Below are 115,022 nucleotides of genomic sequence, written 5' to 3'. Positions count from 1 at the left end.
TACCCTCGTGCCAGTTATCCGCCCGCTGCAGAACGCCCAAACTCTGAGAATTCCATCATTCAATGTCACATTGAATATCGCATGACTCCGGATGCGACAGCGCAAGAAGTCCGCGCAAAACCGGTTGCCTCGAAGAACCGATTCCAGCCGCGCCGGGGCTAGTGTGCAGGGATTCGTCCACGCAAACCTTTTCCCGAGCGGACAAACCCTTTTCCAGAGCGGATGACATTTACATTCATACAATCCGGCACGAAATCCGATTTCTCCAAGAAAGCAATTCTGACCGGCCGCCAATAAAGCCTTAATCAGGCAAGCCTCGAATCAGCGCATTCAATTTATGTCGAACGACACCAAATTTCGACACAAGACACCCGAATTCATCGACCGGGCCATTTCAATAAATATAATCCCCATACCGGAAATAAAGACCGACATTAAAAGTTAATTCGGCATGTTTTTCCACCTCTTTTGCTTTCCGCCGAACGCCGTTGCCGGCAACGCGTCACACCCCGCCGGATATGCCCACACAGGCCGCACGGAATCCTCACAATCGTGCTGTTGCCGGCATATAATTTTTCGCAACAATCGCGCGCATAGCGATGCTTTCAGCCCGTCAGGCCCACCTCCCTACCCGTCCGCAACCATGTCATCCCGCTCGTCCAGCCCGGCGTCGCTTCGCTCCACGCCGGATCTCGCTGACGCACATATTCTGGTCGTCGACGATCGCCCGAACGACCTGCGGCTCCTGACCGAGATCCTGCGTGCCGCGCGGTGCCGGATCAGCGTCGCGTTCGACGGGCTGCAGGCCTATCACCGTGCGCAGGCCATCTCGCCCGACCTGATCCTGATGGACGTGCGCATGCCGCGCATGGACGGGTTCGCCGCGTGCCGGCTGCTGGCGTCGACGCCGTCGACGCAGTCCATTCCGGTGATCATCCTGACGGCCGCGGGCGATCTCGAGGACCGCATCGCGGGGCTCGAAACCGGCGCGATCGACTACATCGTCAAGCCGTTCGAACCGGCGGAAGTGATTGCGCGGATCCGCAATCATCTGAAGCGCGCGCGGCGCAGCCAGCCGTTTGCGCACCTGCCCGAACTGCCCGACAACCCCGACGCAGCCGTCGTGCGCGCGGCGAGCGAGGTGCTGCTGCGCAACCTGCGCCATCCGCCGGCGCTCGAGGATCTCGCCAAACAGGTCGGCACGCACGAAAAGCGCCTGTCCCGCGTGTTCCGCGACCATCTCGGCCAGACGGTGTTCGAGTATCTGCGCGACACGCGCCTGCGCGCCGCGATGCACTTTCTCGCGGAAACGTCGATGGGGATCGGCGACATCGCCGAGGAAATCGGCTTTTCCACGCCCGGCAATTTCGCGACGGCGTTCCGCGAACGCTTCGGCATCACGCCGTCCGACTGGCGCCGCCAGCGCCACGCGGTCAATGCGCCGCCCACACCGGGGGAGCACCATCACGATGCGTAGCCGATACGCGGCATGGGCAGCCGGATGTCGCGCGTTGCTGCTGCTTCTGATGGCGATGGCCGTCACCTGCGCGACGGCCCGGGCCGCGTCGGCGCCCAACCCCGCCCGACTGGAAGCCGTGTCGGTGTTCGAGGATGCCGGCGCGACGATGACCGCCGATCAGGTCGACGCCCGGCTCGCCGATCCGTCACGCGGTAAATCCGCGGCAACCACGCCGTCGTTCAACGTCGAGTTTTCCCGGTCGGCATGGTGGGTCCGCGCGACGCTGGCCAACCGCGGCAGCACGGCGCGCCCGCTGGTACTGGTATTGCGCGACGCGCGTGTCGACCATGCCGACTTCTATCTCCTCCGGGACGGCCAGTGGACACTCGCCAACCGCTTCCCCGCCGCCGATGCCGACGGCGATGCAAACCGGCAGCCATCGCGGTACCCGGTACTCGACGTCACGCTGCGCGCCGGCGAAAGCATCCCGGTGCTGATCCGCGTCACGTCGCGCAAGGAAATGCGGCTCGCGCCGGCCGCGTTCACCCGCGAAGCATGGAACGCGCAGGAGTCGCGCGCCACGATGTGGGACTTCGGTTTCTTCGGCGGGTTGCTCGCGCTCGTGTGGTGCGCGCTGCTGATCGGGTTCTTCTCGCGCAGCGGCATGTTCTACATACTGGCCGCGACGGCGCTGGGCACGGTGCTGTTCGAAGCGGCGTACCGCGGCTACACGGCGTTGGCTCTGTGGCCCGCCGCGCGCGAGTGGTCGGCGCGCGGCGAGGTGATCTTCGCGTACCTGGCGGTCTCGCTCTTCATCGTGTTCATTCTGTTGGTCGCGCATCGCGAGAAGGCGCGGCTCCCGGTGCGCGCCGTCTACATGACGATCCTCGGCCTCGAATGCGCGGGAATGGCCGGCGCCGCCTTCGGCGACCTGCTGACCTTCACGTGGTTCTGCCTGCGGTTGAACACCGTGCTGGGGATCGTGAACGTCGGCATCGCGCTGACGCTCGCGATCCGCCGGACGCCGACCGGCCGCGTGATGCTGATCGCGATTACGCTCGCCTGCTTCAACATCCTGCTGCGCACGCTCGACGGCATGGACGCGCTGCCGCCGTTCCTGTTCTGGCTCAAGTCCGATATCTATCCGAACCCCGTCATCGCGATCATCGGGCTCGCCACGCACCTGCTGGTGCTGGCCGCGTGGATCCACCACGTGGGCCGTCAGCGCACCGAAGCCAGAAAACGGCTCGAGCATTTCCAGCTCACCGAACAGGATCGCCTGCGCGACGAAGTCGCGCGGCGCACGGTCGCGCTCAACGACGCGCTGCAGCAGGTGACGACGCACATGCAGCAGAAGATCGAGACGCTCGGCTATGTCAGCCACGACCTGCGCGCGCCGCTGTCGACGATCAACGGCTACGCGAAGCTGCTGCTGCAAAGCGCGACGCGCAGCCAGGCGCGGCTGATCCGGTCGATCGACCGCAGCATCCGCTACCAGCTCGCGCTGATCGACGAACTGCTCGCGTTCACGAAGGCCGAACTGCAGCCGCTCGGCGTGTCGCCGGATACGACCGACCTGCCCGGCCTGCTCGACGACATCGGCCACTACGCGGTCGCACTGTGCGCGCAGCAGGACAACCGGTTCGTCTACCGGCCGGCCACGCCGCTGCCGCGCATGGTGTCGATCGACGGGATGCGGCTGCAGCAGGTGCTGCTGAACCTGCTGTCCAACGCGTCGAAATTCACGCGCGACGGCACGGTCACGCTGTCGGTTCATGCGGCGCGGGAAGGCGATGCGTGGCGCCTCTTGTTCGAGGTCGCCGATACGGGGATCGGGATCGACATCAGCGGAACCCGCGACATCTTCCGCGCGTACCAGCAGGTGCAGGCCGTGAACGGCGGAACCGGGCTCGGCCTGTTCATCGCGCAACGCATCGTCGACGCGATGGGCGGCGAACTGGCCGTCGCCAGCCGGCCGGGCGTCGGCACGTCGTTCTCGTTCCCGATCGTCGCGCCGGCCGTCGGGCACGCGCTCGTGCCGGCGTCGGAACTCGTCCGGCGGTTTCAGCCGGCGGACGATGCCGAACCGGAGATCGCCGCGCCGTTGCTGCACGGCCCGTCCGACGATGCGCTCGACGAACTGATCCGGCTCGCCGGCGACGGCCGGCTCACCGATATCGAAGAGTGGCTCGGCCAGCATGCGGACGAGCCGGAGCATGCGGCCTTCGTGCAGGCGATGCGCGAGCACCTCGACGCGCTCGATCTGCACGCGATCGAGAAGCTCGCCGGTTCGCTGAAACGCGCGCGCAGCGCGGATGCGTCGTTCGACGCCGAAACGGACGCGGCCGGGCAGGCCTGATCACGCGGAGGCCCATCGCTCGACCGCTATTCGCGGCCGCTGCCCATCGACCCGCTCGACGACGCGAGCGACTGTCAAGGACCTACTGCTCGGCCGCGGGCACCAGGATGCTGCGCGGAATCAACGCGATCAGCGCGCAGCTGACCAGCAGGCAAGCGCCCAGTGCATAAGTACCGTTGTTGATGTTGCCGGTCATTTCCTTTGCGATGCCGGTGATCATCGAGCCCGTGAAACCGGACAGGTTGCCCACCGAGTTGATCAGCGCAATGCCGGCGGCCGCGGCCGTGCCGGACAGAATCTGGCCCGGGAAGGTCCAGTAGATCGGCATCAGCGCCAGGATGCCGCAGGTGGCGATGGTCAGGAACACGATCGACAGCGCCACGTTCTGCGCGCATGCCGCGCTCATGATCAGGCCGACGCCGCCGATCAGCGCGGGAATCGCTGCATGCAGGCGGCGTTCGCCCGTCTTGCGCGAGTGCGATGCGTTCCACACCATCGCGAAAATTGCCGTCAGGTACGGAATGGCAGTAAGCAGGCCGATATGCAGCGGACTCCGCACGCCGGACGCGCGAATGATCGACGGCAGCCAGAAGGCCAGCCCGTAGAAGCCTGTATTGAACGTGAGAAGGATGAAGGTAAGCAGCCAGACACGCGGGCTGCGCAACGCGGCACCGACGCTGTGCGACTTGTGCGCGGCCTCGGATTCGAGATTGCGCGACAGCACCGCCTTTTCCTGGTCGGACAGCCACTTCGCCGACCGCGGGCCGTCGCCGAGGCAAGCCAGCACGATGAACGCCACCACGATCGACGGCAACCCTTCGAGCAGCAGCATCCATTGCCAGCCGCTCATGCCTGACAGGCCGTGCGTCTGCTCCATCAGCCAGCCGGAAACCACGCTGCCCAGCGTCAGGCTCAGCGGGATCGCCACCAGGAAGCCCGACATGGCCACGCTCTGGCGGCGCGCCGGAAACCAGTAGTTCATGTACAGGATGACGCCCGGGAAAAAGCCGGCTTCACACAGACCCAACAGGAAGCGCAGCGTGTAGAACATGGTGGGCGTCTGCACGTGGAAGAACTGCGCGAGCGGCACGATGAAGGCCATCGACGACGACACGATGCCCCATGTGATCATGATCCGCGCGATCCAGAAGCGTGCGCCGTACCGGTGCAGCAGCAGGTTGCTGGGCATCTCGAACAGGAAATAGCCCCAGAAGAACACGCTGGCGCCGAACGCATAGACGCTGTCGCTCAGGCTCAGGTCATCGAGCATCTGCAGCTTGGCGAAGCCCACGTTGACGCGGTCCAGGTAGGCCACGACGTAGCAGAGCAGCAGCAATGGCAGGATGCGCCGCATGACCTTGCGGTAAAGGGCGTCTTCGGACGAGTCGGCCGCGGCCGGCGCGGCAGCGGTCTGCGTGATGGTTGGCATCGGATTGTCTCCTGATTGTGTAGGTCTTCTTCGTACCGGCGAGCTCGCCGGCTCGCCGATGTTACCGATACCATCCGGTGATAAAAAAAACCGTCGACAAGACGACGGGAGCAACCGGCGCTCTGATACCGGTAACAGATTTGAAGGTAGCATGCGACGACAGGCGAGTTCAAGTCCCGACGAACAAGTGGTTTCCCTACGATGCAATGGGCGCGCAGCGGGCGGCCTGCACGGTACGCCGCACCGGTATGATGTAGCCTTTCATGTTTCCCCGATCGCGATTCCGATGCCCAGTCCCACCGCCGTCCGGCCTGCCGGACCGCCCCGCATGTCCGACGTAGCCCGCCTGGCCGGCGTATCGAAGATGACCGTGTCGCGCGTGCTTGCCGGCCACAGCGTGGCAGCCGAGACGCGCGAACGGGTCTGCAAGGCCATCGACCAGCTCGGCTACGTGGCCGATGCCGCCGCGGGTGCGCTGTCGTCTGGGCGGTCGGAATTTGTCGCGGTGCTGGTGCCGTCGCTGTCGAGCTCCAACTTCTCGGACACCGTGCGCGGCCTGACCGATGCGCTCGAACCGCATGGCCTGCAACTGCTGCTCGGCGACACCGACTACGACCTCGAACGTGAAGAACGGCTGGTGCGCTCCATGCTGCGTCACCAGCCGCGCTGCATCGCGCTGACGGGTGCGCAGCACACCGATGCGACGCGCAAGGTGCTGCAGCGTTCGGCCATTCCCGTGGTCGAGATGTGGGACCTGCCCACGCATCCGATCGACACCGCCGTGGGCTTCTCCAACGTGCGCGCCGCGCGTGCGATGGTGCGGCACCTTGCCGGGCAAGGTTACCGGCGCATCGGCTTTCTCGGCGGTGCCAGCGAGCTGGACCGCCGCGGCCTGGACCGGCTCAAGGGGTATCAGTCGGAGATCAAGGCACTGGGACTGTGCGAGCCGCGCGTCGTGCGGCTCGGTGAATCGCCGATCACCATGAGCCACGGCGGCCCCGCCATGGCAGCACTGCTGGAGATGTGGCCGGACACCGACGCGGTGATGTGCGTGAGCGACATGTCGGCGTTCGGCGCGATCATGGAATGCCACCGGCGCGGACTGTCCGTGCCGGCAGACATGGCCGTGGCCGGCTTCGGGAACTTCGAAGTGGCGACATGCTGCCACCCGACCATCACCACGGTGTCGGTCGACGCCTACGGCATCGGCCTGCGCACGGGCGAGGCCTTGCTGGCAGCGCTGCAAGCGCGTGACGACGGCGAACGGATCGAATCGCAAAGCGTCCGCATCGACTACACGATCGTCGCGCGGGAAAGCGCCTGACGGGCTGAAGGCCAGGTTTGCCGCCTTTCACGAGAAGGGTCGCGCATCGAGGCGCGACTGCGGAGCGGCTCGCGCCCTCATCCCCCCACTCGCACGCAAAATCCCCTTTCGCAACGCAAAATCCCCGTGCTAACATCCGCCCGTATGTTACCGGTAACTATCCGGCAAAAAAACTGAACGAAGAACCATGCGGAGACAGCGCACCATGTCACACACCCCTCGCCGCCTGCGCAGCCAGGAATGGTTTGACGACCCTGCCCATGCGGACATGACCGCGCTCTATGTCGAGCGCTTCATGAACTACGGGCTGACGCGTGAGGAGCTGCAGTCGGGCCGTCCCATCATCGGCATCGCGCAGACGGGCAGCGACCTGGCACCGTGCAACCGCCACCACATCGAACTGGCCGAGCGCACCAAGGCGGGTATCCGCGACATGGGCGGCATTCCGATGGAATTCCCCGTGCATCCGCTGGCCGAGCAGAGCCGCCGGCCCACGGCCGCGCTCGACCGAAACCTGGCCTACCTGGGGCTGGTCGAGGTGTTGCATGGCTTTCCGCTGGACGGTGTGGTCCTGACCACCGGCTGCGACAAGACCACCCCCGCCTGCCTGATGGCCGCGGCCACCGTGGACATGCCCGCCATCGTGCTGTCGGGTGGACCGATGCTCGACGGCTGGCACGAGGGCAAGCGCGTCGGTTCGGGCACGGTGATCTGGCACGCCCGCAACCTGCTGGCTGCCGGCGATATCGACTACGAAGGCTTCATGAAGCTGACCACGGCATCGTCGCCGTCGATCGGACACTGCAACACCATGGGCACGGCGCTGTCGATGAACAGTCTGGCCGAGGCGCTGGGCATGTCGCTGCCGGGCTGCGCGAGCATTCCGGCCGCCTACCGCGAGCGCGGCCAGATGGCTTACGCCACCGGCAAGCGCGCTGTCGAGCTCGTTCGCGAAGACATGCGCCCGTCGAAGATCATGACGCGCGCGGCGTTCGAGAATGCCATCGTCGTCGCCTCCGCGCTCGGCGCGTCGACCAACTGCCCGCCGCACCTGATCGCCATTGCGCGCCACATGGGCGTGGAACTGAGCCTGGACGACTGGCAGCGCCTGGGTGAATCCGTGCCGCTGCTCGTCAACTGCATGCCGGCCGGCGAATACCTCGGGGAGAGCTTCCACCGCGCCGGCGGCGTGCCCGCGGTGCTGCGTCAACTCGATGCGGCCGGCCTGCTGCAGCGCGACTGCCTGACCGTGTCCGGTCGCGCGATCGGCGAGATCGCCGACACGGCGCAAGACGCCGACCGCGACGTGATCCGCACACCCGAAGACCCGCTCAAGCACGGTGCCGGCTTCATGGTGCTGTCAGGCAACTTCTTCGACAGCGCCATCATGAAGATGTCGGTGGTGGGCGAAGCCTTCCGCCAGACCTACCTTGTCGAGCCGGGCGCGGAAAATACCTTCGAGGCACGCGCGATCGTCTTCGATGGCCCCGAGGACTACCACGCCCGTATCAACGACCCTCGGCTGCAAATCGACGAACGCTGCATCCTGGTGATCCGCGGCTGCGGTACGGTCGGTTACCCGGGCAGCTCGGAAGTCGTCAACATGGCACCGCCCGCGGACCTGGTGAAGCGTGGCGTGACGTCGCTGCCATGCATGGGTGATGGACGCCAGAGCGGCACGTCGGCCAGCCCGTCGATCCTGAACATGTCGCCGGAAGCGGCGGTCGGCGGCGGCCTGGCCCTGCTGCGCACGAACGACCGCATCCGCGTGGACCTGAATCGCCGCAGTGTCGACGTGCTCGTCGATGAAGACGAACTCGCGCGCCGCCGCGAGACTGCAAGCTTCGCCGTGCCGCAGGCACAAACGCCCTGGCAGGAACTCTATCGCCAGTTCGTGGGCCAGTTGTCCACCGGCGGCTGCCTCGAACCGGCCACGCTGTACCTGAAGGTAATCGAGCAGCGCGGTAATCCGCGCCATTCGCACTGACCCAACCGCCCACGACTCTTGTCGAGCTGACCATGCGTACTCCTTCCGTTTCCGACTGCCTGCCGCACGACCTTGAGCAGGCCCTGCTGATCGGCCGCGTCTGGCGGCACGATGGTGCCCACGCGGGCCCGAGCGTCGTCGCCGTGCGCGGCGGCGAGATGTTCGACATCACGCACACCGTGCCGACCACCGCGGACCTGTTCGACCGTCCCGACGCAGTCGCAATCGCGCGCACCGCCCCCGGCGAATCGCTCGGCCGCGTCGAACCGCTGCTGCAGGCGGCGCTGGACGGCGCGCCCGGCGCCACTCACCTGCTCGCCCCATGCGATGTGCAGGCCATCAAGGCTTGCGGCGTCACCTTTGCCGTCAGCCTGATTGAACGCGTCATCGAAGAACAGGCCGGCGGCGATCCCGCCAAAGCGAGGGACGTGCGCGAAACCATGGCCGCGACCATCGGCACCGACCTGTCGAAGATCGTTCCCGGTTCCGAAGCCGCCATGCGCCTGAAGGCGGAACTCGAGCGCCGCGGCGCGTGGTCGCAATACATGGAAGTCGGAATCGGCCCGGATGCCGAGGTGTTCTCCAAGTCGCAGCCGATGTCGGCAGTGGGCTTCGGCGCGGACGTGGGTCTGCTGCCGGTGTCGGTGTGGAACAACCCGGAACCGGAGATCGTGCTGGCGGTCAGCTGCGACGGCAGGCCGGTAGGCGCCACGCTCGGCAATGACGTGAACTTGCGCGACATCGAAGGCCGCTCGGCGCTGCTCCTCGGCAAATGCAAGGACAACAACGGCTCGTGCGCGATCGGCCCGTTCGTGCGGCTGTTCGACGACCGCTTCACGCTGGACAGCGTGCGGCAGGCCAGCGTGTCGCTGCGCGTCGAAGGCGCGGATGACGGCTTCGTCCTCGACGGCATCAGCCACATGCGCGAGATCAGCCGCGACCCGGCCGACCTCGTCGCGCAGACCTGCGGCGCGCATCACCAGTATCCCGACGGTTTCATGCTGTTCCTGGGCACGATGTTCTCGCCGATCCAGGATCGCGACGCACCCGGCGGCGGATTCACTCACCACCTGGGCGACCGCGTCACCATCTCCACGCCCATGCTCGGCGCGCTCGTCAACACCGTGCGGCTTTCCACGGAGATCTCGCCGTGGACTTTCGGCGTGCGTGCCCTGTATGCCAACCTGGCCGCACGCGGCCTGCTCGATGCGTGAGGCCATTCATGGACGATCCAGCCGACCGCGGAACGATGCGGACGTGGGAGGCGCATTCAGCGACGTGTCGGAATACTGGTCGCCCAAAGTCGTCGCACAGATCAACGATCAATACCTGAAGGTTGCAAGAGTACGCGGACAGCTCGTCCGGCACGATCATGCGCACGAAGGCGAACTGTTGTTCGTCGTGCGCGGGCACCTCGAGATCGAATATGAAGGCGGCCGTGTCGTCGATCTGCCTGCCGGTTCGATGCACGTGGTGCCGAAAGGCACGCTGCACAATCCGGTCGCCGATGACGAATGCTGGATCGTCCTGATCGAACCCGTTCAGACGAAGCACACCGTCGACGTCGAGTCACCGCTGACACGGACGATCGACGAGCAGTTGGGTGGGGTGCGCTGAGTTCATCTGTCGGCGTGGAGCGAGCCCTCCCAAGCCGACCTGCCGTTGCCGAACCAGCGCCGAAACCCCGATACCCGCGATACGTCAGGCCGAAGCCGCCGTGCTGCCCGCGCCCTGCTCGCGCGCCGGTGCTGCGCGCCGCCCCGACGCCGGTGCGCCGCTCGGCCGCGCCGCGTTCGGCCGGTCGACGTAATCGCGCGGCGTGCGCCCGAGCACCCTTCTGAAATGGCGGCACAGATGGCTCTGGTCGAAGAACCCGACCTCGGTCGCGACGACCGACGGCGGCAGCCCCGCGCGCAGCAGGTCCTGCGCGCGCCGCACCCGCACGAGGCACAGATAGCGATGCGGCGACACGCCCAGCTCGCTGCGAAAGCGCGCGGCAAAACGCGACACGCTCAGCCCGGCCACCGCCGCGAGCGCCTCGATGCTCAACGGCTGCGCGTACGACGTCTCGATGATGCGCAGCGCGCCGCCGACGGCGTGCGATACGGGCTGCGCAACGCCGAACGGGCGAATCGCGTCATGATCGATCGCGTGATGAAAAACGTCTCCCATGCGAGGCTCCATCAGGTCGTCGCGTGCGTCGCGTCGGCCGGCATCGCGAAGCGCCCGATCGCGAACGGCTCGATCGGCGTGCTCGTCGCGCCCGTATCGATCAGCTCCGCCATCGTGTCGCCGACGCCCGGGCCGAGCTGGAAGCCGTGCCCGCAGAAGCCGAACGCGTAATACAGCCCGTCGACCTTCGCGCTGCGCCCCATGATCGGCCGGTCGTCCGGCATGTAGCCTTCGACGCCGCTCCACACGCGAATGATGTTCAGCCGCGTCAGCGCCGGTGCGACGCGCGCAAGCTGCGTGAACTGCAGCAGCGTGCTCTCGGGCAGCACCTTCGCGCGCCGTTCGTCGAGATAGGCCGGTGCGCGCGCGCAGCCGCCGATCACGATGTTGCCGCGCTCGACCTGCCGGAAATACACGACTTCCTCGATATGCGGCGACGATACGCCGACGGCCGGCAGGATCGAATACGGCACGGGCTCCGTCACGCACATCTGCGGCCCGTTGATCGCGATCGGCACCGGCTCGCCGAACTGCGTGCTGAGCTGGTTGCCCCACGCGCCGGCCGTCACGAGCAGGTTCGGCGCGCAGAACACGCGGCCGTCGGCGCTCGTCGCGCGGAACGTGTCGCCGTCCTTCTCGACGGTCGCGATCGCGGTGTTCTCCTCGATCCGCGCACCCGCGCGCGCCGCCGCGCGGCCGAACGCCGGCGCGGCGAGGCGCGGGTTCGCATGGCCGTCCAGCGCCGAATGGGACGCGCTCAGCACCTCGGGGCCGAGAAACGGAAACTTCGCGCGCATCGCCGCGCCGCGATACAGGTCGAGCTTCAGCCCGTATTGCGCGGCATCGCGCGCATAGGCCTCGAACATGTCGTCCTGCTCCTGCCGGTAGCACACGCGAACGTGCCCGACCTGCAGGAATTCGGCACTGTGCCCGATCAGCCCGGGCATTCGGCTCCAGATCTCGCGGGAACGGTTCGCGAGCGGCAGTTGCGGCAGGTAGCGGCCCTGGCGCCGCACGTTGCCGAAATTGACGCCGCTTGCCTGCTGCCCGATCAGCCCGCGTTCGAGCAGGATCACCGAGCGGCCGCGCCGGCGCAGGAAAAACGCGGCCGCGGCGCCCATGAAGCCGCCGCCCACGATCACGACATCCGCATCGGCCCGCATCACTCGTCCCCCTTCATCGTCACGGCTTCGTCACGCGGCGCGGGAGGCTCGCCCGCCGCCGCACGCAGCGCGACCGGCAGCGGCTTCACGGGCGCCTGCCCGCGCAGGCGACCGACCGCCTCGAGCGGCACGCCGGCCGCGGCGGCGATCACCTCGGCCCCCGCGTGGCCGCAGTAGCGGCCCTGGCAGCGCCCCATCCCGACGCGGCTGAACGCCTTCGCGCGATTCGCGTCGCACGCGCCCTCGTCGCGGATCACACGGCGCAGCTCGCCGACGCTCACGCCCTCGCAGCGGCACAGGATCGTGTCGTCGGACAGCGTCGCGGCCTGTTGTGCGGGCCACGGAAACGCCTGCGCAAGCCCCGCGCGGAAACGGTCCATCTTCATGCGTTCGCGCTGCAGCGCGGCGACCGCGCGCGCGTCGACCGGCCGCCCGAGATCCGTCAGCAGCGCGAGCGCCGCGAGGCGGCCCGCCGCTTCCGCGCCGTCCGCGCCGAGCACGCGCGCACCGTCGCCGGCCAGATAGACGCCCGCGACCGAACTGCGCCCCATGTCGTCGAGTTGCGGCAGCCATTGCCGCGTGTCGCCGTCGAAGCGGAACGCGCAGCCGGCCAGATCCGCGAGCTGCGTCTCGGCGCGCAGGTGGTAGCCGAGCGCGACCGCGTCGCAATCGATGAGCGCGGTGCCGGCGGCGGTGCGAAAGCGGACGGCCGATACGCCCTGCGCGGGATCGCCGTGAATCTCGAGCGGCTCGATCCCGTGCTCGATGCGCACGCCGGCACGCTTCAGCGCACGCGTGAGCGCGATGCCCTTCGCGAGCACGTCGGGCCGCGCGAGCAGTTTCGGCAGCGCGCGCAGCCGGTTCGCCGCGGGCGACGTGTCGAGCACGGCCGCGACCTTCGCGCCGGCCTGCACGTACTGGTGCGCGACGAGATACAGCAGCGGGCCCGAGCCCATGAACACGACGTTCGCGCCGATCGCGCATGCCTGCGCCTTCAGCGCGATCTGCGATGCGCCGAGGCTGTACGTGCCCGCGTACTGCCAGCCCTTGACGGGCATCAGCCGGTCGGTCGCGCCCGGGCACAGCACCAGCGCGTCGTACGGGCGGCGCACCGACACGCCGTCGTGCGCGGTGTACAGCGCGCCGCCGGACACGTTCCAGGCCAGCGTGTCGGGCGCGTAGTCCAGCGAAGCACGCAGGCGTTCGAACGTGTCGTGCAGGTCTTTCGCGCGCGCGGCCTCGGTGCCGTACAGCTTGTCGTACAGGCGCGAGAACGTGTCGGGCTGACGCCGGTAGATCTGGCCGCCGTCGCGCCGGCCTTCGTCGATCACGAGCGGCCGCACGCCGGCTTCCACCAGCGTCTGCGCGCAGCGCACGCCGGCCGGCCCGGCGCCGACGACGATTACGCGAGGCTCGACCATTGCGCCTCCGGTTGGCGGGTGACGATGTCCAGGCCCGGCTGCACGACGGTCGTGCACGCGCGCAGGCGCTCGCCGTCGGCGGTCCAGACCCAGCAGTCCTGACACGCGCCCATCAGGCAGAAACCGGCCCGCGCCTCGGGGCCGAACTCGGACTGCCGCACGTGGCCGGCCTGCGTCAGCATCGCGACGAGCAGCGTATCGCCTTCGAGCCCGTTCACCGTGCGGCCGTCGACGCGGAACGTGACCGGACGGCGCCCGGTTTCGGCGAGACGAACGAATCGCCCTGTCATATCCAACCCTCCTGTCGCGCGAGCGCGCCGCCCACCGGCCGGCCCGTCGGGCGTCTTTTCATCGATTGCATCGTTCAGTGCAGGATGTCCTGCAGCCGGTAGTACGCGCCGACGAACGGCAGGAACCACGCATGCCCGAAATGGCCCGGCATCGCCGGCCAGTCGAGCTCACGCCACGGATTCGACGCGGCCGCGCCGTACATCACGTCGGCCATCACGCGGCCCATGTGCACCGACATCTGCACGCCGTGGCCGCTGTAGCCCATCGAGTAATAGACGCCGTCGTGCTGGCCGGCGCGCGGCAGGCGGTCGGCAGTGATGTCGACGAGCCCGCCCCAGCAATAGTCGAGCCGCACGTTCGCGAGCGCGGGGAAATACTCGGCCATCCCGGCGCGCAGGATGTCGCCGCTTTTCGCGTCGGAGCGCGGGCTCGACATCGCGAAGCGCGCGCGGCCGCCGAACAGCAGCCGGTTGTCGGGCGTCACGCGGAAGTAGTTGCCGATATGGCGCGACGTCACGTACGCGCGGCGGTGCGGCAGCAGCCGGTTCAGCTGCTCGTCGGGAAGCGGCTCGGTGACGACGATGAAACTGCCGACCGGCGCGATGCGCCGCCGGAACCACGCGAACGGCCCCTGCTGCGATGCGCCGGTCGCGACCAGCACGCGATCGGCCACGATCGTGCCGCGCGTGCTGGTGATCGTGTGGCGCTCGCCATCGAGCCGCTCGAGCTGCGTGACGGCCGCATGCTCGTAGATGCGCGCGCCGGCCTGCGCCGCGGCTTGCGCGAGCCCGACGCCGAACTTGCCCATGTGCATCTGCGCGCCGTTGCGCTGCAGCAGGCCGCCGTGGAAACCGTCGGAACCGATCTCGTCGCGAATCCGCGACGGCTCGATCAGTTCGATGTCCGGATCGACGTCGCGCCGCAATGCGTCGAAGGTCTTCGCGAGCCCCGCGAAATGCTGCGGCTTCGCGGCAAGCTTCAGCTTGCCGGCGCGCCGGAAATCGCAGTCGATCGCGTGTTCGGCGACGATCGTTTCGACGGTTCGCACCGCGCTCTCGTACGCGCGATAGAACTGCTTCGCCTGCTCGGCGCCGAGTCGTTCGGCGAGCGACGCGTAGTCCTGCGCGACGCCGGTATTGCATTGGCCGCCGTTGCGGCCGGATGCCTCGGCCGCAACCTGTGCGGCTTCGAGCACCACGACCGACACGCCGCGCTGCGCGAGCGCCAGCGCCGCCGACAACCCGGTAAAACCGCCGCCGATCACGACCACGTCGGCACGCCCTTCGACGGGCCCTTCGCTGCCGGCGCGAAAGTCGGGGCGGGTATCCAGCCAGTACGATTCGAATTTCATCGGATCCTTCGTGAGCAATCGGGCGCCGCGCATGACGCGCATGCGGAGCGCCGGCCCGCCTGTCGCCGCAGGTTCGCGACCGGGCGATGGCCGCCCGGTGAATACCATTTAAGCATCGACAAAAAGCGCAGTTGCCGCGTATTCGCGCACGGCGCACGCATCATCCGCTGTTTTGCGCGGCCGCGGCAGCACACCATGCGGCAGCCCGCGCGCACCGGCCGAATGCCGTCCGATCCGGTCATGGAACGCGCCGGCGTCATTCGTCACGCCCCCACTCTTGAAGCGCAGGTTCGCCTCGTACGCATAGCGGCCGAGGTCGGCCGTATGCACGCCTGCCGCGAGCCCGTACTTGTCGTGCGCGGCGAGCGCGAGCGCTTCGTCCTCGTCGTCGAACGTCCGCACCGTCGATACCGGCCCGAAGATTTCATCGCGCACGGCAGGCGACTGGGTCGTCACGCCGGTCAGGATCGTCGGCGCATAAAACGCCTTCCAAATGGCGCCGTTCCGCAACCGGGTGCGCTCGACGAATCGATCCGGGTCACGATGGATCGAACCGCCGCGTCAAACGGTCCCGAAGTAGTGCTGCGCCAAGGCGACCCAATACCGGACGCCGGCCGGAATGATGTCGTCGTTGAAATCGTATTTCGGGTGATGCAGAGCCGGCGCGGCCGGTCCGGCCGGCGCATTGCCGATCAGCACATAAGCGCCGGGCCGCTCCTCCAGCATGAAGCCGAAGTCTTCGGACGTCATGTTCGGCGGCACGTCGCGGTAAAGGCGTGCGTCGCCGAACGTCTCGCGAATGACCGTTTCGCAGAGCGCCGTCTCGGCCGGCGTGTTGACCGTCGCGGGGTAGTACTGAAAGAACGCGACCTCGACTTGCGCGCCATACGCACGGGCCAGCCCCTCGCACATGAGCTGGACGTCGCGCTGCAGCTTCTGCTGCAATGCCGACGATAGCGTGCGAATCGTCCCGCGCAACTCGGCGCTGTCCGGAATGACATTGTCCGTCGTTCCCGCATGGAACATGCAGACGGAAATGACGGCGGGATCCACGGGATCCTTGTGCCGCGCAGCGATGGTCTGACACTGCAGCACCATCGAACACGCGAGGGGGACGGGGTCGACGCCCAGATGCGGCTGCGCCGCATGCGCGCCCTTGCCCGTTACCGTAATCCTGAACCGGGAGCCCGCGGCCATGATCGGGCCGGTACGCAACCCGAAATGCCCGGCAGGCAAACCGGGCCAGTTGTGCATGCCGAATACCGCCTCCGTCGGACATCGCTCGAACAGCCCGTCGTCGATCATCTTCCGCGCGCCCGCGCCCCCCTCTTCTCCGGGCTGGAACACGAAATGAACCGTGCCCGGCAACTGCCGTAGTTCCTTCAGGATTCGCGCGGCCCCGAGCAACATGACGGTATGCCCGTCATGCCCGCACGCGTGCATGACCCCGTGGGCGCACGACGCGTGCGCAAAGTCATTGGCTTCCTGGATCGGCAACGCATCCAGATCGGCGCGGAGCACGATGCCGCGGCCCGGATTCGCACCGGGCAGGCTCGCGACGACTCCCGTGCCTCCGATCCCACGTGAAACCGCGTAGCCAAGGTCTTCAAGCTCACGGGCGACGACGTCGGCCGTCCTGTGCTCTTCGAATCGCAACTCGGGATGCGCATGCAGATCGCGGCGCAATGCCGCCCAGTGCGCGTGATGCGTTTTCAGCGACGCCTCGGGGATGACGGGGATTTCCAATCTCGGCACCTTTACCAAGCAAACGGATTCAAATGTGTACTGCCGCCGCATCGCGCGCAGCAGCTGCTTCAATCATGGAAACCCAGGATCGACTTGATCTCCATGTACTCTTCCATCCCTTCGATCCCGTACTCGCGACCGTTCCCCGACTGCTTGTACCCGCCAAACGGAGCCTGCGGGTCCCATGCCGGGTAGTTCAGATGCACCTGACCCGACCGGATGCGCGCAGCCACCTCGCGCACGCGTTCCTTGTCGGTGCCCTGCACATGTGCGCCAAGCCCGTAAACCGTATCGTTCGCGATAGCGATGGCTTCTTCGACGGTGTCGTAAGGAAGGATCGCGAGGACCGGACCAAAGATCTCCTGCTGCGCGATCGTCATGTCGGTGCGGACATCGGAAAAGACGGTCGGCCGCGCATAAAGGCCTCGATCGAAACCCGCGGGCCGTCCGGGCCCACCGGCGATGAGCTTCGCCCGTTCGTCGATGCCCGCGTCGATCATCTGCCCGACACGATCGAACTGCGCGCGATTGGCCAGCGGGCCATGCGTCGTCGCTTCGGCGAACGGATCGCCGACGACCATCCGTTCCGTTGCTGCGACGACCAACGCTTCGACGCTATCCAGAAGGCTGCGCGGTACGATCATACGGGTCGGCGCGCTGCACGACTGCCCCATGTTCCGGAACGCGGCGGCAACGCCCGGCGCGACGGCGCGCGACAGGTCCGCATCGGGCAACACGATGTTCGGCGACTTGCCTCCGAGTTCCTGCGCAACGCGCTTGACGGTCGGAGCCGCCGCTTGCGCAACCAGTACGCCCGCACGCGTCGACCCCGTGATCGAAACCATGTCGACCTCCGGGTGCGATGCGAGCGCCGCGCCCACTTCCGTTCCACTGCCGCTCACCAGATTGAATACGCCCGCGGGCACGCCCGCATCGGCGATCACTTCCGCAAACAGCAACGCGCTGAGCGGCGACAGCTCGCTAGGTTTCAGGACCACGGTACAGCCCGCTGCGAGAGCCGGGCCGACCTTCGCCGTGATTTGATAGATCGGCCAGTTCCACGGCGTGATCAGCGCGCACACGCCGATCGGCTCGCGCACGACCGCGGTCGTCCCCCGCCGGGTCCGGAACGGGTAGCTGGCCAGATTGTCGCGCGCGACCCGGATATGTTCGGCCGCAAGCGGCACATGGGCACCGCGCGCATAGCTGATGGGCGCGCCCATTTCCATCGTGAGCGCCGTGGCGAACAGTTCGGCACGCTCGAGTATCAGCGCATGAACGCGGTCGAGCAGCGCGGCGCGCTGCTGCGGCGACGTCGCGGCCCAGCGTTCGAAAGCGTCGCGCGCGGCCTGCACTGCGCGGTCGGCGTCGCGTGCGTTCCCAAGTGGAATTTCGCACAGCGTGTCTTCAGTGGAAGGGCAGACGACCGCGAACCGATCGCCGCCGTCGGGCATGACCCAGTCTCCGTCGATGAAGAATCGATTCAGCCTTCCGGCTTGCATCAGGTGACGAACAGGTGAATTCATTGCAGGGTGTCCTTGAGTCGGTACCACGCGCCCACGAACGGCAAAAACCATGCTTTGCCGAAGTGGCCGGGAATAGCGGGCCAGTCGAAACTGTTCCACGGGTTGAGATCGGCTCGCCCGTCCATGATCTCTGCCATCAGCGTGCCCATCAGCGTGGCCATGTGCGTGCCGTGGCCGCTATAGCCCATCGAGTAATAAACGCCTCGTCGCTGGCCCGCGCGCGGCAGGCGGTTGGCCGTCATGTCGACCATGCCGCCCCAGCAATGGTCGATGCGCACGCTGGCCAGTTCGGGAAACACGGCGGCCATCTGCTGTCGCAGGATCAGCCCGCTCTTTTCGTCTGAACGGGGGTTGGACGTCGCAAAACGCGCACGCCCGCCAAACAGCATCCGGTTGTCGGGCGTGACGCGAAAGAAGTTCACGAAGTTCTTCGTGTCGGTGACCATCCGGCGAGTCGGCAGCAGCCGGTCCAGAAGTTCGCGCGGCAAAGGCTCGGTGACGATGATGAAAGCGCCGACCGGCACGATCCTGCGTCGGATCCAGCCGAACGGCCCCACCTGAGAAATGCCGCTCGCCAGAAGAACCTGGCGCGTACGGATCTCGCCGAGCGGCGTTCGCAACGCGTATGCGCCACCCGCCTCCCTCTTTAACCCGAGTACCGGCGCGCGCTCCAGGATGTGCGCACCGCGCGCTTGCGCGGCGTTCGCAAGGCCGCGCGCATAGCGGCCGACGTGCATCCCGGCACTCTTCTCGAAGATCAACCCGCCGTGATAACGGTTCGAGCCGATCTCGTCGCGCAGTTCCGCCTTCGTCACCACGCGCGTGTCCGGATCCACGCTCGCGGCGAGCAGCGCCTGACTTCGCACGAGCTTGTCGTAGTGCTCCGGCTTCGCCGCGAGCTTGAGCTTTCCGCAGCGCACGAAATCGCAGTCGATCGACTCCTCCCTGACCAGCCGCTCGACCGTGTCGACACCCGCGTCGAACGCACGATACAAGCGGTTGGCCAGTTCCGTGCCGATGCGCTGCGACAGTGCAGCGTAATCCTGCGCGAAGCCGTTGTTGCACATGCCGCCGTTGCGTCCCGACGCCGCCTGCCCCACGGTGCCGGCTTCACAGACAACGACGCGTGCGCCTTTTTTCGACAGCGCCAGTGCAGCCGCCGAACCCGTGATTCCGCCGCCCACCACGACCACGTCGCAACTTCCGTCAGGCAGATCCGGCGAGCTGCTCACGAATGGCTCGGACGTATCGAGCCAGTAGGAACTGAAACGCATCACACACTCCAAAGCTGGCGCACCAGGCTGGAAAGCCGGCGGGCATTCGCCGCACCGATCCGGTTGGTCGCGCACGATCCGAACCGAAGCGCATCATTCAAACGCCGCCACCGCCTTCCGCGTGACGGCCGCAAACTAAAAGTCAGCGACCTTGCCCCACGCGGATTCGCCGAATCGGCCGGGCCGATACGGTAGCGGGTCGACGATCGGCCGCACACCGGTGGCGAGATCCGCGATCAAGTGACCCGCGCCCGGGCCGATGCCGAAGCCGTGCCCGGAAAAGCCTGCCGCCAGGATCAAGCCCGGCACGCCCGGCACTTCGCCGATACCCGGGACGCCGTCCGGCGTGCTGTCGACGAACCCGGCCCAGGCGTGAGTGATCGTCGCTTCACGAAGTTCGGGCAGCAGTTCGACGGCACGACGATACGTTTCGTTGACCGTCGGCATATCGGGCTTCGGATCGAGAATGCGCACCGCCTCCATCGGTGTCGGCGCATCGAGTCGCCACCGCTTCAGCGATTCGTGACCGCCGCGCATGCCTTCGAGGCCTCCCGGAAGAAGGCTGCGCCAGCGCTTCGCGAACATCGGCACGAACTGCGGCGCGAATCGCAGGAACTGCGGCGTCACATCCACGCGCGCGCGGCCGCTGATGGCCAGTGCGTAGCGTCCGTCGCTCCGACGCGTAACGGACACGCCGGAGGTGTACAGCGCATCCGGCAAGCGCTGTTCGACAGGCGACACGCTCAGGATCGACTGGCGAATCGAGGCCTGGGGAAAACGGATGCCGAGCTGGCGGCAGAACGACGACGCCCACGCGCCACCGGCGAGCACGGCCGTTCTGGTCTTGATCACCCCGGCTTCCGTCACGACGCCGGAAACCCGCCCGCCCTCGAGTTCGATGCCGCGGGCCGCGCAGTGCTGGTTGACGCTGCCGCCGAGCTTCATCAGTGCAGCGGCCACGGCCGGCGCGGCCTTCGCCGGGTCGGCGGTGCCGTCGCTCGGCGAGAAGACGCCGCCCTTCCAGGGCCGACCGGTTGACTGCCCGCGCTGGCTCGCTTGCCGGCTGTCGAGCATGTACGTCGTCACGCCCGCGGTCTTTGCGAACTCGCCCCAATGGGACCAACGCGACAACTCGGCTTCGTCATTGCTCAGATACAACAGCCCGCAACGATAAAAACCCGTGTCTTCGCCGGATTCGGCGGCAAATCGTTCCCAGAGATCGAGGCTCTTGCTTGCCATCGGCAACTCGCGCGCGTCGCGGTTTTGCTGCCGGCACCAGCCCCAGTTGCGGCTCGACTGCTCGGCGCCGATCCTGCCCTTCTCGACCAGCGCGACCGAAACCCCGCGCAGGGCCAGGTAGTAGGCGGTAAAGACGCCGATGATCCCGCCTCCGATCACGACGACGTCAGCCGCGGCCGGCAGCGTGGGCGAAGTTTGTATGTGCTGCAGTGGAGGCGACATGATCAATGTTGCCCGGTTGAAGACCGGACGTCTTGCACGACGTAGAACTTCGCCACGCGATCGCTGCTTTCCCATCCGATCGATGCGCCCTGTGGGACGAAAAGCGCATCGCCGGCGCCGACCGACAGCACGCTGCCATCAGGCGCGGCGAACCGTACGCTGCCGGCCAGCAACTGCATGAACTCGTTCACGCGATGCGGGCGAACGATCCGATGGTACGGCGTCGAATCCCACGTACCCGCGCAGTAACCTGCGCCGTCGTCGGTGAAGACGTTGTCACTGCGGCATTGCGGAGCAGGACCGAGCAGCACGTCGGCCGGCAGCGATGCGGACGGCTTGAAGTCGGCATCGGCGCGCAGCGCAAAGAGGCCGCGTTTCGTCGGATTCCTGCAAGCCGCCGCGCAGAACATGAAAAGCACCGGCGATGCTGCACTGACGCGGACCGTTGTGCCGCTGCCGATGACCGCCCCGGCTTGCGGGCCGAGCACCAACGGCGCCGCTCCGGGCACTTCGAGCGTAAGCTCTCCTTCCACGACGACGATGGTTTCAATGTGCGGAAAGCTCGGCACGTCGAGCTCGCCCACGAAGCCGATACGGCCCGCGGCCATCGAGTCGGGGCCTTCCCATGCGATCTCCCGATGTCGCCCGAAAGGGTCGTTCTCGCCGAATGACTCCCTGCGGAAGACGGTTGACAAAGGCGTGCCGTCGGCACGGTGCAACACGAATGCTACGGTCATTTCTGCTCCTGCGCATTGCGCGACGATCTTGTTGAAATGTCCTCGGGCGGTACCGGAAATCGTCGTTCTCGCGACTTCGTTTCCGGAAACCGTCAGGAGTATTGATCTGTTTGATAAAGCGTATTCATTGCGAAATAATTCAATCGCGCGGCTGACGGTTCGTGCCTGCAATTATGCGTCTCGGACCTTCCCGACTGATTAACTTCCAGAAAATCGATCGTTAAATACGGTTTAATGCGCAAGCCACGGGCCGGCAGGCGGCTTCACCGAGCAGCCAGGGCCGGTCGCAGCCGCGCGCCCGCTCCGCTTTCGCCTACGCGGCCTGGCAGGACGCGCCGCGGCGTTCATCGTGCGTGCGCAGCGACGACGTTCGCCCCTGCGCCCCACCCGACCGCGCGCTCACGTAATCGCGCGGCGTAATCCCGAGCACCCGCCGGAAATGCCGGCACAGATGGCTCTGGTCGAAGAAACCGACTTCGGTCGCCACGACCGACGGCGCCACGCCGCCGCGCAGCAAGTCCTGCGCACGCCGAACACGCACCAGACACAGATACCGATGCGGCGACAGCCCGATTTCGCTGCGAAAACGCGCGGTGAAACGCGACACGCTCAACCCGGCCACCGCCGCGAGCGTATCGAGATTCAGCGGCTGCGCGAACGACGCATCGATCGTGCGCAGCACGTCGCCGATGGCCGGCGATACGGGCCGCCCGACGCCAGCAGCGCGGAGCGCCGCACTTTCGACCGAATCGTGGAACAGAGCGACCATGTTCGCCATCCTCATGCGGCCGCCTGCGCGGCCGTTACCGGCGCGACGAAGCGCGCGATCGCGAACGACTCGATCGGCGTGCCGGTCGCGCCGGTGTCGATCGGTTTAATCACCGTCAAGAAGCGCAGTTGCGGCATATTCGCGCACGGCGCACGCACAATCCACCGTTTTACGCGACTGCCGCAGCAGCCTGTGCGGAAAACCGATCGCAGGCCTGCGCGAGCGCGGTGAACCAATGGTGCGGCCCACTACAGGCGCACCGGTTGCACCGGCGCGACGACCGCCGCCGGCTCCGCCTGGAAGCGCGTCAGGTCGTCCTCGCTGCGGTGGCACAGCACCAGCGCACCGTTGTCGAGGGTGCGCAGCACGGGTGCCGTTTGATTGCATACGCCGTCCACCCGCATCGGGCAGCGCGACAGGAACGGGCACAACCCGGCGTCGTCCGCGCTCGCACCGATCGGCACCAGTGGCCGGTGGCAACGCTCGGCCGCATCGTCGAGCCAGCCCGCGCGCAATTCCGGCGCCGACGACACGAGCAGGTGCGAATACGGGTGATAAGGCGGCGCGCACAGCGCGTCGCGGCTGCCCGTCTCGACGCGGCGGCCCGCGTACAGCACGACGATGTCGTCGCTGATCGCGCGCACCTTGGCGATGTCGTGCGTGATGAACACGTACGACACGCCGAGCTTCGCCTGCAGTTCGCGCAACAGGTCCATGATCGCGGCGCCGACCACGGTATCGAGCGCCGACGTCACTTCGTCGCACAGGATCAGGTCGGGCTCCGCCGCGAGCGCGCGCGCGAGGTTCACGCGCTGCTTCTGCCCGCCGGACAATTCGCCCGTGCGCCGCCCGGCGACGGCCTGCGGCAGCCGCACGAGCTCGAGCAGTTCCGCGACGCGCCGCCGTGCGCGCGCGCCCTTGATCCCGTGATAGAACGCGAGCGGTCGCGCGAGCGTGCGCTCGACGGTATGCACCGGATTGAGCGCGGTATCCGCGTTCTGGAACACGATCTGCACGCGGCGGTGCTGCTCCTTCGTGCGCTTGGCCGTATCGAGCGCGAGCGGCTCGCCGTCGAGCAGGATCTGCCCGCCGGTGGCCGGCACCAGGCCCGCGATCACCTTCGCGAGCGTGGTCTTGCCCGAGCCCGATTCGCCGATCACGCCGACCGTCTGGCCGCGCCCGATGCGCAGGTCCACTTCGTGCAGGATCACCTTGGCCGGCCAGCCTTTCGCGGTGCGGCCGCCGTAGCCGGCGATCGCGCCGCGCACGTCGAGCAGCGGCGCCGGCGCGGCGGGCGCGGATTTCTCCGCCGGTTCGGCATCGCTCGGCGCGACCGCCGCGATCAGGCTCTGCGTGTACGGATGCACGGGCGCATGCAGGATCTGTTCGGTGTCGCCCGACTCGCGGATCACGCCGTCGCTCAGCACGATGATCCGGTCGGCCATCTGCGCGACGACGGCCAGATCGTGCGACACGTACACCGCGCTCATGCCGTAGCGCCGGATCACGCTCTTGAACGCCTGCAGCACGTCGATCTGCGTGGTCACGTCGAGCGCCGTCGTCGGCTCGTCGAGAATCACCAGCTCCGGATCGGTGATCAGCGCCATCGCCGCCATCAGACGCTGCAGCTGGCCGCCCGACACCTGGTGCGGATAACGCTTGCCGATCGTCTCCGGCTCCGGCAGCGCAAGCGCGCGGAACAGCTCGACCGCCTTCGCCTGCGCGTCGCGCTTCGTCAGCGTCCGGTGGATCAGCGCGCTCTCGATCACCTGGTCGAGGATCGTGCGCGACGGGTTGAACGCGGCGGCCGCGCTCTGCGCGATGTACGCGACCCGGCGGCCGCGCAGCGCGGTCAGCGCCTGCGCGGACAGCGCGCAGACGTCCGCCCCGTCGAGCTTGACCGAGCCGCCGGCGATCCGGCAGCCGGCGCGCGCATGGCCCATCAGCGACAGCGCGATGGTCGTCTTGCCCGAGCCGGATTCGCCGATCAGCGCGAGCACCTCGCCGCGCCGGACGTCGAAGTCGACGCCGTCGACGATCGTCGTTTCCGCACCGCCCGGCCGGCCGCCGACCACGCGCAGCCCGCGCACCTCGACGAGCGGGTTCGATTCGTGTCGCATCAGTGTGCTCCCGCGGCGCCCGCCGCACCCTTGCGGCGGCCGCGATGCGGCAAGCCGTCGATCAACAGGTTGACGCCCACCGTCAGGATCGCGATCGCGACCGCGGGCATGATCGCGACGGCCGAGCCGTCGCCGAGGCTGGCGATGTTCTCGCGCACGAGCGAGCCGAGGTCCGCGTACGGCGGCTGCACGCCGAGCCCGAGGAAGCTCAGGCCGCTCAGCAGCAGCACGACGAACGTGAAGCGCAGCCCCGTGTCGGCGAGCATCGGGTGAATCATGTTCGGCAGCATCTCGACGCACGCGATGTACAGCGCGCTCTCGCCGCGCGCTCGTGCGACCTGCACGAATTCGAGCGTGCTGATGTTGACCGCCAGCGCGCGCGCGATCCGGTACGAGCCCGGCATGTAGCTGATCGCGGCCGTCACGATCAGCAGCGGCAGCGACGAGCCGAACGCCGCGACGATCATCAGCGCGAACATCTTCGACGGGATCGACGTGAGCGCATCGAGCACGCGGCTCATGGTTTCGTCGACCACGCGGCCCGACACCGTCGCGAGCAGCCCGAGCGTCGTGCCGGTCAGCGCGGCGAGCAGCACCGCCGCGAGCGCCAGCAGCACGGTCAGCCGCGTGCCGTACAGGATCCGGCTCAGCATGTCGCGGCCGAGGAAGTCCGAGCCGAACGGCAGCTTCGCGCTGAACGGCGCGAACACGTCGGGCGTCACGATCGTGCCGACTTCGTGCGGCGCGAGGAGCGGCGCGAACACCGCGACGAACAGCATCAGGCCGGCCATCGACAGGCCGATCCAGCCGCCGGTGGTCAGCGCCGGGCGCATCGCGCGGCGCTTGCGCGGCTGCTCGGGAGAAGGTGCGGCAGGCGACGTGTCGCCCCGCGACGGGCGCGGATCGCCGGGCGGCGGCAGCGCGCTGCTGCGTTGTACGGGTTCGGTCGGGTGCATGTTCGGCATCTCGGGAGAAGGACGGGACGGTCAGGTCCGCAGTCTCGGGTTCGACACGATCGAGCAGAGATCGGCGAACAGCACGAGCGTCAGATAGGCCACGCAGAAGATCAGCGTGCACGCCTGCACCAGCGGGAAGTCGCGGTTGCCGACCGCATCGACCATCAGGCTGGCGAGGCCCGGATAGTTGAAGATCGTCTCGACGACGATCACGCCGCCGAGCAGATACGACAGGCTCAGTGCGATCGCATTGGCGATCGGCCCGATCGCGTTCGGCAGCGCATGGCGCAGCACCACGCGCGCGGGGCTCGCGCCCTTGAGCACGGCCATCTCGACATACGACGCGCTCAGTTGCTCGATGACCGCGGCGCGCGTCATCCGTGCCATCTGCGCGATCACGACCGCGCAGAGCGTCAGCACCGGCATCGCATACGCGCGCAGGAAATCGTGGACGCTTTCGATCGGGCCGCTGTACGACAGCGCGGAGAGCCAGTGCAGCTTCACCGCCAGCACGAGCACGGCGACCGTCGCGATCAGGAATTCCGGCGTCGCGACGAGCGACAGCGTGCCGAGGCTGATCGCGCGGTCGATCGCCGACTCGCGCTTGACCGCCGCGAGAATGCCGAGCACCAGTGCAATCGGCACCGATACGCAGGTCGTGATCGCCGCGAGCGTCAGCGACTTCGGCAGGCGCCCGCCGATCATGTCGGACACCGGCATGTCGCTCGACAGCGAACGGCCGAAGTCGCCGTGCAGCAGGCCCGCGAGCCAGTGCACATAGCGCACGTGGGCCGGCATGTCGAGGCCGAACTGCTGGCGCAGCGCGGCCACCGTTTCCGGCGTCGCGGACTGGCCGAGCGCGGCCTGCGCGGCATCGCCCGGCAGCAGGTTCGTGATCGCGAAGATGATCACGGACACGATCAGCAGCGTCAGCGCGGTGACCGCGATGCGGCGGCCGATCAGTCCGAGCAGAATGCGGTTCATGGCGCGGCACTCCGGAAAAGTTCGAGCGTTGCCGGCGCGGCAACCCGCACCGGCAACGCGGCTGCGACGGGCAACGGCGTCACGCGTTCCACCACACGTTCTCGGCGAACATGAAGCCCATCATCCCGCCGGTCGGGATCGAACCAAGGCCGCCGAGGCGCTTGTCGTAGCCGTCGAGGAAACTGATGAACGCCGGGATGCCGACCCTGCCCTGCTGCGCGACGATCGCCTGCATGTCGCCGTACATCTGCTTGCGCTTCGCATCGTCGGTCTCGGAACGCGCGGCCAGCAGCAGCTGATCGAACTTCGCGTTCTTCCAGCCCGACTCGTTCCACGGCGCATCCGACTTGAAGAACTGCGTGAACAGCACGTCGGCGCTCGAGCGCGGGTTGATGTTGCCGAAGCCGAGCGGATGCTTCATCCAGTGGTTCGACCAGTAGCCGTCGGCCGACACGCGGTTCACCTGCAGGTTCAGTCCGATCTTCTGGCCGGCCTGCTGCAGCAGCACGGCCATCTCGATCGAGCCGTTCGCGTCCGACGTCGCGTAGATCGGCGGCAGCGTCACGCCCAGCGCGCCCGCTTTCTGGAACAGGAATTTCGCCTTGTCCGGATCGTGCGGCCGCTGCGGCAGCGACGCGTTGAAGTAGCGATGGCCCGGCGGAATCGGCTGATCGTTGCCGATCACCGCGTAGCCGCGGAACACCGCCGAGCGGATCTGCTCGCGGTCGAACAGGTACTTCATCCCCTCGACGAAATCCGGGTTCGCGGTCAGCGGGCTTTCGCTGCGCATGATGAGGTCGGTATAGAGCCCCGACTTGGTTTCCCTGAGCGCATAACCGGGTGTCGACGCGACGCGCTGCGTCGAGCGCGGATCGATCGCATTCACGAGGTGCACGTCGCCCGACAGCAGCGCGTTCAGGCGCGCGGCGCTGTCGCTGATGCCGATCAGCTCGATCTCGTCGAGATACGGCATTCCCGGCTTGAAGTAGCTGTCGTTGCGCACGCCGACCGTCGACACGCCCGGCTTGAACGTCTTCAGCTTGTACGGGCCGCAGCCGATGCCGGTCGTGAAGTCGGTCGTGCCGTCCTTGACGATCACGAGCTGCGGCGTCGCGAGGATCACCGGCAGGTCCGCGTTCGCGCTGGCGAGCGTGAGCGTGACTTCGTCGGGCCCGGTCGCCTTCGCGTCGGTGAACTGGTCGGCGATCGTCTTGACCTTCGAAGCCGTGGCCGCGTTCTTGTGGCGCAGCAGCGAGAACACGACGTCGGCCGGGCCGACCGTCTTGCCGTCGTGGAACGTGACGCCCTTGCGCAGCTTGATGACCCAGGTCTTCGCGTCGGTCGTCCGCAGCGATTCGGCCAGGTTCATCTGCGGCGTCAGGCTGGCATCCAGCTGCGTGAGGCCGCTGTAGAACATGAAGAAGCGGATGTAGTCGGCGCCCGTCGAGCCCTTGGCCGGGTCGAGCGTATCGGCCGTCGAACCGGATTCGTTCGCCACGCGGATCTTGCCGCCGCGCTTCGGCGCGGGCGCGGCGAACGCCGGCTGCGCGCCCATCAGCAGTCCGCCGGCGCCGGTGGCCATCATGCCGGCCGCCGCCATGGTCCGCATCATGTCGCGGCGCGTGAAGCCGCGGTGATCTCCGCCGTTGTCGATATCGTCGCTCATCCGAACTGCTCCTGACTGTGGAAAGTGGGTCCTGGGGTCCAGCGTGGTTCGTGATTCCCGCCGCGCCCGCGTGCTGGTAGCGAGTGCAACGTCGTACGCATTGAGTTCATTTAAGCACCGCCAAAATGGCGGTTGTCGCGATTCGGGGCGCCTGCACGACACGATTCGACCGTTTTGGGCCGTCCGCGCAGCATGATCAGCTGCGCGCCCGCGTGTGCCGCCGCACCTTCCTGATCCATTCGCGACAGATGCGTGACAGACAGAATCGTAAAGCGGCGGCCGCCGCAGATTGCACCGACAAAATTGCCCGTTCGGCATCCGAAACGCGTTCGGCGGCCCCAAACCGCATGTTTTGCGTCGATTGCGCGTGCGTGGGCCGATGCAGATCGAAACGAGCGAAATGCCCTGGTCGCCGGCCGCGCGCGCGTGCGACAGTGCGCCGCCCTCGCAGCCGCTGCGCCGGGGCGATTTCCCGTCACCGCGAGGACACCCACGCATGAAAGTTCAGAAGATTTCCCGCTCAGTCGACACCGCGTTGCCCGAAGACTGGGGCACGGCCGGATTGCCCGGCACCGAGCCCGCACGCGTGTCGGGCCGGCAGGTCGTGATCCCGGGCAGCGAGGCGTTCGACACCGGCGTGTTCGAATGCACGCCGGGCACTTACCGACGCGGCGTGAAGGAGGCGAAGGCGATGCATTTCCTCGCCGGCGCCGGCACGTTTGCGCCGGATGGCGAGGAAGCGATCGAGTTCGGCGCGGGCGACACGCTGTTCTTCGCCGCGAACACCGAAGGGCTGCGGGACGTGCGCGAGACGATGCGCAAGATGTATGTGATCTTCTGACGCGGGCGGGCCGCGCATGCGCGCCGCGCCCGGTTGCTCGTCCGGGCGGCCGCTCAGCCGGCCAGCCGGAACACCGCTACCGCGGACCTCAACCGTGCCGCCTGTTCGTCCAGCGACGAAGCGGCAGCGGCAGCCTGCTCCACGAGCGCGGCGTTCTGCTGCGTGACTTCATCCATTTGCGACACCGCCTTGCCGACCTGTTCGATGCCGGTGCTTTGCTCGGCGGAGGCCGTGGAGATCTCGCCCATGATATCGGCCACCCGGTCGATCGACCGGACGATCTCCGTCATGCGCGTCCCCGCCGCCTCGACGAGCCGGCTGCCGCTGCCGACCTTCTCGACCGACACCTCGATCAGCCCCTTGATGTCCTTCGCCGCCGCTGCGCTGCGCTGGGCGAGCGAGCGGACCTCCGAGGCCACGACCGCGAACCCGCGTCCTTCCTCGCCGGCTCGCGCCGCTTCGACGGCCGCATTGAGCGCAAGGATGTTGGTCTGGAACGCGATGCTTTCGATCACGACGGTAATGTCGGCGATCCGCACCGACTCTTCGGAAATCTGCCGCATCGTTTCGACGACCTCCTGCACGGCGGCACCGCCGAGTTCGGTCGCTTCCTTGGCCGTGGTGACGAGCGCATTGGCCTGACGCGCATTCTCGGCATTCTGCCGGACCGTCGACGTGATCTGTTCCATGCTGGCGGCCGTCTCCTGCAGCGACGCGGCCTGCTCCTCCGTGCGTTGCGACAGGTCCAGGTTGCCTTGTGCGATCTCGCCGGTGCCGACGGCGATCGAATGGGTCGTGGTCTGGATTTCGGCGATCGTCTCGGTCAGACGCGCCTTCATTTCGCCGAGCGCCGCGAGCAGGCTGCCCGGCGCGGCCTTGGCCGCATCGAACTCGACGTCCAGTTCGCCGGCGGCGATGCGCGCCGCGATATGCGTCGCGTGCGCCGGCTCGCCGCCCAGCGTGCGCCTGACGCTGCGCAGGACGCCCCATGCGATTGCCGCCAGCGTCGCGGCGATGACGAGCGCGATGGCGCCCAGCACCATCGCGAGCCGGGTGAAGGCCGCGTCGATATCGTCGTAAAAGAATCCCGTGCCGATCCACCAGTTCCAGTCCGGAATGGCGACCACGCCCTGCAGTTTCGGCACCGCATCCGCGTCGGGGCTGCGCTTGACCAGCACGTCGACGAGAGCGAAATGGGCCTGCGCCATCCCGGCGCGGTAAGCCTCGCTATCGGTCAGGCCGCCGGTCGTGCGGTTACCCTTGGCCCGCGTGCCGACGAACTTCGCGTTCGGGTGAACCAGGTTGACGCCGTCGGCAGTCGTGACCCAGTAGTAGCTTTTCGTATCCGCGTTGAGCGCCGACAGCGCGGCTTTTGCCTGCTGCTGGGCCTGATCCGCGGTGAGCGTACCGCTCGCCTGCAACGCGCGGTACGAATTGACCAGATGTTCGGCCTTCGTCAAAAGAATGACGATCTCTTCGCGACGGCTGTCGATCAGCGCGCCGCGCAGCGTCTGCAGCGACATCGCGGCGAGCAATACGACGCCGAACAGCGCGGCCGCGACGAGCATCAGCAGTTTCGTGGACAACTTCATGCGGGAGCCTCGCGATATTAACCATTCGGTACATATATCGGCGCTGGCGGCCCCACCTTGAACGTCATCGCATCGGTATTTACCCTCGATCCGTGCACTGATCGTACGCGCACGACGAAGCGGCCGGGCCGGCCGCTCCGTGGATTCGCCCGGGCGTGCCCGGGCGGCGGCGCGACGCACGACCCGTGCGCGCGCCGCCGATGCGCCCCTTACAGGCCGAGCTGCGTCGCGAGATGGCCGATGTCGGATACCTCGTAGTAGTTGTAGAACGGCGTGCCCGGCTCGTGGCCGCGATTGACGAACGCCTTGTGCTTGATCCCGAGATCCTCGGCCGTCATCAGGTCGTAGCGCAGGCTCGACGATACGTGCAGCACGTCCTGCGGCTGGCAGCCGAGCTTGTCGAACATGTATTCGAAGCCCTGCATGCGCGGCTTGTACGACTGCGCCTGCTGCGCGGTGAACACCGCGTGGAACGGCGCGCCGAGCTTGTCGACGTTGCTCATGATCTGGTCGTCCGACGCGTTCGACAGGATCACCAGCTTGTACTTCGTCGCGAGCCGCGACAGGCCGGCCGGCACGTCCGGATGCGGGCCCCAGGTCGGAACCGCGAGGTAGAAGCGCTCGGCTTCGGCTTCGTCGAACTTCACGCCGAGCCTGTTGCAGGTGCGGCGGATCGCGTTGACGACGACGTCGCGATACGGCTTCCACGCGCCGAGCACTTCGTCGAGGCGATAGCCGGCGAACACGCGCACGAATTCCTCGAGATCGACCGGCGACAGGCGGTCGGCGTAAACCTCGCGCGCCATGTCGCCCATCCGGAAGCGGGTCAGCGTGCCATAGCAGTCGAACGTGATGAATTTCGGTTCAAATTGGATCATGGTGACGTCCTGTCGGTGTGAAGCCCCGGCAGGGCCGGGGACGGGCTGGGTTGAATGCAATTGAATCAGGGCAATAAATCCTTCGCGCATCGTTCGATACCGCTCGAAACGCACGATCGCCGCGTGTTGCCGGGCCTGCACGGCACGATCTGCGGCGCGATCCCGGCGGGCGGCGAGCACGCTGCGCTGCTTCAATCGTACGGGCGTTCACGCAGCAGAAGTTGCCGGATTGACCGTCCGCGCCGGCACGGAACGCGCGTTGCGCCGTGCCGTTCGAGCCGGTTTGCGTCGATTTCGCACGACGGGCCGCGATCGCCGAAAAACAGGCGAATCGTCCTATCCGCACCGTGCCGCCACTGGCAGAGTGGATGCGTCATTCCTACCAATCCGGAGTCCGGCGTGGCCGACCTCAATCCTTCCCGCACGCTTACCTATCGTCCGTTCGCCGAAAGCGACCTGCCCGCCGCGCATCGGCTGTCGCAAGCATTCAACTGGCCGCATCGGGTCGACGACTGGCGCTTCGTGCTGCAGCTCGGCAGCGGCTTCGTCGCCGAAGACGAGACCGGCGTCGTCGGCACCGCGCTCGGCTGGCGCTTCGGCGAGTCGCACGCGTCGCTCGGCATGGTGATCGTGTCGCCCGAGCACCAGGGCCGCGGCATCGGCCGCGAACTCCTCGCGCGGCTGGTCGACGGCTTCGGCCCGCGCACGGTGTTCCTGCATGCGACGCCGGCCGGCGAGCCGCTGTACGCGAAGTTCGGCTTCCACGCGATCGGCACGATCGACCAGCACCAGGGCACCGTATTCCAGCCGCCGCTGATCTCGCTGCCGCCCGGCGAACGGCTGCGGCCGCTCGGCACGAACGACGGCCCGCGCCTCGCGGCGCTCGCGTCGCGCGCGGCCGGCTATCCGCGCGACGCGGTGACCGACGCGCTGCTCGACGTCGCCAACGGCATCGCGCTCGACCGCGACGGCGAACTGCTCGGCTTCGCGCTGTTCCGCCGGTTCGGCCGCGGCCATGCGATCGGGCCGGTGATCGCGCCGGACGCGCTGCGCGCGCAGGCGCTCATCAGCCACTGGCTCGCGCTGCACGAGGGCATGTTCGTGCGGCTCGACGTGCCGGGCGACAGCGGCCTGTCGGACTGGCTGCAGGGGCTCGGGCTACCGCGCGTCGACACGGTCGTCGCGATGGCGCGCGGCGACGCGCCCGCGCGCGACCCGGCGCTGCGCGCGTTCGCGATCGTGAATCAAGCACTCGGCTGAGCCACGCATCCGATGAGCTTCCTCTACAAGGCCGATCCGGTGCGCGGCGCGCAATGGGCGCACCGTTTCGCCCAGCAAGCACCCGATCTCGCGTTCCGGATCTGGCCGGACATCGGCGATCCGCACACGGTGCGCTACCTCGCCGCGTGGCAGCCGCCCGACGATCCGGTCGCGCTGCTGCCGAACCTCGAGATCGTGTTCTCCGTCGGCGCCGGCATCGACCAGTTCGACCTGTCGCGCGTGCCCGCGCACATCCCGGTCGTGCGGATGATCGAGCCCGGCATCGTCGACGGCATGGTCGAGTATGTGACGCAGGCCGTGCTGACGATCCATCGCGACCTGTTCGACTACGCGGCGCAGCAACGCGCGCAGGTATGGCACGAGCGGCCGGTGCGCGCGGCCGCATCGCGCCGCATCGGCGTGCTCGGGCTCGGCACGCTCGGCCAGGCCGTGCTCGACATGCTGCGGCGCTTCGGCTTCCCGTGCGCCGGCTGGAGCCGCACGCCGCGCACGCTCGACGGCGTCGAATGCCATGCGGGCGAGGCGGCGCTGGACGCGTTTCTCGCGCGCACCGACATCCTGATCTGCCTGCTGCCGCTGACGGACGGCACGCGCGGGCTGCTCGGCGCGCGCGTGTTCGACGCGCTGCCGGCCGGCGCGTCGCTCGTGCAGGTCGGCCGCGGCCCGCAGCTCGACGCGGCCGCGCTGCTCGCGGCGCTCGACAGCGGCCGGCTCGACAGTGCGATCCTCGACGTGACGGACCCCGAACCGTTGCCGGCCGGACACCCGTTCTGGACCCATCCGCGTATCCGGATCACGCCGCACATCGCCAGCGCGACGCGGCCCGACACCGCCGTCGACGCCGTGCTGGCGAACCTCGCGCGCCATCGCGCGGGCCAGCCGATGATCGGCGTCGTCGATCGCGCGCGCGGCTACTGACCGCTCATCCGCACCGGCGCGCGGGCGCAGCAGAAAATGCCGAAGCGCGCCGTGCAAACGCCGCGCCCGTACGTTTCAGCCGGCAAATTGAAGGCACGCGCGCATTTCTCGCTCGTTAGGATGACTCCATCGCTGACACCCGACGAGAGTCCCGCCCTGCCATGACCTACTCCGCGCTGATCGAAGCCGATCGCCAACACCTGATCCACCCGGTCGTCAATTACCGTACGCACGAGGCGCGCGGCGTTACCGTGCTCGACTCCGCCGACGGCGTGTTCCTGCGCGATGCGCAAGGCCACACGCTGCTCGACGCGTTTTCCGGCCTGTGGTGCGTGAACGTCGGCTACGGCCGCGACAGCATCGTGAAGGCGGCGGCCGAGCAGATGGCGAAGCTGCCCTATGCCACCGGCTATTTCCATTTCGGGTCGCAGCCCGCGATCGAGCTCGCCGAGCGGCTCGCCGCGCTCGCGCCCGCGTCGCTGAACCGCGTGTACTTCACGCTCGGCGGCTCGGACGCCGTCGATTCCGCGGTGCGCTTCATCACGCATTATTTCAACGCGACCGGCCGCCCGACGAAGAAGCACATGATCGCGCTCGAGCGCGGTTATCACGGCTCGTCGTCGATCGGCGCCGGGCTCACCGCGTTGCCCGCGTTCCACCGCCATTTCGACCTGCCGCGCGCCGACCAGCACCACATTCCGTCGCCCTACCCGTATCGCCACCCGCTCGGCGACGATCCGCAGGCGCTGATCGCCGCGTCCGTCGCCGCGCTCGAAGCGAAGGTCGCGGAACTCGGCGCGGACAACGTCGCCGCGTTCTTCTGCGAGCCGGTGCAGGGCTCCGGCGGCGTGATCGTGCCGCCGGCAGGCTGGCTGAAGGCGATGCGCGACGCATGCCGGCGCATCGGCATCCTGTTCGTGGCCGACGAGGTGATCACCGGCTTCGGCCGCACCGGCCCGCTGTTCGCGTGCGAGACCGAACGCGTCGAGCCGGACCTGATGACCGTCGCGAAGGGCCTGACGGCCGGGTATGCGCCGATGGGCGCGGTCCTGATGTCCGACGAAATCTATGAAGGGATCGCGGGCAGCCGCACCGAGTCCGCGGTGGTCGGGCACGGCCACACGTATTCCGCGCATCCGGTCAGCGCCGCGATCGGCCTCGAGGTGCTGAGGCTCTATCACGAAGGCGGGCTGCTCGCGAACGGCCAGGCGATGGCGCCGCGCTTCGCGGCGGGCCTTGCCGCGCTGCGCGACCACCCGCTGGTCGGCGATGCGCGTTCGGCGGGCCTGCTCGGCGCGCTCGAGCTGGTGGCCGACAAGGCGCGCAAGACGCGCTTCGACCCGGCGCTGAACCTGCCCGACCGGATCACGGCGGCCGCGTACGCGAACGGCATCGTGTTCCGCGCGTTCGGCGACGGCGTGCTCGGTTTCGCGCCGGCGCTGAGCTTCACGGCCGGCGAGTTCGACCTGATGTTCGAGCGCGTGCGCAAGACGCTCGACGACGTGCTGGCCGACGCGGGCGTGCAGCGCGCGCTCGACGCCGCCCACGCGCAGCCGGCGTGAAGCGGCCGTAAAGCGGGCGAGGGAAAGCCGGACTTGTGGCGGCTACCGTTCGACTCTAAAGTAACCGGACATTCCATTTCTGCCTTCTCACGCGAACATGACGGACAGCAAGCTAGACCGGATCGACCTGCGCATTCTTTCCCAGTTGCAAAAGCGCGGGCGCATGACCAACGTCGAACTGGCCGATGCGGTCGGGCTGTCGCCGAGCCCGTGCCTGATCCGCGTGAAGCGGCTCGAGAAAGCCGGCTACATCGCCGGGTACGGCGCGCACATCCAGCTCGAGAAGCTCGGCGACGTGCAGGTGGTGTTTACCGAGGTCACGCTCGCCGACCACCGGCGCGAGGATTTCGACCGGTTCGTCGCGGCGATCCGCGATGTCGACGAGATCGTCGAGTGCCATCTCGCGAGCGGCGGCTACGACTATCTGCTCAAGTTCGTCACGCGCAGCGTGAGCCACTACCAGACGATCGTCGAAGGGCTGCTCGAGCAGAACATCGGCATCGAGAAGTATTTCAGCTACGTGATCATCAAGTCGCCGTTCGTCAAGCGGCACTATCCGCTCGAATCGCTGTTCGGCGAACGGCACTGACGAGCGGCAGGCGGCCGCCGCGCCGTACGTGCGTCGTCGCGACGCGCCCGCCTGCCGCCGTCGAGCCGACATCATTCAAGGACCAACCATGCCGCTTACCCTCTCCCGCACCGAACTCGTTCGCAGTGCAAACCTGATCGATGGCGCGTGGCGCGACGCACTCGACGGCAGTCGCTTCACGGTCACCGATCCGGCGACGCTCGACCGCTTGGCCGACGTGCCCGACAGCAGCGCCGCCGACGCACGTGCCGCGACCGACGCAGCCGTGCGCGCGCTGCCCGCGTGGCGCGCGACGCCGGCCCGCGAACGCGCGGCGATCCTGCGCGCGTGGCATGCGGCGATCGTCGCGCACACCGACGATCTCGCGAAACTGATGTCGCGCGAACAGGGCAAGCCGCTCGCCGAAGCGCGCGGCGAAGTCGCGTATGGCGCGTCGTACGTGCTGTGGTTCGCCGAGGAAGCGACCCGCACGTACGGCGACCTGATTCCGCAACAGCAGCGCGGCAAGCGGCTGACTGCGGTCAAGGAGCCGATCGGCGTCGTCGCCGCGATCACGCCGTGGAATTTCCCGCTCGCGATGATCGCGCGCAAGATTGCGCCCGCGCTCGCGGCCGGCTGCACGGTGGTCGCGAAGCCGGCCGAGGACACGCCGCTCACCGCGCTCGCGCTGGCGTTCCTCGCGCAGGAAGCCGGCGTGCCGCCCGGCGTGCTGAACGTGATCGCCGCATCGCGCGAGCACGGCATCGATGCGGTGGCCGACTGGCTCGCCGACGGCCGCGTGCGCAAGATCACGTTTACGGGATCGACGCCCGTCGGCAAGCTGCTCGCACGCGAATCGGCCGCGACGCTCAAGAAGCTGTCGCTCGAGCTCGGCGGCAATGCGCCGTTCATCGTGTTCGACGATGCCGAGCTCGACGCCGCGGTCGACGGGCTGATGGCCGCGAAGTTCCGCAACGGCGGCCAGACCTGCGTGTCGCCGAATCGCGTGTACGTGCAGGCCCGCATCTACGACGCCTTCGCCGCGAAGCTCGCCGCGCGGGTCAGTGCGCTGAAAGTCGCGCCCGCGACCGACCCCGCCGCGCAGATCGGCCCGATGATCAACGCCCGCGCGGTCGACAAGATCGCGCGCCATGTCGACGATGCGCTCGAGCGCGGCGCCCGCGTGCTGACGGGCGGCAGGCGCCTGCCCGAACTGGGGCCGAACTATTACGCGCCGACCGTGCTCGCCGATGCGGCCGCCGGCATGCAGCTCGGTTGCGAGGAGACGTTCGGGCCGGTCGCCGCGCTGTTTCCGTTCGATACCGAGGACGAAGCCGTCGGCGCCGCGAACGACACGCCGTTCGGGCTCGCCGCGTATTTCTACACGCAGGATGTCCGGCGGATCGCACGCGTCGCGGCGCGGCTCGAAACGGGCATCGTCGGCATCAACGAGGGCGCGCTCGCGAGCGAGGCCGCGCCGTTCGGCGGCGTGAAGGAATCGGGCTACGGCCGCGAAGGTTCGCGCTACGGCCTCGACGACTACCTGTCGATCAAGTACCTGTGCCAGGGCGGGCTCGACTGATCGCACGCGCCTTCCTTACGTTTTCGTTACCCGGTACGCCGCCATGACCGCTTTCACTCCGTACCCGATCGAAGTTTCGTTTCCCGACCTCGCGCCGCACCGCGCGGGCAATACCGGCGTCGAGCACGTCTATCGCTTCGCATCCGGCGAGGCCGGCCCGAACGTGATGGTCAACGCGCTCACGCACGGCAACGAAGTCTGCGGCGCGATCGTCGTCGACGCGCTGCTGGCGCTCGGCGTGCGGCCGCGCCGCGGCACGCTCACGCTGTCGTTCGCGAACGTCGCGGCCTACGCACGCTTCGATCCCGCGCAGCCGGACGCGGCACGCTTCGTCGACCAGGATTTCAACCGCGTGTGGACGCCCGCCGTGCTCGACGATCCGTCGGCCCGTTCGGTCGAACTCGATCGCGCCCGCGCGCTGCGCCCGTTCGTCGACACGGCCGACTGGCTGCTCGACCTGCATTCGATGCATGAGCGCAGTGCGCCGCTGATCGTCGCGGGGCCGCTCGACAAGGGTGTCGCGCTCGCGCGCCGGGTCGGCGCGCCGGCCACCGTGATCCGCGACGAAGGCCATCCGGAAGGCACTCGGATGCGCGATTACGCGGCATTCGGCGATCCGCTCAGCCCGAAATGCGCGATGCTGGTCGAATGCGGGCAGCACTGGGAAGCACGCGCGGTGGACGTCGCCCGCGACACCACGGCCCGCTTCCTGGTCGCGTCCGGCGTGGTCGAGCGTGACGACCTGCCCGCCGACTGGTTCCTGCCGCTGCCGGACACGATGCGCGTCGTGCAGGTGACGGAGCCCGTGGTCGCGACGAACGGCGTGTTTCGTTTCGCGGGCGACTACACCGGGCTCGAACATTTCCCGGACGCCGGCACCGTGATCGGCTGGTCGAACGAGGTCCCGGTCGTGACGCCCTATCCCGACTGCGTGCTCGTGATGCCGTCGCTACGGCAATTGCGGCCCGGCGTCACCGTCGTCCGGCTCGGGCGGCTCGTCGACGAATCCGGCGCGCCCGCCTGACGGATCGGCTTCCGCGCAACCGGCGCGGCTGCCGCACACTTTTGCGGCAACGCCGCGCCGATTCGCTTCGCATGCAGGCCTCCATTTCCTCGCATACCTGCCGTTAACCCGGATTTGAGCGCGCCACGGTCATCGCACCGGGCATTCCCTACGAGCGCGAGCATGTCCGCATCCACTTCCATCGAGAAAATCGCCGACTGGGCGGGACGAAACCATCTTGTCGTCGGCGCGCTCGGCACACTGATGTCGCTCGCCGCGCTGAGCATCAGCGCGATGACGCTGTGGGCCATGAGAAGTGGCGTCGTCGAACACGCGCACGAGACTTCGCGCAACGTCGCCGCCGTGCTGGTCAGCGAGATCGCGCGGACCGTCGAAACGTCCAACAACGCGCTGATCGCACTCGCATCCGATCTCGGCAAGCCGGAGGTCCGGAATATGGACGCCGGGCTGCGGCACGATCTGCTGTTCCAGCGCGCGGCCGCGCAATACGTGACCGGCATGGGCGTGACGGACCGAAACGGCCTCCTGATAGACGGGTGCTGCGGCCCGTCACACCACTGGGACTTCAGCGATCGCGACTACTTCAAGGTCCATCGCGACTCGGCGAACGTCGGCCTTTACGTATCCGAGGCCTATCGCGCGCGCTCGCGCAACGGCAAGGAGTCCATCGCGCTGTCCCGGCGCGTCGAAGGTCCGGACCACGCGTTCAACGGGATCGCGATCGTTGCCATCGACATCGCCTACTTCGATCAGTTGCTTGCCCGACTGAACGTCGGCCCGAACGGCATCGGCGCGATCCTGCGCACGGACGGCACCATCCTGGCCAGAAATCCGCCGCTGAGCGAACACCAGATGGTTCGCCTGAGCCGATCGAAGACCTTCGATCGCATGCTGAACCAGGATTCGGGGTTCTATGCGGCCTACTCGCGCATCGACGGAACCTTGCGGCTCTATACGTTCCAGCGCGTGCCCGGCACCCCGCTGATTGCCGTCGTCGCCCCTGCCGAGCGCGACGTGCTGGCCGGCTTCACGCGCATGTCATGGTCGGTCGGCGTGTCGGCCTCGTTCATCTGCACGCTCTTCTGCACTGTCGTCTGGCTGCTCGCATTCGCGTTGCGGGACAATCTTCGCAAGCAGACGCTGCTGACCGATCTCACCCGCACCGATCCGCTGACGGGCCTGCACAACCGCCGCGCGCTCGACGTCGCGCTGGCCGACGAATGGAAGCGACTCCAGCGCAGCAATGAAGGCAGCCTGTCGGTGCTGTTCATCGATGCCGACCACTTCAAGCAGTACAACGACCGATATGGGCATGCGCAGGGCGACACGGCACTGAGGTTCCTGGCCCAATGCATCCGGACTCACACGCGGCGGCGCGCCGACATCGCCGCGCGCTACGGCGGCGAAGAGTTCGTCGCGGTGCTGCCGGATACGGACGAAAGCGGCGCCGCGAAGGTCGCCGAGGCCATTCGCGCGGAAGTGGAACGCAACCGGCTCGCCGGATTCGCCGAGACGGTTCCGGCTTTCACGGTCAGCATCGGATACGCGACCGGGCATCGCGCACGCCCGGCGTCCATCGACGCGCTCACGCATCAGGCAGACCTCGCGTTGTATACGGCGAAGCGCCACGGTAGAAACCGCGTGTGCCGCGGCGACACGGGATCGCTTGCGCAATCGGCTTGACGGCCGTTGCGGCCGACTGCGGGCGCTTTTTCCTTTCGACTTCCGTCTCGCCCGGTAATGCAGCGTACCGCTCGCCGGCCGCGCGATCGTGCCGCTGCCGCCGTTCGACGGTTCCGGCAATCCGGCGGTTTCGCGCCCGGAACGTGAAGCGCCTTCCATTCCGGGCTGGCGAACCCGCGTCGATCGACAATCTCATGGTCATCCAGGCGGATAGTGACAGTTTCATGACCATGTCGCTTCCGAAATCACGCACTCGATAACGTCTGAAGTAAAAACCTCTCGCGAGAACGCTCCGAACAGTGCGTTCTTGACCATTTCGAAGTTTCTCGCCCCGCAAACGATTGCGCTTTTCAATCACCCTAAATACTTTTTTAACCAATCCGATAATAAGGAACGCTACCCAACATCAACGCAACGGATCCTGAAAGATGCATAGCAAACAGCTAACGGTTCGCACGAAACTCACCCTTACATTTGGCCTTCTGGCATGCGTGGTGCTGCTCGTTTCGTTCCTCGGCATCGTATCGCTCAGCAACGCGAACGAGGTATTCGCGAATTACGTCAACGGCCTCAACGCTCGCGCCGACCTGACGGACAAAGTACGCGTCGCCGTCGATCGGCGCGCCATCGCGGCGCGCAACCTGGTGCTCGTGACAACGCCACGCGATACGGAGATCGAGAAGGAAGCCGCACTGCAGGCCGACCGCGATGTCAGCGCGCGGCTCGCCGAACTCAGGAACGCCGTTGGTGAAGGCACCGACGCGACGGACAAGGCGCGCGAGCTGGTACGGAAAATCAACCAGATCGAAACCACGTATGGCCCGGTGGCGCGGGCGATCGTCGACGCCGCGCTGAACAACCGGCGCGATCAGGCCATCACGATGATGAACGAACAATGTCGACCGCTTCTGGCGCAGCTGGTCGACGCAACACAGGCCTATGCGCTGTACACGCGCGAACGCTCCGTGCAGATGGTGAAAGACTCGGAAGACCGTTATGCGTCCCGGCGGATGCTGCTCATGATCATCTGCCTCGCCGCCGTCGCGGGCGCGGTGGCGGCGGGCGTCATCATCGTGCGAGGGCTGACCCGTTCGCTCGGCACGGAGCCGGCCACGCTCAGCGACATCGCGCAGCGCATCGCCGGCGGCGACCTCGCCGCCGGGTCCGCCACCGTCGACGCGCCGCGCGGCAGCGTGCTGGCTTCCATGCGCGAAATGCAGGCCAATCTGGTGCGGCTGATTTCGCAGGTCCGCATCGCGTCCGGCAACGTCGCGACGGGCGCGAGCGAAATCGCGTCCGGCAACCAGGACCTGTCGTCGCGCACGGAACAGCAGGCCGCATCGCTGCAGGAAACCGCATCCAGCATGGAAGAATTGACGTCCACCGTGCGACTGAACGCCGACAACGCGCAGCAGGCAAGCTCGCTGGCCAATAACGCATCGGAAGTCGCGCAGCGCGGCAGCACCGCGGTCGGACTGGTGGTCGAAACGATGACGGACATCAGCGACAGCTCGTCGAAAATCGCCGAGATCACCGGGATGATCGAAGGGATCGCGTTCCAGACGAACATCCTCGCGCTCAACGCGGCCGTGGAAGCGGCACGCGCGGGCGAACAAGGCCGCGGCTTCGCGGTGGTAGCCAGCGAGGTGAGAAGTCTCGCGCAACGTTCATCGTCTGCCGCGAAGGAAATCCGGCAACTGATCACGCAATCGGTCCAGAAGATCCAGGACGGCTCGCGGCTCGCGCACAATGCGGGCGACACCATGGACCAGGTGACGCAGGCGGTGGCGCGCGTGACGGACATCATGGGCGAGATCGCGGCGGCATCGAGCGAGCAGAGCCGCGGCATCGAGCAGGTCAACCTGGCCATCACGCAAATGGATGAAGTCACGCAACAGAATGCGGCGCTCGTCGAAGAGGCCGCCGCCGCATCGAAGTCGCTCGAGGAACAGGGAAATCAGCTTTCCGAGTCGGTATCCCTGTTCCGGCTGGAGGCGAGCGCATCGCACGCGTAGCCGCGTCGCACCACTACCGGCATCCATATTGCTTTCGATATCCGTCCCGTTTAGGAACACAAACTGAACATCATCCGCCGAAAGCGGGACGCTCTCGATCGCGCCGAATGACGTGAAGCGGTTTCGTAACCATCGCGTCACGATCGGCCACCACAATGCTCCGTCTTCTACCCTCATGATGGAGTTTGCATGTTTGCGTCACCGAGCCGTCTCCCGCTGCACGTCGCAGCGCTGTCGACCGCGATCCTACTGGCTGCCTGCGGCGGCGGCGACGATGTCGTCGCAACGAGCTCGACGAACGCCGCGGTCCCGGCACCGCCGGCCGACCCCGGCTTCGTCGACAGCGCGCCCGTTCCGAGCGTGCCCGCGTTCGTCGACAACGTCGCGACCAACCAGCGCGGCGACGCTCGTTATGCAACGCTGTCGACCAACGCCGCCGTGCGCGTGGTGAGCCGCTTCCTCGACCTGTGGCAGCCGTCGACGATGCTCGTCGATGCGGGCGTGACCGCGCCGGCCAACGGTGCGTTTCCCGCCATCTCGCCTTCCGCCTGCACGGGGCTGCCCGGCAACGGCACGCCGTGCGGCACGAGCCTGAACGACGCGGTGCTGTCGGCGAACGTGCAATACGTGGTCAACGCGACCACCGCGCGCACGCCGCAGCAAGCCGACGCCGCCTATTACGACGACCGGCGCGGCAAGGGCTACAGCGTGACCGACGGCATGGGGCCGCTCACCGCGGCATGGCGCACCGCGGCCCAGCAGACGACCAGCATCACCAGCGTGCCGGCCGACGCCACGACCGTGCTGTACAACGACAGCGGCAACAACGTCGGCGTCGGCAGCAGCGGCAACGCGAGTTTCGGGAAAGTCGTCGACCTGCTCAACGAAATGGGCAACAACGCGTCGACCGAACCCGCGAAACGCTTCTACAAGTATGCGCGGCCGTATCGCTGGAGCTCGAGCGTCGTCGTCGCGCCCACGCTCGTGCCCGCGGAAAGCACGACGCCGGCGACCGACGGCGGCTTCATCAGCGGCCACCAGGCCGAAGCGATGCGCGATGCGGTGACGATGGCGTGGCTCGTGCCCGAGCGCTTCCAGGAAATGGTCGGCCGCGGCCTCGAGCTCGGCGAGAACCGGATCCTCGCCGGCATGCACTCGCCGCTCGACGTGATCGGCGGCCGCATGCTCGCGCTGGCCGTCAGCGCGGCCAACCTCGCCGCGTACGCGAGCGACGCGCAGGCCGCGTACGGCCAGGCACACCAGACGCTGCAGCAGCTTACCGGCACCACCGATGCGACCTTCCCGGCATTCGCGCGCTCGGGCACGACGGCGACCGACCGGTTCGCCGACTACGCGACGAACAAGGCGGCGTTCACGCGCCGCATGACGTACGGCTTCGGCGCGATCGACGCGACCGGCGCGCCGCCGGTCGTGCCGAAGGGCGCGGAGATCCTGCTGCAGACGCGCTTCCCGTACCTGGGCGCCGACCAGCGGCGCGTCGTGCTGAAGACCACCGAACTGCCGTCCGGCTATCCGGTGATGGACGATGCGGAAGGCTGGGGCCGGCTGAACCTGTTCGCCGCCGCCGACGGCTACGGTGCATTCAACGGCAACGTGACCGTCGCGATGGACGCGTCGAAGGGCGGCCTCAACGCCGCCGACCTGTGGCGCAACGACATCGCGGGCGCCGGCAAGCTGACGCTGCAAGGCAGCGGCACGCTGACGCTGGCGGGCAACAACAGCTATACGGGCGGCACGCAGGTCAGCGGCGGCACGCTCGCCGCCGCTTCCACGATGGCGTTCGGCAACGGCGACGTGTATGTCGGTTCCGGCGGCGGCATCCGGATCGCGGCCGGCGCACCCGTGACGATCGCGACCCGCTACACGCAGCTCGACAACACGACGCTCGAACTCGACATCGACGGCAACGGCGGCGGCCGCCTGCGCGTGGGCGGCGCGTTCACCGTCGCGGGCGGCACGCTGCACGTGAAGTTCGTGAACGGCTATACGCCGAAAGCCGGCGACACCATCGCGCTGATCGACGCGGCAGCAGGCGCCGCGAAGTTCTCGACGGTGACGGTCGACGGCTTCAAGGCGACGCCGGTCTATACGGCGACGGGCGTGTCGATCACGCTGTCGGCGTCATAACCGGCAGCAGGCATCGATCCGTGGACCGGCGCCGCCCGCGGCGGCGCCGGTCAAGCGAAACGGCCGGAGGCAGGCCCTTCGTCGCGCATGCCGGCTTCGCCCGACGGGCGGCGGATCAGCATTCGACGAGCGCCTTCACGACGGTCTGCCCCGCGTCCAGCAGACGCGGCAGCGCATCCGGCACGTCCTCGAGCCGCATCCGGTGCGTGTTCAGCGCGCGGTCGGGAATGCGCCCCGCGCGCATCGCGTCGAGCACGGTCGCGAAATCCTCGGCCGTCGCATTGCGGCTCGCAAGCAAGGTAGTTTCCCGCTTGTGGAATTCGGGATCCGAGAACGCGACATGCCCGCGCACGATCGAGATCAGCGTGTATTTGCCGCCGTGCGCGACGAATTCGAAGCCGCGATTCATCGCATCGAGGTTGCCGGTCGCGTCGAACACCGCATCGAAATACTCGCCGTCCGTCAGCGCCGCGAGGCGCGCCCCGTCGTCCGGCCCGACCTCCACCGCCGCGTCGACACCCAGGTGCTGCCGGCAAAACGCCAGGCGGTCGGCCCGCGTGTCGAGGCACGTCACGTCGGCGCCGCGCAGCTTCGCGAAGATCATCGCGGCCATGCCGATCGGCCCGGCGCCGACGACCAGCGCCCGCTGCCCGGGGCGGACCGCCGCGCGCCGCACCGCATGCGCGCCGATCGCGAGGAATTCGAGCATCGCCGCCTGGTCGAGCGAAATGCCGTCGGCCTTGTGAACGAACTGCGCGGGCACGCTGAGGTATTCGGCCAGCGCGCCGTCGCGATGCACGCCGAGCACCTTGATGTTCACGCAGCAGTTCGTGTTGCCGTGACGGCATGCCACGCAGTGCCCGCACGACAGATACGGCATCACGTACACCGCATCGCCGGCGCCGAGCCCCGACTCGGGTTCCGCCTCGACCACGACGGCGGACAGTTCATGGCCCATCACGCGCGGATACTCGAGATACGGCTGGTTGCCGGTGAAGATGTGCAGGTCGGTGCCGCAGATGCCGACACGCTGCACGCGCAACAAGACTTCGCCGCTGCCGCGCACGGGCAGTTCGCGATGCTGCACGCGCAGCACGCCGGGGGATTCGCAAATCACGCTGAGCATGTCGGATTCCTGTCGATCGGGGTCATGCGCCGTCGCGCGCGGCGTCGATCCGGTAGAAGCGGCGCGCGTTGCCGCCGAACAGGTCGGCAAGCGCCGCAGAGCCGAGCAACTGCGCGCAGTCGTCCTCGCACGCGGCCAGCCAGTCGCCGTAGCCGCCGCACGCCGACGCGACCCGCAGCACCGGCCAGTCGCTGCCCCACATCAGTCGCGCCGGCCCGAACAGGTCGGCCAGCGCATGCACATAAGGCCGCGTGCGCGCTCGCACGGCGTCCGCGCCGGCCGACGGCCCGGCCTCGGTCCACAGGCCGGACAGCTTGCAGTGCAGGTTCGGCAGGCTCGCGAGGCGGCACATCGCCGACAGCCACGGCTGCAGCTCGCCGCGCTCGATGAACGGCTTCGCGCCGTGGTCGATCACGATCTGCAGATCCGGGTGGCGCCGCGCGAACGCATGCAGCGCATCGAGATGGCGCGGCATCACCAGCGCATCGAAACGCAGCGCATGCTCGAGCATCGCGGCGACCGCGCGATCCAGCACCGGATCGTCGATCCACGCATCGTCGGGCAGATCCTGCAGCATCGGGCGCAACCCGCGCGCCTTCGGCGCCGACGCGAAGGCCGCGATCCGCGCCGGCGCGTCGGCGGCCTTCAGGTCGACCCAGCCGACCACCGCGCCGACCGTCGGGGTGTCGTCCGCGAGATCGAGCAGGAAGCGCGTGTCGGCGTCGCTCGGCAGCGATTGCACGAGCACGGTGCGGTCGATGCGCGCCGCGTCGAGCAGCGGCGCCAGATCGGCGGGGCCGAAATCGCGGTGTATCGCGTCGAGTTCGGCCGGCGGCCAGCAGCCGGCCCGCGCGCCGATCCGCCAGTAGTGCTGATGGGCGTCGATGCGTGCCGTCATGCGCGCGCTCCCGGCACCGGTGCGCGCGCCGCGATCAGCCCTTCGTCGCGCAGCGCGGCCCACAGTTCGGCCGGCACGGGGCGCTCGAACCATTCGAGGTTCTGTTGCAGCTGGGCCACGCTGCGCGCGCCGACCACGCACGACACGACCGCCGGATGGCCGAACGGAAACTGCAGCGCGGCAGCGGGCAGCGGGACGTCGAAGCGCTTGCACAGCGCGCCGAGCCGCGCGGCCTTGTCGATCACGTCGGCGCTTGCATCCGCATAGTTGAACTTGCCGTTGCCGGCCAGCACGCCGGAATTGAACACGCCGCCGACCACGATGCCCGTCCCGGCGCGGCGGCACGCGTCGAGCAACGGTTCGAGCGCCGTCTGTTCGAGCAGCGTGTAGCGGCCGGCCAGCAGCACGGCATCGAGCGCGGCTTCGTTCAGCGCAGCGGCGGCGACTTCCCATTCGTTCACGCCGAGGCCGAACCCGCCGATCTCGCCGCCCGCACGCAGCGCGTCCAGCGCGCGAAACCCGCCGCCGCGGGTCAGCTGTTCCCAGTAGTGCGCGTGACGATCGCCGTGCGTCATCGCGCCGATGTCGTGCACGTACAGGATGTCGATCCGCGCGAGCCCGAGCCGCTGCCGGCTGTCGTCGTGCGACCGCATGATGCCGTCGTAGCTGTAGTCGTAGACGGGCCGGAACGGCAACGGCTCGGCCCAGCCGTCGTCGCCGGGGCGCACGCTCGCGTCGGCGCGCATCAGGCGCCCGACCTTCGTGCTGAGCGTGAACGCGCCGCGCTCGCGCGGGGCGAGCCCCGCGCCCACGCGCCGCTCGGACAGCGTGTAGCCGTAATACGGCGCGGTGTCGAAGTAGCGCAGGCCGGCGGCCCACGCGGCTTCGACGAGCGAGCCGGCATCGGCGGCCGACATCGGGCGATAGAGGCCGCCGAGCTGCGAGCAGCCGAGGCCGAGCGCGGACACCGTCAGCCCGCTGCGCGGCAATGCGCGCATTTCGTTTGCGTTCATGAGTGGTGACTGGATGCGGGAAAGAGGCGCGGCGCGCAATCGCCGCCCGCGCGCGGGCGGCTTGCGCGGCCGCTCAGTACAGGACGTTCCTGGCCGCCTCCGAATCGAGGTTCTGCTTGTCGACCATCACGACGCCGGTATCGATCAGCTTCGGCGCCGGCTTGCGTTCGACGACGTCGAGCGCCGTGCGCACGCCCTGGTTCCCCATCTGCCACGAACCCTGCACGGCGATCGCCTGCACCGTGCCGTCACGCACGAAGCCCTGCAGATCCTCGTTGCCGTCGAACCCGATCGCCACCACCTTGCCCGCCTTGCCCGACTGCTTCAGCGCACGGCCCATCCCGACCGCGGTCGGCTCGTTCGCGCCGAAGATGCCCTTCAGGTCGGGGTTCGCCGACAGCACGTCGGTCGTCTGGTTCAGCGCGTTCGCCATTTGCGACTGCGAGTAGTACGGGCCGACGATCTGCAGCTTCGAATGGCTCGCGATGTACTTGCGGAACCCGCCGACGCGGCTGACTTCGGAACCCGCGCCCGGCACGTACGACATGATCGCGATCTTGCCGGACTGCCCGACGCGGTCGATCAGCGCCTTCGCGCACAGCGCGCCCGCCTTCTCGTTGTCGGTCGACAGGAATGCCTGGTAATACGGCTTGCCGGCATCCGAGATCGCCGAGTCGATCAGCACGACCGGAATGTGCGCTTCCCACGCCTTCTTGATCGCGGGCACGAGCGCATCGGGATCGGACGGCGCGAGCACGATGCCCGCCACATGGCGCGTGACCGCGTTGTCGACCATGTTGACCTGCCCGCTGATGTCGGACTCGGCCGCGGGGCCCTGGAACGTCATCGTGTAGCCCTTGGCGCCGTCGAGCGCTGCCTTCGCGCCTTTCTGCACGTTCTGCCAGTAGTTCGAGTTGACCGTCTTGACGATCACGGCGATCTCGCCGCCCGCCGCGTACGCACCGCTGTTGCATGCCGCGAACAGGCATGCCGATGCTGCCAGCAGGATGGATTTGTTCATGTCTCGCTCCGCTTCTCGTTGGTGGGAACTGCTGCCGGTCAGTGCCGGCGATTGCGCAACTGGTCGATCCAGACCGTGCCCAGGATCACGACGCCGATGATGATCTGCTGGATGAAGCTCGACACGCCGTTCATGTTCAGGCCGTTGCGCAGCACGCCGATCACGAACGCGCCGATCGCCGTGCCGGAAATCGTGCCGACGCCACCCATCAGCGACGTGCCGCCGATGACCGAGCTGGCGATGGCGTCGAGCTCGTACATGACGCCCTCGTTCGGCTGCCCGGTGACGAGCCGCGACATCAGCACGCAGCCGGTCACGCCGGCGAGCGCGCCGGACAGCACGTAGGTGAAGAGCTTCACGCCCTGTACGTTCACGCCCGACAGCCGCGCCGCCTCCGCGTTCGACCCGACCGCGTAGATATGGCGGCCGAGCGACGTTCTCGACAGCAGCACGGAAACCACGACGAACAGCACGACCATGATCACGACCGGATACGGAATGCCGGGGAACGTCGTGTCGGGGAACCCGTCCGCGCCGATGCGCGAGATGCGCAGCAGCGCGCCGTTGCCCAGTGCGCCGAACGCATCGCCGAGATCCGATACCGGCCGTGCGCCCGTGATCTGGAGCGCGACGCCGCGCGCGACGAGCATCATGCCGAGCGTCGCGATGAACGGCGGCAGGCCCATGCGCGTCACGCAGATGCCGTTGACGAACCCGCACAGCGCGCCGACCAGGATCCCGGCCGCCATGGCCGCCGGCACCGGCACGCCCGCCTTGACCAGCAGCGCGGACGAGACGCCGGCCAGCGCGAGTACCGAGCCGACCGACAGGTCGATGCCGCCGGTGATGATCACGCAGGTGGCGGCCACGCCGAGATACGCAATGGAGGTCACCTGCAGGCCGACGGTCATCAGGTTGTCGACCGAGAAGAACGCCGCGCTCGAGACGGAGAACGCGAACACGAGCACGACCAGGCTGCCCAGCGCCGCGAACTTCTGGATAAGGTCGCGCCGCCGCTGTCGCGCCGCCCGTTCGTCGGCCTGGCTTCGATCCGATGTCATTTCAAGCATGGGGACGCCCCGACGCATAGTGCATGATCTCCTCCTGACTGGTGTGTTGGGTGTCGAGAAACGCGGTCAATCGACCTTCGTGAAAAACGGCGATCCGGTCGGTCATGCCGAGCAGCTCCGGCAGCTCCGAACTGATCAGCACCACGCCGACGCCGTCGGCGGCGAGCCGGTCCATCAGCCCGTAGATCGCGAATTTCGCGCCCACGTCGATGCCGCGCGTCGGCTCGTCGAAGAACAGGATCTTCGAGCCGCGGTACAGCCATTTGCCGATGACGACCTTCTGCTGGTTGCCGCCGGACAGGTTGCGCACGACCTGCTGCACCGACGGCGTGCGAATCGCGAGGTCCTGCACGTAGCGCCGCGCCACGTCGAGCTCGTCGTCGAAGCGCAGGAAGCCCAGGCGCGACGCGATGCCGCGCACGTTCGCGAGCGTGAGGTTCGCCGCGACGGGCATCGGCAGCGCGAGCCCCTCCTTCTTGCGGTCCTCCGACAGATACGCGATGCCGTGGTGGATCGCCTCGCGCGGCGAGCGGATCGTCACGGGCCGGCCGTGCAGCGCGATCGTGCCGCCGTCCGGGCGGTCCGCGCCGAAGATCGCGCGCGCGACTTCGGTGCGCCCGGCGCCCATCAGTCCGGCAAAGCCCAGGATCTCGCCCTTGCGAAGCGTGAACGACACCGGCCCGAACACGCCGTCGCGGCGCAGTTCCCGCACGTCGAGCAGCACTTCGCCGGTCGGCGTCGACTGCCGCGCCGGATACGCGTCATCGAGCGTCCGCCCGACCATGCGCGCGACGATTTCGTCGATGCTCACGTCGGCGAAATCGTCGGTCGAGATGTGGCGCCCGTCGCGCAGCACGGTCACGCGATCGACGATCTGCGCCATTTCGTCGAGCCGGTGCGAGATGTACAGGATCGCCACGCCGTCGGCACGCAGTTCCTCGATGATGCGAAACAGCTGCACCGTTTCCGACTCCGTCAGCGACGACGTCGGCTCGTCCATGATCAGCACGCGCGCGTCGTGCGACAGCGCCTTCGCGATTTCGACCATCTGTTGCTGCGCGATGGACAGCACGCCGACCTTCGTCGTCGGTGCGACGTTCAGGCCGATCCGCGCGATGCAGCGTGCCGCATCCGCATTGAGCCGTTTCGTGTCGACGAACGGCCCGCGCCGCGGCTCGCGCGCGAGGTACAGGTTCTCCGCCACGCTCAGGTGCGGCACGAGATTGAGTTCCTGGTGGATGATCGCAATGCCGGCCGCCTGCGCTTCGGAGGCCGAACGAAACCGCACCGGCGCGCCGCGATAGTGGACGACGCCCTCGTCGGGCAGGTACTGACCGCTGATGATCTTCATCAGCGTGGACTTGCCCGCGCCGTTTTCGCCGCACACCGCATGCACCTCGCCGCGGCGCAGGTCGAGGCGAATCCCGTCGAGCGCGAGGACGCCCGGGAAGCGCTTGCGAATCCCCTCCAGGCGCAGGATCTCCCGGTCCGCTTCGTGCTGTGCGGCCTGACCGGGCAGATTGCGAGGCAGCATTGCCATTGCGTCTCCTTGGGAAGGGCCGACCTGGCTTTCGTCTGGTCAGTCCAATTTCGATGAATTACAGCAATCCAGCCACTTTTGGTCAAGCCAATTTATATATCTCAATCTGCTCTTACCAATAGTGAAAACCCGCACATCCGCACGAACGGGCTGCCGTTCAGGGCGACACGGCGAGCGTGATAGACTTTGCGACGCGCGCTTGCGCGGAAAGCGCATTGACCAAGATCCATCGGATGAAATCGACAGAACCCAAGCGGCTTTACCAATCGGTCGCGGCCCAGATCGTCGCGTTGATTCGTCAGGGCGAATTCGCGGTCGGCGAACGCCTGCCGCCCGAGCGCGAGCTGGCGCTGACGCTCGGCGTATCGCGTCCGTCGCTTCGCGAGGCGCTGATCGCGCTGGAAATCGGCGGCCAGATCGAGATCCGGATGGGCTCCGGCGTTTATGTGCGCGACACGGCGGCCGACGACGTCGGCACGATGGGCACGCTCGGCGACAGCCCGTCGGAACTGATGCAGGCGCGCGCGGCCATCGAAGGCAGCGTCGCCGCGCTGGCCGCGGCGCGGATGACGGCCGCGATGCTCGATCGCCTGCGCCGCACGGTGCAGCGCATGAAGCGGCTCGCGGAGGCCGGCAAATCGCCCGTCGAAGCCGACCGGCAGTTCCACATGCTGATCGCGGAAGCCGCCGGCAATTCGGTGCTCACCCGCTTCGTCGGCGAGCTGTTCGACAGCCGCCACGACCCGATCGCCGCGGCCATGCGCGGCCACGCGGAGAATCCTCAGACCTGGACCGTCGCCGTGCGGGAGCACGAGGACATACTCCACGCGTTGCAGGCCGGCGACCCGATTGCGGCCCAGACGGCCATCCGCGCGCATCTTCGCGCGTCCGAAGCGCGATGGATCGACGGTGGCCTGAAATCCGACCCGGATTAAGCGGCATACGGGCGCCTTCGCGCCCTTGTCGCCCTTCGCGCAACGCGTCGCGCGGCACCGTGTGTAAACCCCCGGTCCGACATTAAATCAAATCCTTTATAGAGGGATTTCAGTAAGTCATTCCGCGAAACATCACAATCCATTCTCCGGCCTGTCACGCATTTCGGGCTTTTATCATTTTCCTTGCGCTTACCCGTCGCTATCCGCGACGCAACGTTTACAGGTGACGCGCCCCGGGCAACGGCGTCTTGCCGACACGTCACCCGACGTTTTTTCCTGGATATGATCGTCGGCACGACTGGTCGGGCTGCACGGCAGCTTCCGGGAGATATTTGTCAAACATCCAAAATGCCGCCATTCGGCCGATTCGATCCACATTTACCCGATTCTCGCCGCACATTTCCGGCACAAAACGCCGCCGCCCCAGCGCTTCACGTCTCGCCCAGATCTAACTAAATTCCCGCAATTCGGCATTTACAAGCACCAATGGCCGCACAAGCGCCTACGGTCGCTGCCCCGTTTCCGGCCGCTTCGCATCCCCCGCAGCAACACCACCAACTTACGATTGCAAATGCCTCTCATTTGCATTAAATTTCGGCGCGAATGTACTGTTTGGAACACCGACGTCGGCGCGAGGCCATCCGCCATGCCCGGACGCAGACCACATCAAAGGACGGGGTATGAGCAGGAAGAACTGGGCGGCCGCACCGATGGCCATCGTCGTCGGCACGGCCGGCCTGAGCGCCGCCGATGCGCAGGAGTTGTCGCTGCCCGCCATCGAGGTCTCGGGGCAGCGCGCGACCGCGCCGTTTCGCGCGCCCGAATCGACGAGCGCGACGCGCACCGAGACGGACGTGATGGAAATCCCGTTCGCGGTCAGCAGCGTCGACGCGAAACTGGCCCAGACCGTCGCCGCCACGCGCGGCGAAGACCTGTACGACTGGGTCGCGGGCGTCGCGCGGCAGAACAACTTCGGCGGCCTGTGGGACAACTACGCGGTGCGCGGGTTTGCCGGCGACGGCAACACGTCCGGCACCGACTACCTCGTCAACGGCTTCTCGTGGAATCGCGGGATCAGCGTGCCGCGCGACACCGCCAACCTCGAGCGCATGGAAGTGCTCAAGGGGCCTGCGTCCGCGCTGTACGGCCGCGGCGATCCGGGCGGGCTCATCAGCTACACCACGAAGCAGCCGCAGTTCGCGCGCTCGAACACCATCGGCGTATCGGCCGGCAGCTACGGCGCGTTGCGCCAGACGCTCGATTCGACCGGGCCCGTCACGAAATCGCTCGCGTACCGCTTCGTCGCGATGAACGAGAACAACGGCAGCTTCCGCGATACGGTGTCGAGCAAACGCTACCTGTTCGCACCGTCGTTCACGTGGGACATCGGCGCGGACACGACGCTCCACTACGAGTTCGAAAGCGTGCGCCAGCGCGCGCCGCTCGATCGCGGCGTGGTGGCGGTCAACGGGCAGCTCGGCGCGATTCCGGCATCGCGCTTCCTCGGCGAGCCGCGCGACGGCGACTACGACGTGCGCAACACGGGCCACCAGTTCACGCTCGAGCATCGTGTCGATGCGAACTGGTCGATCAATGCCGGCTTCGCACAGCGCGACACCGACCTGTCCGGCCGCTCGTCCGAAGCGTTCGCGCTGCAGCCGGACGGGCGCACGCTGTGGCGCCGCTACCGGCAAGTCGCGTTTCACTCGAACGACCTGCAAGGCCGCCTCGAAACGACCGGCAAGTTCCGCACCGGCGGCGTCGGCCACACGCTCGTGATGGGCGTCGATGCGTATCGCTTCAACTACGACCAGTTCGTCGCGCGCTCGACGCCGAGCGCCGCCGCGCCGTATGCGATCGACATCTTCGATCCGGTCTACGGCCAGCCGACGCCCGCGCTGCGCACCGCGACCAACCTGCTCGAGCGCGACGACGGGCAAGGCGCCTACGCGCAGGACACGCTCGCGTTCGGGCCGCACTGGAAAATCCTCGCCGGGCTGCGCTGGGATCGCTTCCACCAGTCGGTCGAGAACCGCCTGAAGGGCGTGACGAGCAGCCAGTTGCAGACCGCGTTGAGTCCGCGCCTCGGCGTCGTGTACGAAATGAGCCCCGCGCTGTCGCTGTATGCGAACACCGCGTATTCGTTCCGGCCGAACAACGGCGCCGATGCCAACGGCCGCGCGTTCGACCCGGAGAAGGGGCACGGCTACGAAGCCGGCGCGAAATGGGCCGGCACGCGCTGGCTCGCGACGGTCGCGGCGTTCTACGTCAACAAGCGCAACGTGCTGACCGCCGATCCGGCAAACGCCGGCTTCTCGCGCGCGGCCGGCGAGGTGCGCAGCCGCGGCGTCGAATTCGAATGGAACGGCGACCTGGGCCACGGCCTGCGCGGCATCGTCAACCTTGCGTACGTCGATGCCGAGGTCACGCACGATGCCGTGCTGACGCCCGGCGCGCGCCTCGTCGACATTCCGAAGCTGAGCGGCAGCGCGCTGCTCATGTACGAAACCGCACTGCCGTTCGCGGACAAGGCCGGCATCGGCGCGGGCGTGATCTATGTCGGGCGCCGCGCCGGCAACACCGCGAACACGCAGGACGGCTTCGAGCTGCCGGCCTATGCGACCGTGCAGCTGAACAGTTACGTGCAGGTCGACAAGCACCTGCGCGCGTCGGTCGTGCTGAACAACCTGTTCAATCGCACCACCTACGTCAGCTCGTACAACAACCTGTGGGTCACGCCGGGTGCGCCGCGCAGCCTGTTTGCGTCGCTCTCCTACTCGTTCTAGTCGAATCGGTCGCCTGGCGAGGGTCGCGCGTCAGGCGCCGAGCGCGAGCCGCGCGGCCAGCGCGAGCAGCAACGCCGGCAACATCACGCATGCGCCGACCGCGAGAAACTCGCCGAAGCCGACCCGCTGCCCTTCGCGCCGGATCGCCGCGAGCCACAGAATCGTCGCGAGCGATCCGGTGACGGACAGGTTCGGGCCCAGGTCGACGCCGATGAGTATCGCGTCGATCACCGTTTGCGGGGTTTGTCAGCGCGCCGCGACAGGCGCGACCTCGCGCGTGGCGTCGCCGCATCGCTCCGCGCGCTCGACGACACGCGCCAGCCGAATGATGTCGGTCAGCGCGAAATCGTTCGGATCGGGCCTCGGCTGGTTGCGCTCGTCCGCGATGCGCATCGCGAACGCGAGCGCTTCGGAGCGCTCGCGCAGCAGCGCGCGCAGCGCATCCGCGATGACGCGGCGGTCGCGCGGATCACCCAGGCCGAGCACCGGCGCGTGGTCGTGTTCGACGTCCGGCTTCGCGAGCGGCGCAGCCGCCAGCGCGGAGACACCGGGCATGGGAACCGGGTTCCGTTTCATGTCGTCCTCTCGTTGACCGGCGGCCGGGTGCCGCGTCAGCGCCGGTTCGAGCGCGACACCACGTCGATCCACACCGCCAGCACCAGCACCGCGCCCTTGACGATCATCTGCCAGTACGCGTCGACGTCCAGCATCGACATGCCGTTGTCGAGGCTCGCCATCACGAGCGCGCCGATCAGCGCGCCGTAGACGGTGCCCGACCCGCCGCGCATCGACGTGCCGCCGATGAAGCACGCGGCGATCGCGTCGAGTTCGCCCATCGAGCCCGCGGACGGCGAGCCGGCCGCGAGCCGCGCGGTGTTCACGATGCCGGCGAACGCGCACATCAGCCCCATCAGCGCGAAGATCGCGAGCTTCACGCGATCGGTATCGACGCCCGACAGCCGCGTCGCCTCGAGATTCGAGCCGACCGCGTAGATGCGCCGGCCGAACACGGTCTGCGTCGCGATCCACGAGAAGATGCCGAGCAGCGCGAGCAGCAGCAGCACCGGCACCGGAATGCCGCCGTAGCGATCGAGCGTCGCGACGAACGCGAGCAGCACCGCGCCCGCACCCGCGATCTTCACGACGTCCTGCCACAGCGGCGCGACCGCGAGCCGGTAGCGGCGCCGCGTGCCGCGCTGCTGCACGACCAGCAGCACGACGAGCGCGAACAGCAGCAGCGCGAGGCCGTCCCCCGCCACGCGCGGCAGATAGCCCTGCCCGAGGAACACGATGCCGTCCGACACCGGCGCGACCGTCGAGCCGCCCGTCACGCCGAGCAGGATCCCGCGAAACGCGAGCATCCCGCCCAGCCCGACGATGAACGACGGCACGCGCCGGTAGGTCGACCACCAGCCGTTGAAGAGCCCGATCAGCACGCCGAGCGCGAGCACGGCCGGCACCGTCGCGGCGACCGGCCAGTGGCGGTTCACGTCGAGGATCGCCGCGACGCCGCCGAGCAGCCCGAGCAGCGAACCGACCGACAGGTCGATCTCGCCCGCGATGATCACGAACACCATCCCGCACGCGAGCATGCCGGTGATCGACATCTGCCGCAGCAGGTTCGACACGTTGCGCGGCGTGACGAACGCGCCGTCGGTCAGCACCGAGAAAAACGCCCAGATCGCGACGACCGCGAACAGCAGCGCGAGGATCTTGTAGCGCACGAAGACCTGGCGAAGCGGACGGCCGGTTGGACGGCCGGTCGAACGGCCGCGCGCGTCGGCGTCCGGTGCCGCCGGAGTAGAGGAAGAAAGTTCGGAATTCATGTCGCACTCGATACGGTGGGTTCGGTCGGACGCCGCGCGGGCTTCAGCGCGGCGCCGAGGATCTGTTCCTGCGTGAGGCCGTCGTTGACGAAATCGCCGCGCAGCTCGCCTTCGCCGATCACCAGCACGCGGTCGGCGAGCCCGAGCACCTCCGGCATTTCCGACGACACGACGATCAACGCGACGCCGCGCTTCGCGAGCGCGAACACGAGCCGGTAGATCTCGGCCTTCGCGCCCACGTCGACGCCGCGCGTCGGCTCGTCGAGAATCAGCACCTGCGGCTCGGCCAGCAGCATCTTGGCGAGCACGGCCTTCTGCTGGTTGCCGCCGGACAGGCTCGAGATCGGCAGGAACGGGTGCGCGGCGCGCACCGACAGCCGCTGCATCTCGGTGCGGATCGCGTCCAGCTCGGCGGCCGCGTCGATCCGCCCGCGCGCCGCGAAGCGCCGCAGCACCGCCAGCGTGATGTTGTGGCCGACGCCGAGCTGCGGCACGATGCCGTGGCGCTTGCGATCCTCGGGCACCATCGCGATGCCGGCGCGGATCGCGTCGGCAGGCGAGCGGATCGTGAGCGGCCGGCCGTTCATCAGCACGGTCGCCGTGCACGCGCCCGGATACGCGCCGAAGATCGCCTGCATCAGCTCGGTGCGGCCCGCGCCGACCAGCCCGGCGACGCCGAGGATCTCGCCGCGCCGCACGCAGAACGACACGTCGTCGACCCGCTTGCGGCGCGTGTTCGTCACGTCGCGGCAGGTCACGTGGCGTGCTTCCAGCACGACGTCGCCGATCTCGTGCGGCTCGCGCGGATACAGGTCGCGGATCTCGCGGCCGACCATCATCGAAATGATCCGGTCGGTCGTCAGCGTGCGCATCGGCTCGGTCGCGACATGGCGGCCGTCGCGGATCACGGACACCGTGTCGCACACGGCCTCGACCTCGTCGAGCTTGTGCGAGATATACACGCACGCGACACCGCGGCGCTTCAGGTCGCGCACGATGTCGAGCAGGATGCGCGTTTCGGAAGCGCTCAGCGACGACGAAGGCTCGTCGAGGATCAGCAGCTTCGCGCGCTTGTTCAGCGCCTTCGCGATCTCGATCAGCTGCTGGTGGCCGCCGCCGTAGTTCATCACCGGCTGCGCGACGTTGATCGAGTCGATCCGCAGCTCGTGCAGCAGCTCCTCGGCACGCTGGACCATCGCCGCGTAGTGCATGCGGCCGCCCGGCAGCGTGATCTCGTTGCCGAGGAAGATGTTCTCGGCCACCGACAGTTCGGGCACGAGCATCAGTTCCTGGTGGATGATCACGATGCCCGCGCGCTCGGTGTCGCGCACGCCGGACGCGACGAGCGGCGCGCCTTCCCAGCGGATCTCGCCGTCCCACGTGCCGTGCGGATAAACACCCGACAGCACCTTCATCAAGGTCGATTTGCCCGCGCCGTTCTCGCCGCACAGCCCCACGCACTCGCCCGGCCGCACCGTCAGGTCGATGCCGTCGAGCGCCTTCACGCCGTCGAAATCCTTGACGATGCCGCGCATCGTCAGCAAGGGTTCGGTCATTCGCTCATGCCTCGCAGTATGCGCGCGGACGTACCGGTGGGCCGTCCGCGCGCCGCGCCGTTACTGGCTCGCCAGCTGCGCCTGGGTATAGAAGCCGTCCTTCACGACGATGTCGACGTTGCGCTTGGTCAACAGCGTCGGCTGCAGCAGCACCGTGTCGACCTTCTTCTTCCCGTTGTCGTATTGCGCGTTGAACGCGGGTTTCGTGCCCTTCGCGAGATCCACCGCGAGCTTCGCCGCTTCGCTCGCGATCAGCTTCAGCGGCTTGTAGACGGTCATCGTCTGCGTGCCGGCGATCACGCGCTTGACCGCCGCGAGGTCCGCATCCTGCCCGGACACCGGCACCTTGCCGGCCAGATGCTGCGCGGCGAGCGCCTGGATCGCGCCGCCCGCGGTGCCGTCGTTCGATGCGACGATCGCATCGATCTTGTTGTTGTTCGCGGTCAGCGCATCCTCGACGATCCGCAGCGCGGTCGACGCGCTCCACTCCGGCACCCACTGCTGGCCGACGACCTTGATGTCGCCGCGGTCGATCGCCGGCTTCAGCACCTTCAGCTGTCCTTCGCGCAGCATCTTCGCGTTGTTGTCGGTCGGCGCGCCGCCGAGCAGGAAATAGTTGCCCTTCGGCTTCGCGTCGTAGACACCCTGCGCCTGCAGCTCGCCCACCTTCTGGTTGTCGAACGAGATGTAGGCATCGACGTCGGCGTCGAGAATCAGCCGGTCGTACGACACCACCTTGATGCCCGCCTTGCGCGCTTCGGCGACGACGTTGCCGAGCGTCTTCGAATTGAACGGCACGATCACGATCACGTCCACGCCGCGCGAGATCAGGTTCTCGATCTGCGAGATCTGCCGCGCCTCGCTCGCGTCCGCCGACTGCACGGACACTTTCGCGCCGAGCTGCGTGGCGGCGGCCACGAAATAGTCGCGGTCGCGCGACCAGCGCTCGACGCGCAGGTCGTCGATGCAGAAGCCGATTTCCGGCTTGTCCTTGCTCGCATGCGCGAGCGGCGCGCCAAGCGTGAGAGCCGCCAACGTGGCGGCGCCTGCCAGCGCACTCAATACGGTACGACGCGTTACGGATTTCATGTCTCCACTCCTCTTTATTGGACAACCCCACGAACGCCGGGCGGCCGCCGAAACGCGCCGCCCTTTGTCTGGCCACCACACGGCACGGCGTTATGCGGTATGACCCGCGCCTGCCGAAAACACCGGTTCGAGTGCGCGATACAGCGCGCGAAACGTCGGCCGCCGCGCGTCGCGATACCACGCGTGGCGCGCCATGTCGGGCTCGCGCACGGCCACCACCGGCGGCTGCGGGCACACCGCGTCGAGCGGCGCATCCGGTTCGAGCGCGAGATGCGCGAGCCGCGCGGCGCCGAGCGCCGGGCCGACTTCGCCGCCCGCGCGCAACGTCAGCGCGCGGCCGCTCAGGTCGGCGAGCATCTGCGTCCAGTACGCGCTGCGCGAGCCGCCGCCGATCACCGTGATGCCGTCGGGCGCGAGCCCGGCCGCATGCAGCGCGTCGATCCCGTCGAGCAGCGCGAAGCCGACACCCTCGAGCGTCGCGTTCGCGAGATCCGCGCGCTGCGTGTCGGGTGTCAACCCGTAGAACACGCCCTTCGCATTCACGTCGTTGTGCGGCGTGCGCTCGCCGCTCAGATAAGGCAGGAACCACGGGCGGTCACGGCGCGCGTTCGCCTCGGCGTCGGCGAGCAGCGCGGCAACACCGTCGTAGCCGGCCAGCTGCGCGGTGAAATCGATGCAGCCGGCCGCATTCAGCATCACCGACATCAGGTGCCAGGTATGCGGCAATGCATGACAGAAGCTGTGGACCGCCGATTCGGGATTCGCGCGGAAACCGTCCGACACCGCGAAATAAACGCCCGACGTGCCGAGCGACAGCAGCGCATCGCCGGGCCGCACGATGCCGACGCCCACCGCGCCGGCCGCGTTGTCGCCGCCGCCCGCGACGACCGGGATCTCGCGCAGCCCCAGCGTGCGCGCGACGGCCGGCAGCAGCGTGCCGGTGATGCGGTTGCCCTCGAACACCGCGGGCATCTGTTCGCGCGACAGCCCGCACGCGGCGAGCAGCGTGTCGTCGTAGTCGCGCTTCGCGACATCGAGCCACAGCGTGCCGGCGGCATCCGACGGATCGGTCGCGAACACGCCGGTCAGCCGGTAGCGCAGATAATCCTTCGGCAACAGCACGTGCGCGATCCGCGCGAACACGTCCGGCTCGTGACGGCGCACCCACAGCAGCTTCGGCGCGGTGAAGCCGGGCATCGCGAGGTTGCCGGCGACGGCGCGCAGCGTGGGCGCCAGCCGCTCGAGTTCCGCGCACTCGGCATCGGCGCGGCCGTCGTTCCACAGGATCGCGGGGCGCAGCACGTCGCCGTGCGCATCGAGCAGCGTCGCACCGTGCATCTGCCCGGTCAGGCCGAGCGCGCCGATGTCGTGCGGGTCGATGCCGGCCGCACGCGCGTCGGCGACGAGCGCCGCCAGCGCGCCGCATGCCGCGTCCCACCAGTCGAGCGGCGCCTGTTCGGACCAGCGCGGCCGCGGCCGGCTCACCGACAGCGGCCGGCTCGCGCTGGCTCGCACCGCACCGTCGCGGTCGAGCAGCACGGCCTTCACGCCCGACGTGCCAAGATCGAGTCCGATGTACATGGCGTCAGCGCAGCCCGTAGATCGCCTGGTTCACGATGTTCTCGAGCCGTTCCTGCGCGCCGCTCGCATGCCGCGGGTTCACGCCGCGCGCGAGCGCGTCGGCGGCGAGCGACTCCAGCGTGTAGCCGCCCGACAGGATCTCGCGGCCGAATGCGCTGTCCCACTGCGCGTAGCGCTGGCGGCGCAGCGAGTCGAGCCGGTCGTTGCCGACCAGCACGGCCGCGCGCTCGAGCGCGAGCGCGAGCACGTCGATCGCGCCGACATGGCCGTAGAACAGGTCTTCCGGATCGACGCTCTGGCGCCGCACCTTCGCGTCGAAGTTCATGCCGCCGGTGGTAAAGCCGCCGTGGCGCAGGATCTCGTAGAACGCGAGCGTCAGTTCTTCCACGCTGTTCGGGAACTGGTCGGTGTCCCAGCCGTTCTGCGCATCGCCGCGATTCGCGTCGACGCTGCCGAACACGCCGAGCGCGAACGCGTTCGCGATCTCGTGATGGAACGAGTGGCCGGCGAGCGTCGCATGGTTCGCCTCGATGTTCACGCGGATTTCGTTCTGCAATCCGTATTGCGTGAGGAAACCGTGCACCGTCGCGACGTCGTAGTCGTACTGGTGCTTCGTCGGCTCCTGCGGCTTGGGCTCGATCAGCAGCGCCCCTTTGAAGCCGATCCGGTGCTTGTGCTCGACGACCATCGACAGGAAGCGGGCGAACTGCTCGCGCTCGCGCACGAGATCGGTATTGAGCAGCGTCTCGTACCCTTCGCGGCCGCCCCACAGCACGTAGTTCTCGCCGCCGAGCCGATGCGTCGCGTCGAGCGCATGGCGCACCTGAGTGGCCGCCCACGCGAACACGTCGGGGTTCGGGTTGGTCGCCGCGCCCGCCGCGAAGCGCGGATGCGAGAACAGGTTCGCGGTGCCCCACAGCAGCCGGACGCCCGTCGCCTGCTGGCGCTCGGCCAGGTAGTCGGTCATCCGCGCGAAGTTCTCGACGTACGCGTGCAGGCTGTCACCTTCCGGCGATACGTCGGTGTCGTGAAACGTATAAAACGGCGTGCCGAGCTTCGTGAAGAACTCGAACGCCGCATCCGCCTTCTGGCGCGCCCGCTCGAGCGGGTCGCCCGGCTGCTGCCAGGGCCGCTGGAACGCGCCCTGGCCGAAGATGTCGTGGCCCGGCCACACGAACGTGTGCCAGTAGCACACCGCGATCCGCAGGTGCTCCTCGAGCGTCTTGCCGAGCACCACCTTCGTGCGGTCGTAATACCGGTATGCAAGCGGGTTGTCCGACTGCGGACCTTCGTAGCTAATCGCGGGAATATGTTCGAAATACGACATGGCGTCTCCGTCCGGTTTCTTGTTGCAGTGCGGCGTGCATCGCGTTGGCATGCTGGCCGAATTCGATCTGGCTGGATCGTGCCCGCGCGCCCCGTCGCCCGCAATTGCGAAATTGCGCAGCACGCTTAACGTTTCTTGCCAGCGCGCTGCGCACGGCACGCGTTCCGTCCTACAATCGCCGGACACCAGACAGATCAGACAGCCGCGCGGCGTTGCCCGCGCGCCCGGAGACAACGGCGCGACGCCCCGGACGGCGCGCGCTTCGAGACCGAGATGAACCGCGCCCCTTCCACTCAAACGCCGCACCGCATCGCGCTGCTGTTCAACGCCAACAAGGTCTACGACCGCGAGATCATCAGCGGCATCGGCCAGTACCTGCGCTCGACGCGCGTGGTATGGGACCTGTTCCTCGAGGACGATTTCCGCTGCCGGCTCGCCGGCATCGAGCGCTTCGACGGCGACGGCATCATCGCGGATTTCGACGATCCGGCCGTCGCCGACGCGCTCGCGGGCTCGCCGCTGCCGATCGTCGCGCTCGGTTCGTCGTACGAAGATCCGGCGCAGTATCCGGACGGCGTGCCGTATATCGCGACCGACAACGCAAAACTCGTGTCGCTCGCATACACGCACCTGATCGGCGCCGGGCTGCCGCACTTCGCGATGTACAGCCTGCCCGTCGCGCAGCAGAACCGCTGGGCGCAGCAGCGCGAGCTCGCGTTCGACGGCCTCGCGCGCGCGGACGGCGTCGACGCGCCGATCTACCGCGGGCTGTCGACGAGCGCGTCGGGCTGGAACCACGCGATCGAGCAGCTGATCGGCTGGCTGCACGCACTGCCGAAGCCCGTCGGCGTGATCGCGGTGACCGACGCGCGCGCGCGGCACCTGCTGCAGGCGTGCCTGATCGCGGGCCTCGCGGTGCCGGAACAGGTCGCGATCATCGGCATCGACAACGATCCGCTCACGCGCACGCTTACGCGCATTCCGCTGTCGTCGGTCATCCAGGGCACCGAGGAAATGGGCCGCACGGCCGCGCACCTGCTGCACCAGATGCTGCGCGGCGCACGTTTTCCGGACCGGCGGATTCTCGTGCCGCCCGTCGGGATCAACGTGCTCGAATCGACCCGCCACCAGCCGCTCGCGAGCCCGCACGTGATGCGCGCCCGTCACTTCATTCGCCAGTATGCGTGCCAGGGCATCAAGACCGAGCAGGTCGCCGACTACGTCGGCGTGTCGCGCTCGCTGCTCGAAGAGCACTTCCGTCGCGAACTGCAGCGCACCGTGCACCAGGAAATCCTGCGCCACAAGCTCGAAGCGGCGCAGGCGCTGCTCGCCGGCAGGCAGGCGTCGAGCGCCGAGGTCGCGATCCGCTGCGGGTTTACGTCGCTCCAGTACATGTACGCGGTGTTCCGGCGCGAGCTGGGCTGCACGCCGCGCGAATACCAGGAACGCGCGATCGCCGCGCACTGAAGCCCGCCGTTCACATCGAATCATCCTATGCACATCGATACCGATTCCTCCCATCTGACGCCCGGCGTCGCACGCGTGCCTTCCGAGCCGTGGGGCACGCTGCCCGACGGCGACACGGTGCGGCGCTATACGCTGCGCAACACGCACGGCATGCGCGTCGTCGTCAGCGACCTCGGCGCGACCGTCGTGTCGTGGCTCGCACCCGACCGCACCGGACGCTTCGCCGATATCGTGCTCGCGCACGACACGCCCGCTGAGTATGTCGAATCGGGCGCCTACCTCGGCGCGACGGTCGGCCGCTGGGCGAACCGGATCGCCGGCGCGCGCTTCACCCTCGACGGGGTCGACTACCTGCTCGATCGCAACGAGAACGGCAATCTGCTGCATGGCGGCGCGAGCGGCTTTCACCGCCAGCGCTGGGAAGTCGTCGACGACTGCGGCGGCCTGACGCTGCGGCTCGATTCGCCGGAAGGCGACGCGGGTTTTCCGGGCAACGTGAGCGTGCAGGTTCGCTACGCGCTCGACGACGACGGCACGCTGACGATCGACTACACCGGCGTCACCGACGCGCCCACGCCGCTCAACCTCACGAATCACAGCTATTTCAACCTCAGCGGCCGTGCGGGCAGCGACGTGCGCGGCCACGTGCTGAGCATCGACGCCGACGCGTTCCTCGAAGTCGACGACGCGCTGATCCCGACCGGCACCGCCGACGTGACCGGCACCGCTTTCGATTTCCGGCATAGCGCGCCGCTCGGCGCGCGCCTCGACTGGCCGCATGCGCAGCTTGCAAGGGCGCGCGGTTTCGATCACTGCTTCGTGCTGCGCGACGGCGCGCGCTCGGTCAGGCCCGTCGCCGGCATCTACGATCCCGAAAGCGGCCGCGAATTGATCGTGTCGACCGATCAGCGCGGCCTCCAGCTTTATACCGGCAACCATCTGGACGGCTTGCGCGTGAGGGGCGGTACGCGTTGCGCGCAACACGCCGCGCTGTGCGTCGAAGCCGGCGGCTTTCCGGACCAGGTCAACATGGCCGACCTGCGCGACGACGTCATCCTTCATCCGGGCGCCGTCTATCGTCAAACGACCCTGTACCGGGTGGCCGTTCGCGCGTAACGCGCGCACCGGCCGCCTCCGACAACAAGCACCGGCGGCCAGGCATCGGCCACGTACGTCGTGCGTGCCGCTGCCCCGTTGCCCGTCACGGCGCGGCGCGCGCCGTGCGCTCCACTACACGCACTACACGCGCCGCATCGTCGACACCAGCGCCGCGTCCTCGCCGGGCTCGGCCGGCCGCGCGTGTGCGGTGTCACGCTTCGGCTGCTGCGCACCGAGCCCCGTGCCGCCCGTGCGCCGCCGCGTTGCATGCCGCTCGATGACCCGCTGCAGCACGCAGAACACGCACAGCAGCGCGCCGATCACGATCCGCGTCCACCACGAACTCAACGTGCCGTCGAACGTGATCAGCACCTGGATCGTGCCGAGGATGCCGACGCCGAACACCGAGCCGATCACGTAGCCCACGCCGCCCGTGAGCAGCGTGCCGCCGATCACGGTCGCGGCGATCGCGTCGAGCTCCATCCCTTGCGCCTGCAGCCCGTAGCCCGACAGCACGTACAACGTGAACACCACGCCGCCGAGTGACGAGCACAGCCCGCTCAGCGCATAGACGCCGATCTTCGTGCGCGCGACCGGCAGCCCCATCAGCAGCGCCGAACGCTCGTTGCCGCCGATCGCATACACGTTGCGGCCGAAGCGCGTGAAATGCGCGACGTAGATCGCGACGGCCAGCGTCGCGAGCGCGATCAGCGCGCCCGCGCTCAGCGTGCCGCCGCCGACCGGCACGCTGATGCCCGCGATTGCATGAAAGGTCGGTTCGTTGATCGTGATCGACTGCGTCGTGATCAGGAAGCACGCGCCGCGCGCGAGAAACATCCCGGCCAGCGTGACGATGAACGGCTGCAGCCGGAAATAATGGATCAGCGCGCCCATCGCCGCGCCGTACAGCGCGCCGAACGCGAGCACCAGCGGCACGATCACCCACACGGGCCAGTGCAGCCGCTCGGCGCCGACCGCGCAGAAGATCGTTGTCAGCGCAACGACCGAGCCGACCGACAGGTCGATGCCGCCCGACACGATCACGAACGTCATGCCGATCGCGACGATCAACAGGAACGCGTTGTCGACGAGCAGGCCGGTCAATACCTGCATCGAGAAAAATCCCGTGTACATCACGGATCCGAAGCCGAACAGCGCGGCGAACAGCACGATCGTCACGACGATCGGCAGCGTGCGCGGGTCGGCGAGCCGGCCAAGGAATCGGGTCATCGGGGCGTGGCTCCGGAGGTGGCGCGCGAACGCGCGGATGGCAGCAGCCGCGACGCGTGGCGGACCACGAGCGCGCGCGCCGCGTCCGACTGGATCAGCGTCACGACGATCACGACGACCGCCTTGACGACCAGCGTCGCCTCCGGCGGCACGCCGATCGAGTAGGTCGTGTAGGTCAGCGTCTGGATGATCAGCGCGCCGAGCACGGAGCCGGCGAGGCTGAAGCGGCCGCCGAGCAGCGACGTGCCGCCGAGCGTCACCGCGAGGATCGCGTCGAGTTCGAGCAGCAGCCCCGCGTTGTTGCCGTCGGCGCTGCGCACGTTGGAACTCGCGAGGATGCCGGCGACCGCCGACATCACGCCGGAACACAGGTACACGCCGAACACGACCGCGCCCGAACGCAGCCCGACGAGCCGCGTGGCGACCGGGTTCACGCCGATCGCGCGGATGAATAGCCCGAGCGCCGTGCGGTTCACCAGCAGCGCGGTCGCGGCGATCGTCGCGAGCGCGATCCACACCGAGCACGGCACGGTCGCCAGATAACCGCCGCCGAGCGCGAGGTAGCCGGGCGCGCCGATCGGAATGATCTGGCCGCCCGTCAGCAGTTGCGCGATGCCGCGGCCGGCCACCATCAGGATCAGCGTCGCGATGATCGGCTGCATCCCGACGAACGCGACGAGCAGGCCGTTCCACGCGCCCGCGAGCAGCCCGACGCCGAGCGCGGCGGCCAGCGCCGTGCCGACCCGCGACGGATCGGCTTCGAGCACGATCGCCGCGGCCGCGCCGGCGATCGCGACGATCGCGCCGACGGAAATGTCGATCCCGCGCGTCGCGATCACGAGCGTCATGCCGAGCGACACGATCACGAGCGGCGCCGCACGGTTCAGGATGTCGATCGGCGCGCCGAACAGGTGACCGTCGAGCAGCGCGATCGACAGGAAGCCCGGACGATGCGCGACGTCGAGCGCGAACAGCAGCGCAAGCGTCAGCACCGGCCACGCAAGCGGATGACGAAACAGCGTGCGTACACGCATCATGACTGGCCTCCCGCGATCAGCCGGTAAACCTGCTCTTCGGACGCATCGGCGCCGGTCAGTTCGGCGACCTTGCGCCGGTCGCGCAGCACCGCGATCCGGTGGCTCACGCGCACCACTTCACTGATCTCCGACGAAATGAACAGGATCGCGAGCCCGGTCGCGCACAGCGCGAGCACGCGCTCCATGATGTCGAACTTCGCGGCGACGTCGATGCCGCGCGTCGGCTCGTCGAGGATCAGCAGCTTCGGGTCCGTCGCGAGCCAGCGCGCGAGCAGCACCTTCTGCTGGTTGCCGCCCGACAGCAGCCCGATCGGCTGCTCCGCGTCGCGCGCCTTGATGCCGAGCCGCGCGATATACGACTCGGCGATCTCGCGCTGGCGCGCGCGCCCGATCAGCCGCCACCAGCCGCGCCGCGCCTGCAGCGCGAGGATGATGTTCTCGCGGATCGACAGCGCGGCGACGATGCCTTCCTTCTTGCGGTCCTCGGGGCAATACGCGATCCCGTGCCGGACCGCATCGTGCGGCGACGCCAGCCGCTTGCGCGCGCCGTCGATCTCGATCGCGCCGGTGTCGGTGCGCTCCGCGGCGAACGCGAGCTGCGCGGTTTCGGTACGCCCCGAGCCGAGCAGCCCGGCCAGCCCGACGATTTCGCCGGGCCGCACGTCGAGATCGAGCGGGCTCATCATCCCGCGCCGGCCGACCTGCCGCATCGACAGGAACGGCGCGGCCGCGCCGGCCGCGCGCTCGACCGCGGCAGCGCCCGCCTGCAGCGTGTCGGACATTCGTTCGCGGCCGGTCATCTTCGCGACCAGCACGTCGACCGGCAGGTCGCGCGCCAGGTACTCGCCCTCGCGCTCACCGTTGCGCATCACGGTGATCCGGTCGGACACCGCATAGGTCTGCTCGAGGAAATGCGTGACGAACAGGATCGCGATGCCCGACGCCTTCAGCCGGCGCAGCACGTCGAACAGCCGCGCGACCTCGCCGTCGTCGAGGCTCGACGTCGGCTCGTCGAGTATCAGCACGCGCGCATCGACCGACACGGCGCGCGCGATCGCGACCATCTGCTGCACCGCGATCGGATACGCGTCGAGCGAGCGCGTGACGTCGAGCGACAGGTCGAGTTCGGCCAGCGCCGCGCGCGCCCGTGCATGGATCGCGTTCCAGTCGATCGCGCCGCGCCGCATCGGCTGCCGGCCCGCGAAGATGTTCTCGGCAACCGACAGGTTCGCGCACAGGTTCACTTCCTGATAGAGCGTCTGGATCCCGGCCGCCTCGGCCTCGCGCGGCGCGGCGAAGCGCACCGGCTCGCCGCCGACGCGAATCTCGCCCGCATCGTGCGCATGCACGCCGGTGAGCACGTTGATCAGCGTCGACTTGCCCGCGCCGTTCTGGCCCATCAGCGCGTGGATCTCGCCCGGAAACAACCGGAAGTTCACGCGCTGCAGCGCGCTCACGCCCGGAAACGACTTGTCGATGCCGATCATCTCGACCACCGGCGGACTCGTCATGAACCCTCCCTCGAAGCGGTCGCCGGCGGCCGCGCCGCCGCCCGTGCCGACCATGTCAGTATTTGCGGGTCGGCAGCACCTGCGCCGCGACGCTCATCGGGAACACCGTCTCGTTCGTCACGATGCGCTTGGGCAGCGGCTTGCCGGCGACGACGTCCTTCACCGCGTTCATCAGCTGCGGGCCGAGCAGCGGGCTGCATTCGACGTCGACGTTGATCTTGCCGGCGATCATCGCCTGGAAGCCGCCCTTCGTCGCATCGAACGACACGACGGCCACGTCCTTGCCGGGCTTGATCCCGGCCTCTTCCATCGCCTGGATCGCGCCGAGCGCCATGTCGTCGTTGTGCGCGTAGACGACGTTGATCTGCTTGCCGTAGGTCTTCGCGAACGCTTCCATCACCTGCTTGCCGCCGGCGAGCGTGAAGTCGCCGCTCTGCGATGCGATCACCTTGAACTTCGGATTGCTTTTGATCACTTCGAGCAGCCCGGCGCGGCGATCGTTGGCCGGCGCCGAGCCGACCGTGCCCTGCAGCTCGACGATGTTGATCGGGCCCGCGTCGTTCTTGTAGCGCTCTTCCATCCAGTGGCCCGCGCGCCGCCCTTCCTCGAGGAAGTCCGAGCCGATCATCGTCACGTACAGCGACGGATCCTTCACGTCGACCGCGCGGTCGGTCAGGATCACCGGGATGTGCGCGGCCTTCGCCTCGGTCAGCACCGGCTCCCAGCCCGATTCGACGACCGGCGAGAACGCGATCACGTCGACCTTCTGCGCGATGAACGAGCGGATCGCGCGGATCTGGTTCTCCTGCTTCTGCTGCGCGTCCGAGAATTTCAGGTTGATGCCGGCGTCCTTCGCCGCGCCCTTCACCGACACGGTGTTCGCGGTGCGCCACGCGCTTTCCGCGCCGACCTGCGAGAACCCGAGCGTGATCGGCTTTTGCTGCGCGAATGCGCCGGGCGCGAGTACCGTCGCCGCGGCGACGATCGCACCGGCCGCCAGCTTCCTGATGAATGTCATGGTCCGTCTCCGATGATGTCGTTGTATGCCGCGGCGCTGTTCTGTTTCTGCTTGGCGCGCGCGGTTCAGGGCTGTGCCGGGCAGCGTGTCCGGCCGGGTCGGCCCGGTATGCATGCCCCGGATCAGTCTAGGAACAAGTCCGATAACCTTCCAATGAAATCTTGGATTGAAGCGATATCGAAATCGGCATACGTATAAACACCTAAGCGCGCGGGTGCGCCTGGCGTGGTGCCGGCGTCGGGCCGGCCGAGTCGTTTTGAAGGCGTGAAGGCCCGCGCATTCGGGCAATGCGTCGGCCGCGTAAGGGTTGACGACACAGGCAGCGGCGGACGACGCGTCGCCCCGAAATCGGGAACCATGACGGCCGTCGCCTCGGCGCTCGACAAAACTCAGTTCCGGCGGACCACCGCCTTCCTGTCAGTCTCGCCGTTAGAATTCGACGCGACGCCGGCGGCATGCGCCCGCGCATCACCATTCGCCCGCGTCGGGTTCAACTCGCGCAGCACGCTGGCGCGCCCGCCGTCGCCATCGGGCAGTTGCGGCATCCCGCGCGCAAACGCCGGCGCGACCGCCGCCGCGAGCAGCGCGGCGATCGCCAGTCGGGAAAGAACCTTCATCACCCGACTCCCGTTTCACTGCACGCTGACGGCCGGCACGGACGCCGACGCGGTCGCGGTGCCCTGCTCGCCGTGCGCGATCGCATACAGCTCGCGATTGCGCGCGATCGTCCGCGTGCTCGGCGGATAGTCCCAGTTCGACGTGGGCACGGTGCCGTCGCGCTGCGCCTGCACCAGATCGGCGATCACGTCGGCGCGGGTCGGGCCCGACGAAGTCTGCGCGAAAGCGGCGACCGGCGTGCCGATTGCGAGTGCGAGCAGCGCGGCGGCTGCGATCAGTCTGCGATTCATGATGAAACTCCCCAGAACGGTTCGATGAAGACGCATCGTCGATGCGCCGCCGGCGGAACCGCGGATGCGATTCGCCGCCTGACACGTTCATTCTGGTGATCGCGGCCGGCGCGACGCTGACCGCCGGATGACAATTCTGAAATCAGCGGCACCGCACGCAGATAACAGCTTCGTAATCTTCGAGTCAGGGCCGGGTCAACGCGGCATCGTCAGACTGCACGCTCGTCGCATCGAATGCGGCACCCCTGCCCTGCTTCGAGGAAAACATCATGTGGATCGTCCGGCTGGCGTTGCGCAGGCCCTATACGTTCGTCGTGCTCGCGCTGCTGATCTTCATCGCGGGACCGCTCGCGCTCCTGCGCACGCCGACCGACATCTTTCCGAACATCGACATCCCGGTCGTCAGCATCGTCTGGTCGTACAACGGCTTCTCCGCCGAGGACATGGCCAAGCGCATCACGTCGAACTACGAGCGCGCGCTCACGTCCGACGTCGACGACATCGAGCACATCGAATCGCAGTCGCTGAACGGCGTGTCGGTCGTGAAGATCTTCTTCCACCCCGGCGCGGACATCAATCGCGCGATCGCGGAAGCCGCGAGCAATTCCGCGTCGATCCTGCGGATCCTGCCGCCCGGCACGCTGCCGCCGAACATCATTACGTACAACGCATCGACGGTGCCGATCCTGCAGCTCGGGCTGTCGAGCGACACGCTCGCCGAGCAGCAGCTGTACGACCTCGGCAACAGCTTCATCCGCACGCAGCTCGCGACCGTGCAGGGCGCGGCCGTGCCGCTGCCGTTCGGCGGCAAGATCCGCCAGATCGTCGTCGATCTCGATACGCGCGCGCTGCAGGCGAAAGGGCTCGCGCCGATCGACGTCGTGAACGCGATCAACGCGCAGAACCTGATCCTGCCCGGCGGCACCGCGAAAATCGGCACGCGCGAGTACAACGTGCAGATGAACGGCAGCACGCAGACGGTCGCCGCGCTGAACAACCTGCCGGTGAAGACGATCGGCGGCAGCGTCGTGTATGTGCGCGACGTCGCGCACGTTCGCGACGGCTACGCGCCGCAGACCAACATCGTGCGCGCCGACGGCAAGCGCGCGGCGCTGCTGACCGTCGAGAAGACCGGCAGCGCGTCGACGCTGACGATCATCGACCAGGTCAAGGCGATGCTGCCGAAGATCGCGGCCGGCCTGCCGAAGGCGCTGCACATCTCGGCGCTCGGCGATCAGTCGGTGTTCGTGAAGGCGGCGATCCAGGGCGTCGTGCGCGAGGCGCTGATCGCCGCGTGCCTCACCGCGCTGATGATCCTGCTGTTCCTCGGCAGCTGGCGCGCGACGCTGATCATCGCGGTGTCGATTCCGCTCGCAGTGTTGACGTCGCTGCTCGCGCTCGCCGCGCTCGGCCAGACGATCAACATCATGACGCTCGGCGGGCTCGCGCTCGCGGTCGGAATTCTCGTCGACGATGCCACCGTCGCGATCGAGAACATCACGCACCACCTCGAACGCGGCGCGCCGCTCGAAGACGCGATCCTGACCGGCGCGGGCGAGATCGCGGTGCCGACCTTCGTGTCGACGCTGTCGATCTGCATCGTGTTCGTGCCGATGTTCCTGCTGACGGGCGTCGCGCGCTACCTGTTCGTGCCGATGGCCGAGGCGGTGATCTTCGCGATGGTCGCGTCGTATTTCTTCTCGCGCACGCTGGTGCCGACGCTCGCGATGGCGCTGATGCGCGCGAAGGGGCACGGCCGGCCGCCGCGCGGCGTGTTTGCTCGGATCGCACGCTTCCAGGCCGCGTTCGAGCATCGTTTCGAGGCCGTGCGGCTGCGCTATCGCGCGCTGCTGTCGGCGGCGATCGCGCACCGCCGCCGTTTCGCCGCGGCCTTCCTGCTCGCGTGCGCCGCATCGACCGCGCTGTTCGCGTTCGCCGGCCAGGATTTCTTCCCGTCGATCGACACCGGCGAGATCCGCCTGCACCTGCGCGCGCCGACCGGCACGCGGATCGAGGAAACCGCGCGCCTGACCGACGAAGTGGAAGCGCGCATCCACGACGTGATTCCCGCGAACGACATCGCGAGCGTGCTCGACAACATCGGCGTGCCGGTCAGCGGGATCAACCTCACGTACGACTCGTCCGACCCGATCGGCACCGAGGATGCCGACGTGATGATCACGCTGAAGCCGGACCATGCGCCGACCGCCGCGTACGTCGCGAAGCTGCGCAACCTGCTCGCGCAGTCGTTCCCCGGCGTGACGTTCGCGTTCCTGCCGGCCGACATCGTCAGCCAGATCCTCAACTTCGGGCTGCCCGCGCCGATCGACATCCAGATCGTCGGCAACAAGCTCGACCAGAACCGCGCGGTCGCGAACGCGCTGCTCGCGAAGCTGCGCGGCGTGCGCGGCCTCGTCGACGCGCGCATCCAGCAGCCCGGCGACGAGCCGGCGATCAACGTGAACGTGGACCGCACCAAGGCGATCCAGGCCGGCCTCGAACAGCGCGACGTCGCGCAGAACCTGCTGATCGCGCTGTCCGGCAGCTCGCAGACGACGCCGAACTTCTGGCTCGACCCGCGCAACGGCGTCAGCTATCCGCTGCTGGTGCAGTCGCCGCAGTATTCGGTCGATTCGCTGCAGGCGCTCGCGAACGTGCCGCTGCCGGCAGGCACCGCGCGTTCGCCGCAGACGCCGGCCGGCGGCCCGGCGGCCGGCGCGCCCGCGCAGAACCTGCTCGGCTCGCTCGGCAGCTTCTCGCGCGCGACGCAGCAGGCGGTCGTGTCGCACTACAACGTGCAGCCGGTACTCGACATCTTCGCGTCGGTGCAGGGGCGCGATCTCGGCGGCGTCACGGCCGACGTGACCCAGCTCGTCGACGCCGCACGTGCGCAATTGCCGCCCGGTTCGTCGATCGTGCTGCGCGGCCAGGTGCAGGCGATGCACGAATCGTTTGCCGGGCTGCTCGGCGGCCTCGCGCTCGCGATCGCGCTCGTCTACCTGCTGATGGTCGTCAACTTCCAGTCGTGGCTCGACCCGCTCGCGATCGTCGGCGGCCTGCCCGCGTCGCTCGCCGGCATCGCATGGATGCTGTTCGCCACGCGCACGACGCTGTCGGTGCCCGCGCTGACCGGCACGATCCTGTGCATCGGCATCGCGACCGCGAACAGCATCCTGGTCGTCAACGCGGCGCGCGAGCTGATCGCGGGCGGCACGCCGCCGTGGCAGGCCGCGCTCGACGCGGGCTTCAGCCGCTTCCGCCCGGTCGTGATGACCGCGCTCGCGATGCTGATCGGCATGCTGCCGATGGCGCTCGGCCTCGGCGACGGCGGCGAACAGAACGCGCCGCTCGGCCGCGCGGTGATCGGCGGGCTGGCGTTCGGCACGCTGTCGACGCTGCTGTTCGTACCCGTCGTGTTCGGCTTCATCCACGCATGGCTCGACCGGCGCCGCGACGCGGCCGCCGCGCGCCGCGCGCAGGACACGCCGGCGTTGCGCTGATCGCGGCTTCACAACGACTCCCTTCGACTCGCCCGACCCGGAACCCATCATGAACGACTCGACCGAACCTCTCGCCCCGCCGCCGGCCGCCGAAGCGGACACGGCACCGTCAACCGCGCGCGACGCGGCGCCCGACACCTCGCCGCCCCGTCGCGGCCGCAAGCTGGCCGTCCCGCTCGTCGCGATCGCGGCGGCCGCCGCGCTGCTGGCCGCCGGCATCGTGCCGCGCGTCGACGCGCGCGCCGCGCAGCGCGTGCAGGTCGCCGCGCAGCAGGCGCTGCCGGTGTCGGTGATCCTGCCGGGCGCGGCACCCACCGACCAGACGCTGACGCTGCCGGGCGCGGTGATGCCGTACGCGGAGGCATCGATCTATGCGCGCACGAGCGGTTATATCGCGCACTGGAGCGCCGACATCGGCGCGCACGTGAAGGCCGGGCAGACGCTCGCGCAGATCACGGCGCCCGACCTCGACGCGCAGTTGCGGCAGGCGCGCGCCGACGCGGCGACCGCGCAGGCGAACTACGACTACGCGAAATCGACCGCGTTGCGCTGGCAGGACATGCTGAAGACGCAATCGGTATCGCAGCAGGACACCGACACGAAGGTCGCCGACATGAACGCGAAGCGCGCGATGCTGGCCTCCGCGCAGGCGAACGTCGCGCACCTGACCGAGCTGGTGTCGTACGAATCGGTCGCGGCGCCGTTCGACGGCGTGGTCACCGCGCGCAACGTCGACGTCGGCACGCTCGTCACCGCGGGCGGCACGCCGGGCAGCCCCGGCCTGTCCGGCGAGCTGTTCCATCTCGAACAGACCGGCACGCTGCGCGTGTTCGTCGACGTGCCGCAGGACAGCGCGGCAGGCGTGACGACCGGGACCGCCGTCTACCTGACCACGCAGCAGTATCCGGGGCGGCGCTTCGCCGCGCGCGTCGCGCGCAGTGCCGGCGCGATCGATCCGGTCACGCGCACGCTGCGCGTCGAGATCGACGTCGACAACGGCGACGGCGCGCTGCTGCCCGGCGCGTATGCGCAGGCGCACCTGCTCGTGCCGAGCGCGGCCCCGGCGTTCGAACTGCCGGTCAGCGCGCTGCTGTTCCGGCCGAACGGCGTGACGGTCGCGACCGTCGCCGCGAACGGCACCACCGCGCTGAAGACCGTGCAGATCGGCCGCGATTTCGGCACGCGCGTCGAGATCGTGTCGGGGCTCGCCGCGAGCGATCGCGTGATCGACAACCCGGGCGATTCGATTGCCGCGGGCGAGACCGTGAAGATCGTGTCGGCTGCGCCCGCGGTGAAAACGGGCCCGGCAGCCGGTGCGACGGCAGCGCCCGGCGCGGCTGCGTCGACGCCCGCCGCCGTCGCGGTGCCGGCTTCGATGCCGGCAGCAGCTTCCACGCACGCCCGAGGTTGATCCGCCCATGAAAACCCGCGAGATATCCGTCATGCGCTTCGTTCGTCCGCTTCCGTTCACCCGCCGCGTCGTCGCGCTCGGCGTCGCCGCCGCGTTGGCCGCGTTGTCCGCGTGCTCGACATTGCCGCCCTATTCGCCGCCCACCGTCGCGGTGCCCGCGCACTATGCGGGCGTCCCGGCGGCGGGCATACCGGCTTCGGGCGTACCGGCTTCGGGCGTACCGGCTTCGAACGCCCCCACCGCCCAACCGGGCTGGAACGTCGCGGCGCCGGCCGACGCCGCGCCACGCGGCGCGTGGTGGACCGTCTTCGACGATGCCGGCCTGAACGCGCTCGAAGCGCGGGTCGACGTGTCGAACCAGACCGTGAAAAAAGCCGTCGCCGATCTCCAGCAGGCGCGCGCGATGGTCGACTACCAGCATGCGGGGTTCCTGCCGACCGTCACGGCCGGCGTTGCGCAGAGCCGAGCACGCCTGTCGCAGAACAGGCTCGGCTCGTCGCTCGCCGGCAAGACGACGCCCGACTATCAGGCCGGCGTGGCCGCGAGCTGGGAACCCGACCTGTTCGGCCGCGTGCGCGACGCGGTGACGGGTGCGCAGGCGAACGCCGACGCGAGCGCGGCCGACCTGCAGGCCGTGAAGCTGTCGGTCACGGCCACGCTCGCGACCGACTATTTCGCGCTGCGCTCGCTCGATACGCAGAAGCAGTTGCTCGACGATACGGTGCATGCGTATGCGGATGCGCTGAAGCTGCTGAAACAGCAGCTCGCGGCCGGCGCGATCGACGCGTCGGCCGTCGCGCAGGCCGAGACGCAACTGGAAGCGACGCGCACGCAGGACACCGACATCGATGCGTCGCGTGCACAGCTCCAGCACGCGATCGCGACGCTGGTCGGCGAAAGCGCGTCGACGTTCGCGCTGCCGCCGCGCGTACAAGCGTTCGACGTGCCGGCGATCCCGGCCGGCGTGCCGTCGCAACTGCTCGAACGGCGGCCCGACATCGCGGCGGCCGAGCGCCGCGTCGCGGCCGCGAACGCGCAGATCGGCGAGGCCCGCGCCGCGTTCTTTCCCGATCTCGTGCTGTCGGCGAGCGCGGGGCTCGAAAGCGGGTTCTTCGCGCCGTGGCTCACCGCACCGAGCCTGTTCTGGTCGCTCGGCTCGCAGCTCGCCGGCACGCTGTTCGACGGCGGCCGCCGCAGCGCGTCGCTGCGCGGCGCGCATGCGCAATACGACAGTACGGTCGCCGATTACCGGCAAACCGTGCTGGTTGCGTTCCAGCAGGTCGAGGATCAGTTGTCCACGCTCGATGCGCTCGCGTCGGAGGCCGGCAGCCAGCAGCGCGCGACCGATGCGGCCGACCTGTCGCTGCGGCTGACGACCAACCGCTTCAACGCGGGTGCCGTCAGCTACCTCGACGTCGTGACCGCGCAGACGATCGCGCTGACGAACCGGCGCCTGTCGGACCAGATCGCCGCGCGCCGGATGGAGGCCGCGGTCGGGTTGCTGACCGCGCTGGGCGGCGGCTGGCATGCCGGTGCAGATACGGGTGCGGACGCAACCGCCGCCGCGCACACGGCCGCTACGCCGTCGGCGTCTTGACGAACGTCAGGATGAACCGCGTGCCGGCCGCATCGCTCTCGACGCGTGCGGTGCCGCCGTGCAGTTCCATCACCGAACGCACGATCGCGAGGCCGAGCCCGGCCGTGCCGCCCGGCACGCCGCCGCTGCGCGCGGGGTCGCCGCGCACGAAGCGGTCGAAGATGCGCGGCAGCAGCGCGGGATCGATCGGTTCGCCCGGGTTCGACACGACCACGTACACCGCGTCCGCCGTTTCGTCGACGCGCAGCACGATCACGCCGCCCGCCGGCGTATAGCGCAGCGCGTTCGCGAGCAGGTTGCTGACCGCGCGGCGGAACAGTTCGAGATCGGCGGTCAGCCGGCCGTGCCCGTCCACGCGCAGCGTCGAACCGGCTTCGTCGGCGAGCCCTTCGAAATAACCGGCGATGCGCTCCAGTTCGTCGTGCACGTCGAATGCGCGCTGCCGCGTGACGAAGCCGGGATGCTCGGCGCGCGCGAGAAACAGCACGTTCTCGATCATCCGCGCGAGACGGTCGTATTCCTCGAGATTCGATTCGAGCAGCGCCTGGTATTCGTCGGCGGAACGCGGCCGCGCCAATGCCACCTCGGTCGCGCCGCGCATGTTGTTCAGCGGCGTGCGCAGGTCGTGCGCGAGATCCGCGCTGAATTGCGACAGGTGCCCGAACGCCTGCTGCAGGCGGCCGAGCATCGCATTCTGCGCGTCGACCAGCGCCGTCAGCTCGCGCGGCGCGCGCGATGCATCGAGCCGCGTATCGAGCTTGTCGACGGTGATCCGGCCCGTGTTCGCGACGATCTCGCGCAGCGGCGCGAGCGCCTTGCGGATCAGCCAGTAGCTGAGCAGCATCGCGAACAGCGCGCCCAGGCCGCCGGCGATCTTCAGCTTGTCGCGGTAGCCGTCGAGCAGTTCGGCGCGATCGCTCATGTTGCGCGCGATCGCGATCCGGATCTTCGTGCGGTCGCGCAACGCGGCCTCGGCGACGACGCCGCGCACGGGCGTGCCGCCGTCGGCGGTCCACGTCGCGATCCGGTCGGCGGTAATCCGTTCGTTCGCGGGCACCGGCGTCGCGTGCGGCGGAAACAGTTCGGCGTCGGGTAACGTACGCAGCGCAGGCAGCGTGGGCGACGATGCACCGGCGGCCGTTCCGGGCAGATCCTCGAATTCGGTCCGCTCGACGTTGTGGCGCGCGAGCACGTTGCCCTGCCCGTCGACGACGGCCATCGACAGCGCCTCGTTGCCGAGCACCTGGCTCGTCAGCCGGTCCGCATGCGCGCGCACCGCGTCGAGCGAATCGAGTTCGCCCGCCAGCCGGCGCGTATGCCGCGCGGCGAGCACGATGTCGAGGTCGTCCTGCGTGCTCACCTGCCGCTCGAGGCCGGTGTACACGTACGCGCCGACGAGCGCAAAGACGGCGAGCATGGTCGCGCCGAACGCGAGCGCGAGCGTCGCGCCGAGCGAGCGGCCGAGCGTCATGCGGCGTCCTTCGGTTCGAGCACGTAACCGACGCCGCGCACCGTATGGATCAGCTTGATCGCGAAATCGTCGTCGATCTTCGCGCGCAGCCGCCGGATCGCGACCTCGACGACGTTGGTATCGCTGTCGAAATTCATGTCCCACACGTACGACGCGATCTGCGTGCGGCTCAGCACTTCGCCCTGCCTGCGCGCGAGCAGTTGCAGCAGCGAGAATTCGCGCGGCGTCAGGTCGATCCGCACCGTGCCGCGCTTCACGCGGCGGCGCACGACGTCGATCTCCAGGTCGCCCACCGAAATGCGCTCCGTCTCGCGCGGCGGCCCGCGGCGCGCGAGCGTGCGGATGCGCGCGAGCAGCTCGACGAACGCGAACGGCTTCACGAGGTAGTCGTCCGCGCCGAGTTCGAGCCCGTGCACGCGGTCCTGCACGTCGTCGCGCGCGGTCAGGAACAGCACGGGCGTCGCGTGCGTGTCGCGCAGCCGCTTCAGCACGCTCCAGCCGTCGAGCACGGGCAGCATCACGTCGAGCACGATCACGTCGTAGCTTTCTTCCTGCGCGAGCGTCAGGCCCTCGCCGCCGTCCTTCGCGAGATCGACGCTGAAGCCGGATTCCTCGAGCCCTTTCTTCAGGTACGCGCCGGTCTTCGGTTCGTCTTCGACTATCAGGATGCGCATGATCGGCTCCATCGCATTCGGTGGTGACATGCGCCGATGTTACCGGGAAACCGGGCGGGCGGACCGCATCGCGCGAGCGCGACCCGGCCGGATTACGAAACTGTAATCGGCGGGTCAGGGTGGTGACGGCCGCGGCGACCAGAATTCGAAGCGTGGGCCCATCCCCACTCGCCCGTTCATTCATCTGCCCAGGAGCCATCATGAAACTCGTCGCCGCTTTCGTCGTTGCCACGCTGAGCCTGCCGTTCGGCACGCAGGCCTTCGCCCAGTCCACGCAGGCGCCGCTCACGCACGCCGCAGTGCGCCAGCAACTGATCGATGCCGAAGCCGACGGCCTGCTGCCGTCGAACCGGAACGACTATCCGCCGTCGCACGCGGAGATCGCGCGAAATCGCCAGATTTACGCGACCCAGCATCACGACGCGACGCCGATCGCGACGGCGTCGGCCGGAAATTGATTGCGGCATGCTGCCCGTGTTCCGCGGGATGCTGATCTACGGCACGCTGCTGTCGACGTTCACCGGCGTGATGCCGTCGGCGCTGCCGGCGCTGTTCCCGACGCGGATCCGCTACGGCGCGCTCGCGATCGGCTTCAACGTGTCGGTATCGCTGTTCGGCGGCACGACGCCGCTCGTCACCGCGTGGCTGGTCGATCGCACCGGCGACCTGATGATGCCCGCTTACTACCTGATGGGCGCGTCGTTCATCGGCATCGTGTCGGTGCTCGCGCTGCGCGAGACTGCGCGCCAGCCGCTGCCCGGTTCCGGGCCGTGCGTGTCGAGCCGCGCGGAAGCGCTGAGCCTCGTTCGCGGCGGTGCCGAAGAAGCCCGCGTGCCAGGCAGGAAATTCACGCCGGTCAGCGAGCGCGCGTGACGCGGTTCGGCGCGATGCGGCGACGCGCGACAGATGCCGCCGGCGTCGCCCACGCGTGCTTCTTCAGTTCGACGACAACCGCTGCCCTTCGAGCCAGTCGAGCAGCGCGCGCGTGACGAACGCAGGATTTTCCAGATTCGAGATGTGGCCGGCGTCCGGCACCAGCGCATGCGCGCAGCCGATCACGCTCGCCATCTTCACGGTTTCCGACGGCGGGCGCGCCATGTCGCCCGCGCCGCACATCAGCAGCGTGCGCTCGGCGTCCAGGCCGGCGAGCGCCGACAGCGTGTCGGGCCGGCCGAAAATCAAGCGGCCGAGCGGGACGATCGATTGCCGCAGCCGGTCGGCGGGCAGGCTCGCCAGCGCGTCGCGAAACGCGGTCGGCACCGGGTCCGCCGGATTCACGTCCGGCCGGAAGAACAGCGGCACGATCGCATCGAGCAGCGGCGGCGCGATGCGGCCCGCGGCGGCGATCGCATCGAGCATCCCGAAGTAGCGCAGGCGCGTCGCGTCGGGCTCGGCCTCCAGCGACGCATCCATCAGCACGAGCGAGCGCACGCGCTGCGGTTCGCGCAACGCGAGCCGCGCGCCCCACATGCCGCCGACGCTGAGCCCGACGACCGCGCACTGTTCGATCTCCAGCGCGTCGAGCAGCGCACTCGCGTGCGCGGCGAGATCGTCGAGCGTCTGCGTGCCTTCCGGCACCGGGCCCGATGCGCCGTGCCCCCACAGGTCCGGCACGATCACGCGATACTTGCGCGACAGCGCGTCGATCTGCGGCGCCCACATCGCCGCGTCCCACAGATAGCTGTGCCCGAGCAGCACCGGAAATCCGGTGCCGTGGTCCTGGTAATGCAGGGTACTGCCTTGAATGGTGTGTGCGGGCATGTCGTCTCCGGATGTCAACACGATCGGCAGCGGCCCGGAAGCGGGCGCCGCGATCCGCGGCGTGCTGCGACGAACGCAAAGCGGCGCATCATCGCACAGGTAGCGGACGTGCGTGTGACGACCCGCATGTCGCGCCGCGACGAAAACGCCGCGCCGTACGCCGCCAGTCAGTTCGTCCCGTCGTACGTGACGATCTCCACCCAGTTCGCGCCCTTGCCGACCGGGTATTTGCCGATCTCGTCGAGGCGGCCCGTGCCGCGGTCGATCCGGTAGACGGCAAGCGTCGGCGACAACTGCCCGGCCGCGAGCAGATAGTTGCCCGACGGGTCGATGCCGAAGCCGCGCGGCTGCTTCTCGGTGGCGAACGTGCCGATCCGCGCGAGCTTGCCCGACGCGGCGTCGACGCGATACGCGGCGAGCGTGCTCGACGTGCGCTCCGACGCATACAGGAATCGTCCGTCCGGCGTCAGATGCAGGTCGGCGCCCCACGGCTTGTCGCCATGAAAATCCGGCGGCAGGATCGACACGGTCTGGATCGGCCGTACATCGGCGCCACCGTGCGACAGCGCGAGCACGTGCAGCTTGCCGTCGAGTTCGTCGACCAGGTATGCAAAACGCCCGTTCGACGAAAACACGAAATGGCGCGGGCCGGATTTCTCCGGCAGCCGGTACGCCGGCGTCGCGACGTCGGTCAGCGTCCCCGTCGACGCATCGAACGGCAGCCGCAGCCACGCATCGGCGCCGAGCACCGACGCGAACGCGTGGCGGCCGTCCGGCGACTGGCGGATCGCGTGCGCCATCGGGCCGGTCTTCACCGTCTGCTGCACGTCGCCCGCGACGCCGTTCTCGCCGATCCGGTTCACCGCAAGCAGGTTGCCGCCATACGACGCCGAAAACAGATAGCGGCCCGACGCATCGGTCGACACGTAGGCCATGCTGTCCGCGAGCGGCGCGCGGCCGAGCTCGATCAGCCGTCCGTCGAGCGGGTTGATCGCGAAGCTGACGACGCGGTACGGCGTCGAGCGCAGCGCCGCATAGAGGCGATGATGATCGGGCGACAGCGTCATCGGCATCACGGTGCCGCCGACCGGCACGGTTTCGATCGCGGTCAGCGCGCCGTTCGACGTGTCGACGCCGAACACCGAGATGTCGCGGCTGTCGCCGTTCGATACGTATGCATAGGTCGCAGCGTGCGCGAGCGACGCGGCCATCCCGAATACGGCCGCCGCAACGGCGCGCCGGAGTGTTTTCGTGTTCATGAGTCTTCAGGTGAAGGAAAGGGAACGACACATGCAACTGCGGCGCCGGACAACCTCGGTCGTCCGGCGCCGCGACGGGCGAAGACAGGCGAAGCGCGCGATCAGAACACCGCGTGCCCGCTGATGACACTCGGCAGCCAGGTCGAGAAGAACGGCATGTACGTGACGATGTTGATCGCACTGAAGATCGCGAGGTAATACGGCCACGCCATCTTCGTGGTCTCGCCGATCGACACGTTGCCGATCGCGCAGCCGACGAACTGCACCGAGCCGATCGGCGGGTGCACGAGGCCGAGCGAGCAGTTCAGCAGCAGCATGATCCCGAACTGCACCGGCCCGACGCCGCACGCCATCGCGATCGGCAGGAACAGCGGCGTCGTGATCAGGATGTGAGCGGCCATGTCGACGAACGTGCCGAGGAACACCTGGATGATGTTGATGTACAGCAGCATCAGCCAAGGCGCCGCGGTCGACTGCTTCAGCAGCCCTTCGATCGCATCCGGAATCTCCAGGTACGACATCTGGAAGCGCAGCATGTTGGATACCGCGATCAGCAGCAGCACGACGCCCGTCGTACGCGCCGCATGCGACAGCGCACGGCGCAGCTTCGCGACCGTCAGCGTCCGGTAGACGATCGCGGTCAGCACGAGCGAGTACACGACGGCGATCGCGGCCGCTTCGGTCGCGGTCGCAATCCCCTTCGCGACGCACACGAGGATGATCGCGATCACCATCAGCCCGGGCACCGCGCCGACGAAGCTGCGCAGCACCGCATACCAGCCGGGAAACGCGGGCAGCGCGGACGAGCCGTCCGCACGGCGCGGATAGCCGTGACGCACGGCCTGCCAGTACGCGGCGGCGAGCACGAAGCCCATCACCCACAACACGGGCAGCAGCCCCGAGAACAGCAGGTCGCCGATCGACACGCCGCTCACCGGCTGGCCGTGCAGCATCCCCGTGATCCCCTGCGCGGCGAACGCGTAGATGATCATGTTGGTCGACGTCGGCATCAGCGCGCCGGCGAGCGACGCATGCGTCGTCACGTTGACCGCGTACGCGGCGCTGTAGCCTTCGCGCTTCATCAGCGGGATCACCACGCCGCCCATTGCCGACGTATCGGCGGTCGGCGAGCCCGACACGCCGCCGAACAGCGTGCACGCGACGACGTTCGCCATCCCGAGGCCGCCGCGGAAATGGCCGACGGTCGCCTGCGCGAAGCGCAGGATCCGGTCCGCGATGCCGCCGTGCAGCATCAGCTCGCCGGAGAAAATGAAGAACGGCACCGCGAGGAACGAGAACGCATTCATCCCCGAGATCATCGCCTGCATCGCGGTCGCGATCGGCAGGCCTTCGACCATATAGGTCAGCACGCAGGCTATCCCGAGCGCGAACGACACGGGCACGCCGAGCACGAGGAAAATCAGAAAACTGACGGACAGGATCGCGAGTTCCATGGCGTTATTGTCCCGACGAAGAACGACGAAGCGCGAGCAGGTGCTCGAGCGAGAAGAGGATGATCGCGACCGCCGCGGGCATCGTGATCAGGTAGCGCACGCCTTCGGGCAGCCCGATGATCGGAATGCGGTCGCCCATCGTCTCGGCGGCCATGCTGCCGCAGCCGACCATGATCGCGATCGCGAACGCGATCAGGCTCAGGTGCTGGATCGCGACGACCACGGTGCGCGCGTTCGGCGGCAGCCGGCGCACGAGCGAATCGAGGCCGATATGGCCGCCGTCGCGCACCTTCATCGCCGCGCCGAACATCGCGATCACGATCACCAGCAGCAGCGCGATCGGCTCGACGAAATCCGGCGCGTTCTCGAACACGTAGCGCATCACCACCGCGTAGAACACCAGCACCGTGAGCACCGCGAGACAGGCCGACGCGATCACGGCCAGCACGCGGAACAGCACGTCGTTCACGCAGCGCAGGAACGGCGCGGCGTGCGGCCGCGCCGGCGCCGCGCCGTCCGGGGCGGCGGCCGGCGAATCCGCGGCGACCGCGCTGTTCAGGGAAGTGCGACGCGTCACTTGGTCGCCTCGATCTCGTCGACGATCTGCTTCATCTGCGGCGTCTTTTCATACTTGGTCCACAGCGGCTGCATCGCCTTCACGAACGCCGCGCGGTCGATCTGCGCGGCCGGCAGGATCTTCGCGCCGCCCTTCGTCACCGACTGGTGTGCGGACGCCTCGCGCGCGGTCCACAGCTTCTGGTAGTACGGCACCGAATCGGCCGCCGCCTTCCTGATCGCCGCCTGCTCCTGCGGCGACAGCGTGTCCCAGATCTTCTTCGAGAACACCAGCACTTCCGGCGTCATCGCGTGCTGCGTCTCCGAGTAATCGGGCGCCACTTCGTAGTGCTTGGTTTCCTCGTACGACGGCAGGTTGTTTTCCGCCGCGTCGACGAGGCCCGTCTTCAGACCGGTGTACACCTCGGCGAACGGCATCGGCGTCGGCGTGCCGCCCATCGCCCTGATCTCGTCGACCATCAGGTCGGACGGTTGCACGCGCACCTTCAGCCCCTTCATGTCGGCCGGCGTGCGCACCGGGCGCTTCGCGTAGATCGAGCGCGCACCGCTCTCGTAGAACGTCAGCGCGATCATCCCCTTCGCCGTGAACGCATCGAGGATCTTCTTGCCGGCCGGGCCGTACATCGCCTTGCGGAAATGATCGACGTCGCGGAACAGGAACGGGAACGACGGGATCAGCGATTCCGGCACGATCTCGTTGAACGACGCGCCGTTCACGCGCGCCATGTCGATCGCGCCGATCCGGACCTGGTCGACCGTGTCCTTCTCGGAGCCGAGCGCGCTGTTGCCGAACACCTTGATCGAATCCTTGCCGCCCGTCTGCTTCGACAGCTCGTCGCCCATGAACTTCACCGCCATGTTGGTCGGGAAGTTGTCGCCGTGCACGTCCGCCGAGCGGAACACGCGCGCCTGCGCGGACATCGCGAAGCCGGCCAGCAGCGCGACGGCCAGTGCGGTACGGGAACCGGTGAATCGATGCTTCATGGTGAGTCTCCTTGATGGTCGTTCGTTGTTGTGCGGCGATCCGTCGGCATGCGCGTTCGTCGGCGATGCGCTCTCCCCTGAGCCGCAGAGTCATACGTCGTATGATGTGTTGACGCGAATGTACGTCGGTTAATCGTTTAACTCACTTGGTGCATACCCCTATAAGCACTGCAGCCAAGGGTTTTAGGCATCAGTCCGGGAATCGCGTTCTTTGTCCCGGCGATTTTCAGAGAAACGTTTTCCGGAAACGGGGCCGCGTTTGAATCGGGTGCCCGCGTAGCTGGTTTCCCGGCGCCGGAAAGCAATCCTTCGCTTCGGTTGGCTTTGTTATAGGATGACTGACCACGACACAAGCACGCCGGCGCGTGGCCAAGAGCACGCGCCGGTACACGCATCGTGTGCGGCGGAACGACGAAGGTTCGGGAGGAATCCGTGCAGGCGCGGGCGCTCGCCGCGCCGTCACGTCTGCATGACCAACGACGTCAGTTGCGCCGCGCGCGTCACATCCGTCTTCGCGTAGATCGATTTGATCTGCGCGCGGACCGTGCCGATCGACACGCCGCGCAGCGCCGCGCATTCCTGCGGCGACAGCCCGTCGCAGCACAGCAGCACGGCGAGATCGGCTTCGGCCGACGACAGCCCGTAGAACACGCGCAGCCGCTGCGCGCGGGCCGCCGGCGAACGCAGGTCGGTGGCCGTCATCAGTGCCGCGACGCCGGGCCGTTCACGCAGAAGGCGCGACTGTTCGGGAATCGGCATCAGCGCGAGCGACAACGGTTCGCCCGTCGCACGGCGCAGCAGCAACCCACCGCACGCGAACGCGTGCCGCCATTGCGCATCGTCGACGCAGCCTTCCGGCGCGAAGCGCCCGTTCACGATCCGCATCGCCGGTTCCGCCGCGATCAGTTGATCGGCCGCGCGATTCGTATAACGCAGTTCGCGATGTTCGCCGAGCAGGAACACCGGTACCGGAATCGCATCGAGCGCCGATTCCGCGGCGGCCACGCGCGCCTCGAGTTCCCCGATGCGCGCGTGGATCCGCAGCGCGCGGCTGATATGCGTACCCATGATTTCGATCGTGCGGCGCTGATCGCCGGATAGCCCTTGCGATTCCGGGCCGCCCTGTACGCTGAGGAATGCGCCGGCCCCCGCTTCGCGATGGATGTACAGGCCCGAGATGCTGCCGAGCCCGTAAGGACGCAGGAATTCCTGATAGAACACGCCGTGTGTGCGCTGCCGCGGGGACAGGTGCTTGACGTCCTCGAACCAGCGGCCCGCCGGCCAGTTGCTGGCGACCGGGACGACCGGGTCGTACCGGTAGAACTCGGTGTTGTAGGTGTGGTAACAGGTGGCGACCCACGACGCGTCGTCGCCGGCCGCCTGCTCAATCGCCGGCACCCGCGCCGCGTCGTCGAACGACAGCAGCGTGGCCATGCGCACGCCGACCGTCGATCGCAGCCCGTCCAGCGCCGTTTCCCATCGTTGATCGCCCAGTGCCGCAGCGTAGATGTCATCGATCCATGCCGATGGAATCAATCCGTTCCATTGCATCTGGCTACCCCCGCGCCGTGCGTTTTTGTCGAACGTCTTGCGCGAATCTTACTCAACCAGCGGCATTGTTCAAATTACCGGTGCGCATTTAATTTGAAATACCCCGTTTGCTACCGCTTATCGTCAGACGTAATGGCCATTCTCAACAAGCTTTCGGTTCCTTTCCGCATCAAAGATCGGGACCCTGGCGCTCGACAACGCCGATCGGGATTGCAGCGCGCATTCCGCGGAATTCATCACGACGCCGGCTATTCATCAGGATCGGCGTATGTCATGATGCAGCGCATGAAGATCCGAAACGCGACGACCCACTTGCACCATCACCACGGACGCCCTCTGTTGCGCCGTGGTTCGTTTCGCATCTAGCACTTGCATCGGGCGCTGCCCCGATCAAGACGACGACCAAGGCGCCTCCGGCGCCTTTTTTGTTTTTTACCGCCTTAAAAACCTGCTGCGCCGATCAATCGATAACTTACGGAGTGTTTTTCAATGCAACGACCGTGGAAGGAAGTGTCCTTGTCGGAATTGCCGCTCAGGGAGGATCTCAGGTTGCAGCACGCGTACGGGGCGCCGCAGCTCGACGTGCCGGTCTGCCTGAACGTCAACGAGAATCCGTATCCGCCGTCGCCGTCGCTGGTCGAGCGCATCGCGACTGCCGTGGCCGACGCGGCGCGGCAGGCGAACCGTTATCCCGACCGCGACTTTGCCGAGCTGCGGGTGCATCTGGCCGCCTATCTGACGCACGACACCGGCGTGACGATCGACGCGTCGAGCGTCTGGGCGGCCAACGGTTCGAATGAAGTGATCCAGCAGATTCTTCAGGCGTTTGGCGGCCCGGGGCGAGCGGCGCTGGCCTTTACGCCCGCGTATCCGATGTACGACGAATACTGCCGCACGACCTTCACGCGCCTGCATACGTTGCCGCGTACCGAGGATTTCGCGCTGGATCTGCATCAGGCGATCGACAGCATCCGCGAGCATCGGCCGAGCGTGATTCTGCTGACGTCGCCGAACAACCCGACCGGCACCGCGCTTCCCGTCGACGATATCCGCGCCATTCTCGACATCGCGCCGGGCGTGGTGGTCGTCGACGAAGCGTATGCGGAGTTCCGGCGCCACGGCGTGCGCAGCGCGGTGACGCTGCTGCCCGACCATCCGCGGCTCGTCGTTACCCGCACGCTAAGCAAGGCGTTCAAGTTCGCGGGCGGCCGCGTCGGGTATTGCGCATGCGTGCCTGCGATCGTCGAAGCGCTGAAGCTGGTTCGGCTGCCCTATCACCTGTCCGCCTTTACGCAGGCGGCCGCCTGCGCGGCGCTGGTCGCGCGTGACGAGATGCTGTCGCAGGTCGATGCGATCAAGGCCGAGCGCGATGCAATCGTTTGCTGGCTGCGCAGCCAGGGCTTCACCGTGGCCGATTCGGACGCCAACTTCGTGATGTTCGGCAAGTTTGCCGATCGCCACCGGATCTGGAGCGGGCTCCTGCGCCACGGCGTCCTGATTCGCGAGTCCGGCCCGCCGGAATACCTGCGCGTGTCCATCGGCACCGCGGCGGAGATGGCCGCGTTTCGTGCGGCGTTGCTTGCGGTGATGGTGAACGAACCGGCAGCGGACCATGCGGTCGATGGCGCGATGGAGGGCGACGTTTGATGATCGCGCCCGTTCGGGTGCGCCGTGCCGGCCACGTCGCCCATCGCGGCGGCCGGCGCGTGTCGGTGCGTGTCGGCGCAATGACCAACGATGCGCTTACTTCATCGCCACGTATCGCGATTCCATCTCGTCGATCTTCGCGAGCACCGTTTCGCTGAGCTTTCTGAGGTGACGCGGCACATCGGGCGTCGACAGCAGTTCCTCGATCCGCCCTCGCCAGTAACTCGGGTGCCTCACGCGCCCGGCGCCCGACATCGACACGTCGTCAGCGATCGTCTCGCTGTCCAGGAGAGCCACCATTCTCTGGATGTGAGAAAGCTCCCGTTCTACATAGTCTCGTGCCAGCATATTGATTGAAATTCCCCGAAATGCGACAGCAGGCTTTCCGTCATCAACGCGCCATCGTGCGGCGATGCAATGAGGCATCGATGCCCCGCACACGTTGCCCGTCAGCGTACGCCCGGCCTGTGTCAGTCAACTGCGTGGGCATTCCCGGCGTTCGACACGGAATGGCAACCCTGCCCGTGCGTTCCGGTTACATCCATCCCCCGATGCCCTGCTGCCAATCGTAGGCGGACTGTCCGGCGCCGGCATCCCCAAAAGTGGGGATGCCGGCCGAAATCGGGGAAGTGGCGGTTTCGGGAAATGACGGGAAGCGGAATGGCCGGCGAGCACGCGGCTGCTCGCCGGCGCTGCGGCGCGATCGCGCCCGACTCGAACGGCCTGCTGCCGGTGCGCTGTTGTCGGGCGAGTCGGAAACGGGGATTTTCAGCGTGTACGAACGGATCTCGGTGCGGGATCAACGGCGGAGCGCAATCGGATGCGGGGCCGCATGCACGGGCCCGGACGGCCCTCCTTCACCGCTTCGTCGTGCTGCCAGTTCGGCTGACGAAGCATCGGGGCTGTCCGGGTTGAACTGCGTCATGCAGTTCAGGTCGAGTGCACGTATCTGCTCGGTCATGAAGTCGACGAAAATTCGAATGCGCGTCGGAAGATGTTGCCGGCTGAGATAGCAGATATAGTGCCCGCGATCGTCGGGCACATGCTTCGCCAGCGCGACGACGAGCTCGTTCGATGCGAGATGGTCGCGAATCTGATAGCCCGCCATCTGCGCAATGCCCGATCCGCTCAGAACCGCACGCAACACCAGATCCGTGTCGTTGAACGTGAGGCGGGACGTCGGCAAGTACTTTTGTACTCGGCCGTCGACGTTGAATTCCCATTCGAAGATGCGGCCGCTCGCAAATCGAAAGTTGATGCACTCGTGCCGGTCGAGATCCGCCAGACTCTTCGGGAGCCCGTGCCTCGCCACGTACGACGGCGCCGCGCACAGCACCATCTGCATCGGAATCAGTTGCCGGGCAATGATGCTGGAGTCCTCGATGCGTCCGTTGCGAAACGACACGTCGATCCGTTCCGCGACCAGGTCGATCGGCCGGTCGTCGAGCAGTAGATCGATAACGATGTCCGGGTAGGCCTTCGCAAACGTTTCAAGCAGCGGCGCAACGACTTTCCTGCCGAATCCCACCGCCGAACTGATACGAATGAGGCCGCGCGGCGGTCCCTCCCGCAGTTCCAGCATGTCGTTCATGGCTTCCACGATCTGCGCGACGCCCTGGTGGCAGTTCTCGAAGAATCGCTGGCCTTCGCAAGTCAGTTCGGTCATGCGCGTGGTCCGCTGGAACAGCCGCGTACTCAACTGCGCCTCCAGCTTCTGGACGTTCCGGCTCACGGCCGGCCGGCCGACGCCGAGACGTTCGGCGGCCTTGGTAAAACTCCCCTCGCTCGCCACCGCGACGAACGCAAGGATGCCTGCATAGCTTGCACCGAAGCTCGCTGACAAAGCGTCGGCGCGGCCTGGCAAGTCACGACGAACGCCGTGCTCCGATGTATCCGATTGATTCATTTCCGCTGCCCCCAGACATCCCGCTCATCCCGATTGCACGTCGCACGCGTACGCCTGCGAACCGCCCTCCGTGCGAAACGCGAATCAGCCTCTTGCGAGCCACTGGTCGAGACCGATGCGACCGAGTCGCGCATTCCCGAGCGGCACCAGCGATTTTTCCTCGACGCGGCCGCCGTAGTAGCGGGCGTCGCGATCGGTCACCACGGCGCGCGTGTCGCCGACCGATTTCAGATAGCGTGCGACGATCTCCGCGAACGGCGCGCGGTCCGGGCCCGCGATCTCGACCGTGCCGTTCAGCGGCCCGGCAAGCGCGATCTGTGCGACGAGCGCCGAGACGTCTTCCGCGGCGATCGGCTGAAACAGCCCGTCACCGATGCGCACCGTACCGCCTTCCGTGCCGAAATCCGCAATACCGCCGATGAACTCCATGAATTGCGTGGCGCGCACGATCGTGTACGGCACGCCCGCTGCTTCGATCGCCTGTTCCTGCGCGACCTTGGCCGCGAAATAGCCGTTCTCCGGCATCCGGTCGCAGCCGACGATCGAAAGCGCGACGTGATGGCGCACGCCTGCGGCCACTTCGGCCTTGCCGAGATTGCGCGCCGAAGTACGGAAGAAGTCCAGCACCGCCTGTGGTTCCCAAGATGGTGCATTCGCCACGTCCACGACGACGTCCGCATCGGTCAACGCGTCGGTCAGGCCTTCGCCCGTGATGGTATTGACGCCGGTGCGCGGCGATGCGGCGAGCGCTTGATGGCCCGCTTCGCCGAGCAGCGTGACGACACGCGAGCCGATCAGGCCCGAACCGCCGATGACAACGATCTTCATCGCAAATCTCCTGACGAAAGGATTTCGTTTGAATGCGTGGGGCGCGTGACGGGCGCCGTCTCCGACGAAGCAGGTCATACCCGTCACATCGCATGGCGCAATTGTGGAAGTATCATGTCCTATCGATAAGAGCCAAGAATCGGCGATCAAACTAGTCCATGCCGTGTCCGTTCCAGCGATCCACAAGGCCATGATGTCCGCGTCAACGCCCGCCCTGACCATCGAAATCGACCGGCACCATCAGTTGCCGGTCTATCTGCAGATTTGCGAGCGGTTCAGAACCGCGATCGCCGCGGGCCATCTGCGTCCCGGCGATCGCGTGCCCGCGCTGCGCGGCCTGGCGACGCAGTTGAACACCGCGCGCGGCACCGTCGAACAGGCTTACGCGATCCTGGTCGACGAGGGTTATCTGCAAATGCGCGGCGCGGCAGGCACATTCGTGTCGCCGTCCCTGCCGATATCGCTGACGGGTTCGCTGCCCGCGCGGGCCGTCGAACCGGCACAGCGCGCCGCAGACGCCGGTTCGCAACCGGCGTCGGACATGCCGCCCGGCAATCAAGCTCCACCGCGCCCGCAGCCGATCGCCGTCGCGATGAGCGGCGAGCCGCGCCCGTTGCAACCCGGGCTCCCGGCGCTCGACGCATTTCCGCGCAAGGTATGGCACCGGCTCGTGTCGCTGCGCGCGCGCAGCAGCGACCGCGCGCTGCTCGGCTACCCGAATCCGCTCGGTTACCGGCCGCTGCGCGAGCACATCGCCACCTATCTGACCCTGTCGCGCGGCGTCACCTGCTCGCCGGAACAGGTGTTCGTCACCGGCGGCTACCGCGCGACGCTGGAACTCGTGCTGCGCAGCCTCGCGCGTCCGAACGACCGGGTATGGTTCGAGGATCCCGGCTATCTGCTCGCACGCGGCTTTCTGTCCGAGACCGGTGTCCAGCTGGTGCCGGTGCCGGTGGACGCCGAAGGGATCGACGTCGAGCGCGGCATGCAACTGGACGCACGGGCGCGCTTCGCGCTGGTGACGCCGTCGCATCAGAGCCCGCTCGGGCATACGCTGTCGCTTGCCCGGCGCATCGCCCTGCTGGATTGGGCCGAAAAAGCGTCGGGCTGGATCGTCGAGGACGACTACGACAGCGAGTTTCGCTATCTGGGCCGCCCGCTGCCGGCGCTGAAGAGTCTCGACCGGCGGGATCACGTGATCTATTGCAGCACGTTCAGCAAGGCGATGTATCCCGGTTTGCGGCTTGCGTACGCGATCGTGCCCGAGCGCGCCGTGGAGCGCGTCGAACGGGTCGCGAGCAGCATGAACGCCGGCTCGCCGACACTCCTGCAGGCGGCCATGGCGGATTTCATCGAACAGGGCCACTTTGCCCGCCATCTGAAGCGGATGCGCACGCTGTATGGCGAGCGACGCACGCTGATCGTGCACGCGTTGCAGCAGGCGTTCGGCGAGCGCTTGATCGTCGAATTGCCAGCCGGCGGCATCCAGTTCGCGGTGCAGTTCCCCGAAGGGCCCGACGGCCCGGTCGACGACGTCGCCGTTGCCGCGCGCGCGCGGGACGCGGGGCTCGCGATCTTGCCGCTGTCCATCTGGTATGCGAACAGCCGCACGCGGCAAACGCCGCGCGGCCTCGTCATCGGATTCGCGAACATCGCCGATGCCGGCGAAGCGCGTCGCCTCGCGCACACGCTGCGCGCGTGCGTGGATCGCTGAAGCCCGGCACGCGGCCGTCGCACTCGGCGGTACGAGCCCGCACCCGCGTTTTGCCGGGGCCGGCGAACGGGATCGGCGCAATGGCCATCATGAAGCGCCCCGGCGACAGCCAGACGCTGTCGGTCCGGATTGGTGTCGAACGGGAAACATCATGTCTCCGTCGGCAGCCATACCGCCGCCCCCCGTACTCCTTTAGCATGGGGGCGGCTTTGTCCCGCGGACTAACCGGGAATCGGGCTGCACCACGAGATTGCCGCATTCCTTATATGACCGTTCATTCCATGCCATTTCCCGAAGACGATGTCTGCCCGGGCAGTGCGGCCGGCCTGCGCAAGACGCTTCGACGAATCGATCAGCCGGGATCGGAATGCGCGTCCGTGAACTCGAGAATGCATCATGCACGACAAGAAGCTGCAAGCCCCCCCGCTTTCCCTCCTCGACCGGTATCGGGGCCGGGATTTCCATCCCCTCTATACGACGACCGTCACGGTTTCCGGCGGCGAGACGGGGCACGGCCGCGCATCCGGTGTGGCACGCTCGGATGACGGGAATCTTGCCGTGGATCTGCGGCTGCCCGCCGAATTCGGCGGCCCCGGCAACGGCACCAATCCCGAACAACTGTTCGCGGCCGGCTTTGCCGCGTGCTTCCATGGGGCGCTGAACCTGATCGAGAAGCGCGCCGCAATGGAGATCGCCGACACGGTCGTGGAGGTGCAAGTGTCGTTCGGCCGCGATCCGATGGATGGCGGCTATGCACTGGTCATCGATGTGCGGGTCCGGATGCCTGGTGTAGATCGAAGCACGGCGGAAGAGATGGTTCGAACTGCGGAACGCTTGTGCCCGTATGCGAAGATGGCCAGACAGGGGTCGGTCAATATCGTGACCGTCGTCGACTGACTCGCCGCCCGGCAGGCGGCGCGATAGTCTGTCGAAGACGCTCATCGCCGCCGCCCGCCTGAGTGGCCGCGCATATCGCAGCCGCTCAGGCGGCGCGAACGGGTCAATCGAACGACGCTTGCGGGTTACCCGCTGCCAACGCTTCGGCACGATTCGGCGCCGGCGGGTAGATCCACTGCGTGTTGATCACCTGTTTGCGCACCTTTCCTTCCGCGTGCGTCAGTTTGATCTGACGATCCCAGCCTTCCGAGTAAACCGCGCCCCATTCGCCAAGATCGAGGCAGGTCGCATAGAACGGCTGTCGGTATTCCAGCGTGGCCAACCCGATCAGATCCGCGGCGACGTTGTGCCCGCCGAATTGCCCCATCACGATCGCGTGTTGACAGGACATCAATGCATAGTGCCCGTCATCGTCGCTCCGGGCGCGCGCCACATCTCCCGCCACGAACACGTGGGGGGCTTCCGCCACGCGAAGATCGGGCGTCACCTCGACGCGCCCGAGCGGGTCAAGATGCGACGAGACTTGCGCCGTCAGCGAGCTCGCACGCATGCCGCCGGCCCAGATCACGGTCATCGCTTCGACATGCGTGCCCGACTCGGTGCGAACGCCGTCTGCCCCGACCGACACGACGCGCGATCCGAGTACGGTTTCGATGCCCAGCGAGTCGAAGGCTTCCGATACGTACGGCCGAGGATTGGGGCCGAGATCGGGACCAATATCGTCCTGCGCTCCGATCACGACGACGCGACTCGCAACGTCGGCGCCAAACCACTCGCGCAAGCGCTTCGGCAATTCGGTGGCGACCTCGATACCCGTAAAGCCGCAGCCGACAACGGCGACCGTATTGCGTGCCGGAGAATCCGGCAGCTTCGCCAGCGCTGCGAAATGCGCGTCGAGCGCTACCGCGTCTTCAATACGATCGACCGAGAACGCGTGTTCCGCCAGCCCCGGAACCGGCGGTCTGCTCAACGAGCTGCCACTGGTCAGCAGCAACCTGTCATACGCCAGCAAACGCTTTTGTCCATCGGCAAGGGCAACGCCGAGCGTCTTCTTGCGGACGGAAATCTCCTCGACACTGCCCTCGACAAAATTCACGCCGACAGCATCGAGCAGCGGCAGCAGCGGTGCGGCCATCCGTTGCGGCTCGCTTTCGTACAGCCGCGGCCGGATCTGCAATTCGGGTTTCGGGGAGATCAACGTGATTTCCACGTCGCCGCTTCCCGCACCGGCCTTGTCAAGCGCGCGAGCCGCACCCAGTGCACCCCACACTCCGGCGAAGCCGGCACCCACGATCAAGATTTTCTGAGACATGATTGTTGCCTTCGGTTGGAAAACTGCAAGATCGACGACAGGCACCGAACTCGATGCAACGGGTGCCTGCTTCGTTACTCGGCGATTCTTCACGAGCGCCGCCCGAAGTCATCGTAGGTCGGCACGGTTCGGCCCGGTAGACCTGCAATCGGGCTCATGGTGTTGCCTCTTCAGCACCAATCAATCCCGTTCCGCCGAAGCAAGCGTCGGGCATCATGCGTAACGGAAGATCGTCCGCTCGTACGTCACGAAGACCGAATGCGCAGCGTCCGGGAAGCGGTCCTGCCGTGGTCGGACGGAGCGGGAATTCGCGCGGCCACGCACGTTGTCGGCAAACCGTTTTCACCGTCACCTTCAATATCCCGAGGCACAAAAAATGCATCTTGGAAAATCGTATAAATTCTCCGAGTTCCTGATCTGGACTCGCTGGAAAATTTACGAACTTCTTATTTGCGGCTCCGTCCCGGTTGTGCTTTACAAGTTCTTCTCATTCACATGGTTATCCGTACCCCTTACGATCGTAGTGCTGCTCGGAACGGCAACGTCGTTCATCGTCGGCTTCAAGAACGTTCAAACGTACAACAGGGCAATGGACGCCCTGGACATCTGGACCGACATACTGAGCAAAAGCCGCCGCTGGGGCCAGCTCACACGGGACCTGGTCGAAGATGAAGCGATTGCCCGGAAATTGGTGTACCGGCACCTGGCCTGGCTGACAGCGCTGCGATACGACCTGCGTCGACCGCTTGTCTGGGAAAGCACGAGCAAACGCTACAACGCCGAATATCGCCGGTTCTATCGTGTTCCGGAGTGGGAAAAGGATCTCGGCAAGTTATTGCCGGAATATCTGTCTCCGTCCGAAACGGCTCAAGCGCTTTCTTCCGCCTCGATCCCGACATGCGTGCTGAGCCTGCAAGGGAGCTCGCTCGGGATGCTTCACCGGGCAGGACACCTGAATTCAAGCTTCTATATGGAGCTTCAAAAGCTTGTCGGCGATTTCATCGATCTCCAGTCGAAATCGGAACGTTTCAAGAACTTTCCCTATCCACGCCAGTATGCGACGGTCAGCTCGCTGTTCGTGAGGTTCTTCTGCTTCTCCTTCCCGTTCGGACTGCTTCACGAATTCGACAGACTGAACGACGGCGTGAGCGGCTTCATGCACGGCAACATGGTGTGGCTGGTCGTGCCGTGCAGCGTCGCGGTATCGTGGATGTACACATCGCTCGAACAGGTTGGGGAAAGCACGGAAAATCCGTTCGAGGGCGGCGCAAACGACGTTCCCATCTCGACGATGTGCAGCTCGATCGAGCGCGATCTGAAGAATATCCTCGGAGAACATGCCGGCGATCCGTCGAGCCAGACGGTCATCGCGTTATAGGGAATCCGGTGTATTCAGGCCGGCATGTTTCATCGTTGTGCATCTGCCCTCCTGTCGTTGATTGTTGTCGCCGAGACAACACGGTGAGGTCCTTTTCAGGGCTACTGCCGCAACACGACATCGCCTACGCTTGGTCCTGACGGTGGCCGCTCACGCTGCCCGATGCGATCCGGGAAACGACGCGACACCGTAAGAGAGAAACGTGCGAACGCGCGCGGCGAGTCCTCATTGCCTTGCGCGATCGCTCGTCATTCGCCGCGGCAGCAAAAGCCGTGGCGACGGGTGTTACGCAGCACCTCACCAAGCGAGGAACGATCCGTGACAGAAGAAGATATCCGCAACAACGCCTTTGCGATGCCCGTGCACAACCCGGCGTATCCGCGTCCGCCCTTCCGCTTCATCAACCGGGAGTACTTCATCATCTCGTACGAGACGGACATGGACGCGCTTCGGGCCGTCGTCCCCGAGCCCCTGACGGTCGACCACGCAATCGTCCATTACGAGTTCATCCGCATGCCCGATTCGTCGGGATTCGGCGACTACACGGAAAGCGGCCAGGTGATCTCCGTGCTCGACGAGGACGGCAATCGCGCCAACTTCACGCACGCGATGTATCTGGACGACGAAGGCCCGATCGCAGCCGGACGCGAAATCTGGGGCTTTCCCAAGAAGCTGGCTTCGCCGAAGCTCTGCATCGACGGCAAGGACACCCTGCTCGGCACGCTCGACTACGGCACGCAGCGCATCGCCACCGGAACGATGGGTTACAAGTATCGCGCCCTCGACACGGCGGCCGAACGCCGCAAGCTCGCCGATACGCCCAACTATCTGCTCAAGGTCGTTCCGCACGTCGATGGTTCGGCGCGCATCTGCGAACTCGTGCGCTTCTTCCTGCGCGATGTCGACGTGATCGGTGCCTGGGAGGGGCCTGCAGCGCTCGAACTGCATCCCCACGCACTCGCATCGGTCGCCGATCTGCCGGTTCGAAAGGTGATCGGCGCACGTCACGTCATTGCGAATCTCACGCTCGATATCGGCGAAGTGGCTTATGACTATCTCGCCCCTGTCGAGTCGTTGAAACTCGCGGTCAACCAGTAACCTCCCGGAGGACGTATGTCAATGAACGACAAGGTTGCACTCGTGACGGGTGCGGCAAGCGGTATCGGCGAAGTGTGCGCGCGCAAGCTCGCGAAAGACGGCGCAGCGGTGGTAATTGCGGATCTGAATCTCGCGAACGCTAAAAAGGTCGCCGACGATATCGTTGCCGATGGCGGGAAAGCGCTTGCGGTCGCGATGGACGTAACCAGCGAGGAAGCGGTCGATGCGGGTGTGTCCGAGACGGTGGACCGGCTGGGCGGCATCGATGTGCTCGTGTCGAATGCCGGCATCCAGATCGTCAACCGGATCGAGGACTACGCATTCTCCGACTGGAAGAAGATGCTCGCCATTCACCTCGACGGTGCATTCCTGACGACCAGGGCCGCGATCCGGCACATGTACGCATCGAACAAGGGCGGCTCGGTGATCTACATGGGCTCGGTGCATTCGCACGAGGCCTCGCAGCTCAAGTCGGCTTACGTGACCGCGAAACACGGGTTGCTCGGTCTCGCGCGGGTTGTCGCGAAAGAAGGCGGGCCGCGTAACGTGCGCGCCAATGTCGTGTGCCCGGGCTTCGTCCGAACCCCGCTGGTCGACAAGCAGATCCCCGAACAGGCGAAGGCGCTGGGAATCTCCGAACAGCAGGTCGTGAAGGACGTGATGCTGAAGGAGACGGTCGACGGTGAATTCACGTCGCTGGCCGATGTCGCGAACACCGTTGCCTTCCTCGCCGGCGTCGAATCGAACGCGCTCACCGGACAATCGATCGTCGTCAGCCACGGCTGGTTCATGCAGTAAGGAGAAAACCATGTATTCGAGCCAGCGTAACAAGCTGAAGCAACCCCATCGCATCGATCTCCCCGCCTACGACGAAATCGGGCTCGTGCTGCAGGGCGGCGGCGCACTTGGCTCATACCAGGCCGGCGTATACGAAGGCATGGCCGAAGTCGGCGTGGAGCCGACGAGAATATCCGGGGTATCGATCGGTGCGCTGAATACGGCGATCATCGCCGGCAATGCGCCCGCGGATCGAGCGGAAGCGTTACGCGGCTTCTGGAACACCATCAGTCAGCCGGCCGATGCGCTCTCGCACATCGGCGCGTTCATGCCGACATGGCCCGGGCTCGAACACATCGGTCGCAAGTGGTCGAGCGCATGGGCCGCAACGCGCACGCTGATGGAAGGTCAGAGCGGGTTCTTCTCCCCGCGCATGCATGTGCCTTTCGCCGGGATCGGCCGGAAGCGCCCCGACCAGGTCAGCCACTACGACACGTCGGCGTTGCGTGAAACGCTTTTGCGGTACGCAAACTTCGATCGCATCAACGACGGGAACATTCGCGTATCCGTCGGCGCCGTCAACGTGCGAACGGGCAATCTCGTCTATTTCGACAATACGAAAATGCGTCTGGCGCCGGAGCATTTCATCGCCTCCGGCGCGCTGCCGCCGGGTTTTCCGGCGGTCGAGATCGACGGCGAGTTCTATTGGGACGGGGGGCTGGTTTCCAACACGCCGCTCACCGAGATCATCCGGGAAAGCCAGCACAAGGACACGCTCGTTTTCCAGATCGACCTGTGGAGCTCGCGAGGCAAGCTGCCGGGCGATTTCCTCGATGTCAGCGAGCGCACCAAGGACATTCAATATTCGAGCCGCACGCGAGCCATCACCGCGTTCATGTCGCAGAACCAGAAGCATGCGCAGATGATCAAGGCGCTGCTCGAACACATACCAGAAGACGTGCGGCTTGCGCACCCTCTGTTGCAGGAGGCGCAGAAAACGGCGGACGGCAGCGCGGTGAATGTCGTGCACCTGATCTACAAGAACAAGTCGTTCGAGGGGCACTACAAGGACTACGAATTCAGCAAGGAGACGATGCGCGAGCATTGGGCGAGCGGTCTCGAGGATATTCGCCGTTCGTTCGGACACCCCGAGTGGTTCGAGATTCCGAGCCGCGAGATCGGCTTCGTCACGCGCGACGTGCACCGCTATCGACAGGATGCCAATGAAACTGCCGGGCCCGGCAAGGACACGCTTGCGCCATCAAAACACTTGCCGGAGAAAGAGCCGTCCGCCTCCAGGTAGCGCGTATCGGCTTCTTCCCCCGGTCATTCCATTCGAGTTGGTCGGGCATGGCCGCGGCGAAGGCGGAGAACCTCGGCGCACGGCGCCGCCGCGTTTTCCAGCATGCGAGCGAACGGTACTTTCCCGGGCCGGGCGTCTTCCGATGTGCGGTCCGGCTGTCTCCGTTGCCGACTCGATATGTCGGACTGTTTCGATGACGGCAAGTCCGGAGGCAGCGTCGGACACCGCAGTTTGCGGCAGCACAATGAACGACTTTCGAGACCGGTACGTGCATGCCACAAGGAGAGCATCATGATTTCGCATGAACTGATCGCACGGTATGGCACGTTGGTCGTATTCCTGAACGTGCTCGGATCTTCGCTGGGCCTGCCTTTGCCTGCCATACCGACATTGATCACGGTGGGAGCGGGCATTGCGCTCGTCACACACGTTGCATCGGCGACGTTGCTGCATTTCGCGGCGATACTGGGCGCCGCCGTGATTGGCGGCGTGCTCGGCGACCTGGTCTGGTTTCAGGGCGGCAAGCGGTACGGCAAGCGCACGCTTCATACAGTTTGCAAATTGTCGCAGTCGCGTGAAACGTGCGTGCGGACGACGGAGCGCTTTTTTGGGCGCTGGGGCGTCCGCGTGCTGGTCGTTGCGCGGTTCGTACCTGGCCTGTCGCTCGTTGCCGTTCCCCTGTGCGGCGCGATGGCCGTCAGGTTGCGCTCCTTCGTCCTGCACGATTGCGCCGGCGTTGCGCTTTGGGCATCGCTCGGCCTGGCCATCGGCGCCATATTCGCTTCGCAGGTCGACGTGATCTTTTCCCTCGTCGCCCGTCTCGGCTGGCATGCGCTTATCGTCGTCGGCATTGCACCGCTGCTGTATGTCGCGTATCGCTACTGCCGGCGATTTACGTTGGCAAATGCGCTCGGGAAGGCGCGGATCAGCGCGGGTGAGTTGCATGCGTTGCTCGCGAACAATCCGCGGCCGGTCGTGATCGATATCCGCTCCACCGAACGACGCATGCGCGATCCGTTCGTCATTCCTGGCGCCGTGATTGCCGATGAACGCAAGCCCGGGCAGATCATGGAACGCTATGGGGCGAACCGGACGCTCGTCATCTATTGTGCGTGCCCGCACGAAGTGTCTGCGGCATCGGTGGCCAGGCAGTTGCGACTGTCCGGCGTCAAGCTTGCATTGCCGCTCACTGGCGGGATCGATGCATGGCGTGTCGAAGGTTTCGACGTCGAGCCGGTCATGGCGATGAATGACGCGGCAATCAGCGGAGCAGAGCGAACGCTTTTCACGCCTTGATGGCAGTCGCGTCCGAAACGTGCCCGAGTATCCGTGCACCGCGCGACTCCACCCCATCAGGTTGGCGCGCCGCCACGCAGCGGTGGTCATGCCGGGTGTCGACCAGCATGTCGCGGAAAGTCTTGTCCGCGACACGGAACGCCTGTGCCCCTATACGAAGATGACGCGACAGGGAATCTGCAGTGTCATCACGGTGTCGGCATGACTGCACGCCAACGATGTGCAGTCGACAGCTACCCCGACGAGCGATTGGTGCCGAAGCGACAACATAGTGCACACGTTCCCGGCACTACTGCCCCCTGAGGCACACGACTACGATGGTTGCCAGGCAGGTCCTGCGGTGAATCGTCATACGCAGGTTCGGCAGTAGCACTTCCACAGATCAGGAGAACAGATCATGACGCAACGTATCAACTACTTTCAGCAATCGCCGGAACTGACCAAGAAGCTCGTCGAGCTGGACGGGTTGTTTCAAAAGACGACGCTCGAGGCGCCGGTCCGCGAGCTCGTCGAGATTCGTGCATCGCAGCTCAATGGCTGCGCATTCTGCGTCGACATGCACATCAAGATGGCGAAAATCCACGGCGAGCGCGAATTGCGCCTGCATCACGTCGCGATCTGGCGCGAGTCGCCCCTGTTTTCGCCGCGCGAGCGTGCCGCGCTGGAATGGACCGACGCGCTGACCCACCTCCCCACGCATGGCGTGCCGGACGACCTCTACGAGCGCGTCCGTGCGCACTATTCCGAGAAGGAGTTGTCGGATCTCACTTTCCTCGTGGGCGCAATCAACAGCTGGAACCGGCTGAATGTCGCGTTCCGCATCGCGCCCGGCTCGTTCGACAAGATGTTCGGGCTCGACAAGGCCAACCTGGAGTGACGACATGAAACGCATCATGCTTGTTCTTGCGCCGCTGGTATCGTCGCTGCTGATGGCCGTTCAGCCGGTCGCCGCCGCACCGCAAGCGAAGGTCACGCCGCTGACCACACAGTCGTTGCCCGAGTATCCGGGCAAGGAAGTCCAGATGATCGTCGTGGATTATCCGCCCGGCAGCGTCGATCCCGTTCATCGTCACGATGCGCACGCTTTTGTCTACGTGCTCGACGGCAGTATCGTGATGGGCCTGAACGGCGGCAAGGAGATCACGCTCCACGCTGGCGACACGTTCCACGAAGGCCCGGACGACGTGCACACGGTCGGACGAAATGCCAGCAGCACAAAGCCGGCAAGGTTCGTCGTGTTCCTGATCAAGAACAAAGGTGCACCGGTCCTTACGCCCGTGCAGTAGCGCAGTCGCTCGCCTTGGCCCGGCCATGCCGGGTCGTGGATATATCAGGTTCCCGTATTGCTACGCTGCAGCGCGAAAATGAAATCCGCTTCCACCGACGCGCCCTTGGGCAATTGCAGCACGCCGACGGAAGAGCGCGTATGGACTCCCGCGTCGCCGAGCACCGCGTACAAAACGTCGGACGCGCCGTCGGCCACTTCGCTTTGCATCGCGAAGCCGGGCGCGCTTCGCACGTACACGGTCATGCGCGGAACAGCCGATATCGCATCGAGCGTGCCGCAATACTTTCCGATCAGCGACAGCGCTCGCAGCGCCGATATTCCGGCCGCGCGGCGACCGTCGTCCAGCGAAACGGTTTCACCCACCACGCCGACGAAATGCACCACTTCTCCCACCCGGGGAATCTGGCCGGCAATATAGGCCGTGCGCCCGTCGACCAGAACGGGCGTGTACTTTCCGCCGATCCTGATCTCCTCGTCCGGATCGAATCCAAATTCGGCCGCCACCTGCCGCAGCTTATCGTCTCTGTTCATCAGTGAATTCCCCGATTCTTCCGAAAAAAGATAAAGAATAATTGAGTCTCAGGGGTGTGTCCCGAAGGATAGGCTCCGCCTCGAACGACCAAAGAGACGTGGCCAGACCGTTTGTGCTTCTCGGCAATCATGTACGCGTTCGCCAAATGCGACGCACTTTTCAGGTGTTCGAAGCAGTCTTGTGCGCCATATCGCCGGTGGAATTCGTAGTCGGAGAGAATTTCCTCATCATTTCCGATTGAAACCGCTATCATGTGTGAACACACAACCCCAAGAGCGATATATGGCAACTTACAAGGAACTGAAAGCTCAAATGGAAGCTTTGGCCGAGAAAGCCGAAGCAGCGCGCGCCGCGGAATTCCAGTCGATCGTCGACGACATCCGCGCCAAGGTCGCGGAATTCGGCATTACCGAGAAGGACATTTTCGGCGTACGTCGAGGCCGGTCGGCCAAGCAAGCAGCCGCCCCCGTGCAGGCCAAGTATCGCGACCCGAAGACCGGGGCAACCTGGTCCGGCCGTGGCCGTGCGCCCGCATGGATCAAGGATGCGAAGAATCGCAATCGATTCCTGATTCAGGAATAAGGTTTTCGACGCGCACCGGCGCGCGGTTCAGCGCGCTGTCCGGCATATTGGGCATCGGTACCGGCGGTATTCAAAGACCGCTCCGGGTTGATGGCGATTTGTCTCATTCAGCGCGTGGCGCGCCGGCTCATCGCCAGATTGCGTCGCGCGCCGATACTTTCTTCAGCGTTCGTAATAGATCGCAAGCCAGACGGATTGCTCTTCTTCATGCGTCCACGCGACGCGATGGCGGCAATGCGGCTCGATCAGCACGTAATCGCCGGGGCGCATGTCGTACCGCGTCGAACCCTCTTCGAACTCGAGCACGGCCGCCCCCGACAGCAGCACGACCCATTCGGCGCGCGAGTCGTCATACCAGAACCCGTCGGGACTCGCGTGCCCCATCGACACGATCCGCTCGACATTCAGGCGCTGCCCCGTGACGAGGATGTCGATCCGCTCGTCGCCACCGCGCTGCCCTTCGACGCTGAACAGGTTGCCGGTTTGAAGTTGCATGATTTGACCTCGTCGCTGACCTTCGTTTGAAGAAAGCAGGTTCAATGGTGCCGGGAATGTTCACTGCAGTCCAACGGACATCATTATTTAAAAACGCGTCGATGAATGCACGCAAAAAGATGACGAATGGCCGTTACAGCGCCTGCGCCCATTCATTACCGGGGTGAAGAGCGTCGAGACAGCCTTCTAGCCAGGCGCGTTCGCCAACCGGCAGTTTCGGCAATGCCCTATCGAAATCCTGTTGATCTTTGGGGCGCCTATCCCTGGCCTTGAACAGCAGTACCGCGGACGGATTCAGATACGGGATATCGTCGGCGGTTCGCATCACCATTTCGGCACGCGATCGCTTGATCGACGGATCCCGCTTGTAGGCCCACCATTCGCGCGTTCCAGGTTCGATCATCATATCGACCCGCCAACATTCAGCAGCACGATCGAATCCGCAACATCAAGTGCAGACGCGAAAGTTCACGGCACCCATTCGGGATCACCAAGCCAAAGTCCCGTTCTGAAACACTTCAGATGGCCGCCGGCCACTTTGAGACATTCGACAGCAGTGTAAAAGCCGGGAAATTTCCCGGCCTCTTTCAGAATCGGAAATTGATGCCTGCGCCCCCATAGTAATTGCTCCGCGTCTGCACGATGGGGCTGTCGCCGTAGCGGCCAAGGATTCGCGATGTCCCGGCCGTTGCAACAACCGACCAATGTTGCGACACGGCGTGCGTCCACGCGAACGACATCGACGCGCCATGAAATCCGCCGGTCAATGAATACGGCCGGAATCCGCTTGACGCCGCCTGCGCATCCGTCACGCCATAAAATGTCTGCATATATCGGCCTGTCGCCGCGTGTGCGGCTCCCGTCAAGACGATTTGATTCTTGCCCGCATGCAGCAGCGGCACCGCCAGATCGATGTGTCCGGCGAACCCGCGCGATGTGTGCGTGATCGGGGCATCGATCGTCACCGACAGTTCGACGCCCTCTTTGTCGCGCACGCCTGCCCGCCACTGCGCGATCACCGAACCGGGCACGTTGCCCATGCCCTTCAGGTAATCCGAACCATCCCCGCTAAAACGGTTCGAATCCTTGCGCCCGCCCGCGTAGCCGATCGATGCGGACACGAACATGCCGTGCGGCGATGTATAGCGGTAGCCTGCCCCGCCTGTGGAGCTGATGAAAAAGCCGTTGGAAAATACGGCGGAAAACGACGGCCCGATGACGCCTCGATACTGATTGCTGCCTTGATAGCGCGGCGCGATGCCACCGCCAAGCGAAAGCGTATATTCGTTCTCGGCATGTGCGGTGACAGCAAAGGTCAGCGTGGCGAGCGGAATGCAATAGCGGCTGAAAATCTGGGACATTATTTTGATTCTTTGACGAAATAGATGGTCTATAAAGCCGTTTCAGAAATCCCATGAGGGGACGACGGCAATCCGGGGACGCACGGATCCCCAAGACAGTGGGCTGGCCTCGTGGATATCAACGAGACGATCGAGCCCGGACGTGTACCGTGAACGCGAAGATCAGGATCGCGGATCGAGCCAGTCCCGGACGAGCCGGGCAACCTGCCTCCGGCGCTCGATCATCACCATATGTCCTTCGCCTGGCAGCGCATGATGAGTGACCGACGGCACCCACGAGGACGTTTCGCGCGCCGCGTCGGCGAAGATCGGGTCGGCGGTGCCGCCGACGATCAGCGTATCTGCGCGGATCTGGCGGGGCCACGGCGAACCGTCGTGTGCGTCGTCACGCAACGCGCGCAGGGTGCGGACTATGACGTGTCTGGCGTTGACCGACGACGCGACGCTGCGGCGTCGGCCGAGCAACGCAGCGCGCAGGAGCAGGTTGCGCCAGCCCGCGCGGAAGCATCCGGACATCGTATCGAGCAGGCGTACGAACTCGGAGCGGGTCGCGTGAATGATTTGCTGCTCGACCAGTCGACAGCCGTCCGGAGCCAGGCGATGCGCACTCGAGACCAGCACGAGTCGTGAGACGAGTTCCGGATGGGCGGCCGCAAGGCGCGCCGCGACGACGCCTCCGAACGAGATGCCGATGAGCGTCGTGCACTGCCAATGCGTGGCGATCGCGCGCGCGATATGCGCGACGATGTCGGTGATCCGGTATTGCGCGCCGGGCTTGTCAGGATATCCGAGCAGTACGAACGGCGTGCCGGGCGGCAGGATACCGGCAACGCGGCGCAGGTCGCGCCGCAGCCGACGCGGGGTCGCCTTCGAGACGAAGGCTTGTCCGCCATTCAGTACGACGACCGCTGGCGGTCCGTTACCCACCTGCGCGGCCAGGATACCGCCGTCCAGCCGCATTGCTCGAACGGGACGAGCACCGATCCGGAACTCGTTCAGTTCGTCCGGTATGGGGTCCATGCGCTTCCTCCGATGAAAAGACGCCAGCATGAACCCTGACGTCCACGTGAGGGTCAAGCGCCAGACTCATCGTTGCCGTCGTCGGCAATGACGGCTCCCTGACGTTGCAGCCATGCGAGTACGTCGGAATCGATCGGATGGCCGGCTTGCAGAATGGGCTCGTCACGCAGTGCCTGTTGCAGCTTGCGGCGTAGCGCGACGTCGCCGCGCGCCGTTCGTTCGAGCAGCGAGTGCCAGCGGCTCGCGAGCGAAGCGGAATCTCCATTGTCGGCGCCGCAGGCGATCGCCCGTCGGATGTCTGCACCGAGCGTGATCCATTCGGCCGACAGCGTCTTGTCGAGGCGCTGGAGTTCGTCGTCCGTCAGGTGGCGCCGCCAGGCCGCCAGATGCAGACGGGTCGCCTGTTCGATATAGGCGATCAGCGTGTGATCGAGCCCTGCATGGTCGGGAGCCGGCGCCGCGCCGACATGCAACTGCCGCCAGCGCCGCGTGATACCGATGTCGCCGTCCATCCATTTCATCGCGGCGGCAAGCCAGCGATACGCGAGCTTTTGCGCTTCGCGGGAGTCCGGCGGGACATGCCGATCCATTGCGTCGCGCACGTCCGAAAACAATGTCGACAAGGCCGCTTCCATGTCCTTCCAACGCGCAAGGATCGTCGCAATTTCCGACGTGTTGAAGTGTTCCCGATACCGATCGAGCAACGCGAGCGTGTCCGGCCAGTCCGCATCGCGCCAGGTCATGCCCGAATCGGAGGCCGCTTGCAGCACCCCGAGCCGCTCGCTCAGCGCATTCAACCTTGTCAGTTCAGCGTCGATTGCGCGCCGGCTCTCGGCAATCACTTCCGCCAGCGCGAGCTGCCGGTTGCGCAGCATCTGCGCGATCGCATCCAGTGTCAGGCCCAGACCACGCAGCGCCTGGATCGTCCTGATCGTCGATACGCTGGCTTCGTCGTACAACCGATAGCCTGACGTAGAGCGGCCGATCGGCTTCAGCAGACCTGTCTGATCGTAGTAGTGCAACGCGCGGACGGTAATGCCGCAACGTCGGGCAAGCATGCCAACCGTTAATGGCATAGAAATTCCGTCAACAATATGGAGTATGGCGGATAGGGAAGTGGGAATTGCTCGATGGCCGTGACTGGCGCGTTCCGGGCGAATTTCTGCTCCTGAACAAACAGCAACGGCTTTCAGAAATTCGCTGGCGTAGGTTCCGGCGCAGCTTTCTGATTCCAGCCTCGTCACACAAGGCGCAAAGGCCTGCGCATCATTGAAGTGACGTTGGCAGGTGCGTCGGTGCGTCGAGTGCTCATGTGACCGGGAAAAGTTGTCTTGGCCGCCCGAGTTTACCAGCGGCCCGGACGTGCGAGCGTGAAGTTCGCCTTTCGGCCAGATGCCCGAGGTCACGACCGATTGAATCTGCAGCCGGAAGCAGCCGATCGGGTTCGTCGTTAGCCGACCATCTCCGAGCACCCTTCCGCACCCGTCAAACCATTGCCTTCAACCACGCAAGCAGATCCGACTGCGCGCTTCCGGCCGTCACGGGTTCCGGCGTCAACAAGCAGTAGTGCGAGCCGTCTTCCACGAAACCCATCGGCGCGACCAGCACACCGCTTTCCAGATCGTCGCGAACGAGATGCCAGGGGCCGATGGCAACCCCCAGCCCCGCGACGGCCGCCTGCAGACTGAAATAGAAATGGTCGAACATCTGCCGCCGCCCGCTCCCCGCCGGCCGATTCGCGGCCACCGCCCATTCCTTCCACGCGTCCGGTCTGGTCCGCGTATGCAATTGCGGAGCATCCGGCTTCAACAAACAACCATCGCGGCCACTGGAAAACCACGCATCGACTTTGTCCGGCCGACAAACCGGCCCCACCCTCTCGGTGAACAGACGCTCGGCGTGATAACCAGCTGGCCACGCAAAGTCGTTGCGGCGGATAGCCATGTCGATGCCGCTGTCGAACGAAAACGGCCCGCCCGCAGCGGCCAGGTGGATATCGACGCCCGCGTATCGGGCCTGAAAATCCGGCCAGCGCGGGATCAGCCAACGCATCAACAGCGTGGGCTCGCACGACAGAACCCAACGCCGCGCGCGGGCGGCCTCGGTGCGCAATTCGTGCGCGGCGTGACGCATCAGCCCCAGGCCGTCATGCACCGCCTGGGCCAGCTTGCGGCCCGCGTCGGTCAGGAACACACGACGGCTGCGCCGCTGGAACAGCGCCACACCCAGGTCGTCTTCGAGCAGACGCACCGCACGGCTGACCGCGCCGTGCGTCACGCACAGTTCGTCGGCGGCACGGCTGAAATTCTCGTGACGCGCCGCCGCCTCGAAACAGCGCAACGCCATCAGCGACGGCAGGTTTGTACGGACTTGTTGTGAGTCAATCTCACCATTCTGGTCAGAAATCATCGCTTTTCCGGATGGAATACGGTCTCTAAGATTGTGCCATGACGACATCAATCGAAAGGACGACGCGATGACGGAACTGATAGTTGTAGTCACCATTACGCTGCTGGCCGTCATCAGCCCGGGGCCGGACTTCGCGATGGTCACGCGCAACAGCCTGATGCTGTCGCGCCGATCGGGCCTGCTCACTGCGCTGGGCATCGGGCTCGGCGTGACGGTCCATGTGAGCTACACGCTGCTGGGCGTGGGCCTGCTGATCCGCCAATCGCTGTGGCTCTTCAATGCCGTCAAGCTCGTCGGCGCGTTCTACCTGATCTACCTGGGCGCGAAGATGCTGATGACGAAGGCCAGCACCGGACAACCCACCGTAAATGTGGCGCCGCTGTCCGATCCGGCGGCGCTGCGCACAGGTTTCCTGACCAATGTGCTGAATCCCAAAACCACGGTGTTCATCGTCAGCCTGTTCATGCAGGCAGTCCGGCCCGACACGCCGTTGATCGTGCAGATCGGCTACGGCGCTTTCATCGCGCTCGCGCATGCCGGCTGGTTCAGCCTGGTGGCCGTCTGCTTCTCCGCCACGGCCGTCCGCGATCGCTTGCTGTCGCTGCGCCACTGGATCGACCGCACTTTCGGAGGCTTGCTCGTGGGCTTCGGCATCGCGCTCGCCGTCGCGCGTGGCGGCCGCTGATTCGCGTGTCCGGTCCGCGCTTCCATGCGGCCGTCAGGCATGTTCCGCTGACGCGCCGGATGCGAAGCGCGGCTGCCTTATTCAGAACGCGCGCGCAATCGCGCGAGCTTCGTCGATCGCACGGCTGCGATCGACCTTGCCGTCCGGGCCGAACAACGTGCGCTCGACCACAATGCCGGTGATGTCTTTCACGCCCACGAACTTCAGCCAGGTTTCCATGTACGGGCGCTGAAGGTCGAACTCGGCGGCCGGCGTAAACGAACCCGGCGACTCGTAGCTGAGCCCGCGCGCATAGACGACCGCCGCCTTTTTCCCGGCCAGCTTGCCGGCAAAACCCGAACCGTCGAACGTGAACAGCACGTCCTTCTGCGAGATCGCGTCGATCAGGTGCTTGAGTTTGTATGGAATACTGAAATTCCACAGCGGCACACCGAACAGGAACTTGTCCGCTTCATGGAACGGCGCCGCGAGCTGCTCGATCTGCTGCCACGCCGCGGCCTGTTCCGGCGTCAACGCAGTTCCGCTCAATCCGGCGTATTTCGCGGCCAGCGCGGCTGCGTCGAACTCGGGCATCGCCAGATCCCAGATGTCGAGCTTCCGGATCTCGTGATCGGGATGTGCGTGCCGGTATGCATCGAGAAATGCCTGACACACTTCGATGGACGCCGAATAGGCCTTGTTGGGTGAACCTTCGATATAGAGCACGCGTGTCATGGAGCCTGTCCTCGCCAAGAGTGACGGCGACGCGCGGGATGCGCGGCCGCCCACTACGATTCGCAGATTATCGAATCGGCCTATAATTTTGAAACGCTATTAATTGATTTAATTAACCCGATCTGGTGATCAATGAGCCATCCCCTCGACACGGCGCTGCTTCATACGTTTGTGGCGGTCGCCGACATGCGGAGCTTTACCGGCGCCGGTCGCAGGCTGAATCTCAGCCAATCCGCGGTCAGCGCCCAGGTCATTCGTCTTGAAGAACAGGTCGGCCGTGCGCTGCTCGTGCGCAATACGCGCAGCGTCACGCTCACCGCGCATGGGGAGACGCTGCTCGGATACGCTCGCGCGATGCTCAACCTGAGCGAGGAAGCCCGGTCCAGGCTGGGGCCCGACGGCGCAGTCGAGATCAAGCTGCGTATCGGCGCATCGGAGGATTTCGCGGGAGGCTGGCTACCCGACGCGATGCGCCGCTACAGCGCCGCGCGACGCGGCTTGCGGCTCGATCTGACGGTCGACATCGGCGACAGTTTGTTTCGACGGCACGCCAACGGCGAATTCGATCTCGTGATCGGCAGCCGGTGTTCGCACTCGGGCCAGGGCGCGACGTTGTGGCAGGAACCGCTCGTCTGGGCATTTGCGCGCCACGAGCCGCTGCCGGAAGGCGATGTCCCGCTCGCATGCTTTCCCGATCCGTGTCCGTACCGAGGTGCCGCCATCAAGGCGCTCGCGCTGGCCGGCATGCGCTACCGGATCGCATGCGAAAGCCCGAGCGTCACCGGCATCCTGACGTTCGCGCGCGCCGGCATCGCGATCGCACCGGTGCCACGCAGTGCGATCGACGACACGCTTCGCGAACTGGCCGGGCCCGAAGGGTTGCCGGAACTGCCGGACACGGAATTCGTGATGATGCATGACGTCCGGATGCCGGCCGCCGTCGAATTCGCCGCGACGATTTCAGATGAAGCGGCGGCTCGCACGGGGGCAGGCAAGCGCAACCGGCCGTAGCGAGCTTCCTTCGCGCCTGACGCACAGGCCGGCGCCGCGAAGAAGGTGCCCTATAACGCCGGGTGGCAACAGGAATCGCGCTCAAATCACCTCGAAACGCAACCCCGCGTGGCGAACCAGACGCTCGACAAAGCGCTCGTCGAACATCGTCGCGGGCGTCCAGAAACCGCCGCCGCGCCCGGTCTTGATGCCGTCCCTGCCGCAATCCAGCGCAAGACTGATCGCGGCCTGGCCCAGCATCTTGCCGGTGGAGCCGTAACCCGGATCGCGGTCGCCGGTGACTTTTACGCGCAAGGTTCGCCCGTCGTCGGTGCGGCCGAAGAAACGCAAGTCGTAGCGGCCGGCCAGTTGAGCCGCGGCGCTCGGGCCCTCACCGGGTTTCGGCAGCAGGAAGCGCTCCATCAGGCTGCGCACCGGCTTGATGACGACGCCCACCATGAACGCACCGAGGCCCGCCACCATCGTCAGCGCGGCCAGGCGGCCCTTGAGGCCCGTACCGGTCATGACGGCTTCGTCATAGGTGAACCGGCTGCCGTACGCATTGCCCGCGAGCGCATTGGAGCGATGCACGACACGCTCGTTGATCGCCGCCATCACGAAGGGCGCGATCCACGCGTCGAAGTCACGATCGAACTCGGCCGATCGCACCGCATGCTGCCGCACCGTGAAGCCATGCCCTTTCGGGCACAGTGAATAAGGATCGAGCAGTTCTCTGCGCAACGCGGGATCGGCCGCGGCTTCCCGGACGACGTTGATCACGCTCGCCACGGTACCGCCCGACGCACCGCCCTTCAGCGTTCGGACGCGCATCTTCACCTGCCCGGCCGGCACACCCCACCGTTGCATTGCCTGTTGCTGCAGGAAGAACACGCCCATGTCCGACGGAACCGAATCGAACCCGCAGCAATGAACGATGCGCGCGCCCGATTGCCGGGCCGCGTGCTCGTATTTTTCGATCATCCGCTTGATCCACTGCGTCTCTCCGGTAAGGTCGCAGTAGTCGGTGCCGGTTTCCGCGCAGACCCTGACCAGCGGCTCCCCGTAAAGCGCGTAGGGTCCGACAGTCGATACGACCACCCGCGTTTGCGCACAGAGCGCCCGCAATTGCGCTTCGTCGGCCGCGTCGGCGACGATGATCGGCACGGACCGTCCCGCCGCGCCGAGCGCATCCCTGACCTGCCTGAGCTTCGTTTCGGAACGGCCGGCAATGGCCCAGCGCAGCGTCTCGCCGGCGCCCGACAGGTATTCGGACAGGTAGCGGGTCAGGATCTGCCCGACGAAACTGGTGGCGCCAAATACGACGAGATCGTGCGTCGGCTGGGTCATGGACGGCTCCTTCGGCGCGGGCGTATCGCGAGCGTCCGTGCCGTTAGCGTTGCTTTCCGGGTTCATCGAAGGCCTTCAAGGGCGTCGGCAGGTTCAGGACCAGTTGCGCGTCTTTTACCACATCGACACGCATGATGGTGAAGGTGCTGATCGACCGTCGCAGGCAACACCCGAAGCCTGCTGATTCACTGCCGTCAGCAAGCACTCTAGGATTGAAGTCGACTTTAAGGTCAAGGATCCGAATAGAGGAACAAGTCGGTCTTCGATTACTCGTCTTGCCGGCAATCGTCTTCTGGTCGAATCATTTGGCGTTCGGGACACGGCCCTTGCCGCGTATCGCCACCACGCATGTATCGAACCGTGTTCGCCGGCCAATAACGGCATCTGAGGCCACCGTCGGCACAATCAAATCTCGTCGGCAAACTCATCAAGAAACCGGCGCAACCGATCGTGGCGGATGTTCGCCAAACGGGCACCGGTAGCGGTCTGAAAACCCGACGCCAGCTTCAGCAGTTTCGTGCGAAAGTGATCGATCGCGAATCGCGTGTCGTCGAGTTCGCGGTTCGACGCGTGCGGGTCGACCGGGTCATACAACGCGCTGCCCATCCGGCCGGCGACATAGAAGCACCGTGCGACACCCAGCATGCCGATCGCATCGAGCCGGTCGGCATCCTGCAGCGTTTTTGCTTCCAGCGTCATCGGCGTAACACCGGCCGAAAAACTATGCGCTTCGACCGCATGCGCGACCGCATCGATCTTCGCGTCCGGCCAATCCAGCGACTTCAGCACCAACCTGGCCTTTTCCGCCGACAGCCGCGACGCCTGCGGCCGAAGCGGGGAGTTTTTCTCTACCGCGACGCAATCGTGCAGCAGCGTTGCCGCAAACAGCACTTCGGCGTCTCCGCCCTCGACGGCATGGATCGCCGCCGCGTTCTTCCACACGCGTTGCAGATGCGAAGTGTCATGGGAACCGTCGCCGTTGGCGTCGTTCCAGTGAGCCAGCAGGGTCTCGGCCAAATCCTGAAAGGGGGCAAACGCAGATGTCGTCACGGGTGCGGATGATGAAAGACTGAATGCCGATTATCGCCGCAAGCGCGACGCGGCACACGATCCGCGGTCGATGCGAGTGCATAAAGCAAACCGTTCCGTCCGACGGAACCCGATTGGCTTATAGTGCGGAGTGCCCATTCGACGAGGAGATTTGCAATGAAACTGCAGGCCAACGGTCCGTTTGAAGTGAAGCTGAATCCGGAATCGCTGAGTAGCGTCGCGGAAAACACCGGGCTCGGCCGCATGTCGCTCGACAAGCAATTTCACGGCGACCTCGAAGCCGTCAGCCACGGCGAGATGCTCGCGTTTCGAAGCAGTGTTCAGGGCTCCGCGGGCTACGTCGCGATGGAAACCGTGCAAGGCACGCTGGGTGGCCGCCAAGGCAGCTTTGTCCTGCAGCACAGCTCCACCATGACCCGTGGGCAGCCGAAGCAATCGATCACCGTCGTGCCCGATTCCGGAGCGGGAGAATTGCTGGGGCTCTCCGGCTCGATGATCATCAACATCGACAACGGCCGGCATTCGTACATCTTCGACTACGCGTTGCCCGAATCGCCGCAGTGAATCGACATCAAGAGTGCCGCTAGACGATGACGCGCTCCAGCCTCTCGCGCGCCGTACGGAAAGCAGCGGCCTCATTCATCAGCGCGTCACGAAAGCAATCGACATCGACAACCCGGCTGCGGTCGCGGACATCAGTACGTCACGCGACCGCCTCGTCACGCAGCCGAAACTGCGCGACCGCCGCGCTCAGCCGTGAACCCTGTTCGTCGAGCGACAGCGCCGCGGCCGCCGCTTCCTCGACCAGCGCGGCGTTGCGCTGCATCGTCTGCTCCATCTGGATGACCGCGGCGTTCACCTGCTCGATGCCCGACGACTGTTCCTCGAAGGCATTGCTCGTTTCGCTCATGATCGCGTTCACGCGTTCGACCGCGGCGACGAGTTCGGTCATCGCCGAGCCGGCCAGCGTGACGAGGCCGCTGCCGTCTTCGACCCGTCGCGCGGAATTGCCGATCAGATCCTTGATTTCCTTCGCCGCCGACGCGCAACGCTGCGCGAGCCCGCGAACTTCCGTCGCGACGACCGCGAAACCGCGCCCCTGCTCGCCGGCACGTGCGGCCTCGACGGCAGCGTTCAACGCGAGGATGTTCGTCTGGAACGCGATGCTCTCGATCACGCCGACGATGCCGGAGATCCGCGCGGAGCTGTGCGAAATCTCGGACATCGTCTCGACGACGCGCCGCATCGCGTCGCCGCCGCGCGACGCGATGCCGGCCGCGCCCTCGACGTAAGTGCGGGCATCGCGCGCGTTGTCCGCATTCTGGCGCACGGCCGCCGTCAGTTGCTCGACGCTCGCCGCCGCCTGCTGCAGCGACACGGCCTGTTGCTCGGTGCGCGCGGACAGGTCGACGTTGCCGCTCGCGATCGTGCGGACGTCGCCGACGATCGTCTCGGTGCTCGCGCGCACCTGGTTCACGGTGTCGACGAGGCCGTCCTGCATCCGCTTCAGTGCATTCAGCAGATAGGCCATTTCGTTTGCGCCGGGAATGACGACCGTTCCGGTCAGGTCGCCTTTCGAAATCTTTTCGAATTGATCGACCGCGAGATTGATCGGCTCGATGATCGCCTTCGCGAGCACGCGCTGCGCAAAGAAGCCGACGACGAGCGCAAGCACCGCGACCGCCGCCATCCCCCACACGATCCGGTGGAAATTGACGCCGGCCGCATCGTAGCGGGCTTTTTCGCGCGCGACCTGGAACGATTCGAGCGCGTCGATCGCATCCTGGTACGCAGCGAACAGCGCCGGCGGCGCCGTGCGCTGCGTATCGAG

The 115,022-nt window shown here is 66.8% G+C and carries 97 protein-coding genes and 4 pseudogenes (1 of these 101 cut by a window edge); 39 read left to right on the top strand and 62 right to left on the bottom strand.

Annotated elements, in window-relative coordinates:
* The first annotated feature begins 643 nt into the window (after positions 1-643).
* Together MRS60_RS31665 and MRS60_RS31660 are read left to right on the top strand one after the other, a co-directional pair.
* Positions 644-1,477, top strand: a complete 834-nt coding sequence (locus tag MRS60_RS31665; RefSeq protein WP_243567318.1) for a response regulator transcription factor — start codon at positions 644-646, stop codon at positions 1,475-1,477.
* Entirely contained in the window at positions 1,470-3,818 is a 2,349-nt protein-coding gene (locus MRS60_RS31660) for a sensor histidine kinase (protein WP_243567317.1), read from the top strand. Before MRS60_RS31665 ends, MRS60_RS31660 begins: the two co-directional genes overlap by 8 nt.
* An 82-nt stretch (positions 3,819-3,900) precedes the next feature.
* On the opposite strand, the gene MRS60_RS31655 is transcribed toward MRS60_RS31660, so the two are convergent.
* Entirely contained in the window at positions 3,901-5,247 is a 1,347-nt protein-coding gene (locus MRS60_RS31655; protein ID WP_034182378.1) for an MFS transporter, read from the bottom strand.
* 286 nt (positions 5,248-5,533) lie between these two features.
* Between MRS60_RS31655 and MRS60_RS31650 the strand changes: the two genes are divergently transcribed.
* The 4 genes from MRS60_RS31650 to MRS60_RS31635 all read left to right on the top strand — a co-directional run bounded on the left by MRS60_RS31650 (position 5,534) and on the right by MRS60_RS31635 (position 10,175).
* A complete protein-coding gene (locus MRS60_RS31650; RefSeq protein WP_175749177.1) occupies positions 5,534-6,571 on the top strand; it encodes a LacI family DNA-binding transcriptional regulator in 1,038 nt (345 codons plus the stop codon).
* A gap of 205 nt (positions 6,572-6,776) precedes the next feature.
* Entirely contained in the window at positions 6,777-8,558 is a 1,782-nt protein-coding gene (locus MRS60_RS31645; RefSeq protein ID WP_243567315.1) for an IlvD/Edd family dehydratase, read from the top strand.
* Positions 8,559-8,590: 32 nt separating this feature from the next.
* The gene (locus MRS60_RS31640; protein ID WP_243567314.1) at positions 8,591-9,772 is read left to right on the top strand and encodes a fumarylacetoacetate hydrolase family protein; all 1,182 of its coding nucleotides are present in this window, start codon (positions 8,591-8,593) and stop codon (positions 9,770-9,772) included.
* Positions 9,765-10,175 carry a cupin domain-containing protein gene (locus MRS60_RS31635; RefSeq protein WP_243567425.1) on the top strand — a complete coding sequence of 137 codons (411 nt, stop codon included), beginning with the start codon at positions 9,765-9,767 and terminating at the stop codon, positions 10,173-10,175. Before MRS60_RS31640 ends, MRS60_RS31635 begins: the two co-directional genes overlap by 8 nt.
* 84 nt (positions 10,176-10,259) lie before the next feature.
* Here the strand turns inward: MRS60_RS31635 and MRS60_RS31630 are convergent, their stop codons facing one another.
* From MRS60_RS31630 to MRS60_RS31555, 16 genes and pseudogenes are all read right to left on the bottom strand, one after another.
* Positions 10,260-10,730, bottom strand: coding sequence for a helix-turn-helix domain-containing protein (locus MRS60_RS31630; RefSeq protein ID WP_175749181.1), 471 nt, complete (start codon positions 10,728-10,730; stop codon positions 10,260-10,262).
* 11 nt (positions 10,731-10,741) lie between these two features.
* Positions 10,742-11,893, bottom strand: a complete 1,152-nt coding sequence (locus tag MRS60_RS31625) for an NAD(P)/FAD-dependent oxidoreductase (RefSeq protein ID WP_243567313.1) — start codon at positions 11,891-11,893, stop codon at positions 10,742-10,744.
* Positions 11,893-13,314, bottom strand: a complete 1,422-nt coding sequence (locus MRS60_RS31620; protein ID WP_243567312.1) for an NAD(P)/FAD-dependent oxidoreductase — start codon at positions 13,312-13,314, stop codon at positions 11,893-11,895. Before MRS60_RS31620 ends, MRS60_RS31625 begins: the two co-directional genes overlap by 1 nt.
* Positions 13,296-13,604, bottom strand: coding sequence for a (2Fe-2S)-binding protein (locus tag MRS60_RS31615; RefSeq protein WP_105392548.1), 309 nt, complete (start codon positions 13,602-13,604; stop codon positions 13,296-13,298). Before MRS60_RS31615 ends, MRS60_RS31620 begins: the two co-directional genes overlap by 19 nt.
* Before the next feature lie 74 nt (positions 13,605-13,678).
* On the bottom strand, positions 13,679-14,956 hold the full coding sequence (locus MRS60_RS31610) for an NAD(P)/FAD-dependent oxidoreductase (protein WP_243567311.1): 1,278 nt from the start codon (positions 14,954-14,956) through the stop codon (positions 13,679-13,681).
* A 108-nt stretch (positions 14,957-15,064) separates the two neighbouring features.
* Positions 15,065-15,442: pseudogene (locus MRS60_RS31605) on the bottom strand (aldehyde dehydrogenase family protein); the annotation flags it as partial.
* A 75-nt stretch (positions 15,443-15,517) separates the two neighbouring features.
* On the bottom strand, positions 15,518-16,702 hold the full coding sequence (locus tag MRS60_RS31600) for a M20 aminoacylase family protein (protein ID WP_034182386.1): 1,185 nt from the start codon (positions 16,700-16,702) through the stop codon (positions 15,518-15,520).
* Between the two features lie 68 nt (positions 16,703-16,770).
* Positions 16,771-18,228: an aldehyde dehydrogenase family protein gene (locus MRS60_RS31595; RefSeq protein ID WP_034182387.1), complete on the bottom strand. Its 1,458-nt coding sequence runs from the start codon at positions 18,226-18,228 to the stop codon at positions 16,771-16,773.
* Positions 18,225-19,502 carry an NAD(P)/FAD-dependent oxidoreductase gene (locus tag MRS60_RS31590; protein WP_243567310.1) on the bottom strand — a complete coding sequence of 426 codons (1,278 nt, stop codon included), beginning with the start codon at positions 19,500-19,502 and terminating at the stop codon, positions 18,225-18,227. Before MRS60_RS31590 ends, MRS60_RS31595 begins: the two co-directional genes overlap by 4 nt.
* Before the next feature lie 135 nt (positions 19,503-19,637).
* Positions 19,638-20,963, bottom strand: a complete 1,326-nt coding sequence (locus MRS60_RS31585) for an NAD(P)/FAD-dependent oxidoreductase (protein WP_243567309.1) — start codon at positions 20,961-20,963, stop codon at positions 19,638-19,640.
* 2 nt (positions 20,964-20,965) lie between these two features.
* Complete coding sequence (locus MRS60_RS31580; protein WP_034182390.1) at positions 20,966-21,700, bottom strand: cupin domain-containing protein; 735 nt, start codon at positions 21,698-21,700, stop codon at positions 20,966-20,968.
* Between the two features lie 313 nt (positions 21,701-22,013).
* Positions 22,014-22,469, bottom strand: coding sequence for a helix-turn-helix domain-containing protein (locus MRS60_RS31575; protein WP_243567308.1), 456 nt, complete (start codon positions 22,467-22,469; stop codon positions 22,014-22,016).
* Between the two features lie 248 nt (positions 22,470-22,717).
* Entirely contained in the window at positions 22,718-24,589 is a 1,872-nt protein-coding gene (locus tag MRS60_RS31570; protein WP_243567306.1) for an ABC transporter ATP-binding protein, read from the bottom strand.
* Positions 24,589-25,545 (bottom strand): ABC transporter permease, encoded by a 957-nt coding sequence (locus MRS60_RS31565; RefSeq protein WP_131949023.1) that lies wholly within the window; start codon positions 25,543-25,545, stop codon positions 24,589-24,591. The genes MRS60_RS31570 and MRS60_RS31565 overlap by 1 nt, the downstream gene beginning before the upstream one ends.
* Positions 25,546-25,575: 30 nt before the next feature.
* Positions 25,576-26,529, bottom strand: coding sequence for an ABC transporter permease (locus MRS60_RS31560; RefSeq protein ID WP_034182392.1), 954 nt, complete (start codon positions 26,527-26,529; stop codon positions 25,576-25,578).
* A gap of 79 nt (positions 26,530-26,608) precedes the next feature.
* Positions 26,609-28,195 (bottom strand): ABC transporter substrate-binding protein, encoded by a 1,587-nt coding sequence (locus MRS60_RS31555; protein ID WP_243567305.1) that lies wholly within the window; start codon positions 28,193-28,195, stop codon positions 26,609-26,611.
* A 496-nt stretch (positions 28,196-28,691) separates the two neighbouring features.
* On the opposite strand from MRS60_RS31555, the gene MRS60_RS31550 reads away from it, so the two are divergent.
* Positions 28,692-29,036, top strand: coding sequence for a cupin domain-containing protein (locus MRS60_RS31550; RefSeq protein WP_243567304.1), 345 nt, complete (start codon positions 28,692-28,694; stop codon positions 29,034-29,036).
* Positions 29,037-29,089: 53 nt separating this feature from the next.
* Here the strand turns inward: MRS60_RS31550 and MRS60_RS31545 are convergent, their stop codons facing one another.
* Both MRS60_RS31545 and MRS60_RS31540 read right to left on the bottom strand, forming a co-directional pair.
* Positions 29,090-30,628, bottom strand: a complete 1,539-nt coding sequence (locus MRS60_RS31545; RefSeq protein ID WP_243567424.1) for a methyl-accepting chemotaxis protein — start codon at positions 30,626-30,628, stop codon at positions 29,090-29,092.
* Positions 30,629-30,837: 209 nt separating this feature from the next.
* Positions 30,838-31,506 (bottom strand): haloacid dehalogenase type II, encoded by a 669-nt coding sequence (locus tag MRS60_RS31540; RefSeq protein ID WP_175749190.1) that lies wholly within the window; start codon positions 31,504-31,506, stop codon positions 30,838-30,840.
* A 399-nt stretch (positions 31,507-31,905) separates the two neighbouring features.
* Here MRS60_RS31540 and MRS60_RS31535 point away from each other — a divergent pair, with 399 nt between their 5' ends.
* The 9 genes from MRS60_RS31535 to MRS60_RS31495 all read left to right on the top strand — a co-directional run bounded on the left by MRS60_RS31535 (position 31,906) and on the right by MRS60_RS31495 (position 44,287).
* On the top strand, positions 31,906-32,766 hold the full coding sequence (locus tag MRS60_RS31535) for a GNAT family N-acetyltransferase (RefSeq protein WP_034182397.1): 861 nt from the start codon (positions 31,906-31,908) through the stop codon (positions 32,764-32,766).
* Positions 32,767-32,778: 12 nt separating this feature from the next.
* Positions 32,779-33,705 carry a 2-hydroxyacid dehydrogenase gene (locus tag MRS60_RS31530; RefSeq protein ID WP_243567303.1) on the top strand — a complete coding sequence of 309 codons (927 nt, stop codon included), beginning with the start codon at positions 32,779-32,781 and terminating at the stop codon, positions 33,703-33,705.
* 161 nt (positions 33,706-33,866) lie between these two features.
* On the top strand, positions 33,867-35,267 hold the full coding sequence (locus MRS60_RS31525) for an aspartate aminotransferase family protein (RefSeq protein ID WP_243567302.1): 1,401 nt from the start codon (positions 33,867-33,869) through the stop codon (positions 35,265-35,267).
* A gap of 97 nt (positions 35,268-35,364) precedes the next feature.
* On the top strand, positions 35,365-35,856 hold the full coding sequence (locus tag MRS60_RS31520; RefSeq protein WP_034182400.1) for an Lrp/AsnC family transcriptional regulator: 492 nt from the start codon (positions 35,365-35,367) through the stop codon (positions 35,854-35,856).
* Between the two features lie 88 nt (positions 35,857-35,944).
* A complete protein-coding gene (locus MRS60_RS31515) occupies positions 35,945-37,417 on the top strand; it encodes an NAD-dependent succinate-semialdehyde dehydrogenase (RefSeq protein WP_243567301.1) in 1,473 nt (490 codons plus the stop codon).
* 43 nt (positions 37,418-37,460) lie between these two features.
* On the top strand, positions 37,461-38,441 hold the full coding sequence (locus MRS60_RS31510; protein WP_243567299.1) for a M14 family metallopeptidase: 981 nt from the start codon (positions 37,461-37,463) through the stop codon (positions 38,439-38,441).
* Between the two features lie 162 nt (positions 38,442-38,603).
* Positions 38,604-40,124, top strand: a complete 1,521-nt coding sequence (locus MRS60_RS31505; protein ID WP_243567297.1) for a sensor domain-containing diguanylate cyclase — start codon at positions 38,604-38,606, stop codon at positions 40,122-40,124.
* A gap of 428 nt (positions 40,125-40,552) precedes the next feature.
* Positions 40,553-42,139 (top strand): methyl-accepting chemotaxis protein, encoded by a 1,587-nt coding sequence (locus MRS60_RS31500; RefSeq protein WP_243567296.1) that lies wholly within the window; start codon positions 40,553-40,555, stop codon positions 42,137-42,139.
* A gap of 189 nt (positions 42,140-42,328) precedes the next feature.
* Positions 42,329-44,287, top strand: a complete 1,959-nt coding sequence (locus MRS60_RS31495; protein WP_217590549.1) for a phosphatase PAP2 family protein — start codon at positions 42,329-42,331, stop codon at positions 44,285-44,287.
* Positions 44,288-44,402: 115 nt separating this feature from the next.
* Here the strand turns inward: MRS60_RS31495 and MRS60_RS31490 are convergent, their stop codons facing one another.
* From MRS60_RS31490 to MRS60_RS31465, 6 genes are all read right to left on the bottom strand, one after another.
* Positions 44,403-45,413: a zinc-binding alcohol dehydrogenase family protein gene (locus tag MRS60_RS31490; RefSeq protein WP_243567295.1), complete on the bottom strand. Its 1,011-nt coding sequence runs from the start codon at positions 45,411-45,413 to the stop codon at positions 44,403-44,405.
* A gap of 22 nt (positions 45,414-45,435) precedes the next feature.
* On the bottom strand, positions 45,436-46,311 hold the full coding sequence (locus tag MRS60_RS31485; protein WP_243567294.1) for an amidohydrolase family protein: 876 nt from the start codon (positions 46,309-46,311) through the stop codon (positions 45,436-45,438).
* On the bottom strand, positions 46,308-47,324 hold the full coding sequence (locus MRS60_RS31480; RefSeq protein ID WP_243567292.1) for an aldo/keto reductase: 1,017 nt from the start codon (positions 47,322-47,324) through the stop codon (positions 46,308-46,310). Before MRS60_RS31480 ends, MRS60_RS31485 begins: the two co-directional genes overlap by 4 nt.
* 73 nt (positions 47,325-47,397) lie before the next feature.
* Positions 47,398-48,345, bottom strand: coding sequence for an ABC transporter substrate-binding protein (locus tag MRS60_RS31475; RefSeq protein ID WP_175749198.1), 948 nt, complete (start codon positions 48,343-48,345; stop codon positions 47,398-47,400).
* 38 nt (positions 48,346-48,383) lie between these two features.
* A complete protein-coding gene (locus MRS60_RS31470; RefSeq protein WP_243567291.1) occupies positions 48,384-49,415 on the bottom strand; it encodes an ABC transporter permease in 1,032 nt (343 codons plus the stop codon).
* On the bottom strand, positions 49,408-50,955 hold the full coding sequence (locus MRS60_RS31465) for a sugar ABC transporter ATP-binding protein (RefSeq protein ID WP_243567290.1): 1,548 nt from the start codon (positions 50,953-50,955) through the stop codon (positions 49,408-49,410). The genes MRS60_RS31470 and MRS60_RS31465 overlap by 8 nt, the downstream gene beginning before the upstream one ends.
* A 233-nt stretch (positions 50,956-51,188) precedes the next feature.
* Between MRS60_RS31465 and MRS60_RS31460 the strand changes: the two genes are divergently transcribed.
* Both MRS60_RS31460 and MRS60_RS31455 read left to right on the top strand, forming a co-directional pair.
* The gene (locus MRS60_RS31460; RefSeq protein WP_034182412.1) at positions 51,189-51,890 is read left to right on the top strand and encodes a FadR/GntR family transcriptional regulator; all 702 of its coding nucleotides are present in this window, start codon (positions 51,189-51,191) and stop codon (positions 51,888-51,890) included.
* 680 nt (positions 51,891-52,570) lie between these two features.
* Positions 52,571-54,676: a TonB-dependent siderophore receptor gene (locus MRS60_RS31455; protein WP_243567289.1), complete on the top strand. Its 2,106-nt coding sequence runs from the start codon at positions 52,571-52,573 to the stop codon at positions 54,674-54,676.
* 30 nt (positions 54,677-54,706) lie between these two features.
* Here the strand turns inward: MRS60_RS31455 and MRS60_RS31450 are convergent.
* The 7 genes and pseudogenes from MRS60_RS31450 to xylA all read right to left on the bottom strand — a co-directional run.
* A pseudogene (locus tag MRS60_RS31450) lies at positions 54,707-54,919 on the bottom strand (ArsB/NhaD family transporter); the annotation flags it as partial.
* A gap of 3 nt (positions 54,920-54,922) precedes the next feature.
* Positions 54,923-55,252: a hypothetical protein gene (locus tag MRS60_RS31445; RefSeq protein WP_243567288.1), complete on the bottom strand. Its 330-nt coding sequence runs from the start codon at positions 55,250-55,252 to the stop codon at positions 54,923-54,925.
* A 35-nt stretch (positions 55,253-55,287) separates the two neighbouring features.
* Positions 55,288-56,502, bottom strand: a complete 1,215-nt coding sequence (locus MRS60_RS31440; protein ID WP_243567287.1) for a sugar ABC transporter permease — start codon at positions 56,500-56,502, stop codon at positions 55,288-55,290.
* Positions 56,499-58,058, bottom strand: a complete 1,560-nt coding sequence (xylG, locus tag MRS60_RS31435; RefSeq protein WP_034182433.1) for a D-xylose ABC transporter ATP-binding protein — start codon at positions 58,056-58,058, stop codon at positions 56,499-56,501. Before xylG ends, MRS60_RS31440 begins: the two co-directional genes overlap by 4 nt.
* Positions 58,059-58,118: 60 nt before the next feature.
* Positions 58,119-59,147 (bottom strand): D-xylose ABC transporter substrate-binding protein, encoded by a 1,029-nt coding sequence (gene xylF, locus MRS60_RS31430; protein WP_034182434.1) that lies wholly within the window; start codon positions 59,145-59,147, stop codon positions 58,119-58,121.
* A gap of 90 nt (positions 59,148-59,237) precedes the next feature.
* Positions 59,238-60,728: a xylulokinase gene (xylB, locus tag MRS60_RS31425; RefSeq protein WP_243567286.1), complete on the bottom strand. Its 1,491-nt coding sequence runs from the start codon at positions 60,726-60,728 to the stop codon at positions 59,238-59,240.
* 4 nt (positions 60,729-60,732) lie between these two features.
* Positions 60,733-62,055 carry a xylose isomerase gene (gene xylA / locus MRS60_RS31420; RefSeq protein ID WP_243567285.1) on the bottom strand — a complete coding sequence of 441 codons (1,323 nt, stop codon included), beginning with the start codon at positions 62,053-62,055 and terminating at the stop codon, positions 60,733-60,735.
* A 273-nt stretch (positions 62,056-62,328) separates the two neighbouring features.
* Here xylA and MRS60_RS31415 point away from each other — a divergent pair, with 273 nt between their 5' ends.
* Positions 62,329-63,522 (top strand): XylR family transcriptional regulator, encoded by a 1,194-nt coding sequence (locus MRS60_RS31415; RefSeq protein WP_034182436.1) that lies wholly within the window; start codon positions 62,329-62,331, stop codon positions 63,520-63,522.
* A 27-nt stretch (positions 63,523-63,549) separates the two neighbouring features.
* Positions 63,550-64,638, top strand: coding sequence for an aldose epimerase family protein (locus tag MRS60_RS31410; RefSeq protein ID WP_243567283.1), 1,089 nt, complete (start codon positions 63,550-63,552; stop codon positions 64,636-64,638).
* 123 nt (positions 64,639-64,761) lie between these two features.
* Here the strand turns inward: MRS60_RS31410 and yjfF are convergent, their stop codons facing one another.
* The 6 genes from yjfF to MRS60_RS31380 all read right to left on the bottom strand — a co-directional run bounded on the left by yjfF (position 64,762) and on the right by MRS60_RS31380 (position 70,324).
* Positions 64,762-65,850, bottom strand: coding sequence for a galactofuranose ABC transporter, permease protein YjfF (yjfF, locus tag MRS60_RS31405; protein WP_034182438.1), 1,089 nt, complete (start codon positions 65,848-65,850; stop codon positions 64,762-64,764).
* Positions 65,847-66,887 (bottom strand): ABC transporter permease, encoded by a 1,041-nt coding sequence (locus MRS60_RS31400; RefSeq protein WP_105393297.1) that lies wholly within the window; start codon positions 66,885-66,887, stop codon positions 65,847-65,849. Before MRS60_RS31400 ends, yjfF begins: the two co-directional genes overlap by 4 nt.
* Positions 66,884-68,398 carry a sugar ABC transporter ATP-binding protein gene (locus tag MRS60_RS31395; RefSeq protein WP_105393306.1) on the bottom strand — a complete coding sequence of 505 codons (1,515 nt, stop codon included), beginning with the start codon at positions 68,396-68,398 and terminating at the stop codon, positions 66,884-66,886. The genes MRS60_RS31400 and MRS60_RS31395 overlap by 4 nt, the downstream gene beginning before the upstream one ends.
* A gap of 55 nt (positions 68,399-68,453) precedes the next feature.
* A complete protein-coding gene (locus MRS60_RS31390) occupies positions 68,454-69,416 on the bottom strand; it encodes an ABC transporter substrate-binding protein (RefSeq protein ID WP_243567282.1) in 963 nt (320 codons plus the stop codon).
* A 389-nt stretch (positions 69,417-69,805) separates the two neighbouring features.
* Complete coding sequence (locus MRS60_RS31385; protein WP_243567281.1) at positions 69,806-70,033, bottom strand: hypothetical protein; 228 nt, start codon at positions 70,031-70,033, stop codon at positions 69,806-69,808.
* 15 nt (positions 70,034-70,048) lie between these two features.
* Positions 70,049-70,324: a DUF4148 domain-containing protein gene (locus MRS60_RS31380; RefSeq protein ID WP_175749218.1), complete on the bottom strand. Its 276-nt coding sequence runs from the start codon at positions 70,322-70,324 to the stop codon at positions 70,049-70,051.
* A 269-nt stretch (positions 70,325-70,593) separates the two neighbouring features.
* On the opposite strand from MRS60_RS31380, the gene MRS60_RS31375 reads away from it, so the two are divergent.
* From MRS60_RS31375 to MRS60_RS31365, 3 genes are read left to right on the top strand one after another with little or no spacing between them, the layout of a single operon-like run.
* On the top strand, positions 70,594-73,824 hold the full coding sequence (locus MRS60_RS31375) for an efflux RND transporter permease subunit (RefSeq protein WP_243567280.1): 3,231 nt from the start codon (positions 70,594-70,596) through the stop codon (positions 73,822-73,824).
* Between the two features lie 49 nt (positions 73,825-73,873).
* Positions 73,874-75,235 carry an efflux RND transporter periplasmic adaptor subunit gene (locus tag MRS60_RS31370; protein ID WP_243567278.1) on the top strand — a complete coding sequence of 454 codons (1,362 nt, stop codon included), beginning with the start codon at positions 73,874-73,876 and terminating at the stop codon, positions 75,233-75,235.
* A 31-nt stretch (positions 75,236-75,266) separates the two neighbouring features.
* Entirely contained in the window at positions 75,267-76,832 is a 1,566-nt protein-coding gene (locus MRS60_RS31365) for an efflux transporter outer membrane subunit (protein WP_243567276.1), read from the top strand.
* On the opposite strand, the gene MRS60_RS31360 is transcribed toward MRS60_RS31365, so the two are convergent.
* Together MRS60_RS31360 and MRS60_RS31355 are read right to left on the bottom strand one after the other, a co-directional pair.
* Positions 76,813-78,303, bottom strand: coding sequence for a heavy metal sensor histidine kinase (locus tag MRS60_RS31360; RefSeq protein ID WP_243567274.1), 1,491 nt, complete (start codon positions 78,301-78,303; stop codon positions 76,813-76,815). The genes MRS60_RS31365 and MRS60_RS31360 overlap by 20 nt on opposite strands.
* Complete coding sequence (locus MRS60_RS31355) at positions 78,300-78,977, bottom strand: heavy metal response regulator transcription factor (protein ID WP_034182609.1); 678 nt, start codon at positions 78,975-78,977, stop codon at positions 78,300-78,302. The genes MRS60_RS31360 and MRS60_RS31355 overlap by 4 nt, the downstream gene beginning before the upstream one ends.
* Positions 78,978-79,177: 200 nt before the next feature.
* On the opposite strand from MRS60_RS31355, the gene MRS60_RS31350 reads away from it, so the two are divergent.
* Both MRS60_RS31350 and MRS60_RS31345 read left to right on the top strand, forming a co-directional pair.
* The gene (locus MRS60_RS31350) at positions 79,178-79,435 is read left to right on the top strand and encodes a DUF4148 domain-containing protein (protein WP_243567269.1); all 258 of its coding nucleotides are present in this window, start codon (positions 79,178-79,180) and stop codon (positions 79,433-79,435) included.
* Positions 79,436-79,442: 7 nt separating this feature from the next.
* A pseudogene (locus tag MRS60_RS31345) lies at positions 79,443-79,850 on the top strand (MFS transporter); the annotation flags it as partial.
* Positions 79,851-79,913: 63 nt separating this feature from the next.
* Here the strand turns inward: MRS60_RS31345 and MRS60_RS31340 are convergent.
* The 6 genes from MRS60_RS31340 to MRS60_RS31315 all read right to left on the bottom strand — a co-directional run bounded on the left by MRS60_RS31340 (position 79,914) and on the right by MRS60_RS31315 (position 86,562).
* A complete protein-coding gene (locus MRS60_RS31340; protein WP_243567268.1) occupies positions 79,914-80,738 on the bottom strand; it encodes an alpha/beta fold hydrolase in 825 nt (274 codons plus the stop codon).
* A gap of 167 nt (positions 80,739-80,905) precedes the next feature.
* Positions 80,906-81,997 (bottom strand): lactonase family protein, encoded by a 1,092-nt coding sequence (locus MRS60_RS31335; protein ID WP_243567267.1) that lies wholly within the window; start codon positions 81,995-81,997, stop codon positions 80,906-80,908.
* A gap of 101 nt (positions 81,998-82,098) precedes the next feature.
* The gene (locus MRS60_RS31330; protein ID WP_034182451.1) at positions 82,099-83,451 is read right to left on the bottom strand and encodes a TRAP transporter large permease; all 1,353 of its coding nucleotides are present in this window, start codon (positions 83,449-83,451) and stop codon (positions 82,099-82,101) included.
* 4 nt (positions 83,452-83,455) lie between these two features.
* A complete protein-coding gene (locus tag MRS60_RS31325; protein WP_034182452.1) occupies positions 83,456-84,028 on the bottom strand; it encodes a TRAP transporter small permease in 573 nt (190 codons plus the stop codon).
* The gene (locus MRS60_RS31320) at positions 84,025-85,011 is read right to left on the bottom strand and encodes a TRAP transporter substrate-binding protein (RefSeq protein WP_243567266.1); all 987 of its coding nucleotides are present in this window, start codon (positions 85,009-85,011) and stop codon (positions 84,025-84,027) included. Before MRS60_RS31320 ends, MRS60_RS31325 begins: the two co-directional genes overlap by 4 nt.
* Positions 85,012-85,470: 459 nt before the next feature.
* On the bottom strand, positions 85,471-86,562 hold the full coding sequence (locus tag MRS60_RS31315) for a helix-turn-helix transcriptional regulator (RefSeq protein ID WP_243567265.1): 1,092 nt from the start codon (positions 86,560-86,562) through the stop codon (positions 85,471-85,473).
* Positions 86,563-87,051: 489 nt separating this feature from the next.
* Between MRS60_RS31315 and MRS60_RS31310 the strand changes: the two genes are divergently transcribed.
* Positions 87,052-88,209 carry a histidinol-phosphate transaminase gene (locus MRS60_RS31310; protein ID WP_243567263.1) on the top strand — a complete coding sequence of 386 codons (1,158 nt, stop codon included), beginning with the start codon at positions 87,052-87,054 and terminating at the stop codon, positions 88,207-88,209.
* Between the two features lie 96 nt (positions 88,210-88,305).
* Here the strand turns inward: MRS60_RS31310 and MRS60_RS31305 are convergent, their stop codons facing one another.
* From MRS60_RS31305 to MRS60_RS31295, 3 genes are all read right to left on the bottom strand, one after another.
* The gene (locus tag MRS60_RS31305) at positions 88,306-88,557 is read right to left on the bottom strand and encodes a hypothetical protein (protein WP_034182455.1); all 252 of its coding nucleotides are present in this window, start codon (positions 88,555-88,557) and stop codon (positions 88,306-88,308) included.
* Positions 88,558-89,008: 451 nt separating this feature from the next.
* Positions 89,009-90,115 carry a LysR family transcriptional regulator gene (locus MRS60_RS31300; RefSeq protein ID WP_235212527.1) on the bottom strand — a complete coding sequence of 369 codons (1,107 nt, stop codon included), beginning with the start codon at positions 90,113-90,115 and terminating at the stop codon, positions 89,009-89,011.
* Between the two features lie 84 nt (positions 90,116-90,199).
* Positions 90,200-90,943 (bottom strand): SDR family oxidoreductase, encoded by a 744-nt coding sequence (locus tag MRS60_RS31295; protein ID WP_034182456.1) that lies wholly within the window; start codon positions 90,941-90,943, stop codon positions 90,200-90,202.
* Positions 90,944-91,136: 193 nt separating this feature from the next.
* On the opposite strand from MRS60_RS31295, the gene MRS60_RS31290 reads away from it, so the two are divergent.
* Positions 91,137-92,657: a PLP-dependent aminotransferase family protein gene (locus tag MRS60_RS31290; RefSeq protein ID WP_243567423.1), complete on the top strand. Its 1,521-nt coding sequence runs from the start codon at positions 91,137-91,139 to the stop codon at positions 92,655-92,657.
* 396 nt (positions 92,658-93,053) lie between these two features.
* Positions 93,054-93,554: an Ohr family peroxiredoxin gene (locus MRS60_RS31285; protein WP_111020763.1), complete on the top strand. Its 501-nt coding sequence runs from the start codon at positions 93,054-93,056 to the stop codon at positions 93,552-93,554.
* A gap of 103 nt (positions 93,555-93,657) precedes the next feature.
* Here the strand turns inward: MRS60_RS31285 and MRS60_RS31280 are convergent, their stop codons facing one another.
* Entirely contained in the window at positions 93,658-94,866 is a 1,209-nt protein-coding gene (locus MRS60_RS31280) for an NAD(P)/FAD-dependent oxidoreductase (RefSeq protein ID WP_034182458.1), read from the bottom strand.
* Positions 94,867-95,242: 376 nt separating this feature from the next.
* Between MRS60_RS31280 and MRS60_RS31275 the strand changes: the two genes are divergently transcribed.
* From MRS60_RS31275 to MRS60_RS31240, 7 genes are all read left to right on the top strand, one after another.
* Entirely contained in the window at positions 95,243-96,244 is a 1,002-nt protein-coding gene (locus tag MRS60_RS31275; RefSeq protein WP_175749315.1) for a bestrophin family protein, read from the top strand.
* A 318-nt stretch (positions 96,245-96,562) separates the two neighbouring features.
* Entirely contained in the window at positions 96,563-97,342 is a 780-nt protein-coding gene (locus MRS60_RS31270) for an acetoacetate decarboxylase (protein WP_243567422.1), read from the top strand.
* A 15-nt stretch (positions 97,343-97,357) separates the two neighbouring features.
* Positions 97,358-98,140: a 3-hydroxybutyrate dehydrogenase gene (locus MRS60_RS31265; protein ID WP_105392023.1), complete on the top strand. Its 783-nt coding sequence runs from the start codon at positions 97,358-97,360 to the stop codon at positions 98,138-98,140.
* A 10-nt stretch (positions 98,141-98,150) separates the two neighbouring features.
* Complete coding sequence (locus MRS60_RS31260) at positions 98,151-99,422, top strand: patatin-like phospholipase family protein (protein ID WP_243567262.1); 1,272 nt, start codon at positions 98,151-98,153, stop codon at positions 99,420-99,422.
* Between the two features lie 291 nt (positions 99,423-99,713).
* Positions 99,714-100,718: a DedA family protein/thiosulfate sulfurtransferase GlpE gene (locus MRS60_RS31255; protein ID WP_243567260.1), complete on the top strand. Its 1,005-nt coding sequence runs from the start codon at positions 99,714-99,716 to the stop codon at positions 100,716-100,718.
* A 397-nt stretch (positions 100,719-101,115) separates the two neighbouring features.
* Positions 101,116-101,595, top strand: a complete 480-nt coding sequence (locus MRS60_RS31245) for a carboxymuconolactone decarboxylase family protein (protein ID WP_243567259.1) — start codon at positions 101,116-101,118, stop codon at positions 101,593-101,595.
* A 4-nt stretch (positions 101,596-101,599) separates the two neighbouring features.
* Entirely contained in the window at positions 101,600-102,004 is a 405-nt protein-coding gene (locus tag MRS60_RS31240) for a cupin domain-containing protein (RefSeq protein ID WP_034182465.1), read from the top strand.
* Positions 102,005-102,048: 44 nt separating this feature from the next.
* Here MRS60_RS31240 and MRS60_RS31235 read toward each other — a convergent pair whose 3' ends face one another.
* The gene (locus tag MRS60_RS31235) at positions 102,049-102,537 is read right to left on the bottom strand and encodes a RidA family protein (protein WP_105392019.1); all 489 of its coding nucleotides are present in this window, start codon (positions 102,535-102,537) and stop codon (positions 102,049-102,051) included.
* 283 nt (positions 102,538-102,820) lie between these two features.
* Here MRS60_RS31235 and MRS60_RS31230 point away from each other — a divergent pair, with 283 nt between their 5' ends.
* The gene (locus MRS60_RS31230; protein ID WP_034182467.1) at positions 102,821-103,120 is read left to right on the top strand and encodes an H-NS family nucleoid-associated regulatory protein; all 300 of its coding nucleotides are present in this window, start codon (positions 102,821-102,823) and stop codon (positions 103,118-103,120) included.
* Between the two features lie 162 nt (positions 103,121-103,282).
* On the opposite strand, the gene MRS60_RS31225 is transcribed toward MRS60_RS31230, so the two are convergent.
* The 6 genes from MRS60_RS31225 to MRS60_RS31200 all read right to left on the bottom strand — a co-directional run bounded on the left by MRS60_RS31225 (position 103,283) and on the right by MRS60_RS31200 (position 108,405).
* Positions 103,283-103,615, bottom strand: coding sequence for a cupin domain-containing protein (locus MRS60_RS31225; RefSeq protein WP_105392018.1), 333 nt, complete (start codon positions 103,613-103,615; stop codon positions 103,283-103,285).
* Positions 103,616-103,748: 133 nt separating this feature from the next.
* Positions 103,749-104,021, bottom strand: a complete 273-nt coding sequence (locus MRS60_RS31220) for a hypothetical protein (RefSeq protein ID WP_219845557.1) — start codon at positions 104,019-104,021, stop codon at positions 103,749-103,751.
* 181 nt (positions 104,022-104,202) lie between these two features.
* Positions 104,203-104,949, bottom strand: a complete 747-nt coding sequence (locus tag MRS60_RS31215) for a MipA/OmpV family protein (protein WP_243567421.1) — start codon at positions 104,947-104,949, stop codon at positions 104,203-104,205.
* A 189-nt stretch (positions 104,950-105,138) separates the two neighbouring features.
* Positions 105,139-105,996 carry an alpha/beta fold hydrolase gene (locus MRS60_RS31210; protein WP_243567258.1) on the bottom strand — a complete coding sequence of 286 codons (858 nt, stop codon included), beginning with the start codon at positions 105,994-105,996 and terminating at the stop codon, positions 105,139-105,141.
* Positions 105,997-106,049: 53 nt separating this feature from the next.
* Positions 106,050-107,402 carry a MerR family transcriptional regulator gene (locus tag MRS60_RS31205; RefSeq protein ID WP_243567257.1) on the bottom strand — a complete coding sequence of 451 codons (1,353 nt, stop codon included), beginning with the start codon at positions 107,400-107,402 and terminating at the stop codon, positions 106,050-106,052.
* Between the two features lie 79 nt (positions 107,403-107,481).
* Positions 107,482-108,405, bottom strand: coding sequence for a LysR family transcriptional regulator (locus MRS60_RS31200; RefSeq protein ID WP_243567256.1), 924 nt, complete (start codon positions 108,403-108,405; stop codon positions 107,482-107,484).
* Between the two features lie 67 nt (positions 108,406-108,472).
* On the opposite strand from MRS60_RS31200, the gene MRS60_RS31195 reads away from it, so the two are divergent.
* A complete protein-coding gene (locus MRS60_RS31195) occupies positions 108,473-109,090 on the top strand; it encodes a LysE family translocator (RefSeq protein WP_243567255.1) in 618 nt (205 codons plus the stop codon).
* An 81-nt stretch (positions 109,091-109,171) separates the two neighbouring features.
* Here MRS60_RS31195 and MRS60_RS31190 read toward each other — a convergent pair whose 3' ends face one another.
* Positions 109,172-109,804: an FMN-dependent NADH-azoreductase gene (locus tag MRS60_RS31190; protein ID WP_217590520.1), complete on the bottom strand. Its 633-nt coding sequence runs from the start codon at positions 109,802-109,804 to the stop codon at positions 109,172-109,174.
* A 132-nt stretch (positions 109,805-109,936) separates the two neighbouring features.
* On the opposite strand from MRS60_RS31190, the gene MRS60_RS31185 reads away from it, so the two are divergent.
* The gene (locus MRS60_RS31185) at positions 109,937-110,815 is read left to right on the top strand and encodes a LysR substrate-binding domain-containing protein (RefSeq protein WP_243567254.1); all 879 of its coding nucleotides are present in this window, start codon (positions 109,937-109,939) and stop codon (positions 110,813-110,815) included.
* An 81-nt stretch (positions 110,816-110,896) separates the two neighbouring features.
* Here MRS60_RS31185 and MRS60_RS31180 read toward each other — a convergent pair whose 3' ends face one another.
* The 3 genes and pseudogenes from MRS60_RS31180 to MRS60_RS31175 form a co-directional block, all read right to left on the bottom strand.
* Positions 110,897-112,141, bottom strand: a complete 1,245-nt coding sequence (locus tag MRS60_RS31180) for a saccharopine dehydrogenase family protein (protein ID WP_034182614.1) — start codon at positions 112,139-112,141, stop codon at positions 110,897-110,899.
* Positions 112,142-112,184: 43 nt separating this feature from the next.
* Positions 112,185-112,280, bottom strand: a pseudogene (locus tag MRS60_RS35095) (acetoacetate decarboxylase); the annotation flags it as partial.
* A 266-nt stretch (positions 112,281-112,546) separates the two neighbouring features.
* A complete protein-coding gene (locus MRS60_RS31175; RefSeq protein ID WP_243567253.1) occupies positions 112,547-113,191 on the bottom strand; it encodes an HD domain-containing protein in 645 nt (214 codons plus the stop codon).
* 156 nt (positions 113,192-113,347) lie between these two features.
* Here MRS60_RS31175 and MRS60_RS31170 point away from each other — a divergent pair, with 156 nt between their 5' ends.
* On the top strand, positions 113,348-113,755 hold the full coding sequence (locus tag MRS60_RS31170) for a DUF3224 domain-containing protein (protein ID WP_217590516.1): 408 nt from the start codon (positions 113,348-113,350) through the stop codon (positions 113,753-113,755).
* A gap of 139 nt (positions 113,756-113,894) precedes the next feature.
* Here MRS60_RS31170 and MRS60_RS31165 read toward each other — a convergent pair whose 3' ends face one another.
* A protein-coding gene (locus tag MRS60_RS31165; protein WP_243567252.1) for a methyl-accepting chemotaxis protein crosses the window boundary here: on the bottom strand, positions 113,895-115,022 show its 3' portion. 438 nt of this gene lie beyond the right edge of the window; 1,128 of the gene's 1,566 nt are visible here — the last part of the coding sequence; the start codon falls outside the window, past its right edge; it ends in the stop codon at positions 113,895-113,897.

Source organism: Burkholderia pyrrocinia (assembly GCF_022809715.1).
Taxonomy (GTDB): Bacteria; Pseudomonadota; Gammaproteobacteria; order Burkholderiales; family Burkholderiaceae; genus Burkholderia; species Burkholderia pyrrocinia_C.
This window is presented reverse-complemented; position numbering and strand designations above follow the sequence as displayed.

What these genes read in the sequence shown, in the direction of transcription:
- MRS60_RS31665 (WP_243567318.1), top strand. Translation starts at nt 644, where the DNA reads ATGTCATCCCGCTCGTCCAGCCCGGCGTCGCTTCGCTCCACGCCGGAT.
- MRS60_RS31660 (WP_243567317.1), top strand. Translation starts at nt 1,470, where the DNA reads ATGCGTAGCCGATACGCGGCATGGGCAGCCGGATGTCGCGCGTTGCTG.
- MRS60_RS31655 (WP_034182378.1), bottom strand. Translation starts at nt 5,247, where the DNA reads ATGCCAACCATCACGCAGACCGCTGCCGCGCCGGCCGCGGCCGACTCG.
- MRS60_RS31650 (WP_175749177.1), top strand. Translation starts at nt 5,534, where the DNA reads ATGCCCAGTCCCACCGCCGTCCGGCCTGCCGGACCGCCCCGCATGTCC.
- MRS60_RS31645 (WP_243567315.1), top strand. Translation starts at nt 6,777, where the DNA reads ATGTCACACACCCCTCGCCGCCTGCGCAGCCAGGAATGGTTTGACGAC.
- MRS60_RS31640 (WP_243567314.1), top strand. Translation starts at nt 8,591, where the DNA reads ATGCGTACTCCTTCCGTTTCCGACTGCCTGCCGCACGACCTTGAGCAG.
- MRS60_RS31635 (WP_243567425.1), top strand. Translation starts at nt 9,765, where the DNA reads ATGCGTGAGGCCATTCATGGACGATCCAGCCGACCGCGGAACGATGCG.
- MRS60_RS31630 (WP_175749181.1), bottom strand. Translation starts at nt 10,730, where the DNA reads ATGGGAGACGTTTTTCATCACGCGATCGATCATGACGCGATTCGCCCG.
- MRS60_RS31625 (WP_243567313.1), bottom strand. Translation starts at nt 11,893, where the DNA reads ATGCGGGCCGATGCGGATGTCGTGATCGTGGGCGGCGGCTTCATGGGC.
- MRS60_RS31620 (WP_243567312.1), bottom strand. Translation starts at nt 13,314, where the DNA reads ATGGTCGAGCCTCGCGTAATCGTCGTCGGCGCCGGGCCGGCCGGCGTG.
- MRS60_RS31615 (WP_105392548.1), bottom strand. Translation starts at nt 13,604, where the DNA reads ATGACAGGGCGATTCGTTCGTCTCGCCGAAACCGGGCGCCGTCCGGTC.
- MRS60_RS31610 (WP_243567311.1), bottom strand. Translation starts at nt 14,956, where the DNA reads ATGAAATTCGAATCGTACTGGCTGGATACCCGCCCCGACTTTCGCGCC.
- MRS60_RS31595 (WP_034182387.1), bottom strand. Translation starts at nt 18,228, where the DNA reads ATGAATTCACCTGTTCGTCACCTGATGCAAGCCGGAAGGCTGAATCGA.
- MRS60_RS31590 (WP_243567310.1), bottom strand. Translation starts at nt 19,502, where the DNA reads ATGCGTTTCAGTTCCTACTGGCTCGATACGTCCGAGCCATTCGTGAGC.
- MRS60_RS31585 (WP_243567309.1), bottom strand. Translation starts at nt 20,963, where the DNA reads ATGTCGCCTCCACTGCAGCACATACAAACTTCGCCCACGCTGCCGGCC.
- MRS60_RS31580 (WP_034182390.1), bottom strand. Translation starts at nt 21,700, where the DNA reads ATGACCGTAGCATTCGTGTTGCACCGTGCCGACGGCACGCCTTTGTCA.
- MRS60_RS31575 (WP_243567308.1), bottom strand. Translation starts at nt 22,469, where the DNA reads ATGGTCGCTCTGTTCCACGATTCGGTCGAAAGTGCGGCGCTCCGCGCT.
- MRS60_RS31570 (WP_243567306.1), bottom strand. Translation starts at nt 24,589, where the DNA reads ATGCGACACGAATCGAACCCGCTCGTCGAGGTGCGCGGGCTGCGCGTG.
- MRS60_RS31565 (WP_131949023.1), bottom strand. Translation starts at nt 25,545, where the DNA reads ATGCACCCGACCGAACCCGTACAACGCAGCAGCGCGCTGCCGCCGCCC.
- MRS60_RS31560 (WP_034182392.1), bottom strand. Translation starts at nt 26,529, where the DNA reads ATGAACCGCATTCTGCTCGGACTGATCGGCCGCCGCATCGCGGTCACC.
- MRS60_RS31555 (WP_243567305.1), bottom strand. Translation starts at nt 28,195, where the DNA reads ATGAGCGACGATATCGACAACGGCGGAGATCACCGCGGCTTCACGCGC.
- MRS60_RS31550 (WP_243567304.1), top strand. Translation starts at nt 28,692, where the DNA reads ATGAAAGTTCAGAAGATTTCCCGCTCAGTCGACACCGCGTTGCCCGAA.
- MRS60_RS31545 (WP_243567424.1), bottom strand. Translation starts at nt 30,628, where the DNA reads ATGAAGTTGTCCACGAAACTGCTGATGCTCGTCGCGGCCGCGCTGTTC.
- MRS60_RS31540 (WP_175749190.1), bottom strand. Translation starts at nt 31,506, where the DNA reads ATGATCCAATTTGAACCGAAATTCATCACGTTCGACTGCTATGGCACG.
- MRS60_RS31530 (WP_243567303.1), top strand. Translation starts at nt 32,779, where the DNA reads ATGAGCTTCCTCTACAAGGCCGATCCGGTGCGCGGCGCGCAATGGGCG.
- MRS60_RS31525 (WP_243567302.1), top strand. Translation starts at nt 33,867, where the DNA reads ATGACCTACTCCGCGCTGATCGAAGCCGATCGCCAACACCTGATCCAC.
- MRS60_RS31520 (WP_034182400.1), top strand. Translation starts at nt 35,365, where the DNA reads ATGACGGACAGCAAGCTAGACCGGATCGACCTGCGCATTCTTTCCCAG.
- MRS60_RS31515 (WP_243567301.1), top strand. Translation starts at nt 35,945, where the DNA reads ATGCCGCTTACCCTCTCCCGCACCGAACTCGTTCGCAGTGCAAACCTG.
- MRS60_RS31510 (WP_243567299.1), top strand. Translation starts at nt 37,461, where the DNA reads ATGACCGCTTTCACTCCGTACCCGATCGAAGTTTCGTTTCCCGACCTC.
- MRS60_RS31505 (WP_243567297.1), top strand. Translation starts at nt 38,604, where the DNA reads ATGTCCGCATCCACTTCCATCGAGAAAATCGCCGACTGGGCGGGACGA.
- MRS60_RS31500 (WP_243567296.1), top strand. Translation starts at nt 40,553, where the DNA reads ATGCATAGCAAACAGCTAACGGTTCGCACGAAACTCACCCTTACATTT.
- MRS60_RS31495 (WP_217590549.1), top strand. Translation starts at nt 42,329, where the DNA reads ATGTTTGCGTCACCGAGCCGTCTCCCGCTGCACGTCGCAGCGCTGTCG.
- MRS60_RS31490 (WP_243567295.1), bottom strand. Translation starts at nt 45,413, where the DNA reads ATGCTCAGCGTGATTTGCGAATCCCCCGGCGTGCTGCGCGTGCAGCAT.
- MRS60_RS31485 (WP_243567294.1), bottom strand. Translation starts at nt 46,311, where the DNA reads ATGACGGCACGCATCGACGCCCATCAGCACTACTGGCGGATCGGCGCG.
- MRS60_RS31480 (WP_243567292.1), bottom strand. Translation starts at nt 47,324, where the DNA reads ATGAACGCAAACGAAATGCGCGCATTGCCGCGCAGCGGGCTGACGGTG.
- MRS60_RS31475 (WP_175749198.1), bottom strand. Translation starts at nt 48,345, where the DNA reads ATGAACAAATCCATCCTGCTGGCAGCATCGGCATGCCTGTTCGCGGCA.
- MRS60_RS31470 (WP_243567291.1), bottom strand. Translation starts at nt 49,415, where the DNA reads ATGCTTGAAATGACATCGGATCGAAGCCAGGCCGACGAACGGGCGGCG.
- MRS60_RS31465 (WP_243567290.1), bottom strand. Translation starts at nt 50,955, where the DNA reads ATGGCAATGCTGCCTCGCAATCTGCCCGGTCAGGCCGCACAGCACGAA.
- MRS60_RS31460 (WP_034182412.1), top strand. Translation starts at nt 51,189, where the DNA reads ATGAAATCGACAGAACCCAAGCGGCTTTACCAATCGGTCGCGGCCCAG.
- MRS60_RS31455 (WP_243567289.1), top strand. Translation starts at nt 52,571, where the DNA reads ATGAGCAGGAAGAACTGGGCGGCCGCACCGATGGCCATCGTCGTCGGC.
- MRS60_RS31445 (WP_243567288.1), bottom strand. Translation starts at nt 55,252, where the DNA reads ATGAAACGGAACCCGGTTCCCATGCCCGGTGTCTCCGCGCTGGCGGCT.
- MRS60_RS31440 (WP_243567287.1), bottom strand. Translation starts at nt 56,502, where the DNA reads ATGAATTCCGAACTTTCTTCCTCTACTCCGGCGGCACCGGACGCCGAC.
- xylG (WP_034182433.1), bottom strand. Translation starts at nt 58,058, where the DNA reads ATGACCGAACCCTTGCTGACGATGCGCGGCATCGTCAAGGATTTCGAC.
- xylF (WP_034182434.1), bottom strand. Translation starts at nt 59,147, where the DNA reads ATGAAATCCGTAACGCGTCGTACCGTATTGAGTGCGCTGGCAGGCGCC.
- xylB (WP_243567286.1), bottom strand. Translation starts at nt 60,728, where the DNA reads ATGTACATCGGACTCGATCTTGGCACGTCGGGCGTGAAGGCCGTGCTG.
- xylA (WP_243567285.1), bottom strand. Translation starts at nt 62,055, where the DNA reads ATGTCGTATTTCGAACATATTCCCGCGATTAGCTACGAAGGTCCGCAG.
- MRS60_RS31415 (WP_034182436.1), top strand. Translation starts at nt 62,329, where the DNA reads ATGAACCGCGCCCCTTCCACTCAAACGCCGCACCGCATCGCGCTGCTG.
- MRS60_RS31410 (WP_243567283.1), top strand. Translation starts at nt 63,550, where the DNA reads ATGCACATCGATACCGATTCCTCCCATCTGACGCCCGGCGTCGCACGC.
- yjfF (WP_034182438.1), bottom strand. Translation starts at nt 65,850, where the DNA reads ATGACCCGATTCCTTGGCCGGCTCGCCGACCCGCGCACGCTGCCGATC.
- MRS60_RS31400 (WP_105393297.1), bottom strand. Translation starts at nt 66,887, where the DNA reads ATGATGCGTGTACGCACGCTGTTTCGTCATCCGCTTGCGTGGCCGGTG.
- MRS60_RS31395 (WP_105393306.1), bottom strand. Translation starts at nt 68,398, where the DNA reads ATGACGAGTCCGCCGGTGGTCGAGATGATCGGCATCGACAAGTCGTTT.
- MRS60_RS31390 (WP_243567282.1), bottom strand. Translation starts at nt 69,416, where the DNA reads ATGACATTCATCAGGAAGCTGGCGGCCGGTGCGATCGTCGCCGCGGCG.
- MRS60_RS31385 (WP_243567281.1), bottom strand. Translation starts at nt 70,033, where the DNA reads ATGAAGGTTCTTTCCCGACTGGCGATCGCCGCGCTGCTCGCGGCGGCG.
- MRS60_RS31380 (WP_175749218.1), bottom strand. Translation starts at nt 70,324, where the DNA reads ATGAATCGCAGACTGATCGCAGCCGCCGCGCTGCTCGCACTCGCAATC.
- MRS60_RS31375 (WP_243567280.1), top strand. Translation starts at nt 70,594, where the DNA reads ATGTGGATCGTCCGGCTGGCGTTGCGCAGGCCCTATACGTTCGTCGTG.
- MRS60_RS31370 (WP_243567278.1), top strand. Translation starts at nt 73,874, where the DNA reads ATGAACGACTCGACCGAACCTCTCGCCCCGCCGCCGGCCGCCGAAGCG.
- MRS60_RS31365 (WP_243567276.1), top strand. Translation starts at nt 75,267, where the DNA reads ATGCGCTTCGTTCGTCCGCTTCCGTTCACCCGCCGCGTCGTCGCGCTC.
- MRS60_RS31360 (WP_243567274.1), bottom strand. Translation starts at nt 78,303, where the DNA reads ATGACGCTCGGCCGCTCGCTCGGCGCGACGCTCGCGCTCGCGTTCGGC.
- MRS60_RS31355 (WP_034182609.1), bottom strand. Translation starts at nt 78,977, where the DNA reads ATGCGCATCCTGATAGTCGAAGACGAACCGAAGACCGGCGCGTACCTG.
- MRS60_RS31350 (WP_243567269.1), top strand. Translation starts at nt 79,178, where the DNA reads ATGAAACTCGTCGCCGCTTTCGTCGTTGCCACGCTGAGCCTGCCGTTC.
- MRS60_RS31340 (WP_243567268.1), bottom strand. Translation starts at nt 80,738, where the DNA reads ATGCCCGCACACACCATTCAAGGCAGTACCCTGCATTACCAGGACCAC.
- MRS60_RS31335 (WP_243567267.1), bottom strand. Translation starts at nt 81,997, where the DNA reads ATGAACACGAAAACACTCCGGCGCGCCGTTGCGGCGGCCGTATTCGGG.
- MRS60_RS31330 (WP_034182451.1), bottom strand. Translation starts at nt 83,451, where the DNA reads ATGGAACTCGCGATCCTGTCCGTCAGTTTTCTGATTTTCCTCGTGCTC.
- MRS60_RS31320 (WP_243567266.1), bottom strand. Translation starts at nt 85,011, where the DNA reads ATGAAGCATCGATTCACCGGTTCCCGTACCGCACTGGCCGTCGCGCTG.
- MRS60_RS31315 (WP_243567265.1), bottom strand. Translation starts at nt 86,562, where the DNA reads ATGCAATGGAACGGATTGATTCCATCGGCATGGATCGATGACATCTAC.
- MRS60_RS31310 (WP_243567263.1), top strand. Translation starts at nt 87,052, where the DNA reads ATGCAACGACCGTGGAAGGAAGTGTCCTTGTCGGAATTGCCGCTCAGG.
- MRS60_RS31305 (WP_034182455.1), bottom strand. Translation starts at nt 88,557, where the DNA reads ATGCTGGCACGAGACTATGTAGAACGGGAGCTTTCTCACATCCAGAGA.
- MRS60_RS31300 (WP_235212527.1), bottom strand. Translation starts at nt 90,115, where the DNA reads ATGAATCAATCGGATACATCGGAGCACGGCGTTCGTCGTGACTTGCCA.
- MRS60_RS31295 (WP_034182456.1), bottom strand. Translation starts at nt 90,943, where the DNA reads ATGAAGATCGTTGTCATCGGCGGTTCGGGCCTGATCGGCTCGCGTGTC.
- MRS60_RS31290 (WP_243567423.1), top strand. Translation starts at nt 91,137, where the DNA reads ATGTCCGCGTCAACGCCCGCCCTGACCATCGAAATCGACCGGCACCAT.
- MRS60_RS31285 (WP_111020763.1), top strand. Translation starts at nt 93,054, where the DNA reads ATGCACGACAAGAAGCTGCAAGCCCCCCCGCTTTCCCTCCTCGACCGG.
- MRS60_RS31280 (WP_034182458.1), bottom strand. Translation starts at nt 94,866, where the DNA reads ATGTCTCAGAAAATCTTGATCGTGGGTGCCGGCTTCGCCGGAGTGTGG.
- MRS60_RS31275 (WP_175749315.1), top strand. Translation starts at nt 95,243, where the DNA reads ATGCATCTTGGAAAATCGTATAAATTCTCCGAGTTCCTGATCTGGACT.
- MRS60_RS31265 (WP_105392023.1), top strand. Translation starts at nt 97,358, where the DNA reads ATGTCAATGAACGACAAGGTTGCACTCGTGACGGGTGCGGCAAGCGGT.
- MRS60_RS31260 (WP_243567262.1), top strand. Translation starts at nt 98,151, where the DNA reads ATGTATTCGAGCCAGCGTAACAAGCTGAAGCAACCCCATCGCATCGAT.
- MRS60_RS31255 (WP_243567260.1), top strand. Translation starts at nt 99,714, where the DNA reads ATGATTTCGCATGAACTGATCGCACGGTATGGCACGTTGGTCGTATTC.
- MRS60_RS31245 (WP_243567259.1), top strand. Translation starts at nt 101,116, where the DNA reads ATGACGCAACGTATCAACTACTTTCAGCAATCGCCGGAACTGACCAAG.
- MRS60_RS31240 (WP_034182465.1), top strand. Translation starts at nt 101,600, where the DNA reads ATGAAACGCATCATGCTTGTTCTTGCGCCGCTGGTATCGTCGCTGCTG.
- MRS60_RS31235 (WP_105392019.1), bottom strand. Translation starts at nt 102,537, where the DNA reads ATGAACAGAGACGATAAGCTGCGGCAGGTGGCGGCCGAATTTGGATTC.
- MRS60_RS31230 (WP_034182467.1), top strand. Translation starts at nt 102,821, where the DNA reads ATGGCAACTTACAAGGAACTGAAAGCTCAAATGGAAGCTTTGGCCGAG.
- MRS60_RS31225 (WP_105392018.1), bottom strand. Translation starts at nt 103,615, where the DNA reads ATGCAACTTCAAACCGGCAACCTGTTCAGCGTCGAAGGGCAGCGCGGT.
- MRS60_RS31220 (WP_219845557.1), bottom strand. Translation starts at nt 104,021, where the DNA reads ATGATGATCGAACCTGGAACGCGCGAATGGTGGGCCTACAAGCGGGAT.
- MRS60_RS31210 (WP_243567258.1), bottom strand. Translation starts at nt 105,996, where the DNA reads ATGGACCCCATACCGGACGAACTGAACGAGTTCCGGATCGGTGCTCGT.
- MRS60_RS31200 (WP_243567256.1), bottom strand. Translation starts at nt 108,405, where the DNA reads ATGATTTCTGACCAGAATGGTGAGATTGACTCACAACAAGTCCGTACA.
- MRS60_RS31195 (WP_243567255.1), top strand. Translation starts at nt 108,473, where the DNA reads ATGACGGAACTGATAGTTGTAGTCACCATTACGCTGCTGGCCGTCATC.
- MRS60_RS31190 (WP_217590520.1), bottom strand. Translation starts at nt 109,804, where the DNA reads ATGACACGCGTGCTCTATATCGAAGGTTCACCCAACAAGGCCTATTCG.
- MRS60_RS31185 (WP_243567254.1), top strand. Translation starts at nt 109,937, where the DNA reads ATGAGCCATCCCCTCGACACGGCGCTGCTTCATACGTTTGTGGCGGTC.
- MRS60_RS31180 (WP_034182614.1), bottom strand. Translation starts at nt 112,141, where the DNA reads ATGACCCAGCCGACGCACGATCTCGTCGTATTTGGCGCCACCAGTTTC.
- MRS60_RS31170 (WP_217590516.1), top strand. Translation starts at nt 113,348, where the DNA reads ATGAAACTGCAGGCCAACGGTCCGTTTGAAGTGAAGCTGAATCCGGAA.